This is a genomic window from Erwinia sp. B116, assembly GCF_002865965.1.
Classification (GTDB): Bacteria; Pseudomonadota; Gammaproteobacteria; order Enterobacterales; family Enterobacteriaceae; genus Erwinia.
In genome coordinates, this window is the sequence record NZ_JRZZ01000008.1 from 1 (window position 1) to 102,015 (window position 102,015).

The 102,015-nt window shown below is 59.6% G+C and carries 99 protein-coding genes and 1 pseudogene; 52 read left to right on the forward strand and 48 right to left on the reverse strand.

Going from position 1 to position 102,015, the window contains the following annotated elements; genetic code table 11:
• Positions 1–1,026, reverse strand: a 1,026-nt coding sequence (locus NV64_RS08010) for a MalY/PatB family protein (protein WP_101505699.1), incomplete at its 3' end; no start/stop codon positions are given.
• Positions 1,027–1,127: 101 nt separating this feature from the next.
• Here NV64_RS08010 and cutC point away from each other — a divergent pair.
• Positions 1,128–1,883 (forward strand): copper homeostasis protein CutC, encoded by a 756-nt coding sequence (gene cutC / locus NV64_RS08015; protein WP_101505700.1) that lies wholly within the window; start codon positions 1,128–1,130, stop codon positions 1,881–1,883.
• 177 nt (positions 1,884–2,060) lie between these two features.
• Positions 2,061–2,912 carry a hypothetical protein gene (locus NV64_RS08020; protein ID WP_158239886.1) on the forward strand — a complete coding sequence of 284 codons (852 nt, stop codon included), beginning with the start codon at positions 2,061–2,063 and terminating at the stop codon, positions 2,910–2,912.
• Positions 2,913–2,964: 52 nt separating this feature from the next.
• On the opposite strand, the gene cmoB is transcribed toward NV64_RS08020, so the two are convergent.
• From cmoB to NV64_RS08045, 5 genes are all read right to left on the reverse strand, one after another.
• Positions 2,965–3,933 (reverse strand): tRNA 5-methoxyuridine(34)/uridine 5-oxyacetic acid(34) synthase CmoB, encoded by a 969-nt coding sequence (gene cmoB / locus NV64_RS08025; protein WP_056241857.1) that lies wholly within the window; start codon positions 3,931–3,933, stop codon positions 2,965–2,967.
• Positions 3,930–4,670 carry a carboxy-S-adenosyl-L-methionine synthase CmoA gene (gene cmoA / locus NV64_RS08030; protein WP_056241860.1) on the reverse strand — a complete coding sequence of 247 codons (741 nt, stop codon included), beginning with the start codon at positions 4,668–4,670 and terminating at the stop codon, positions 3,930–3,932. Before cmoA ends, cmoB begins: the two co-directional genes overlap by 4 nt.
• 83 nt (positions 4,671–4,753) lie before the next feature.
• Positions 4,754–5,149: an MAPEG family protein gene (locus NV64_RS08035; protein ID WP_056241863.1), complete on the reverse strand. Its 396-nt coding sequence runs from the start codon at positions 5,147–5,149 to the stop codon at positions 4,754–4,756.
• Positions 5,150–5,234: 85 nt separating this feature from the next.
• Positions 5,235–6,059, reverse strand: coding sequence for a DUF72 domain-containing protein (locus NV64_RS08040; protein WP_101505702.1), 825 nt, complete (start codon positions 6,057–6,059; stop codon positions 5,235–5,237).
• Positions 6,059–6,622: a hydrolase gene (locus tag NV64_RS08045; protein WP_101505703.1), complete on the reverse strand. Its 564-nt coding sequence runs from the start codon at positions 6,620–6,622 to the stop codon at positions 6,059–6,061. The genes NV64_RS08040 and NV64_RS08045 overlap by 1 nt, the downstream gene beginning before the upstream one ends.
• Positions 6,623–7,312: 690 nt before the next feature.
• Between NV64_RS08045 and aspS the strand changes: the two genes are divergently transcribed.
• The 6 genes from aspS to ruvB all read left to right on the forward strand — a co-directional run bounded on the left by aspS (position 7,313) and on the right by ruvB (position 12,769).
• Positions 7,313–9,109, forward strand: a complete 1,797-nt coding sequence (aspS, locus tag NV64_RS08055) for an aspartate--tRNA ligase (protein WP_056241870.1) — start codon at positions 7,313–7,315, stop codon at positions 9,107–9,109.
• Positions 9,109–9,543: a dihydroneopterin triphosphate diphosphatase gene (nudB, locus tag NV64_RS08060; protein ID WP_056241873.1), complete on the forward strand. Its 435-nt coding sequence runs from the start codon at positions 9,109–9,111 to the stop codon at positions 9,541–9,543. Before aspS ends, nudB begins: the two co-directional genes overlap by 1 nt.
• Before the next feature lie 171 nt (positions 9,544–9,714).
• Positions 9,715–10,458 (forward strand): YebC/PmpR family DNA-binding transcriptional regulator, encoded by a 744-nt coding sequence (locus tag NV64_RS08065; RefSeq protein WP_056241875.1) that lies wholly within the window; start codon positions 9,715–9,717, stop codon positions 10,456–10,458.
• Positions 10,459–10,501: 43 nt separating this feature from the next.
• Positions 10,502–11,026 carry a crossover junction endodeoxyribonuclease RuvC gene (gene ruvC, locus NV64_RS08070; protein WP_056241878.1) on the forward strand — a complete coding sequence of 175 codons (525 nt, stop codon included), beginning with the start codon at positions 10,502–10,504 and terminating at the stop codon, positions 11,024–11,026.
• A 109-nt stretch (positions 11,027–11,135) separates the two neighbouring features.
• The gene (ruvA, locus tag NV64_RS08075; protein WP_101505705.1) at positions 11,136–11,750 is read left to right on the forward strand and encodes a Holliday junction branch migration protein RuvA; all 615 of its coding nucleotides are present in this window, start codon (positions 11,136–11,138) and stop codon (positions 11,748–11,750) included.
• 8 nt (positions 11,751–11,758) lie between these two features.
• On the forward strand, positions 11,759–12,769 hold the full coding sequence (gene ruvB, locus NV64_RS08080) for a Holliday junction branch migration DNA helicase RuvB (RefSeq protein ID WP_056241883.1): 1,011 nt from the start codon (positions 11,759–11,761) through the stop codon (positions 12,767–12,769).
• Between the two features lie 138 nt (positions 12,770–12,907).
• On the opposite strand, the gene znuB is transcribed toward ruvB, so the two are convergent.
• Positions 12,908–13,693, reverse strand: a complete 786-nt coding sequence (gene znuB, locus NV64_RS08085) for a zinc ABC transporter permease subunit ZnuB (RefSeq protein ID WP_101505706.1) — start codon at positions 13,691–13,693, stop codon at positions 12,908–12,910.
• On the reverse strand, positions 13,686–14,444 hold the full coding sequence (gene znuC / locus NV64_RS08090; protein WP_056241888.1) for a zinc ABC transporter ATP-binding protein ZnuC: 759 nt from the start codon (positions 14,442–14,444) through the stop codon (positions 13,686–13,688). The genes znuB and znuC overlap by 8 nt, the downstream gene beginning before the upstream one ends.
• 77 nt (positions 14,445–14,521) lie before the next feature.
• On the opposite strand from znuC, the gene znuA reads away from it, so the two are divergent.
• The 3 genes from znuA (at position 14,522) to lpxM (ending at position 17,952) form a co-directional block, all read left to right on the forward strand.
• Complete coding sequence (gene znuA, locus NV64_RS08095; protein WP_056241891.1) at positions 14,522–15,469, forward strand: zinc ABC transporter substrate-binding protein ZnuA; 948 nt, start codon at positions 14,522–14,524, stop codon at positions 15,467–15,469.
• An 11-nt stretch (positions 15,470–15,480) separates the two neighbouring features.
• Complete coding sequence (gene mepM, locus NV64_RS08100) at positions 15,481–16,806, forward strand: murein DD-endopeptidase MepM (protein WP_056241898.1); 1,326 nt, start codon at positions 15,481–15,483, stop codon at positions 16,804–16,806.
• Between the two features lie 174 nt (positions 16,807–16,980).
• Entirely contained in the window at positions 16,981–17,952 is a 972-nt protein-coding gene (gene lpxM / locus NV64_RS08105; protein ID WP_101505707.1) for a lauroyl-Kdo(2)-lipid IV(A) myristoyltransferase, read from the forward strand.
• Positions 17,953–17,996: 44 nt separating this feature from the next.
• Here the strand turns inward: lpxM and NV64_RS08110 are convergent, their stop codons facing one another.
• On the reverse strand, positions 17,997–19,226 hold the full coding sequence (locus tag NV64_RS08110; RefSeq protein WP_101505708.1) for an MFS transporter: 1,230 nt from the start codon (positions 19,224–19,226) through the stop codon (positions 17,997–17,999).
• A gap of 455 nt (positions 19,227–19,681) precedes the next feature.
• On the opposite strand from NV64_RS08110, the gene yjbE reads away from it, so the two are divergent.
• Positions 19,682–19,921 (forward strand): exopolysaccharide production protein YjbE, encoded by a 240-nt coding sequence (gene yjbE / locus NV64_RS08115; RefSeq protein ID WP_072166474.1) that lies wholly within the window; start codon positions 19,682–19,684, stop codon positions 19,919–19,921.
• 247 nt (positions 19,922–20,168) lie between these two features.
• Here the strand turns inward: yjbE and pyk are convergent, their stop codons facing one another.
• Together pyk and NV64_RS08125 are read right to left on the reverse strand one after the other, a co-directional pair.
• Positions 20,169–21,611 (reverse strand): pyruvate kinase, encoded by a 1,443-nt coding sequence (pyk, locus tag NV64_RS08120; protein ID WP_056241908.1) that lies wholly within the window; start codon positions 21,609–21,611, stop codon positions 20,169–20,171.
• A 111-nt stretch (positions 21,612–21,722) separates the two neighbouring features.
• Positions 21,723–22,592 carry a MurR/RpiR family transcriptional regulator gene (locus NV64_RS08125; RefSeq protein WP_101505709.1) on the reverse strand — a complete coding sequence of 290 codons (870 nt, stop codon included), beginning with the start codon at positions 22,590–22,592 and terminating at the stop codon, positions 21,723–21,725.
• 383 nt (positions 22,593–22,975) lie between these two features.
• Between NV64_RS08125 and zwf the strand changes: the two genes are divergently transcribed.
• Both zwf and NV64_RS08135 read left to right on the forward strand, forming a co-directional pair.
• On the forward strand, positions 22,976–24,451 hold the full coding sequence (zwf, locus tag NV64_RS08130; RefSeq protein ID WP_056241915.1) for a glucose-6-phosphate dehydrogenase: 1,476 nt from the start codon (positions 22,976–22,978) through the stop codon (positions 24,449–24,451).
• 58 nt (positions 24,452–24,509) lie between these two features.
• Positions 24,510–25,151 carry a bifunctional 4-hydroxy-2-oxoglutarate aldolase/2-dehydro-3-deoxy-phosphogluconate aldolase gene (locus NV64_RS08135; protein WP_101505710.1) on the forward strand — a complete coding sequence of 214 codons (642 nt, stop codon included), beginning with the start codon at positions 24,510–24,512 and terminating at the stop codon, positions 25,149–25,151.
• A 48-nt stretch (positions 25,152–25,199) separates the two neighbouring features.
• Here NV64_RS08135 and purT read toward each other — a convergent pair whose 3' ends face one another.
• On the reverse strand, positions 25,200–26,378 hold the full coding sequence (gene purT, locus NV64_RS08140) for a formate-dependent phosphoribosylglycinamide formyltransferase (RefSeq protein ID WP_101505711.1): 1,179 nt from the start codon (positions 26,376–26,378) through the stop codon (positions 25,200–25,202).
• Between the two features lie 139 nt (positions 26,379–26,517).
• Here purT and NV64_RS08145 point away from each other — a divergent pair, with 139 nt between their 5' ends.
• Positions 26,518–26,814 (forward strand): YebG family protein, encoded by a 297-nt coding sequence (locus tag NV64_RS08145; RefSeq protein ID WP_101505712.1) that lies wholly within the window; start codon positions 26,518–26,520, stop codon positions 26,812–26,814.
• A gap of 187 nt (positions 26,815–27,001) precedes the next feature.
• On the opposite strand, the gene NV64_RS08150 is transcribed toward NV64_RS08145, so the two are convergent.
• Positions 27,002–27,835: a sugar phosphate isomerase/epimerase gene (locus NV64_RS08150; RefSeq protein ID WP_101505713.1), complete on the reverse strand. Its 834-nt coding sequence runs from the start codon at positions 27,833–27,835 to the stop codon at positions 27,002–27,004.
• Between the two features lie 177 nt (positions 27,836–28,012).
• On the opposite strand from NV64_RS08150, the gene NV64_RS08155 reads away from it, so the two are divergent.
• Both NV64_RS08155 and NV64_RS08165 read left to right on the forward strand, forming a co-directional pair.
• A complete protein-coding gene (locus tag NV64_RS08155) occupies positions 28,013–28,663 on the forward strand; it encodes a tellurite resistance TerB family protein (protein WP_056241926.1) in 651 nt (216 codons plus the stop codon).
• 167 nt (positions 28,664–28,830) lie between these two features.
• Positions 28,831–30,891 carry a S9 family peptidase gene (locus NV64_RS08165; RefSeq protein WP_101505715.1) on the forward strand — a complete coding sequence of 687 codons (2,061 nt, stop codon included), beginning with the start codon at positions 28,831–28,833 and terminating at the stop codon, positions 30,889–30,891.
• Here NV64_RS08165 and exoX read toward each other — a convergent pair.
• The 3 genes from exoX to NV64_RS08180 all read right to left on the reverse strand — a co-directional run bounded on the left by exoX (position 30,888) and on the right by NV64_RS08180 (position 32,686).
• Complete coding sequence (exoX, locus tag NV64_RS08170; RefSeq protein WP_101505716.1) at positions 30,888–31,553, reverse strand: exodeoxyribonuclease X; 666 nt, start codon at positions 31,551–31,553, stop codon at positions 30,888–30,890. The two genes, NV64_RS08165 and exoX, sit on opposite strands and share 4 nt — an antisense overlap.
• Positions 31,554–31,565: 12 nt before the next feature.
• Positions 31,566–32,324 carry a carbon-nitrogen hydrolase family protein gene (locus NV64_RS08175; RefSeq protein ID WP_101505717.1) on the reverse strand — a complete coding sequence of 253 codons (759 nt, stop codon included), beginning with the start codon at positions 32,322–32,324 and terminating at the stop codon, positions 31,566–31,568.
• Positions 32,325–32,455: 131 nt separating this feature from the next.
• Positions 32,456–32,686 (reverse strand): DNA polymerase III subunit theta, encoded by a 231-nt coding sequence (locus NV64_RS08180; protein ID WP_056241938.1) that lies wholly within the window; start codon positions 32,684–32,686, stop codon positions 32,456–32,458.
• A gap of 166 nt (positions 32,687–32,852) precedes the next feature.
• Here NV64_RS08180 and yobA point away from each other — a divergent pair, with 166 nt between their 5' ends.
• The 3 genes from yobA (at position 32,853) to NV64_RS08195 (ending at position 34,497) form a co-directional block, all read left to right on the forward strand.
• Positions 32,853–33,215, forward strand: coding sequence for a CopC domain-containing protein YobA (gene yobA / locus NV64_RS08185; protein ID WP_101505718.1), 363 nt, complete (start codon positions 32,853–32,855; stop codon positions 33,213–33,215).
• Position 33,216: 1 nt separating this feature from the next.
• Positions 33,217–34,095 carry a copper homeostasis membrane protein CopD gene (gene copD / locus NV64_RS08190; protein WP_101505719.1) on the forward strand — a complete coding sequence of 293 codons (879 nt, stop codon included), beginning with the start codon at positions 33,217–33,219 and terminating at the stop codon, positions 34,093–34,095.
• Positions 34,096–34,161: 66 nt separating this feature from the next.
• Entirely contained in the window at positions 34,162–34,497 is a 336-nt protein-coding gene (locus tag NV64_RS08195) for a YebY family protein (RefSeq protein ID WP_101505720.1), read from the forward strand.
• 398 nt (positions 34,498–34,895) lie between these two features.
• Here the strand turns inward: NV64_RS08195 and NV64_RS08200 are convergent, their stop codons facing one another.
• Positions 34,896–35,138: a type II toxin-antitoxin system HicB family antitoxin gene (locus NV64_RS08200; RefSeq protein WP_072166475.1), complete on the reverse strand. Its 243-nt coding sequence runs from the start codon at positions 35,136–35,138 to the stop codon at positions 34,896–34,898.
• A gap of 230 nt (positions 35,139–35,368) precedes the next feature.
• Between NV64_RS08200 and umuD the strand changes: the two genes are divergently transcribed.
• The 3 genes from umuD (at position 35,369) to NV64_RS08215 (ending at position 37,430) form a co-directional block, all read left to right on the forward strand.
• Positions 35,369–35,788 carry a translesion error-prone DNA polymerase V autoproteolytic subunit gene (gene umuD, locus NV64_RS08205; RefSeq protein WP_101505760.1) on the forward strand — a complete coding sequence of 140 codons (420 nt, stop codon included), beginning with the start codon at positions 35,369–35,371 and terminating at the stop codon, positions 35,786–35,788.
• Positions 35,788–37,050: a translesion error-prone DNA polymerase V subunit UmuC gene (gene umuC, locus NV64_RS08210; RefSeq protein ID WP_101505721.1), complete on the forward strand. Its 1,263-nt coding sequence runs from the start codon at positions 35,788–35,790 to the stop codon at positions 37,048–37,050. The genes umuD and umuC overlap by 1 nt, the downstream gene beginning before the upstream one ends.
• Positions 37,051–37,181: 131 nt before the next feature.
• Positions 37,182–37,430, forward strand: coding sequence for a hypothetical protein (locus NV64_RS08215; RefSeq protein WP_072166476.1), 249 nt, complete (start codon positions 37,182–37,184; stop codon positions 37,428–37,430).
• Positions 37,431–37,557: 127 nt separating this feature from the next.
• Here the strand turns inward: NV64_RS08215 and NV64_RS08220 are convergent, their stop codons facing one another.
• Entirely contained in the window at positions 37,558–37,713 is a 156-nt protein-coding gene (locus tag NV64_RS08220; protein ID WP_056241955.1) for a Hok/Gef family protein, read from the reverse strand.
• 431 nt (positions 37,714–38,144) lie between these two features.
• Complete coding sequence (locus NV64_RS08225; protein ID WP_101505761.1) at positions 38,145–39,260, reverse strand: AI-2E family transporter; 1,116 nt, start codon at positions 39,258–39,260, stop codon at positions 38,145–38,147.
• A gap of 222 nt (positions 39,261–39,482) precedes the next feature.
• Between NV64_RS08225 and NV64_RS08230 the strand changes: the two genes are divergently transcribed.
• A complete protein-coding gene (locus NV64_RS08230; RefSeq protein WP_056241958.1) occupies positions 39,483–39,776 on the forward strand; it encodes a hypothetical protein in 294 nt (97 codons plus the stop codon).
• A gap of 214 nt (positions 39,777–39,990) precedes the next feature.
• On the opposite strand, the gene rsmF is transcribed toward NV64_RS08230, so the two are convergent.
• From rsmF to yebS, 3 genes are all read right to left on the reverse strand, one after another.
• Entirely contained in the window at positions 39,991–41,424 is a 1,434-nt protein-coding gene (gene rsmF, locus NV64_RS08235; protein ID WP_072166477.1) for a 16S rRNA (cytosine(1407)-C(5))-methyltransferase RsmF, read from the reverse strand.
• A gap of 133 nt (positions 41,425–41,557) precedes the next feature.
• A complete protein-coding gene (locus tag NV64_RS08240) occupies positions 41,558–44,191 on the reverse strand; it encodes a PqiB family protein (protein ID WP_101505722.1) in 2,634 nt (877 codons plus the stop codon).
• Complete coding sequence (gene yebS, locus NV64_RS08245; protein WP_101505723.1) at positions 44,160–45,410, reverse strand: membrane integrity lipid transport subunit YebS; 1,251 nt, start codon at positions 45,408–45,410, stop codon at positions 44,160–44,162. Before yebS ends, NV64_RS08240 begins: the two co-directional genes overlap by 32 nt.
• Positions 45,411–45,618: 208 nt before the next feature.
• On the opposite strand from yebS, the gene NV64_RS08250 reads away from it, so the two are divergent.
• The 4 genes from NV64_RS08250 to htpX all read left to right on the forward strand — a co-directional run bounded on the left by NV64_RS08250 (position 45,619) and on the right by htpX (position 50,090).
• Positions 45,619–46,119: a GAF domain-containing protein gene (locus NV64_RS08250; protein ID WP_056241968.1), complete on the forward strand. Its 501-nt coding sequence runs from the start codon at positions 45,619–45,621 to the stop codon at positions 46,117–46,119.
• A gap of 96 nt (positions 46,120–46,215) precedes the next feature.
• Positions 46,216–46,911: an RNA chaperone ProQ gene (gene proQ / locus NV64_RS08255; protein WP_056241972.1), complete on the forward strand. Its 696-nt coding sequence runs from the start codon at positions 46,216–46,218 to the stop codon at positions 46,909–46,911.
• A 19-nt stretch (positions 46,912–46,930) separates the two neighbouring features.
• Positions 46,931–48,976 (forward strand): carboxy terminal-processing peptidase, encoded by a 2,046-nt coding sequence (gene prc, locus NV64_RS08260; RefSeq protein ID WP_056241975.1) that lies wholly within the window; start codon positions 46,931–46,933, stop codon positions 48,974–48,976.
• A gap of 232 nt (positions 48,977–49,208) precedes the next feature.
• Positions 49,209–50,090: a protease HtpX gene (htpX, locus tag NV64_RS08265; protein ID WP_056241978.1), complete on the forward strand. Its 882-nt coding sequence runs from the start codon at positions 49,209–49,211 to the stop codon at positions 50,088–50,090.
• A gap of 51 nt (positions 50,091–50,141) precedes the next feature.
• Here the strand turns inward: htpX and NV64_RS08270 are convergent, their stop codons facing one another.
• Together NV64_RS08270 and NV64_RS08275 are read right to left on the reverse strand one after the other, a co-directional pair.
• The gene (locus tag NV64_RS08270; protein WP_056241981.1) at positions 50,142–51,509 is read right to left on the reverse strand and encodes an MFS transporter; all 1,368 of its coding nucleotides are present in this window, start codon (positions 51,507–51,509) and stop codon (positions 50,142–50,144) included.
• A 159-nt stretch (positions 51,510–51,668) separates the two neighbouring features.
• On the reverse strand, positions 51,669–51,905 hold the full coding sequence (locus tag NV64_RS08275) for a YobH family protein (protein ID WP_056241985.1): 237 nt from the start codon (positions 51,903–51,905) through the stop codon (positions 51,669–51,671).
• Between the two features lie 235 nt (positions 51,906–52,140).
• Between NV64_RS08275 and NV64_RS08280 the strand changes: the two genes are divergently transcribed.
• The 5 genes and pseudogenes from NV64_RS08280 (at position 52,141) to rlmA (ending at position 55,431) form a co-directional block, all read left to right on the forward strand.
• Entirely contained in the window at positions 52,141–52,413 is a 273-nt protein-coding gene (locus tag NV64_RS08280) for a YebO family protein (RefSeq protein ID WP_056241989.1), read from the forward strand.
• A 23-nt stretch (positions 52,414–52,436) separates the two neighbouring features.
• Positions 52,437–53,441 (forward strand): MBL fold metallo-hydrolase, encoded by a 1,005-nt coding sequence (locus tag NV64_RS08285; RefSeq protein ID WP_056241992.1) that lies wholly within the window; start codon positions 52,437–52,439, stop codon positions 53,439–53,441.
• Positions 53,442–53,980: 539 nt separating this feature from the next.
• Positions 53,981–54,117 (forward strand): annotated as a pseudogene (locus NV64_RS23980) (DUF2627 domain-containing protein); the annotation flags it as partial.
• Positions 54,118–54,137: 20 nt separating this feature from the next.
• The gene (cspE, locus tag NV64_RS08295) at positions 54,138–54,347 is read left to right on the forward strand and encodes a transcription antiterminator/RNA stability regulator CspE (protein ID WP_001062678.1); all 210 of its coding nucleotides are present in this window, start codon (positions 54,138–54,140) and stop codon (positions 54,345–54,347) included.
• A 166-nt stretch (positions 54,348–54,513) separates the two neighbouring features.
• Positions 54,514–55,431 carry a 23S rRNA (guanine(745)-N(1))-methyltransferase gene (gene rlmA / locus NV64_RS08300; protein ID WP_056241997.1) on the forward strand — a complete coding sequence of 306 codons (918 nt, stop codon included), beginning with the start codon at positions 54,514–54,516 and terminating at the stop codon, positions 55,429–55,431.
• 32 nt (positions 55,432–55,463) lie between these two features.
• Here rlmA and NV64_RS08305 read toward each other — a convergent pair whose 3' ends face one another.
• From NV64_RS08305 to manX, 4 genes are all read right to left on the reverse strand, one after another.
• Entirely contained in the window at positions 55,464–55,940 is a 477-nt protein-coding gene (locus NV64_RS08305) for a DUF986 family protein (protein WP_056242001.1), read from the reverse strand.
• A 63-nt stretch (positions 55,941–56,003) separates the two neighbouring features.
• Positions 56,004–56,846, reverse strand: coding sequence for a PTS mannose transporter subunit IID (locus NV64_RS08310; RefSeq protein ID WP_056242004.1), 843 nt, complete (start codon positions 56,844–56,846; stop codon positions 56,004–56,006).
• A gap of 13 nt (positions 56,847–56,859) precedes the next feature.
• A complete protein-coding gene (locus NV64_RS08315; protein WP_056242007.1) occupies positions 56,860–57,660 on the reverse strand; it encodes a PTS mannose/fructose/sorbose transporter subunit IIC in 801 nt (266 codons plus the stop codon).
• Between the two features lie 57 nt (positions 57,661–57,717).
• Positions 57,718–58,680, reverse strand: a complete 963-nt coding sequence (manX, locus tag NV64_RS08320) for a PTS mannose transporter subunit IIAB (RefSeq protein ID WP_056242010.1) — start codon at positions 58,678–58,680, stop codon at positions 57,718–57,720.
• Between the two features lie 500 nt (positions 58,681–59,180).
• Here manX and NV64_RS08325 point away from each other — a divergent pair, with 500 nt between their 5' ends.
• The gene (locus NV64_RS08325) at positions 59,181–60,746 is read left to right on the forward strand and encodes a TerC family protein (protein ID WP_056242014.1); all 1,566 of its coding nucleotides are present in this window, start codon (positions 59,181–59,183) and stop codon (positions 60,744–60,746) included.
• Positions 60,747–60,897: 151 nt separating this feature from the next.
• Here the strand turns inward: NV64_RS08325 and NV64_RS08330 are convergent, their stop codons facing one another.
• The 4 genes from NV64_RS08330 to pabB form a co-directional block, all read right to left on the reverse strand.
• On the reverse strand, positions 60,898–62,475 hold the full coding sequence (locus NV64_RS08330; RefSeq protein ID WP_101505724.1) for an EAL domain-containing protein: 1,578 nt from the start codon (positions 62,473–62,475) through the stop codon (positions 60,898–60,900).
• Between the two features lie 237 nt (positions 62,476–62,712).
• The gene (locus NV64_RS08335; RefSeq protein ID WP_101505725.1) at positions 62,713–64,077 is read right to left on the reverse strand and encodes an L-serine ammonia-lyase; all 1,365 of its coding nucleotides are present in this window, start codon (positions 64,075–64,077) and stop codon (positions 62,713–62,715) included.
• Positions 64,078–64,245: 168 nt separating this feature from the next.
• A complete protein-coding gene (locus tag NV64_RS08340; RefSeq protein WP_101505726.1) occupies positions 64,246–64,830 on the reverse strand; it encodes a CoA pyrophosphatase in 585 nt (194 codons plus the stop codon).
• Positions 64,820–66,199, reverse strand: coding sequence for an aminodeoxychorismate synthase component 1 (gene pabB, locus NV64_RS08345; RefSeq protein WP_101505727.1), 1,380 nt, complete (start codon positions 66,197–66,199; stop codon positions 64,820–64,822). The genes NV64_RS08340 and pabB overlap by 11 nt, the downstream gene beginning before the upstream one ends.
• A gap of 114 nt (positions 66,200–66,313) precedes the next feature.
• On the opposite strand from pabB, the gene NV64_RS08350 reads away from it, so the two are divergent.
• Positions 66,314–66,553 (forward strand): YoaH family protein, encoded by a 240-nt coding sequence (locus NV64_RS08350; protein WP_056242029.1) that lies wholly within the window; start codon positions 66,314–66,316, stop codon positions 66,551–66,553.
• A 110-nt stretch (positions 66,554–66,663) separates the two neighbouring features.
• Here the strand turns inward: NV64_RS08350 and NV64_RS08355 are convergent, their stop codons facing one another.
• Complete coding sequence (locus NV64_RS08355) at positions 66,664–67,008, reverse strand: RidA family protein (RefSeq protein WP_056242032.1); 345 nt, start codon at positions 67,006–67,008, stop codon at positions 66,664–66,666.
• A 234-nt stretch (positions 67,009–67,242) separates the two neighbouring features.
• On the opposite strand from NV64_RS08355, the gene NV64_RS08360 reads away from it, so the two are divergent.
• The 5 genes from NV64_RS08360 (at position 67,243) to rnd (ending at position 73,689) form a co-directional block, all read left to right on the forward strand.
• Entirely contained in the window at positions 67,243–69,153 is a 1,911-nt protein-coding gene (locus tag NV64_RS08360) for an ATP-dependent DNA helicase (protein WP_056242035.1), read from the forward strand.
• 56 nt (positions 69,154–69,209) lie between these two features.
• Entirely contained in the window at positions 69,210–69,911 is a 702-nt protein-coding gene (tsaB, locus tag NV64_RS08365; protein WP_056242038.1) for a tRNA (adenosine(37)-N6)-threonylcarbamoyltransferase complex dimerization subunit type 1 TsaB, read from the forward strand.
• A 65-nt stretch (positions 69,912–69,976) separates the two neighbouring features.
• Positions 69,977–70,570, forward strand: coding sequence for a Slp/YeaY family lipoprotein (locus tag NV64_RS08370; protein ID WP_056242041.1), 594 nt, complete (start codon positions 69,977–69,979; stop codon positions 70,568–70,570).
• Between the two features lie 217 nt (positions 70,571–70,787).
• Positions 70,788–72,476, forward strand: a complete 1,689-nt coding sequence (fadD, locus tag NV64_RS08375; RefSeq protein ID WP_146005465.1) for a long-chain-fatty-acid--CoA ligase FadD — start codon at positions 70,788–70,790, stop codon at positions 72,474–72,476.
• Between the two features lie 103 nt (positions 72,477–72,579).
• Positions 72,580–73,689 carry a ribonuclease D gene (rnd, locus tag NV64_RS08380; protein ID WP_056242046.1) on the forward strand — a complete coding sequence of 370 codons (1,110 nt, stop codon included), beginning with the start codon at positions 72,580–72,582 and terminating at the stop codon, positions 73,687–73,689.
• Between the two features lie 51 nt (positions 73,690–73,740).
• Here the strand turns inward: rnd and minE are convergent, their stop codons facing one another.
• The 3 genes from minE to minC are packed head-to-tail and all read right to left on the reverse strand — an operon-like array spanning position 73,741 to position 75,574.
• Positions 73,741–74,010 (reverse strand): cell division topological specificity factor MinE, encoded by a 270-nt coding sequence (gene minE, locus NV64_RS08385; RefSeq protein WP_056242049.1) that lies wholly within the window; start codon positions 74,008–74,010, stop codon positions 73,741–73,743.
• Positions 74,011–74,013: 3 nt separating this feature from the next.
• On the reverse strand, positions 74,014–74,826 hold the full coding sequence (minD, locus tag NV64_RS08390; RefSeq protein WP_056242053.1) for a septum site-determining protein MinD: 813 nt from the start codon (positions 74,824–74,826) through the stop codon (positions 74,014–74,016).
• 40 nt (positions 74,827–74,866) lie between these two features.
• On the reverse strand, positions 74,867–75,574 hold the full coding sequence (minC, locus tag NV64_RS08395) for a septum site-determining protein MinC (protein ID WP_056242057.1): 708 nt from the start codon (positions 75,572–75,574) through the stop codon (positions 74,867–74,869).
• A gap of 157 nt (positions 75,575–75,731) precedes the next feature.
• On the opposite strand from minC, the gene NV64_RS08400 reads away from it, so the two are divergent.
• From NV64_RS08400 to NV64_RS08410, 3 genes are all read left to right on the forward strand, one after another.
• Positions 75,732–76,010: a YcgL domain-containing protein gene (locus NV64_RS08400; RefSeq protein ID WP_056242060.1), complete on the forward strand. Its 279-nt coding sequence runs from the start codon at positions 75,732–75,734 to the stop codon at positions 76,008–76,010.
• Positions 76,011–76,194: 184 nt separating this feature from the next.
• Positions 76,195–76,854, forward strand: coding sequence for a fumarylacetoacetate hydrolase family protein (locus tag NV64_RS08405; protein ID WP_101505728.1), 660 nt, complete (start codon positions 76,195–76,197; stop codon positions 76,852–76,854).
• A gap of 106 nt (positions 76,855–76,960) precedes the next feature.
• The gene (locus tag NV64_RS08410; protein ID WP_101505729.1) at positions 76,961–77,410 is read left to right on the forward strand and encodes a YcgN family cysteine cluster protein; all 450 of its coding nucleotides are present in this window, start codon (positions 76,961–76,963) and stop codon (positions 77,408–77,410) included.
• Positions 77,411–77,449: 39 nt separating this feature from the next.
• Here the strand turns inward: NV64_RS08410 and dsbB are convergent, their stop codons facing one another.
• Positions 77,450–77,980, reverse strand: coding sequence for a disulfide bond formation protein DsbB (dsbB, locus tag NV64_RS08415; RefSeq protein ID WP_101505730.1), 531 nt, complete (start codon positions 77,978–77,980; stop codon positions 77,450–77,452).
• A 311-nt stretch (positions 77,981–78,291) separates the two neighbouring features.
• On the opposite strand from dsbB, the gene fadR reads away from it, so the two are divergent.
• Entirely contained in the window at positions 78,292–79,011 is a 720-nt protein-coding gene (gene fadR / locus NV64_RS08420; protein ID WP_056242074.1) for a fatty acid metabolism transcriptional regulator FadR, read from the forward strand.
• A 62-nt stretch (positions 79,012–79,073) separates the two neighbouring features.
• On the opposite strand, the gene NV64_RS08425 is transcribed toward fadR, so the two are convergent.
• Positions 79,074–80,612 (reverse strand): SpoVR family protein, encoded by a 1,539-nt coding sequence (locus NV64_RS08425; RefSeq protein WP_056242077.1) that lies wholly within the window; start codon positions 80,610–80,612, stop codon positions 79,074–79,076.
• A gap of 522 nt (positions 80,613–81,134) precedes the next feature.
• Here NV64_RS08425 and NV64_RS08430 point away from each other — a divergent pair.
• Positions 81,135–82,433, forward strand: coding sequence for a D-amino acid dehydrogenase (locus tag NV64_RS08430; protein WP_101505731.1), 1,299 nt, complete (start codon positions 81,135–81,137; stop codon positions 82,431–82,433).
• Positions 82,434–82,463: 30 nt separating this feature from the next.
• Positions 82,464–83,534: a catabolic alanine racemase DadX gene (gene dadX, locus NV64_RS08435; RefSeq protein WP_056242084.1), complete on the forward strand. Its 1,071-nt coding sequence runs from the start codon at positions 82,464–82,466 to the stop codon at positions 83,532–83,534.
• A 3-nt stretch (positions 83,535–83,537) separates the two neighbouring features.
• Here the strand turns inward: dadX and NV64_RS08440 are convergent, their stop codons facing one another.
• The 5 genes from NV64_RS08440 to yeaG all read right to left on the reverse strand — a co-directional run bounded on the left by NV64_RS08440 (position 83,538) and on the right by yeaG (position 90,447).
• Positions 83,538–84,728, reverse strand: coding sequence for a multidrug effflux MFS transporter (locus NV64_RS08440; RefSeq protein WP_056242088.1), 1,191 nt, complete (start codon positions 84,726–84,728; stop codon positions 83,538–83,540).
• 152 nt (positions 84,729–84,880) lie between these two features.
• Positions 84,881–85,114 (reverse strand): DUF1480 family protein, encoded by a 234-nt coding sequence (locus tag NV64_RS08445; protein WP_056242090.1) that lies wholly within the window; start codon positions 85,112–85,114, stop codon positions 84,881–84,883.
• A 77-nt stretch (positions 85,115–85,191) separates the two neighbouring features.
• Positions 85,192–86,919 (reverse strand): potassium/proton antiporter, encoded by a 1,728-nt coding sequence (locus NV64_RS08450; RefSeq protein ID WP_056242093.1) that lies wholly within the window; start codon positions 86,917–86,919, stop codon positions 85,192–85,194.
• A gap of 228 nt (positions 86,920–87,147) precedes the next feature.
• Positions 87,148–88,428 carry a YeaH/YhbH family protein gene (locus tag NV64_RS08455; RefSeq protein WP_056242095.1) on the reverse strand — a complete coding sequence of 427 codons (1,281 nt, stop codon included), beginning with the start codon at positions 88,426–88,428 and terminating at the stop codon, positions 87,148–87,150.
• Between the two features lie 84 nt (positions 88,429–88,512).
• Entirely contained in the window at positions 88,513–90,447 is a 1,935-nt protein-coding gene (yeaG, locus tag NV64_RS08460; RefSeq protein ID WP_056242098.1) for a protein kinase YeaG, read from the reverse strand.
• 560 nt (positions 90,448–91,007) lie between these two features.
• On the opposite strand from yeaG, the gene NV64_RS08465 reads away from it, so the two are divergent.
• On the forward strand, positions 91,008–91,733 hold the full coding sequence (locus tag NV64_RS08465) for a MipA/OmpV family protein (protein WP_369814412.1): 726 nt from the start codon (positions 91,008–91,010) through the stop codon (positions 91,731–91,733).
• Positions 91,734–91,889: 156 nt separating this feature from the next.
• Here the strand turns inward: NV64_RS08465 and NV64_RS08470 are convergent, their stop codons facing one another.
• Together NV64_RS08470 and gapA are read right to left on the reverse strand one after the other, a co-directional pair.
• The gene (locus NV64_RS08470) at positions 91,890–92,780 is read right to left on the reverse strand and encodes a D-hexose-6-phosphate mutarotase (protein ID WP_056242105.1); all 891 of its coding nucleotides are present in this window, start codon (positions 92,778–92,780) and stop codon (positions 91,890–91,892) included.
• 68 nt (positions 92,781–92,848) lie between these two features.
• Positions 92,849–93,847: a glyceraldehyde-3-phosphate dehydrogenase gene (gene gapA / locus NV64_RS08475; protein WP_056242109.1), complete on the reverse strand. Its 999-nt coding sequence runs from the start codon at positions 93,845–93,847 to the stop codon at positions 92,849–92,851.
• 340 nt (positions 93,848–94,187) lie between these two features.
• On the opposite strand from gapA, the gene msrB reads away from it, so the two are divergent.
• Positions 94,188–94,598 (forward strand): peptide-methionine (R)-S-oxide reductase MsrB, encoded by a 411-nt coding sequence (msrB, locus tag NV64_RS08480; protein WP_056242111.1) that lies wholly within the window; start codon positions 94,188–94,190, stop codon positions 94,596–94,598.
• Between the two features lie 10 nt (positions 94,599–94,608).
• A complete protein-coding gene (locus NV64_RS08485; protein ID WP_056242114.1) occupies positions 94,609–94,887 on the forward strand; it encodes a YeaC family protein in 279 nt (92 codons plus the stop codon).
• 99 nt (positions 94,888–94,986) lie between these two features.
• On the opposite strand, the gene ansA is transcribed toward NV64_RS08485, so the two are convergent.
• Positions 94,987–96,000, reverse strand: a complete 1,014-nt coding sequence (gene ansA / locus NV64_RS08490; RefSeq protein ID WP_056242117.1) for an asparaginase — start codon at positions 95,998–96,000, stop codon at positions 94,987–94,989.
• A gap of 92 nt (positions 96,001–96,092) precedes the next feature.
• Complete coding sequence (sppA, locus tag NV64_RS08495; RefSeq protein ID WP_101505733.1) at positions 96,093–97,955, reverse strand: signal peptide peptidase SppA; 1,863 nt, start codon at positions 97,953–97,955, stop codon at positions 96,093–96,095.
• Between the two features lie 188 nt (positions 97,956–98,143).
• On the opposite strand from sppA, the gene NV64_RS08500 reads away from it, so the two are divergent.
• The 3 genes from NV64_RS08500 to NV64_RS08510 are packed head-to-tail and all read left to right on the forward strand — an operon-like array spanning position 98,144 to position 100,929.
• Positions 98,144–98,695: an NAD(P)H nitroreductase gene (locus NV64_RS08500; RefSeq protein WP_056242122.1), complete on the forward strand. Its 552-nt coding sequence runs from the start codon at positions 98,144–98,146 to the stop codon at positions 98,693–98,695.
• 12 nt (positions 98,696–98,707) lie between these two features.
• Positions 98,708–100,630 carry a DNA topoisomerase III gene (locus tag NV64_RS08505; RefSeq protein WP_056242125.1) on the forward strand — a complete coding sequence of 641 codons (1,923 nt, stop codon included), beginning with the start codon at positions 98,708–98,710 and terminating at the stop codon, positions 100,628–100,630.
• Complete coding sequence (locus NV64_RS08510; protein WP_056242129.1) at positions 100,627–100,929, forward strand: DUF1496 domain-containing protein; 303 nt, start codon at positions 100,627–100,629, stop codon at positions 100,927–100,929. Before NV64_RS08505 ends, NV64_RS08510 begins: the two co-directional genes overlap by 4 nt.
• An 8-nt stretch (positions 100,930–100,937) precedes the next feature.
• Here NV64_RS08510 and xthA read toward each other — a convergent pair whose 3' ends face one another.
• Positions 100,938–101,744: an exodeoxyribonuclease III gene (gene xthA / locus NV64_RS08515; protein ID WP_101505734.1), complete on the reverse strand. Its 807-nt coding sequence runs from the start codon at positions 101,742–101,744 to the stop codon at positions 100,938–100,940.
• Positions 101,745–102,015: the final 271 nt, after the last annotated feature.

The following is a 102,015-nucleotide window of genomic DNA, read 5'->3' on the forward strand; positions in this document are numbered from 1 at the left end:
GCCCAGCCCGTGCCGCTCAAAGAACAGCGCCGGGCTGGCGACGCCCAGCGCGCTGGCATCGATCCAGCCGAGATAGCTCGCCTCGGGGGAGACCATGCTTAATCCCGGCAGCGTATTCACGTGCTGCGTCAGCCGGTCGCGGTTGGCGCGCAGATAGTCCAGCTGCGCGTCCAGCCACGGCTGGCCGTCGCGCCAGGCGGCGGTTGCCGCAACATAGGCCAGAACATCCACGTCCGGGACCATACCTTTGCGCTGGCGAATAAAGCGCTTGCGCAGCTCCGGGTTGGGGATCACCGCCAGCGACGCGCCCAGCCCGGCGATGTTGAACGCCTTCGACGGGGCCAGCAGGGTGACGGAACGCTGTGCGGCGTCCTCACTCAGGCTGGCAAAGGGAATATGCTGCGTGCCCGGCTCCAGCAGCAGGTCGCCGTGGATCTCATCCGAGCAGACCACCATATCGTGGCGCCGGGCAAAGCGCAGCTGGGCCTCAAGCTCGCTGCGCCGGTAGACGGTGCCGCCGGGATTCTGCGGGTTACACAGCAGCAGCAGCTTCTGCGAGCCGTCCATCTGCGGCTCCAGCGCGTCGAAGTCGACCACCCAGCGCTGCTGACGCAGGGTCAGCGGCGCACTGAGATGCGAACGCCCGGCCTGGCTGGCGGCGGTGCGAAACGGGGGATAGATCGGCGTGGGGGCCACGGTGCCCTGATGCGCTTCGGTAAAGGCCCGCACGCTGATATGCAGACCGCAGACCACGCCGGGCAAAAAGACCAGCCACTCCGGCTGAATGCGCCAGCCGAAACGGTCTGCCATGCGGGCGACGGTGACCCTGGCCAGCTCGTCAGACGGCACGCCGTAACCGAACACGCCCTCGGCGACGCGCGCCTGCAGCGCCTCGGTAATACAGTCGGCGGAGCGGAAATCCGTGTCGGCGATCCACAACGGAAGGATATCGCGATCACCATATTTGCGCCATTTGAGGCTATCGCTGTGACGGCGGTCTATCCGTTGGTCAAAATCGAAGTCCATAAGAGTGATTCCCGTTAAGATAAATGCCAGTTCTTTAAGGTCAGACTAATCATCAGGCGGCAAATACACAACTGGCCAACGGGAATTAACGGGGGGATGGGATGCTGAAACTTGAAGTATGTTGCTATGGCGTCGACTGCGCGCTGACGGCGGAAAGTGCCGGTGCCGACCGCATTGAGCTCTGCGCGTCACCGGCGGAAGGCGGGCTGACGCCCTCGGCCGGTGCGCTGCACCTTGCCCGCCAGCGGGTGCGCGTTCCGGTACATCCGATCGTGCGGCCACGCGGCGGGGATTTCTGCTATAGCGCCATCGAATTTGAGCAGATCAAATCCGATATCGCGCTGCTGCGCGAGCTGCAGTTTCCCGGGCTGGTGGTCGGTATTCTCGACGCCGACGGCCATATCGATCTGCCGCGGATGCAGCAGCTGATGGCGCTGTGCGACGGTATGGCGGTGACCTTTCACCGCGCCTTCGATCTCTGCCACAGCCCGCTGACCGCCCTCGAGCAGCTGACCGATCTCGGCGTGGCGCGGATACTGACCTCCGGTCAGCAGCAGAGCGCGGAGAGTGGTTTACCGTTATTGCGGGAACTTAATCACCTCACCCGTGGTCCAAAGATTATGGCGGGTGCGGGAGTGCGTCTTAGCAACCTGCAGAAGTTTATTGATGCCGGATTAACCGAACTCCACAGCTCGGCCAGCCAGCGGGTACCGTCGCAGATGCGCTACCGCAAGGCCGGGGTGTCAATGTGTTCTGAGACCGAAAATGATGAGTTCAGCCGCACCGCCGTCGATGGCGATGTCGTCGCCGCCATGAAGAGCGCCATGCTGTTCAGCTCGCCGGTGAGAGTGGCCTGAATCCTGACCGATTTTGCCGCGCACCACGCCGAATCCTGACGTGATGTTTGCAAGTACCAGACCCCAGCATGCTTTGTTGGGGTTTTTTTTGTCTGAAAAAGCAAACGTGTATCACTATGAAGCACAAAAACTTTTACACTAAGAATACGGGTTGAGCGACAAGCGATGAGAGCGGCAATGACAAAGTGGATTAGCGGCAGTCTGTGTTTGGCGGGGGTGCTGCTGGCCGGGCAGGCGATGGCGGCACCCTGCACTGGCGTTAACGCGCAGGTTAATGAAAATAACAACATCATCCTGCTTGGTGGCACGTCAAAGGGGCCGATTAAGCAGGTGGTGATCGGTGAGTTTGGCAAGGATGTCAACGTGCAGAAGCGGCTGCTGGCGCAGTTTGACCGCTGCGGCGTGCTCAGCGTGGCCGATATGACTTACGACAAGCAGGACGGCCGCACGCTGTTGAAGCTGGTGCAAAAAATTGTGCGGATCAGCGACGGCTGGCAGATGACCTATGAAATTTCGTTATCGGTGCTGAAGGCCGGCCGGCCGGTGGAGGTGAGCCGCAAGCAGGGTGAGGCCAGCTATCTGACCGGGCGCAGCGGCGGCATCACCAGCGCCAGCGACGCCTTTATTCTGCAGGGGGAGAAAGGCTTCACCACCAGCGTGTACGCCTTTGACCGCCAGCGGCGGCTGGTGAGCGGCTGGTCGCGCGGGTCGGATGCGCTGAGCAACGATGAGACCCACTACAGCTGGTCTGATACGCATCAGCTGACCGGCATTCAGTCGGGGCAAACCACCACCACGCTGCGTTACGACGCGCAGGGGCGTGAGCTGCAGATGAGCCAGCGGCGTACCGATCCGTTCAGTCAGGAAACCACGGTCGATACCTGCCAGCTGTGGGACGATCGCGGCAACTGTACGCTGAGCTACTCCCATCAGATGGAGCTACGTAACAGCGGCATCTGGAGCCGCAATCTGGCAGCCGCGTACCGGTTTGAATACTGGGATCGGCCGGAAGAGCCGAAGGAGGAGTAACGCCGGGGCACTGCTGCCCCGGTCAGGATCGGCCTGCGCAGGCCGATCCGGTTTACGGTTTGGTCGCCACCAGCACCGCGCGCAGCGGCGCCGGGTAGCCTTCCACGGTTTTGCTGCTGTCCGCAGGATCGAGGAACTCGGCCAGCGATTCGCTGGTCATCCAGTCGGTGCGGCGCTGCTCTTCGGTGCTGGTGACCGAATAATCCACGATGCGCACGTCGACAAAGCCGCACTTCTCCAGCCAGTTTTTCAGCGCGCCGGTTGAGGGGATGAAGTAGACGTTACGCATCTGCGCATAGCGTTCACCCGGCACCAGCACCTGCTGGTCATCGCCCTCAATCACCAGCGTCTCCAGCACCAGCTCGCCGCCGCTGACCAGCTGGTTTTTCAGCTGCATCAGGTGATCCAGCGGCGAACGGCGGTGGTAGAGCACGCCCATGGAAAACACCGTATCAAAGGCCTTCAGCTCCGGTAGCTGCTCAATGCCCAGCGGCAGCAGGTGGGCGCGCTGGTCGTTGCCCAGCAGCTTACGCACCGCTTCAAACTGGCAGAGGAACAGCTGCATCGGGTCGATGCCGACCACCAGCTGCGCGCCTGCGCCGATCATCCGCCACATGTGGTAGCCGCTGCCGCAGCCGACGTCCAGCACCGTGCGCCCGGCCAGCGAGGAGATATGCGGAGCCACGCGATCCCACTTCCAGTCGGAACGCCACTCGGTATCAATGTTGACGCCATACAGCGAGTAGGGGCCTTTCCGCCACGGCATCAGGTTACGCAGCAGCTTCTCGATGCCGCCGCGCTGACGCTCGCTGAGCTGGCTGTTATCAACGCTGACGCTGTGCAGCAGATCCAGCGTTTCCGGGGTCAGCAGCGGCAGATGCTCCACCGAGCGCTCCCAGTTTTTAAAATGGCCGTGCAACGCCTCGCGCTGCCAGCCGGCGATCTGCGCCGGCAGGGTCTCCAGCCAGGGAGCCAGCGGGCCTTTGGCGATCAGCTGATAAAAGTTACCGAAGTCCATCAGACGCTACCTGCCTTGAGTGCCACCAGTGAGCCAAAGTTAAAGCACTGGAACCACAGTTCAGCGTGCTGAAAGCCGGCCGTTTTCAGGCGTTGTTTATGGGTTTCCACGCTGTCGGTCAGCATCACGTTCTCTAACATGCTGCGCTTCTGGCTGATCTCCAGCTCGCTGTAGCCGTTGGCCCGCTTGAAGTCGTGGTGCATATTGAACAGCAGCTCGCCGACGTCGGCGTCTTCAAAGCTGAATTTTTCTGACAGCACCAGCGCGCCGCCCGGGCGCAGGCCCTGGTAAATGGTGTTCAGCAGCTGCTGGCGCTCTTCCGGCTCAAGAAACTGCAGGGTGAAGTTCAGCACCACCAGCGAGGCGTTTTCCACCGGGATCTGGCGGATGTCGGCTTCGATCACCTCGACCGGCGTGTCGGCGCGAAAGGCGTCAATGTGGCGGCGGCAGCGCTCGACCATCGCCGGGCTGTTATCGACGGCAATGATTTTACAGCCGCTGGCGGTGATGTTGCGGCGCACCGACAGCGTGGCGGCACCCAGCGAGCAGCCGAGATCGTAGACCTGAGAGTCGTTTTGTACAAAGCGTTCGGCCAGCATGCCAATCATCGAAATAATGTTGGAGTAGCCGGGCACGGAACGCTGAATCATATCGGGGAAGACTTCAGCAACGCGCTCGTCAAACGTCCAGTCGCCGAGTTTGGCAATCGGCGCAGAGAACAGCGTATCGCGGTTAGACATAGTGGTAAGTCCGGGGAAGCTAACGGAAAGGGCATATTCTGGCAGAAAGCGGCGCGGGCTGCACCTTTTCTGCCTCAGCGGACTTAATGCAGGGTCAGCACCAGATCCCAGGGCAGGTAGATCAGATTGACTACGATCATGCCCGCCAGCGACAGCAGCGTCAGCAGCATGCCGTTGCGCCGCCACAGTAGCGTGCGGCTGCGCAGGCCAAGCGCGTGCAGCATGCGGCCGAAGAAGAAGAACATACCGGCCAGATGAATCATCCAGATATCGGCGCCGTTCATCTCCATCACGATCAGCAGCAGCACCGCCAGCGGGATATACTCGACGGCGTTGCCGTGGACGCGGATCGCCAGCTGCAGGTCGGACACGCCACCGTCGCCGATCGAGACGCGGTACTGACGGCGCAGGCGGACCACATCCAGTGACAATTTAATAATGAACAGTGCGCCGAACACCGCATAGAGAGCGCTGACCATCCCTGACTCCGAATTATAAGTATTATCTTAGGCACCATCATAGCGGGCAAACGCGATACTGTCGCCAGGCAGACTGCTCGTCGGATCAGAACAGCGAGTCCTGGCGCGGCCAGTCGGGGGCGTCGCCCACCCCAGGCATCACCCGCTGCAGATCGGGCCACAGGGCGCTGACCAGCTCGGGGGCAAAGGCGATATCCGGGGTATGAATAAACAGCCACGGCTGGCGGGTCTCAGCCCACTGCGGCAGGCGATGGAGCCACGCCTGAAACCACTGCAGGTTGGCCTGCATATCATCGCCGCCGATAAATCGCACCATCGGCGCGCCGGCGGTCACCACCGCGTGCACCGGCAGGCGCGGTTTTTTACGCTGCGCCTCGATGATTTCCGGCGTGGTGGGGCGGGCGGCATGCACGCCGCGGGTGTCGAGGATCACCCGGTTGACTCCGCGCTGGTGCAGCCCGCGGTTGAGCGCCAGCTCGGCCTCGCCTTTGGCAAAGAATTCCGCGTGACGCACTTCAACGCCGTACTGAAAACGGTCGGGCAGCGCGTCGAGAAACTGCCACAGGACCGGCAGGTCGGCGGGCGCAAAGCGGGCAGGCAGCTGCAGCCAGTACTGGCCGATCCGGTCGGCCAGCGGCTCCAGCAGCGCAAAAAATTCGGCGGTCAGGTCACCGCACTGGCGTAGCGCGGCGTGGTGGGTGATGGTGGCCGGGAACTTAAAGCAGAAGCGGAAGTGGTCGCCGGTCATTGCCCGCCAGCGCTGCACCACCTCCGGCCGCGGCAGGGCGTACAGCGTGGTGTTGCCCTCCACGCAGTTGAAGTAGCGGGCATAGTCTTCCAGCGTCGCCATACCCAGTTTTTTCCACTGCGGGTGCTGCCACTGCGGCAGGCCAAGATATAACGACGTCATCACAGCGCCGCGATAATCTCTGCGCTGCTGCGCACGCGGCCGATGCGCGGGAAGATCCAGTTAACGCTGCTGTTGTGCTGCTCGGTGGTGAAGGCGCTGCAGATATCCTCCGCGATTACCAGGTTAAAGCCCTGCTCCCAGGCGTTACGCGCGGTCGACTCTACGCCAATATTGGTCGAAATGCCGCCCAGTACGATGGTGTCAATACCGCGACGGCGCAGCTGCAGCTCCAGGTCGGTGCCGTAGAACGCGCCCCACTGGCGTTTGGTCACTTCGATATCGCCCTCCTGCGCGCCCAGCGCCGCCGGATAGCGCCACCAGTTCTCCGGCAGAGCACCGGCGTGCGCGCTATCAACGGGCTGTTTCAGCGCTTCGGCATAGTCGGCCGACCAGCCAACGCGCACCAGTACCACCGGCGCACCCACTTCGCGGAATTTAGCGGCCAGCACGGCGGCACGGTCAACCACGTCGCTGGCGCTGTGCGGGCCGCCGGCAAACGGCAGAATACCTTCCTGCAGGTCGATTAATATCAGCGCGGTCGATTGAGCGGAAAGTTGAAGCATGGGTTTCTCCAGAAAACAGGGGCAAAGAGGGTGATATTACAGGAAATCAGGTGACGGGAATGACGCTGATTATGTGGAGGAATTCAGGTGATTTGTTAGCGGGTGTTTCGCTTAAACCGAAAGAAGAGGGGCCGATGGCCCCTGTTAATACCTGCTCTGAGTCAGGGTTTACGCCTGTTATAACCGGATAATACCTCGCCAGGCTCACCCAGATTGCCATTGCGGCGTAGTTCTTCGGCCAGCTCAATCCTGGACTGCTGGTACTGGCGTAACAGGGCGTTCTCTTGCCAGGAACGGGGTTTCACCCGGCGTCCCGGCGCGCCATCGCGATTCGATAACATATAATCCAACCTCCTTTTGAATGTCGCTACGGTAGAGGGAGCCTACGGCCGTTGCATGTTTTTTCAACAGACAATTATAGTATCGAGCCAGTGCCGGTCGTGTGGCAGCCCAAAACACGATTTTAGCGCCTGTCCCCAACCCGGCAACGGAGCCAGCTGAAATCTTCACCACTTAACTGTTCCTGAAGCCGTTTCGCGGTTTTTCTGCTGCCTGCTGCAACGGACTCACTTATCCTGTGCGCCGTTTTCCATTATAATGGCAGCCATTTTTCGCGGCAGCAGCCCCCAGCGGGCCGGGTAGTTTGCCACTCTGTCGCGCCCGCAGCGGCGAAGTTAAAAGGATATCGTTATGCGTACTGAGTATTGTGGACAGCTTAATCTGTCTCATGTAGGGCAGCAGGTTACACTCTGTGGCTGGGTCAACCGCCGCCGCGACCTCGGCAGCCTGATCTTCATCGATCTGCGTGACCGTGAGGGCATCGTGCAGGTGTTCTTCGATCCCGATCGCCAGCAGGCGTTTACGCTGGCGTCAGAGCTGCGTAATGAGTTCTGCATCCAGTTAACCGGCACCGTGCGTGCGCGTGATGAAAAAAATAAGAACAGCGACATGGCGACCGGCGAAGTGGAAGTGTTCGCGACCGATCTGACCATCATCAACCGTTCTGAACCGCTGCCGCTGGACTCGAACCACACCAATACCGAAGAAGCGCGCCTGAAGTACCGTTATCTGGATCTGCGTCGTCCGGAGATGGCTAACCGCCTGAAAGCACGTGCGAAAATCACCAGTTTCGTCCGCCGCTATATGGACGATCACGGCTTCCTTGATATCGAAACGCCGATGCTGACCAAAGCCACGCCGGAAGGCGCGCGTGACTATCTGGTCCCAAGCCGCGTGCACAAGGGCAAATTCTATGCGCTGCCGCAGTCGCCACAGCTGTTTAAACAGCTGCTGATGATGTCCGGATTCGATCGCTACTATCAGATTGTGAAGTGCTTCCGCGATGAAGATCTGCGCGCCGACCGTCAGCCTGAGTTCACCCAGATCGACGTGGAAACCTCGTTCCTGACCGCGCCTCAGGTGCGTGAACTGATGGAACGGCTGGCACGTGAGCTGTGGCTGGAGATGAAATCTGTCGATCTCGGTGAGTTCCCGCAGATGACCTTCGCTGACGCGATGCGCCGTTTCGGTTCAGATAAGCCGGACCTGCGTAACCCGATGGAGCTGGTGGACGTCGCCGACCTGCTGAAAGAGGTGGAGTTTAAGGTGTTCTCCGGCCCGGCCAACGATCCGAAGGGTCGCGTTGCCGCACTTAAGGTGCCGGGCGGCGCGCAGCTGAGCCGCAAGCAGATTGACGAGTACGGCAAGTTTATTGAAATCTACGGCGCGCGTGGCCTGGCCTGGATCAAGGTTAACGAGCGTGCTAATGGCCTGGAGGGGATCACCAGCCCGGTCGCCAAGTTCCTCAGCGCGGAGATCGTCGAAGCGATCCTGGCGCGTACCGGCGCTGCCGACGGCGATATGATCTTCTTTGGCGCAGACAGCGCGAAAGTGGTCACCGATGCGCTGGGCGCGCTGCGTCTGAAGCTGGGCCGCGATCTGGGCATTACCGACGAAGCCGCCTGGGCCCCGCTGTGGGTGGTCGACTTCCCGATGTTCGAAGAGGATGGCGAGGGTGGCCTGAGCGCGATGCACCACCCGTTCACCGCACCAAAGGACATGTCACCGGAAGAGCTGAAAGCCGCACCGGAAACCGCGGTAGCCAACGCCTACGATATGGTGATCAACGGTTATGAAGTGGGCGGCGGTTCCGTGCGTATCCACCATGGCCAGATGCAGTCGACCGTGTTTGACATCCTCGGCATTACCGAGCAGGAGCAGCGCGAGAAGTTTGGCTTCCTGCTGGACGCGCTGAAGTACGGCACGCCGCCGCACGCCGGCCTGGCCTTTGGCCTGGATCGTCTGGTGATGCTGCTGACCGGCACCGATAACATCCGTGACGTGATCGCCTTCCCGAAAACCACCGCGGCCGCCTGCCTGATGACCGAAGCGCCAAGCTTTGCCAATCCGGCGTCGCTGACCGAGCTGGGTATTGAGGTGGTGAAGAGAGAGAAGCCTGCTGCGCCAGAGCAGTCAGAGAACGACTAATGGGCTATAAGCATCCGGTTTCGGTGCTGGTGGTGGTCTATGCCCTGGAGAGCCGACGGGTGCTGATGTTGCAGCGGCGCGACGATCCGCAGTTCTGGCAGTCGGTTACCGGCAGCCAGGAGCCAGGCGAGAGCCTGGCAGCGACCGCCCGGCGGGAAGTGCTGGAAGAGCTGGGGATTGACGTTGACGCCTGCGGGCTGACGCTGACCGACTGCCGGCGGCAGATCGAGTTCGAGATCTTCGCACACTTCCGCCACCGCTACGCGCCGGGGACCACCCATAACCGGGAACACTGGTTTACCCTGGCGCTGCCGGCAGAGTGTGACGTCGCCCTGAGCGAGCATCTGGCCCTGCAGTGGCTGGATGCGCCGGCCGCTGCCGCGCTCACCAAGTCCTGGAGTAACCGCCAGGCGATAGAAGAATTTGTGGTCTGATTATTATTTGAACAGAGCTAAACGTTCAGGCGTTATCAGCGCAGCGAGGTTGCCTACCGCCAGCGTGCAGGAAGCGCAGCGTACTGAAGTACGCGACCCTTCCGGGCACCGCGCGGGGCAACACCGCCAGCAGAATAGCCTGTCCGCTGCCAATCTGGAGAAAAAGAGAACATGGCTGGACATAGTAAGTGGGCGAATACCAAGCACCGCAAGGCGGCGCAGGACGCAAAACGCGGTAAAATTTTTACCAAAATCATCCGTGAACTGGTTACCGCGGCCAAAATTGGCGGCGGCGATCCCGGGTCTAACCCGCGTCTGCGCGCGGCGATCGATAAGGCGCTGGCCAACAACATGACCCGCGACACCCTGAACCGTGCCATCGCGCGCGGCGTCGGTGGGGATGATGACAGCAATATGGAAACCATCATCTATGAAGGCTACGGCCCGGGCGGCACCGCCGTGATGGTTGAATGCCTGAGCGACAACCGTAACCGCACCGTGTCTGAAGTGCGTCACGCCTTTACCAAGACCGGCGGCAACCTCGGTACCGACGGTTCGGTGGCTTACCTGTTCACCAAGAAAGGCGTAATCTCCTACGCGCCGGGTCTGGATGAAGACACGGTGATGGACGCGGCGCTGGAAGCCGGTGCCGATGACGTGACCACCTATGACGACGGCGCGATTGACGTGTTCACCGCCTGGGAGTCACTGGGTCAGGTCAAGGATGCGCTGGATGCCGCAGGCCTGCAGGCCGAAGGGGCGGAAGTGACCATGATCCCGTCCACCAAAGCGGATATGGATGCGGAAACGGCACCGAAACTGCTGCGCCTGATCGATATGCTGGAAGACTGTGACGACGTGCAGGAAGTGTACCATAACGGTGAAATTTCCGACGAGGTGGCGGCGACGCTGTAATGGCGTTTCGGCTCTCACTGCGCGTGCTAACCGGGGGCGCATAATGGCGATTATTCTGGGTATTGACCCCGGTTCGCGCGTCACCGGTTACGGCGTCATCCGTCAGGTAGGCCGGCAGCTGATTTATCTCGGTAGCGGCTGTATTCGTACCAAAGTTGACGATCTGCCGTCCAGGCTCAAGCTGATCTATGCCGGGGTGTGTGAAATTATCACCCAGTTTCAGCCGGATCAGTTTGCTATCGAACAGGTGTTTATGGCGAAAAACGCCGACTCGGCGCTGAAGCTGGGCCAGGCGCGTGGCGTGGCGATCGTCGCGGCGGTCAACCACGACCTGCCGGTGTTCGAATACGCCGCGCGTCAGGTTAAGCAGACCGTGGTCGGCACCGGTGCGGCTGAAAAGAGCCAGGTGCAGCATATGGTCCGTTCACTGCTGAAGCTGCCGGCCAACCCGCAGGCGGATGCGGCGGATGCGCTGGCGATTGCCATTACCCACTGCCACCTTAGCCAGAACGTGGCCCGGCTGGGAGAGGGCAACCTGAGCCTGGCGCGCGGGCGTCTGCGTTCCTGAAGGCTGGGTATCCATCCAGCCTTTTTTATGCTATACCCTTCTTCATTCTCTTTGCAGGGGCGCGTTCCGCGACCTTCTGCCCACAGATTTAACTCTTAAGGAAGCGCGCGTGATTGGTCGTCTCAGAGGCATTATCCTGGAAAAACAGCCCCCGGCGGTATTGATCGAAGCCAGCGGCGTCGGTTATGAGGTGCAGATGCCGATGACCTGTTTTTATGAACTGCCTGACCTCAACCATGAAGCGGTGATTTTTACCCACTTTGTGGTGCGCGAAGATGCCCAGCTGCTGTTTGGTTTTAACAGCAAGCAGGAGCGTGCGCTGTTCCGCGAGCTGATTAAGGTGAACGGCGTCGGCCCTAAGCTGGCGCTGGCAATCCTCTCCGGCATGTCGGCGCAGCAGTTTGTCACCGCCGTCGAGCGGGAAGAGATCGCCGTGCTGGTGAAACTGCCGGGCGTCGGTAAAAAGACCGCCGAACGGCTGGTGGTCGAGATGAAGGACCGCTTTAAAGGCATGCACGGCGACCTGTTTGCCGCCGACGCGCCGTTTGCACTGACCAGCGAAATGCCGCCGGAAAACAGCAACGATGCGGAAAGCGAAGCGGTGGCCGCGCTGGTAGCGCTGGGTTATCGCCCGCCGGAGGCCAGCCGCATGGTCAGTAAAGTCGGTAAACCAGACGCCGACTGTGAAACGTTAATCCGTGAAGCGCTGCGCGCGGCGATTTGAGGTAGAGCATGATTGAAGCCGACCGCCTGGTCTCCGCCGCGGTAATCACCGAAGAAGAGACCATTGACCGCGCCATTCGCCCGAAGATGCTGGCAGAGTATGTCGGCCAGCCGGTGGTGCGCGAACAGATGGAGATCTTTATCCAGGCCGCAAAACTGCGCGGTGACGCCCTCGACCATCTGCTGATTTTCGGGCCGCCGGGCCTCGGTAAAACCACGCTGGCCAACATCGTTGCTAACGAGATGGGCGTTAACCTGCGCACCACTTCCGGCCCGGTGCTGGAGAAAGCGGGCGACCTGGCGGCGATGCTCACCAACCTTGAACCGCACGACGTGCTGTTTATCGATGAGATCCACCGCCTGTCGCCGGTGGTGGAAGAGGTGCTTTACCCGGCGATGGAAGACTATCAGCTGGATATCCTGATCGGCGAAGGGCCGGCGGCGCGCTCGATTAAACTCGATCTGCCGCCGTTCACGCTGATCGGTGCCACCACCCGCGCCGGCTCGCTCACCTCGCCTTTGCGTGACCGTTTCGGCATCGTTCAGCGCCTGGAGTTCTACCGGGTGGAGGATCTGCAGCATATCGTCGGGCGCAGCGCCGCCTGCCTCGGGTTGCCGCTGACCGCTGAAGGTGCGCTGGAGATCGCCCGTCGCGCGCGGGGAACCCCGCGTATCGCCAACCGCCTGCTGCGCCGGGTGCGCGACTTCGCCGAGGTGCGTGCCGCCGGGGAGATGAGCGGGGAGGTCACCTCCCGCGCGCTGGATATGCTGAGCGTCGATACCGAAGGCTTCGACTATATGGATCGCAAGCTGCTGCTGGCGATTATCGACAAGTTTATGGGCGGGCCGGTGGGGCTGGATAACCTGGCCGCCGCCATCGGCGAAGAGCGGGAAACCATCGAAGACGTGCTGGAACCCTTCCTGATCCAGCAGGGTTTTATCCAGCGCACGCCGCGCGGGCGTATCGCCACGCAGCACGCCTACAAACACTTCGGCATCACCCGCCCTGAGTCAACCTGACCGCATGACGTGGCTTTAGCAGCCTGTGCACCGCGTAAAAAAAAACGCCTGACCATCGATGTCAGGCGTTTTTTTATTGGCTTAACGGGTCTTACCCGGTTAAGCCCGATCGGTGACGTGTCCACCGGTACAGGTCGTTTACACCGCCGGCTTCTTCACCATGCTCAGCATAAACAGCGCCGCTGCGCTCAGCACCACGGAAGGGCCGGCCGGGGTATCGTAGAAGGCGGAGAAGGTCAGGCCGGCGGTTACCGCCAGGATGCCGACCACTACCGCCAGCCCCGCCATCTGCTCCGGCGAGCGTGAGAAGCGGCGGGCGGTGGCGGCCGGGATAATCAGCAGCGAAGTGATGATCAGCGCACCGACAAACTTCATGGCCACGCCGATGGTCAGCGCGGTAATGAGCATCAGGATCATTTTGGTGCGCTGGATATTGACGCCGTCGACCTGCGCCAACTCCGGGCTGATGGTCAGCGACAGCAGGGCACGCCACTGCCACGCCAGCAGGCCGAGCACCACCACCACGCCGGACGCGATGGTCAGCAGGTCAGCGGGGCTGACGGCCAGCAGGTCGCCAAACAGATAGGCCATCAGGTCCACCCGCACGTTGGACATCAGGCTCACCACCACCATACCAAGGGAGAGCGCGCTGTGCGCCATAATCCCCAGCAGCGTATCAATCGCCAGATGCGGACGGCGTTCCAGCCACACCAGTACCAGCGACAGCAGCAGCGTCACCGCAATCACCGCATAGAACGGGCTGACGTTGAGCAGCAGGCCAAACGCCACGCCGAGCAGCGAGGCGTGCGCCAGCGTATCGCCGAAATAGGACATGCGGCGCCAGACCACAAACGAGCCCAGCGGACCGGCGGCCAGCGCCAGCAACATCCCCGCCAGCCAGCCGGGTAACAACAGTTCAATCATGACGGCCAAATCCTTTGCGCAAAACGATCCGCCCCTGCAGGTCGTGACGGTGGTTGTGGTGATGGCGGTAGATCGCCAGTTGCTCAGCGCCTCGCTGGCCAAACATTGAGATAAATTCCGGATGACGTGAAACCGCTTCCGGCGTGCCGGAGCAGCAGATGTGCTGGTTAAGGCACAGCACCTCATCGGTTTTGGCCATCACCAGGTGCAGATCGTGGGAAACCATCAGCACGCCGCAGTTGAGCTCGTGGCGCAGGCAGTCGATCAGATCGTACAGCGCCACCTGCCCGTTGACGTCCACCCCCTGCGTGGGTTCATCCAGCACCAGCAGCTGAGGCTGGTTGAGCAGGGCACGCGCCAGCAGCACGCGCTGCATTTCGCCGCCGGAGAGTTTCTGCAGCGGATAGTGAAGCAGCTGGGCGGCGTGCACGCGCTTCAGCGCCGGCAGGATATCGCTGCTTTTGACCCCGGGACGCAGGCGCATAAAGCGCTCAACGGTCAGCGGCAGGGTGACGTCGAGGTGCAGCTTTTGCGGCACGTAGCCGATGCGCAGCTGTTCGGCTCGGGTCACGCTGCCGGAGGTAGCGGCGACCAGGCCGAGCACCACCCGCACCAGCGTTGACTTACCGGCACCGTTCGGGCCAAGCAGGGTCAGAATACGGCCGGGCTGCAGATCCAGCGACACGCCGGACAGGACGTTACGCTGGCCAAACGAGACCGAAATGTTTTTAAGGGCAATCAGAGATGACATGTCGATTACAGGTTGCGAAAACTTTAGGATGTTATAATATCACAATCCATCTGCACTTCACGATGGAAAGTATCATTATGTTACATAAAAATAAGCGTCTCACTTCTCTGCTTGCTGGCCTCGGTCTGGCCGCCGCGATCGCCCCTGCAGCCCATGCCGCCGTGGTCGCTTCGGTGAAGCCGGTCGGCTTTATCGCTGCCGCCATTGCCGACGGGGTCACCCCGGTTGAGGTTCTGCTGCCGGACGGCGCCTCGGAGCACGATTACGCGTTGCGTCCATCTGACGTAAAACGCTTGCAGGGCGCGGATTTAGTGGTGTGGGTTGGGCCAGAGATGGAAGCCTTTATGACCAAATCTGCCGCCGCATTACCGGCGCAAAAAAACCTCGAAATGGTGCAGATCGACGGCGTAAAAGCGCTGCTGCTGAAGGGCGGTGAAGACGAGGAAGAGGAGCATGAAGGCCATGCTCACGGCGCCGGTGAGGATGAGCACCACCACCATCATGGCGAGTACAATATGCATCTGTGGTTGTCACCGGAGATAGCTAAGAAAACTGCGGTTGCAATCCATGCAAAATTATTGGAACTTATGCCGCAAAGCAAGGCCAAACTTGACGCGAACCTGCAGCACTTTGAGGCAGCGTTGTCGTCAGCCGATGCGAAAATCGGTAATCAGCTGGCACCGGTCAGAGGTAAAGGGTACTTCGTTTTTCACGACGCTTACACGTACTTTGAAAAACACTACGGTTTGACCCCGCTGGGGCATTTTACCGTCAACCCTGAGATCCAACCGGGCGCGCAGCGTTTACATCAAATACGAACAGAGCTGGTTGAGCAGAAGGCCGCATGCGTCTTTGCTGAACCACAATTCAGGCCGGCCGTGATCGAGGCGGTAGCCAGAGGGACCAGCGTGCGTTCAGGTACGCTTGATCCCCTCGGCACCAATATCATGCCAGGTAAAGACAGCTATGTGACATTCCTCTCGCAGTTGTCCAGCCAGTATTCGAGCTGCCTGAAAGGAGAATAGAGGAAACTTTAGTGCAGCAGATATCCCGCGCTGTCGCCTTAGCGTTCAATAACTTACCACGACCTCACCGCATTCTGCTGGGGTCGCTGACCGTCGTTACTCTGGCCGTCACCGTGTGGCGGCCTTACGTCTATCATCCGGGCCACGAAAGCCAGATCGTCAAAACTATCGAGCTGGATAAAAACGAGCTGCGCACGCTGCTGCCCGAGGCCAGCGAACCCCTTGATCAGGACACCCCTGAGCCCGAAGATGATGCCCCGAAAGATGAAATCGACGAAGACGTGCCGAACGAAGCCGGAACGCATGACTACGTCATTTCTACCGGTGATACGTTAAGCAGCGTACTGAACCAGTATGGCATTGATATGTCAGAAATCGGCCAGCTGGCGAAAGCCGACAAAGAGTTGCGTAACCTGAAGATCGGCCAACAGCTGTCATGGACGCTGACCGATGACGGCCAGCTGCAGCGCCTGACGTGGGAAGTCTCCCGCCGTGAAACCCGTACCTACGACCGCAGCGGTGACGGTTTCCGTCGCTCGTCGGAAATGCAAAAAGGTGAGTGGCAGAACAACGTACTGAGCGGCGTGGTTAACGGCAGCTTTGTCACCAGTGCTAAACAGGCCGGGTTAACCAGCGGTGAAATCAGCGCGGTGATCAAGTCGCTGCAGTGGCAGATGGACTTCCGCAAGCTGCGCAAAGGCGACCGGTTCTCGGTGCTGATGTCGCGTGAAGTGCTGGACGGCAAAAACGAGCAGAGCCAGCTGTTAGGCGTGCGCATGCAGAGCGGTGGCCAGGACTATTATGCCATCCGTGCGGAAGACGGTAAGTTCTACGACCGCAGCGGCTCCGGCCTGGCGCGTGGCTTTATGCGTTTCCCGACGGTGAAACAGTACCGCGTCTCCTCCAACTTTAATCCGCGTCGTCTCAACCCGGTCACCGGGCGTATTGCTCCGCATAAAGGGGTGGATTTTGCCCTGCCGGTTGGTACGCCGGTGCTGGCGGTCGGCGACGGTGAGGTGATCGTGGCGAAGCGCAGCGGTGCCGCAGGTAACTACGTGGCGGTTCGCCACGGCCGCCAGTATACGACGCGTTACATGCATCTGAAAAAGCTGCTGGTGAAACCGGGCGAGAAGGTTAAGCGCGGCGATCGTATTGCGCTGTCGGGTAACACCGGGCGTTCTACCGGGCCGCATCTGCACTTTGAAATCTGGATCAACAATCAGGCGGTTAACCCGCTGACGGCCAAGCTGCCGCGGATGGAAGGTCTGACCGGTAAAGACCGCAGTGATTATCTCGCGCAGGTGCGTGAAGTGGTTCCGCAGCTGCGTCTTAAGTAGGCCGAAACGCGTCAGAAAAACCGGTGGAGTTTTCACCGGTTTTTTTATTGGCGGGCAGCCCTGCTTCTCTGCTATTTTCCCTTCAGCAATCCGACATGCTGAAAGATAAGGGGAATTGATTGCATTATTGCCCGTCAGCACTATCATTAGCCCCTTATTGTTTGAGGCCGGTGCATGGAAAAGAGTAAAAAAAGTCCTACGGAGTTTATTCCCGTCTTTCAGAAATCCTTTTTAGCTCCCCGCCACTGGGGTAGCTGGCTGGCGATTGGCGCCTGCGCCGGCATTGCGCTGGTGCCACCGCGGCTGCGCGATCCGCTGCTGGGTGGCCTGGGGCGTTTTGCCGGCAAAATTGCCCGCAGCGCCCGCCGCCGTGCGCAGATCAACCTGCTGTACTGCCTGCCTGAGCGCTCCGAAGCCGAGCGGGAAGCGATTATCGACCAGATGTTTGCCACCGCGCCGCAGTCGATGGTGATGATGGCCGAACTGGCGCTGCGCCCGAAAAAAGCGCTGACGCGCATTCGCTGGCACGGCCGCCAGCAGATTGATCAGATGCGTGATGAAGGTCAGAACGTGATCTTCCTCGTGCCGCACGGCTGGGCGGTGGATATCCCGGCGATGGCGCTGGCCTGTGAAGGGCAGAAGATGGCGGCGATGTTCCACAATCAGCGCAATCCGGTGATGGATTACATCTGGAACGCGGTGCGCCGCCGCTTTGGTGGCCGCCTGCACGCGCGCAACGACGGTATCAAACCCTTCATCAGCTCGGTGCGTCAGGGATACTGGGGCTACTACCTGCCCGATCAGGATCACGGTGCCGAGCACAGCGAATTTGTCGATTTCTTTGCCACCTATAAGGCGACCCTGCCGGCGGTAGGGCGGCTGATGAAGGTGTGCCGCGCGCGGGTGGTGCCGCTGTTCCCGGTCTATGACGTGAAGACGCATAGCCTCGACATCTTTCTGCGTGAGCCGATGGACGACCTGCTGGAAGCCGACGACGTTACGCTGGCGCGGCGGATGAATGAAGAGGTGGAACACCTGGTTCGCCCGAACCCGGAACAGTACACCTGGATCCTCAAGCTGCTGAAAACCCGCCGGCCGGGCGAAGTTGAACCCTACGATCGCGACGAGCTCTACCCGAAAAAATAGAGCCGCCGTACAGCGGCTCTTTACATCCGTAAGCCGCCGGCGGCTTACGGATTCAGCACCGAACGGCGCTGCCATTCGCGCAGGAAAGCCCTGACCAGCACCAGCCATATCAGGATCAGCGCCAGCGTCACCACGCTGAAGCCGCCGGTACCCAGGCTGAAATAGGCCCATTTCACCAGCTCAATCCCCAGCGTAAACAGGCTTAACGACACCATTCCCAGCATCGCCGCCACGCTACCTTTCCCTTCGCTGCTGGAGAACAGGGTCAGCCGGTACAGCCCGGCGTTCACCAGCCCGGTGCCAAAGCCGTACAGGCTCAGACCGGCGGTCAGCCACAGATAGCTGTGCGGGTTTATCAGCGTGGCAACGGTAGCAATCAGCAGCCCGCCGATCAGCGGCCAGGCTCCCAGCCGCAGCGGCTTATCAATCGCCAGCCGGCCGGAGAGCAGGCTGAGGGTAAAGTTACCGCCGATCATGGCAATAAACACCGGCAGCTGCAGCAGCGCATACTCAATCCGCGTCAGCCCTTCATCGTGGATCAGCACCACCGGCGCCAGCGCCACCCAGGCGAGGCCGGGAATGTTGACCAGGCCGATAGCCACCGAGCCGCTCATCACCTGGCGGTCGCGCAGCAGGGTGCGGTAGCCGCGGGCCAGCGAGCCGGCGGAGATCTTCATCAGCGGATCGCCTGCGGTTTCCGGCATCGCCCGCCACAGGCCCACCAGCGCCACGGCGCTGACGATGCCGAACAGCCAGAACATGTTGCGCCATTCGCCAAATTCCAGGAACGCCGCGCCGGCAATCGGGCCAATCAGCGGGGCCAGCAGCGCCACGTTGGCCATCAGCGCCATGATTTTGACGCTCAGTTTCTCATCAAAGGCTTCCTGAATTGCCGCATAGCCGACGGCGCCGATAAAGCACAGGCTGGTCCCCTGCAGAAAGCGCAGTAATACAAACTGTTCAATGCTCTGCACCCAGTGGGTGGCGATGCAGGTCAGTACAAAGAAGGCGACGCCGGAAAGGATCACCGGGCGCCGGCCCAGCTTGTCCGACAGCGGGCCGAGCAGCCACTGCAGCACAATCCCGCCGATCAGATAGGCGGTCAGCGACGAGGAGACCCACTCCGGGCCGACGTTGAACTCACGGGTGACCAGCAGCATGCCGGGCTGGATCATGTCGTGGGCGATATAGGTAGCGAACTCAAATAACACCAGCGACAGGGGGAAAATAATATGCCTGCGCGTGAGGCTTGAAACAGGGGTGGTTGATGCCATTCTGGCTCCTTCCGTAGATGTATCGGTCGTTCCCGCTCTGCTTTGGCGGAGCGCTAAGATAGCGCATTTTATACGAAAGATGCTGCATTATTATGAGGATGTAACGCGAGAGTGGCTCTGCGTTGCCGTCCGTAATAGTTAGCATGCGTATTGTTTGGCGCGGCTAATGAGAGTGACGAATTGTTCCTTACATGCCTTCGCTAGCATATTCGAAAAAAAACAGCATAAGAAAATTCTTAAAATCATTTAATCAAAATAAATGAAATCAATGATTTGCGTTAAGTTCACTTTTTCATTACCTTGTATCTTCAAAAAACCCAATATATTACAACATCTTGCGTTGAGATAAAAAAATCAGGCAACCGTTTGTACTGTGCTATTGTAAAACGGCACTTTCCTTGAATTAAAAAGAATGAACTCCTAATCCTATCCACCCCATTTTGCAAGGGTTCTCAATGAAGGCAAAAATAGCATTGTTTTTATTAATGTCATCTCTGGCTGCGGGCGCTTCTGCCGCTACAGAAACGGGAGTGGCAGCGGGATCTGACGCGGCTGCTATGTCAACGGGTACCTCCACTGCCGTGGGTGTGGGTGTCGTCGCTGCGCTGGCGGGGGTATTTATCGCATCTTCTGGCGGCGGTGATGGTTCCAATACCGGCACCACGACCACCACTACGACCTCGACAACCCGTTAAGAGTCCGCGGCAGGGCAGGTTGTACCGCGTTGAGTGCTGCAACTGACTCTTTCCGGCCTGCACGATCGGTAAATCAGGGAGACCTGCTTTACCGATTTTTTTTGTGTGAAAGCCGCTGGGCCAGCAGTAAACGGCTACGCCGTTGCGCCGTAGAGTGAAGGCGTCGCGGGAAGGTTACTGACATCAAAGAACGCAATGAGGGTCATCCGGGGGCGCCTGACGCTGCAGGAGCCCCCGTGAGTTGCTTTTACTCGACGCGCAGCACGCGGCTGGTATTGGTGGTGCCGGTGGTGCTCATGACGTCGCCCTGGGTGACAATCACCAGGTCGCCGGAGACCAGGAACCCTTTGTCACGCAGCAGGTTGACGGCGTCGTGGGCTGCCGCCACGCCATCGTTATTGCTGTCAAAGTAAACCGGGGTGACGCCGCGGTACAGGGCGGTCAGGTTGAGCGTGCGCTCGTGGCGTGACATGGCAAAGATCGGCAGGCCGGAGGTGATACGCGAAGTCATCAGCGCGGTACGGCCGGATTCGGTCATGGTGATGATCGCCGTGACGCCCTGCAGGTGGTTGGCGGCGTACATCGCCGACATGGCAATCGCTTCTTCGATATTGTCGAACTGCACGTCGAGGCGGTGTTTGGAGACGTTAATGCTGGGGATCTTTTCAGCACCCAGGCATACTTTGGCCATCGCTGACACCGTTTCCGCCGGATACTGGCCCGCCGCGGTTTCTGCCGACAGCATCACCGCATCGGTGCCGTCGAGCACGGCGTTCGCCACGTCCATCACTTCGGCACGGGTCGGCATTGGATTGGTGATCATCGATTCCATCATCTGAGTGGCGGTGATCACCGAGCGGTTCAGCTGACGGGCGCGTCGGATCAGCGCTTTCTGAATACCCACCAGCTCCGGATCGCCGATCTCAACGCCCAGGTCGCCCCTGGCGACCATCACCACGTCAGAGGCAAGGATGATGTCATCCATCGCTTCCTGAGACGCGACGGCTTCTGCACGCTCAACTTTAGAGACCAGCTTCGCATCGCAGCCTGCTTCACGCGCCAGGCGGCGCGCGTAGTGCATATCTTCGCCGCAGCGCGGGAAAGAGACGGCCAGGTAGTCAACGCCAATTTTCGCCGCCGTCAGAATGTCGGCCTTGTCTTTTTCGGTCAGCGCTTCTGCTGACAGGCCGCCGCCCAGTTTGTTGATCCCTTTGTTGTTCGACAGCGGGCCGCCGACGGTGACTTCGGTGAACACCTTCATGCCCTGAACTTCCAGCACCTTCAGCTGCACGCGGCCGTCATCCAGCAGCAGGATATCACCCGGGACCACGTCCGCCGGCAGACCTTTATAGTCAATGCCGACCTTCTCTTTGTCGCCTTCGCCTTTACCCATGCTGGCATCCAGCAGGAATTTCTCACCGATGTTGAGGAAGACTTTGCCCTCCTTAAAGGTGGATACGCGAATTTTAGGACCCTGCAGATCGCCGAGGATCGCCACGTGGCGGCCTAATTTGCTGGCGATGGCGCGCACTTTGTCGGCGCGCAACTGGTGATCTTCCGCGGTACCATGGGAGAAGTTCAGACGAACAACGTTGGCGCCCGCAGCGATGATCTTTTCCAGGTTATTATCGCGGTCGGTGGCAGGCCCAAGCGTGGTTACAATCTTGGTTCTTCTGAGACGTCTTGACATGTATAACTCCGTTGGCTTTAAACGTTGTACTGCAGGTGCAGGCACAACCAGGCTGACTCTGTCGTTTCAGGTTAAGGGCCAGGCTGGCCCTTACGGGACTGCTGCTTAAATTCATTCACGGGAGCGGGCAAGCGGGCCGTCTTTATCCAGACGGGACTCTTTTAATGCGTCCTTAACCCGTTTCAGGTTGTCACGAAATTTGGCACCGCGCCGCAGGGTGAAGCCGGTGGCCAGCACGTCGACCAGCGTCAGTTGCGCCAGGCGGGAGACCATCGGCATGTAGATGTCGGTATCCTCCGGGACGTCCAGCTCCAGGGCCAGGGAGGCTTCGCGGGCCAGCGGCGAGTCGGGGGAGGTGATCGCCAGCACCGTTGCGTCGTTTTCCCGCGCCAGGCGGGCCAGTTCAACCATCGATTTGGTGCGGCCGGTATGCGAAATCAACACCACCACGTCTCCCTCTCCGCTGTTGATACAACTCATGCGCTGCATCACAATATCATCAGAATAGAAAACCGGTACATTGAAGCGGAAAAATTTATTCATTGCATCGTGCGCTACCGCGGCGGAGGCACCCAAACCAAAAAAAGCGATCTTTTTTGACTGGGTGAGCAGGTCAACGGCGCGGTTTACCGCCTGGGTGTCCAGCCCCTGTCTGACCTGATCCAGCCCGGCCATCGCCGACTCGAAAATCTTGCTGGAGTAGGCGTCCACGCCGTCATCCTGATCGACAATGCGGCTGACATAAGGCGTGCCGTTGGCCAGGCTTTGCGCCAGCTGCAGTTTGAAATCCGGGAAGCCGCGGGTGCCAAGCCGGTGACAGAAGCGGTTCACCGTCGGTTCACTGACCGCAGCGGCCCGCGCCAGCGTGGCGATGCTGGAGTGCATGGCGGTGGAAGGGGAAGCGAGAATGACTTCGGCGACTTTGCGTTCAGATTTACTCAGTTTTTCCCACTGAGATTGAATTTTTTCCAATACATTCATAGAGATATTTACTCATACATTTTGCCGATTTCAATCACAGGTGAAATCAATCTCATTTTGTAGAGAATATACAACGCATTATGCGAATGAAGGCAACCAGGAACGTGATAAAAGGCCCATTTTTTACCAGAGTTTGAGCTGGGTCAGATTTCACAACGGTAATAACGGTAACAAAAACGATGGAAAATTACGCATAATTTATCGCCCGCCCGGAAGGTGGGGCGGTATATTGCCCGATAACTGAATACATTGTGCCAGAGTGGCCTGCCCTGGTTTACGCGCACCGGGCAAAGCAGTACATTGTATTGAAACAAAATTACAATAAGAGTCTGTCCACTTACGGAATCACCAGGACGGGCTAATCCTGCAACGAGGAGAATGAAATGGCGGTTACACAAACAGCTCAGGCATGCGATCTGGTGATTTTCGGTGCCAAAGGCGACCTGGCGCGCCGGAAACTGTTGCCCTCTCTGTATCAACTGGAGAAAGCCGGACAGATCCATGAAGAGTCCCGCATCATCGGCGTTGGCCGTGCTGAGTGGGATAAAGCAGCCTACACCAAGGTAGTGCGTGAGGCGCTGGAAACCTTCATGAAGGAAAAAATCGATGAAGCGCTGTGGGATAAACTCAGCAGCCGTCTCGATTTCTGCAACCTGGACGTTAACGACAGCAGCCACTTCCCGCGCCTGGGCAAAATGCTTGACCAGAAAAAACGCGTAACTATCAACTACTTTGCCATGCCGCCAAGCACCTTTGGCGCAATTTGCAAAGGCCTTGGCCAGGCAAAGCTGAATGCCAAGCCGGCGCGCGTGGTAATGGAAAAGCCGCTGGGTACTTCACTGGCGACCTCGCAGGAAATTAACGACCAGGTCGGTGAGTTCTTCGAAGAGAGCCAGGTGTTCCGTATTGACCACTATCTCGGCAAAGAGACGGTGCTGAACCTGCTGGCGCTGCGCTTCTCCAACTCGTTGTTTGCCTCTAACTGGGATAACCGTACCATCGACCACGTGCAGATCACCGTGGCGGAAGAGGTGGGAATCGAAGGCCGCTGGGGTTACTTCGACCAGGCCGGCCAGATGCGCGATATGATCCAGAACCACCTGCTGCAGGTGCTGACCATGATCGCCATGTCACCGCCGGCCGATCTGTCGGCTGACCGCATCCGTGACGAGAAAGTGAAGGTGCTGCGTTCACTGCGCCGCATTGACCACACCAACGTGCGTGAAAAAACCGTGCGCGGCCAGTACACCGCCGGTTTCGTGCAGGGCAAAAAAGTACCGGGCTACCTGGAAGAAGAGGGTGCCAATAAGAACAGCAACACCGAATCTTTCGTCTCGATCCGCGTGGATATCGACGACTGGCGCTGGGCGGGCGTGCCGTTCTACCTGCGCACCGGTAAGCGACTGCCGACCAAATGTTCAGAAGTGGTGGTCTACTTCAAGAACCCGGCGCTGAACCTGTTCAAAGACTCTTGGCAGGAACTGCCGCAGAACAAACTGACCATTCGTCTGCAGCCGGATGAGGGCGTGGAAATCCAGATCCTCAACAAAGTGCCGGGCCTGGATCACAAGCACAACCTGCAGACCACCAAGCTGGATCTGAGCTTCTCTGAGACCTTCAATCAGTCGCACCTGGCGGACGCCTACGAGCGCCTGCTGCTGGAAACCATGCGCGGCATTCAGGCGCTGTTCGTGCGCCGCGACGAAGTGGAAGAGGCCTGGAAGTGGGTTGACTCCATCATGGACGCCTGGTCTGCGGATAAAGAAGCGCCGAAGCCTTATCAGGCCGGGACCTGGGGCCCGGTCGCATCGGTGGCGATGATCACCCGCGACGGCCGTTCGTGGAACGAGTTCGAGTAATCTGCTGATGTTCTGAAACCCGCTACGGCGGGTTTTTTTATTACAAGGAGACTGAGCAATGAGTAACTGGAAAATCAGCGCCCGCCAGATCCTGGAGACGGGCCCGGTGGTACCGGTGATCGTGGTCAACGACGTTGCGCACGCGGTGCCAATGGCGAAAGCGCTGGTGGCAGGGGGGATCCGCGTGCTGGAGGTTACCCTGCGTACCCCCTACGCGCTGGAGGCGCTGCAGGCGATGGTGCGCGAGGTGCCGGAAGCGATAGTCGGGGCCGGCACGGTGCTGAACGCGCAGCAGCTGCAACAGGTGACCGACGCCGGCGCGCAGTTCGCTATCAGCCCGGGCTTAACCGAACCGCTGCTGCGTGCCGCCGTCGACGGGCCGCTGCCGCTTATTCCGGGCATCAGTAGCGTATCGGAGCTGATGACCGGGCTGGATTACGGGCTGCGGGAATTCAAGTTCTTCCCGGCGGAAGCCAACGGCGGCGTGAAGGCGCTGCAGGCGATTGCTGGCCCGTTCCCGCAGGTGCGTTTCTGCCCGACCGGCGGTATCTCCCCGGCCAACTATCGTGACTATCTGGCGCTGAACAGCGTGCTGTGCATCGGTGGATCCTGGCTGGTGCCGTTGGACGCGCTGGAAGCAGGAGATTATCAGCGGATTACGCAGCTGGCGCGGGAAGCGGTGGCCGGCGCGCGGCAGTGACGAGCGCAGGTGATTTTCGGGGCGGCGCACACCGCCCCGGATTCGGCGTTAGCCGCTGACCTTCACGCTGGCCGCTGCCGCCACCGCGCGGGCGACCGCTTCATCAACGTTGTCGCCGGTGGCCAGCGCTACGCCCATACGACGCTGACCGCGCACTTCCGGCTTGCCGAACAGGCGCAGCTGCAGGCCGGCACCCAGCGCGGCGGAGAGATTGCCAAACTGTACGTTGTCGCTGTCCAGCTCCGGCAGGATCACCGCCGAGGCCGACGGGCCGTACTGGCGAATGCCGCCAACCGGCAGGCCGAGGAAGGCGCGCACGTGCAGGGCGAATTCGGAAACGTCCTGCGAGATCAGCGTAACCATGCCGGTATCGTGCGGGCGCGGTGACACTTCGCTGAACACCACTTCATCACCACAGACAAACAGCTCGACGCCGAACAGGCCGCGGCCGCCGAGGGCGGTGACCACTTTTTCTGCGATTGCCTGGGCACGTTCCAGCGCCAGCGCGCTCATCTGCTGCGGCTGCCAGGATTCGCGATAGTCGCCCTCTTCCTGACGGTGGCCGATCGGCGCGCAGAAGTGGATACCGTCTACCGCACTGATGGTCAACAGGGTGATTTCGAAATCGAACTTCACCACGCCTTCGACAATCACCCGCCCGGCACCGGCGCGGCCGCCCTGCTGGGCGTACTCCCAGGCCGCATCCAGCTGAGCCGCATCACGGATAAAGCTCTGGCCTTTGCCGGACGAGCTCATCACCGGCTTGACGATGCACGGGAAGCCGATTTCATCGGCGGCGGCGAGAAACGCCGCGTGGCTGTCGGCGAAACGGTAGGTTGAGGTCGGCAGCGCCAGTTCTTCAGCCGCCAGGCGACGGATGCCTTCGCGGTTCATGGTCAGTTTAGCGGCGCGGGCGGTCGGCACCACGTGCTGGCCCTGCTTTTCCAGCTCAATCAGCATATCGGTAGCGATGGCTTCAATTTCAGGCACTACAAAGTCGGGCTTCTCAAGGGCAACCAGCGCGGCGAGCGCGGCACCGTCCAGCATATTGACAACGTGGCTGCGGTGAGCCACGTGCATCGCTGGCGCATCGGCATAGCGATCGACGGCGATCACTTCCACCCCAAGACGCTGGCACTCCAGGGCCACTTCTTTACCCAGTTCGCCCGATCCTAACAGCATTACGCGTGTCGCAGCAGGGCGCAGCGCGGTTCCTAAAGTCGTCATAATGTCTACCTGATTGGATGAAAAATAACGCGCGCAGTATAAACGAAAACGTTTGCGCGATCATCCGTTACGGGAAGCTTGAGTCAAAAAACCGTTGCTGTTATACTGTATATAAACACAGTTAACCGGAGTGAACATCATGGCTGTTGAGATTAAATACGTTGTCGTCAGAAAAGGTGAGGAAAAGATGACTTTTGCCAGCAAGAAGGAAGCCGATGCGTACGACAAAATGCTCGATATGGCGGAAGTGTTCTCTGACTGGTTAACCACCAGCCAGCTTGAACTGGACGAACAGCAGGGCGAGGCGCTGGGCCTGTTCCTGGCGGAGAATAAAGATGCCCTGCAGCATATCCTGCGCAGCGGCAAGCTGCCGGAAGAGAGCAGCGACAGCACCGAAGACGACGCCACTACGCTGCGCGCGGTAAAATCGGCCTGATGGCTGACCGGGCGTCCGGTCGGCATAATGACGGGTATCGCCACTTCATGGCTGGCCGGATCCCCGGCCACCTGTGCCTCTCTGCCCGCACGTCTCCGTCTGCCTGATGATGTCAGCGCTATTCCGGCTCCCGGACAAATACTTTGCCGCCTGTGCAGATCGGCTGTTGCTGGCGGGGGAGCTTTTTTCACGATCGATAGCCTGCGGTGTCCAGCACCCTGCGCAGTGACTGCATTGCCGCGTCAGCCGTCAGATGCGCATCGGCTGCGTGACGCTCGTCATTAAATACCTCCAGCCCGACTGGCCCGCGGTAATCCAGCGTTTTCAGGTGTTGCAGCAGCGATGTTAAAGGGAAGTTTCCCTCACCGGGCAACAGGCGGTGGTGACGCGCGGTTTCAACCAGCTGGTTTTTCTGCGGCCGGGCGCTAAGATCCGACAGCTGCACCAGGTAAATTTTTTCCGCCGGGATCCCCGTCAGATCCTGAAGTGTGCGCCCACCGGCGAAAATATGAAAGGCATCCACCACCAGCCCGATATTAGCGGCGCCGGTCTTTTGTATCAGCTGCCAGGCTGCATCGGTGGTGTTGATATGCTGGCTCCAGGCCATCGCTTCATAGGCGACCCGCAACCCGCGCTCTGCCGCCTGTGCCGTCAGCCAGCGCAGATCCTGCAGTACGCAGCCGGCATCGCAGCAGGGATCGGTGGAGGCTGGGGTCAGTATCGTGTTTGCTCTCAGCTTAACGGCGTTGTCCATCATCGTCAGCGCCTCACGTCGCTTATCCTCACGTTTGTCGCCGCGCGCGCCGTCAAAATCCAGCAACACCTGATAGTCGGCCAGTCCCAGCTGCAGTTCGTGCAGCAGCGGCGCCAGCGTGAAGACCCCCCCGCCGGCGGCCTGCACATCCTGTTGCCACAGTTCAACCTGATCAAAGCCCGCTGACTTCGCCGCACGCAGCTTCTGCTGCGGCGTGCCGCCGGTGAGAATGGTGTTAAGAAACAGCGGGGAAGCGTGCTGCGTCATCAATGCTCCTGAAAACTTACGAACCAGGTAGTACAGAGTAGAAGCCCTGTAGCGGTCCGGCAAGTTCAGCGCCCGAAAGCGCTATGGCGGCATCTTCTTTAACCGGCCTTTGCATCCTTTGACGTTTCCTGACGCGCCTTCGCCTATTGTGGTGTTTTTCGGCCAGAAGGAACCACTATGAGCAACTGGTTACAGCAGATTCAATCGGTACTGGGTAAGGCGGGTAAATCCTCCGGCGGGGAAGGGCTGAGCAAAATGCTGGCTCCCGGCGCGCTGGGCGGGCTGGCGGGCATGCTGATTGCCAGCAAGTCGTCACGTAATCTGCTGGCTAAGTACGGCAAAAATGCGCTGATCATTGGCGGTAGCGCGGCGGCGGGTGCGGTGCTGTGGAACAGGTACAAGCAGCGGGTCAGCGAAACCCACCGCGACCAGCCGCAGTTCGGTCAGCAGAGCACGCCGGTGGACCGCCGCGCCGAACGGCTGATTGAAGCGCTGGTGTTTGCCGCCAAAAGCGATGGCCATATCGACAGCTCAGAGCGTCAGGCCATCGATGAACATATCCGCCAGTCGGGCCTCGGCGAACAGGCCGAACGGCTGGTGCAGCAGGCGATTGAGCGTCCGCTGGATCCACAGCGGCTGGCCGCGGATGTCAAAAATGAAGAAGAGGCGCTGGAGGTCTATTTCCTCAGCAACCTGGTGATTGACGCCGACCACTTTATGGAGCGCAGCTACCTGCAGGCGCTGGGTGACGCGCTGAACATTCCGCAGGACGTGCGGGATTCGATTCTGGGTGACATCCGCGAAGAGAAACTGAAACTGACTGCCTGACGCTGACGCTGACGCTGACGCTGACGCTGACGCTGACGCTGACGCTGACGCTGACCCGGGCGATTTCCCGTCGCCCGACCTTTTTGTGTTCCCACCCGCATAATTCCTTGGCATTTCGTCCGCTTACTGCCAGTCTTTCAGACAGGCACAGCAACCGCGAAGAGACTATGACCCCTCCATTAGCGAAAAAAATCCCCCATCAGATGACCCTGCATGGTGAAACCCGTACCGACAACTACTACTGGATGCGTGACGACCAGCGCGCTGACCCGGAAGTGCTGGCCTGGCTGCAGGCTGAGAACGATTACGGTCAGCAGCTGCTGGCCCCGCAGCAGGCGCTGCAGGCCGAGCTGCTGAAAGAGATTGTCGATCGTATTCCGCCGCGTGACCAGTCGGTGCCCTATGTGAAGCGCGGCTGGCGTTACCAGAGCCGCTTTGAAGAGGGCAACGAGTACGCGATCCACAGCCGCCAGCCGGCGGATACCGCCACGCCGGAGCAGTGGCAGACGCTGGTCGACGGCAATCAGCGCGCGGCGGACAGCGAATTCTATACGCTGGGCGGCATGGCCATCAGCCGCGACAATCAGATCCTGGCGCTGGCGGAGGATTTCCTCTCACGCCGTATCTACAGCATTCGCCTGCGTAATCTCAGCACCGATCGTCAGTATGACGAGGTGCTGGAGCAGGTCTCCAGCAGCATGACCTGGGCCAACGACTCGCAGACGCTCTACTACGTGCGTAAGCACCCGCAGACGCTGCTGCCGTACCAGGTGTGGCGACATACCCTCGGCACCCCGCAGCAGCAGGACCAGCTGGTGTATGAAGAGGCGGACGATACCTTTTACGTCGGCGTATATAAAACCACCTCTGAGCAGTACATCGCCATCTCGCTTAACAGCAGTACCACCAGCGAGATCCTGCTGCTGGACGCCGGCGATCCGCAGGCGCAGCCGCAGCTGTTCAGCCCGCGGCGTAAAGATCATGAGTACAGCGTCGATCACTACCAGCAGCAGTTCTTTATCCGCTCCAACCGCGACGGGAAAAACTTTGGCCTTTACCGCAGCGCAACCGCGGATGACGCGGCCTGGCAGCCGGTGATCGCCCCGCGGGGGGATATCGTGCTGGAGGGCTACAGCCTGTTCCGCGACTGGCTGGTGGTGGAAGAGCGCCAGCGCGGGCTGACCAGCCTGCGGCAGATCCACTGGCAGAACGGCAAAGAGGTGCGTATCGCCTTCGACGATCCGACCTACGTTACCTGGGTGGGCCACAACCCGGAGCCGGAGACCAGCAAGCTGCGCTACGGCTACTCGTCGATGACCACGCCGGATACCCTCTACGAGCTGGATATGGACAGCGGCGAACGCAGCGTGCTGAAGCAGACCGAGGTGAAAGGTTTTGACGCCACGCGTTACCGCAGCGAGCGCCACTGGGTGACCATGCGCGACGGCGTTGAGGTGCCGGTGTCGCTGGTTTACCGCCAGGACAGCTATACACCGGGCCACAACCCGCTGCTGGTCTACGGCTACGGCTCGTACGGCAGCAGCATGGATGCGGATTTCAGCGCCAGCCGCCTCAGCCTGCTCGACCGCGGCTTTGTCTTCGCCCTGACCCATATCCGCGGCGGCGGCGAGATGGGGCAGCAGTGGTATGACGACGGCCGTCTGCTGAACAAGATGAACACCTTTAACGACTTTATCGACCTGACCGAGGCGCTGGTGGCACAGGGTTACGGCGATCCGGCAAAACTGTACGCGATGGGCGGCAGCGCCGGTGGCCTGCTGATGGGCGCGGTGATCAACCAGCAGCCCGCGCGCTTCCACGGCGTGGTGGCTCAGGTGCCGTTTGTTGACGTGGTGACCACCATGCTGGATGAGAGCATTCCGCTGACCACCGGCGAATACGATGAGTGGGGCAACCCGGCCGACGAGCAGTACTACCGCTATATTCGTCAGTACAGCCCGTACGACAACGTCACCGCGCAGGCCTATCCGCATCTGCTGGTGACCACCGGGCTGCACGACTCGCAGGTACAGTACTGGGAGCCGGCCAAATGGGTGGCAAAACTGCGTGAGCTGAAAACTGATGACCATCTGCTGGTGCTGCACACCGATATGGATGCCGGCCACGGCGGCAAATCAGGGCGTTATAAGGTGTGGGAAGAGGTGGCGCTGGAGTACGCCTTCCTGATTGGGCTGGCGAACGGAACGCTCGCCGGCCCGGCCGCTTAATCGGCGGCGCTTAAGGCGCGCAGCAGGGCACCGCGCAGGTCGGGCTTCAGGTCCGGGATATTTTTCAGCATCCACTGACAGTATCCCGGATCTTTTTTCGCCACGTCGTCAACCTTCTGCCCGCGATACTTACCAAACGGCAGGCTGTTGACCGAGCCTTTGACCTGCATGCGGCGCAGCATTTCCGCAGCATCCCAGCCGCTGTAGTCCATGATGCGTATCAGCAGCGCGGCGGTGACGTAGCAGTCGTACAGCGCCCGGTGAGCGTGCAGCTCCGGCGGCGGTGACACCTCCAGCTGCAGCGACTCGCGCAGCGCCTGGTTGCCGTACTTGCGCCCCGGCCACAGCGCGCGGGCGAGGGTCATGGTACAGATCCACTCTCCGTGCATCTCCGGCAGCATCCGCCGGTCAAAGCTGGCGTTGTGCGCAACGTAAAACGCGCTGCCGTGATAACGGCCGATCGCCTGCTCGATGGTCGGCTTGCCGCGCACCATCGCTTCGGTAATGCGGTGAATGGCCATCGCCTGGCGGCCAATTGGCCGGTCCGGCAGGATCAGGTCGCTCATCGGGTTAACGATCTGCCCGTCGACCACGTCCACCGAGGCCACTTCGACAATGCCGCCCTGCAGGCCGCAGGTTTCGGTGTCGATCACTCGTAACATACTCACTCCTTTCTAGCGCTCCGCCGTGGCGTGCAGCGCATGCACTTCGCCGTGCCACTGGCTGCCCCGGCGGCGGGCGATAATCAGCTGCTCACCGTCGCCACCGCGCACCACCTGCTGCCCGTCGGGGCTCCAGAACGCGCTCTTGCCGGCAGAGACGTAGGCGCCGGTCGGCCAGGCATGGTTGGCCATCAGTACCGCCATCTGATACGTCTCTGACCAGCGGGCCAGCAGCGCGCAGTCGGCTTCATATCCCTTTTCTGATACCAGCACGCTGGTGGCATAGAGATCGGCCCCCTGCTGCGCGGCGTCGCGGGCGAACTGTTCGACGCTGATGTCGGCGCAGATCGCCAGCACCACGTTCTGCTGCGGCTGGCCGAACATCGGCACCGGGCTGCCCTGGCTGAAAATCTGCCGCTCGTCGCCAAACAGGTTGCGCTTGCTGTAGGCAAAACGCGTGCCGTCCGCGAGGAAGGTGGCGGCAGAGAGCATCACATCCTGCTGGTTTTTCAACGGCAGGCCAACACAGATACTCATCCCGTACTGCTGTGCTGCGTCCGCAAACACCTGCAGGCGGGGATCGTCCGCGGCCATCGCCAGCTCCACCATCAGCGGCAGCTCATAGCCGGTCAGCGAGAGCTCCGGGAACACCAGCAGATCGACGTTAAGTTCGGCAGCCTGGCGGATAAACGCCAGGTGGTGCTCAATATTCCATGTGATATTGCCCGCGCGCGAGCCTGACTGTGCAGCAGCGATATTCCAGCCGGACATTGACCTTACCTTTCAACCTGAAGCAGAGGCTGACAGCGTAACGCAAGTCGGACGTGAACGAAACGCACGACTCTGTTTTTGTTTAGATTGAAACGTCGGTGTGGGAGGCGGGAGGCGGGGGCCGCCGCGCGCTATTTCTGTTTCGGTTCATACGGCAGTCGGGAGAGGGACAACGACGCCTGCCGGTAGTGCATCAGCCGCTGGCGGAACCAGTCACGCAGCGCTTCCGGCTGCTCGCGCTCCACCATCTCGGCGATCGCCGGCATATTGTAGCGTTCCTTAAACGCCACGCCGGCGGCGGCCAGCTCGACGTTGATTTTGTCCTTTTCCTGCTGCGGTAATGTTGCCAGATTGTTACTCATGATCTTCTCCTGCTAGTCTGCGGCAGAAAATAATGCAGAAGGCACGGATTAGCAAGTTTAGCGGCCAATTGATCGCCGCTGTCGCCTCGACACCCGTTTTTAAGCGGGGTATTCTTTCGGCCTCAGGCAGCGACGTGCTGCGTCCCGTTATGGATGATTAAGCAATATGCGTAATTTCTGCAGGGTCTCCGGGCTGCTGGTTGCCGCGCTGTTCGCGCAACAGGCCGCCGCTCATGCTCATCTGAAAACCCACTATCCGGCCGCCGACGCCGTGGTTACCGCCTCGCCGCAGGCGCTGACGCTGACCTTCTCGGAAGATATCGAGCCCGCCTTTAGCGGCCTGGACGTCGCTGCCGCAAATCAACAGCCGGTGGCGCTGGGCAAGGCGCAGCGTGACGCGAAAATGCACAATCAGCTGATCGTGCCGCTGGAAAAACCGCTGACCAGCGGCAGCTACCAGGTGAAGTGGCACGTGCTTTCCGTGGACGGCCACAAGACCAAAGGAAGCTACCGCTTCTCCGTGAAGTAACATGTCGCTGACCGCGCTCTATATCCTCTGCCGCTGGCTGCACTTTGGCGCGCTGATGTCGCTGGCGGGGGCCGGGTTTTACACCGTCCTGCTGGCGCCTTCGCGCTATCGGCCGCATCTGAGCGGGCGTTTACGCCCCTTGATGGCCGCCGCCAGCGGCGTGACGCTGATGAGCACGCTGCTGCTGTTGACGGCCCAGACCGGGCTGATGGGCGACGGCTGGGGCGATATGCTCAGCGCGGAGGTCTGGCAGGCGGTGCTGAACACCGGCTTTGGCCGGGTCTGGCAGTGGCAGTGCCTGTTTGCGCTGTGCGGCTGCCTGGCCTGGCTGTTGCGCGGTGCCGCAGGCCAGCGCCTGTTGTTGCTGATGGCGCTGCTGCAGCTGGCCGGTCTGGCGTTTGTCGGCCACGCGGCGATGCTGGACGGCTGGGCAGGGGGCGTTCAGCGGGTTAACCAGATGACGCACCTGATCGGCGCGGCGTTCTGGGCCGGCGGCCTGCTGCCGCTGGTGGTGGTAATGCGCGAAGCGCGTGGTGTGGCCCACCGCTATGATGCCATCCGCACCCTGATGCGCTTCTCCCGTTACGGCCATCTGGCGGTCGCGCTGGTGGTGCTGAGCGGTGTGCTGAACTCGCTGCTGCTGCTCGGCTGGCCACCGGCCAGCTTCCGCCTCTACAGTCAGCTGCTGCTGGTAAAAGTCGCGTTGGTGGCCGCTATGACGCTGATCGCGCTGGTTAACCGCTACTGGCTGGTGCCGCGTTTTCAGCGCAGCGGTCAGCGGGCACAGCAGTTGTTTATCCGTACTACGCTGGCAGAAATCGTGCTGGCGGCGCTGGCGCTGCTGGCGGTGAGCCTGTTTGCCACGCTGCAACCGGGTTGAGCCATGGCGGCGCACAGACGCACTGAAAAAATACAGTTAAGACATCGTGTTAAGGTAAAAATCGTAATGAAAAATTGGGCATTGCTGTTTATTGCACTGGGCGTGAGCACCAGCGCGCTGGCTGGCGTTGAAACGGTCAGTCGTTTTGATATGGGCAAGGATAACTGGCCGTTTACCCGCGAAGAGATGATGCTGAGCTGCGAAAAGGGTAACGTGCTGTTTGCGATCAACGACGGTACGCTGATGCAATATCCATTGAACGAAGAGGCGATCGCCAAAGTGCAGGCCGGGCAGACGCACGGCGTGCCGATTGAGAAAGTGCTGGCGGATGACCCGAACAATCCGGGCCATAAAAAGAGCCTGGCACCGATTATCGCCCGCGCCGAGAAGCTCTGTAACTGACTGCCGGGGCAGGGGGAGGCCCCTCTGCCGCCGTTGGTAAACCCGCGCTGCGACGGTTAACGCCGTGTTAACTTCAGCCCGGCGGATGATCGGCCTGTCTCGCCAGCGTTGTGAACGTGCTGCCGATCTCACCTGCTGCTACTCCTGCCGGTCGCCGTATAGTTAGCGCGCACGGCGTTTTGCCGCCAGTCTCCGGCGGCGGACGCCCGTTTCTGCCGCTTCGATCACAATGCTAACATTAAGTTAACATCTTCATTTCCACCGGCTGGAATTCCCCTGCCGGTGGTCTATCTTTTAAGAGTCAGGCACACCGCCTGCATTAATGCCAACTTTTAGCGCACGGCTCTGTAAAGAGCCATTTCCCTGGACCAAAGGCAGGATTGGCCTTTGGTCTTTTTTTATGTCGGTACCTTAATAAACCGCTCGGTAGCCGCACGCGCCAGAAACTCGGAACGGCTGCGATACCCAGGATGGTTTGCCACAAACCGATTGATACGCCGGATCGGCAGCATCGGAAGCGTCACGTTAATTTTTCCGGCTTTGCCCATCAGGGGAGTGACATCCACGTCAACCAGCGCCCGGATAGTTCCTGCATATTCCCCGTCATCAATGAACGCCTCAATACAGGTGGTGGAAGGCAACAGTTTCACCTTCTTCTACCAAAAGTTCTGTATGGCCCTCAATGGCTTCGCGAACGCTATCAATCGCATCCTGATAGCTATCGCCAGAATCCTTTAAGCATGTTCACCCCTGCGTAGTTAAATCCCACCGTTCATCAACCGCATAGTTCGTCGCCCGTGAAAAAGGGTTGATCGTTGGTAATGATCGATAATACTGTATATATATACAGATATTTCTTATGTGGTGTTCTATGCAAATTTTTAAGGCCTGCGAGTGGCCCTCTCTGCTGGCTTTACCCCTGTTCCTTGAACGGGTGCCGTGCGGCTTTCCGTCACCGGCGCAGGACTATATTGAGACGCGCATCAATCTCAACGACGTATGCATTGCTCACCCCAGTGCCACCTACTTTATCCGCGTCAGCGGCGATTCGATGATCGGGGCGGGCATCGGCGATGGCGATATGCTGGTGGTCGACAGCTCGCTGACCGCGGTGCACGGTGATATCGTGGTGGCCTCCATCGACGGCGAGTTTACGGTAAAAAAACTGCAGCTGAGTCCGGTACCGCGGCTGGTGCCCATGAATCGTGCTTACTCGCCGATCGTCATCAACCCGGAAGAGGGGCTGAATCTGTTCGGCGTAGTGACCTTTGTGATTAAGCCGACCCGCTGATGTTCGCGCTGGCCGATGTGAACAGCTTTTACGCCAGTTGCGAAACGGTGTTTCGCCCGGACCTGCGCGGTAAGCCGGTGGTGGTGCTGAGCAATAATGACGGCTGCGTGATTGCGCTGTCGGCGGAGGCGAAGCGGCTCGGGATCGTAATGGGTGCGCCGTACTTCCAGCAAAAAGCGCTGTTTCAGCAGCACCGGGTCAATGTCTTCAGCTCGAATTATGCGCTCTACGCAGATATGAGCCAGCGGGTGATGATGCTGCTGGAAGAGATGGCGCCGGGCACCGAGATCTACTCGATCGATGAGGCATTCCTGAACCTGACCGGCGTCAGCCACTGCATGCCGCTGGCGCAGTTCGGCCATCAGGTGCGGGACCGTATTAAGAAGGAGGCGCATCTGACCATCGGCGTCGGCATTGCGCCGACCAAAACGCTGGCCAAGCTGGCGAATCACGCGGCCAAAAAGTGGCCGCAAACCGGCGGCGTGGTCGATCTCTCCAGCCCGGAACGGCAGCGTAAACTGCTGGCCCTGGTCGAAGTGGCCGACGTGTGGGGCGTAGGCCGGCGAATCAGTAAAAAACTCAGTCTGCTGGGGATCGACACGGCGTTGCAGCTGGCGGAGAGTTCGCCGTGGATGATTCGTAAGAATTTTAACGTGGTGCTGGAGCGCACGGTGCGTGAACTGCGTGGCGAACCCTGCCTTGCGCTGGAGGAGTTTGCCCCGGCGAAACAGCAGATCGTCTGCTCGCGTTCGTTTGGCAGCCGCATCACCGATTACCAGGACATGCGCCAGGCGGTGTGCGCCTACGCCGAGCGGGCGGCGGAAAAGCTGCGTCAGGAGCGCCAGTACTGCCGCCAGGTCTCGGTCTTTGTGCGCACCAGCCCGCACACGCCCGGCGAGGTGTTTTACGGCAATCAGGCGGGGGGATGCCTGCCGCTGCCGAGTAATGATACCCGTGACATTATCCGACTGGCGATGGCGGCGCTGGATCGTATCTGGATCGACGGGCACCGCTATATGAAGGCCGGCGTGATGCTCGGCGACTTCTTCAGCCAGGGAGTGGCACAGCTGAACCTGTTTGATGAGTGCCAGCCGCAGGCCAACAGCGCCGCGCTGATGCAGATCCTCGACGGTATTAACCAGCAGGGGAAGGGCAAGCTGTGGTTTGCCGGACAGGGGATGCAGAAAAGCTGGGCGATGAAGCGCGAGATGCTGTCGCCCGCCTATACCACCCGTTGCGCCGACCTGCCCGTCGCAAAGTGAAACAGGGCAACGTTGCGGGTGTTGTTCTCCCCGGGGCCTCTCCCGCGCAGTAGCGCCGGACCGGTGCGCCGTGTTACAAAGATTCCCCGGCGGACAAATCCGGCGGATAACCGGTTGAGAAGGCGTGGATAATGGAAACAGTATTGGGCTTTATGGGGTTAATTCTCGGGGCATGGGCGGTCAGGGTCATCTGCCGCCGACCGCCGACCACCGGCTGGACGATTGCGAAAGCCGTCTTTGCCGCCGGTTACTTCCTGGCGGCAGGCGGGATTGGCGGTACGCAGCCCGAGAACCGCGTTTACGCCATCGTCGCGCTGCTGCTCGGTGCCGCCGTCGTGCTGTTGCTCAGCCGCCGTGGTCAGGCAGCGCCAGCCGCTTAGCCTGCTGGCGGCAACGGTCGCTCCGGACGACAGGCTGATTCGTCCGATCGCGAATAAAAAGGCGGGTGCTTAAGACCGGTTGCGGACAACAGCGGTTGGCGGGGAGGTGACTCCCCGCCGTTTGCCTTTACCTTATGGATTCGTAAGCCATAAAGACGGCAACAACCTCCGTTTGCCCGCTTCGGATGCGCAGCTCACAGAGGTCTTTTCTGCTGAGCACCACCACCACCGTAATGGTGATGATGATCAGAATGGCGATCGTGATCGCCGCGTGCTGTCTCATGGTTACTCCTCCTTGTCTTTCGACCGATAAAGGACTAACCTTCATGTTGTTGCGCATTAGGGTCAGGCCTCATTTGATGAATATCGAATGGGGCTTTTCTCTTTCTGCCGTCAACATACACACTGCTTAAGGCAGAAAGCCTCAAGCACCCGCCTGCACACTACGCCTTTTTTCTGCGCCCGCCTAACGCCAGTTTGGCATCGAATGCTGTCGCTCTGAAAGTTTCCTGATAATGTCGAAAATTGCGCATTTTTTGTATGCTGAAGTGGCGGCGTGCAGGGCGTTGTCAGCGATAAAAAGGTGGGTGAGGGGGGATACGGAAATGGCTAATCCCTGGCTTGCTACGGATAAAAGATGCGCCTTTCTGTTGTCTTGCATCAGGCGGCAGGTTTGGCTAACGGGCCCAGCTTAATGGCCCGTTAGCCCAGCCGTTACTCGGTTTTGTCGTGCTGGCTCAGCCCTTCTTCAAAGAAGTCCGGGTCGATCTCGTCGGTGTTGCCCTTATGGTCGCGGCCGGAGAGCAGGTTCCAGCAGGAGATGAACAGCGCGGCGATCAGCGGGCCGATCACAAAGCCGTTGATGCCGTAAATCTCCATGCCGCCGAGGGTGGTGATCAGGATCAGGTAGTCCGGCATTTTGGTGTCTTTACCCACCAGCAGCGGGCGCAGGATATTATCGATCAGGCCAATGACCACCACAAAGAAGAACGCCAGCACCAGCCCCTTCACCAGCGCACCGCTGAACAGGAAGTAAAGCACCACCGGCAGCCAGATAATCGCCGAACCCACCGCCGGGATCAGCGACAGGAATGCCATCAGCGAGCCCCATAAAATGCTGCCCTGAATATCCGCGAAGAAGAAGGCAATGCCCCCCAGCGTTCCCTGAACCACCGCCACCACCACGGTACCTTTAACGGTGGCGCGGGAAACGGCGGCAAATTTGACGAACAGATGGTGTTTAACGTGATCGGTCAGCGGAATGGCCTTAAAGGCCAGGCTGACCAGGTAGGCGCCGTCTTTCAGCAGGAAGAACAGCAGGTAGAGCATCACACCAAAGCCGATGGTGAAACTGAAGGTACTCTTGCCAATCAGCATAATGCTGCCGGCGAAGAACTGACCGCCTTTCATCGCCGCGCCGGAAAGTTGCTGCTGGATATGTTCGGGGTTGTTGAGGTTATTTTCGGCAAGGAAGTGGCGCGCCCAGCTCGGCAGGTGATTGACCACGCTGCTGACCACCGTGGCCAGTTCGGTCTGGTTATTCTGCAGCCGGTTATAGAGGGCGTTGCATTCAATCGCCAGCGATGACGCTACCAGCGCGAGGGGGATAAAAACGATCAGGCAGATTGCCAGCAGCGTCAGCAGCGAGGCAATGCCATTTTTGTCCCCCAGCGCGTTGCGCAGGCGGGTTTTTAACGGGTGGAAAATAATCGCCAGGATCGCGGCCCAGAGGATCGCGGAAAAATAGGGCCCCAGCACGTGTAAAAAGGCCAGCGTGGTTATGGCCAGAATAAAGATAAAGAATCCCTTACTAATACCTTTGATCAGCATCTGATAGTCTCGTTTTAACTTATTGATTACAGTGCTGAACATAGTACAGGTTTGGCTAACCGGCAACGTGGCGCGGGGAATAATTGAGTGAACGCAAGGTTCACCGTGCTTGCTTGTTGCCGCAGATTAACCGATAAAAGAGCGCGTACCCGATCGTCGCGCGAAAACGCGGGCGGCCGCTGCATCGGGTACCCCCGTTATCCGCCGTCTGGAGTTTGTGATATGAGCAACGATAAAGAGATTTCGATCGACCAGTTTACCGCCGAAGAGAAGCTGCTGGTGGAACTGCGCGTTAAAACGCTAACGACGAAGCTGGGCCACGTTGCCAGTAAGAAAGAGGAGAAGGAGATCCTGAAAGAGGCCAAAAAGCTGGTGATGAAGGAGCGGCTGGCGAAGGAGGCTAACAAAAAGACGCCGGTAAAACGGGTGAAAAAACCTTCTGCGGCAAAAGAGAGCGAAGTGAAGGACTTTAGCTGGAGTGGTTCGCTGCGAAAAAATCCGCGCGCGGTGAAATAGCCGGGCAGGGTCTGCTGCCGGATGCCGGCATAAACGCGTACCGGCATCGGTTTAAAACGGCGCGTGCAGGGCACCGTTCAGGCAGGGTACCTTACCGGTTAGCATTCCGGCTGCGTTCTCCCGGACAGGGTGCTTTACCGGTTAACGTTCAGACTGCAACCGTCCGGACAGGGCGCGTTACCGCTGCTCCTGCCCCGGCAGGGCGTCCGATCCCTCAGACGCCGAACAGCTTGCCGTCGCGCACCAGCTCGCGCGGGTAGTTGTTTTTGATGCGGCTGCCCACCGTTTTTGCCAGCCCGATCGGCTGCTGCTGATGGCAAATGATCAGCTCACCGGCCGGCAGCGGGCGCTCCGGATAGATATCCCGCCCGCGATACCACTCTTCCGCTTCACCGCTGCTCAGTTCCACCGCGTTGGCCGCCTGCGCGCTGGCCAGCGCCACCACGGCTTCATGCTGCCAGCGGTAGCCTTTGGCAAAGGTCTCGGCCAGCTTCAGGCCGATGCGGGAAAAACGCACGCGGTTCAGCAGCGGCTCGATGGCCGCCGGAAACAGCCACAGCTCTTTGTCGCGCTGCCACAGCGTCAGCTCAGCGCTCCACTGCAAACCGACTTTTGCCGCCGCGTCGGCCACCTCCTGCTGTAGCTTACGGCTCAACGGGCTGAACGGCAGCTTGCCGAGCTTATAGCCGGGCACCGGCAGCTGTGCAACGCCGGCGGTCTTGCGCAGGCGGGCCACAAAGAACCCCTCGCTGTCGAACACCTGCGGGAAGACGTGCAGGAAACCTTCCGGGGTCGCCACCTGCTCCGCGCCGCTAAACAGCTGGTTCAGCGGCTCCACCTCTACAGCGTCCGGATAACGTGCCAGCAGCCAGGCGATCACCTGCTGGTTTTCGCTGCGGTTCAGCGTGCAGGTGGAGTAGACCAGCGTGCCGCCCGGACGCAGGGCATGGAACGCGCTGTCGATCAGCTCGCACTGGGTGGCGGCGATTGTCGCGGTGCTTTCCTCGCTCCAGTTGCGCAGCGCGTCCGCATCCTTGCGCACCACGCCTTCGCCGGAGCAGGGGGCATCCAGCAGGATCGCATCAAAGGACTCCGGCAGCGCCGCGCCAAACACCCGGCCGTCGAAGTGGGTCATGGCGGTGTTGCTGATTCCGCAGCGGCTGAGGTTGGCGTGCAGTACCTTGACCCGGCTGGCCGAGTACTCATTGGCCAGGATGGCACCGGTGTTGTTCATACGCGCGGCGATCTGGGTGGTTTTTGAACCTGGCGCGGCGGCCACGTCCATCACCCGCCCGGGCGACGGGCTGCCGTCAAACAGCGCGGTCACCGGCAGCATCGAGCTGGCTTCCTGAATGTAGAACAGCCCGGCCAGGTGCTCGGCGGTGCTGCCCAATGGCAGGGTGTCCGCATCGTCGCGGCTGATCCAGAACCCCTCTGCGCACCACGGCACCGGAGTCAGCGCCCACTGATAGGGCGCGACCTGCGCCAGGAAGTCCGCCACGCTGATTTTCAGCGTGTTGACGCGCAGGCTGCGGCGCAGCGGCTGCTGGCTGATGGCGATAAAGCGCGCAAATTCTGCGTTGTCAGGCAGCAGTTGCTGCATTTCATCAAGAAACGGCTGGGGAAAAAAGACGCGGGAAGAGGACACAGACGGGTTCCGGGAAAGTCAAAAGAGAGTGCAGTCTACCACAGTTGGCGGCGGGCGTGGAAAACGACGGGAGCGGCGAGAAGTCAGGACGGGAAATCCCGTCCTGAGGTTGCGGTGGAGCACAGGCCTGCGCTTATTTCGGCAGGGCGGTGCCCCATTTACGCCACTCTTTCGGCTCTTCGTCCTCCAGCAGGAAGTGCTTGCCGGAGGTGGCCTGCGGCGCAAGCGGCACCGTTGGCGGGGTGGCAAACGCGATGCCGCCCTGAATAAACTGCTGGAAGGTGCCGGTTTTCACCACGCCGCCGATCAGGCCAAACTTCAGGTTGTAGCCGGAAGCCAGCCAGAATACCGAGTTGTTACGTACCAGGTGCTGGTACTTCTGGCTGATGCGCAGGGTAATCTGTACGCGGTCGGCCATGGATCCCAGTGAGGTGCCGGTGACGGTACCGACCTCGACGCCGCGGAACAGCACCGGCGTGCCCACCGACAGCGAGCCGCCTTCAGCAGCGTCAACCACCACGTTCAGCCCGTCGAGGTAGCGCGCATCGGTGATGGTGGACTCCTGCAGCTCGAAGGTGCGCAGCGCGCGGCCTTTACCCGGATCGACGTTGATATAGGGCTGCAGCAGCGTCTCCAGGTGGTTAACCCCGGCGGCGGAAATCTGCGGTGAAACCACCGAGAAGCGGCTGCCGAGGCGGGCAAAGTTGTCCACGTACTCCGGGTAGAGCACCGCTTTGGCGATCACCTGATTGTTGTCGACCCCCAGCGCCAGCGACTCCAGCTGGCCGATGGTGATGCCGAGATAGCGGATCGGCATGCCTTCAGAGAGCTTGCTGGCGTCAAAGGTACGCAGGGTGATCTGGCTGCCGACGGCGCGGGCGGCGGTTTCTGAGGCGTAGAGCACGCGCTTATCCTGACGGGTCAGCCCGGCACCGGCGCCGCTCAGGTTGTCGAAGCTGATCGCCCCTTTCAGCGCGCGATTAAGCGGCGAAGCCTGCACGGTCAGCCCGCTGCCGTTCAGCTGCACCCGCGCCCCGCCTTCGGCCCAGAAGACGCTGTTGGCGGTCAGCAGACGGCGGTACTCCGGCTTGATATGCACGCTGACGTCAAAGGCGTCCGCACGTGGGGTCACGCCGACGATCTCGCCGACCTGGAATTTACGGTACAGCACCACGGAACCGGCCTGAATATCCGGCAGGCTGCCCGCGGTCAGCGTCAGGGTGGTCGGCAGCGTATCGCCGGTGACGCCTTCCTCGGCTTTTTCCGCGTTAGCATAGAGCGGGTAGCGGCTTTTTGGCTCGCCTTTGCCGCCCGGATCGAGGCGGATACCGCCATCCACCCATTCACGCGCGCTGGCACCCAGCACTTCCATGCCGTCGATGCCCAGCTTCACGTCCAGACGGCTGTTGATGATAAATTTACTGTCGCCATGCACCAGGCCACGGTGTTCCGGGGCGACGGCAACGTCGAAGCTGACGCCTTTCTCGGTCAGGGTGCGTTTCACCACCTGGCCGATGCGCATGCCGTACAGCACCAGCGGCTGGCCGGCGTCAATGCCGTAGCTCTCCGGCGCGCTCAGGGTCAGCTGCAGAGTGTTCGCCTGCTGCAGCAGCGACTCGTTATCCGCCAGCACCACAAAGTGGTGCTGGGGTTCGCCGTCGCCGGGCACCAGCTCCAGCGTATTGCCGGTCAGCAGGTTACTCAGGCTGCTGTCGCTGAGGCTGATTTTCGGGCTGCGCATCTCAATGCGCGTGCCGCTGCGCATCAGGCCGCTGACCGAAGGGTCGAGCGTCAGTTCACCGCTGACCTTGCCGCCGTCCAGCAGGTTCAGTCTGGTCAGCGTACCGACCTCCAGCCCCTGATACATCAGCGGCGTGCGTCCGGCCTTCAGGTTCTTACCGTCGGGCAGGTCAAGGGTGATTTGCACCCCGCGCTGGCTCTGCGCCAGGTCCGGGTAGAGCGGGTAGCTGTCGTCGGTTTTGGCTTCTGCCGACTGCGCCGGAGAGTCGAAAGCGATTGCTCCGTTAACCAGCGCCGCCAGGCTCTCCAGTTCGACCTTCGCGCCGCTCAGGCTGACGTCCGCCTTCACGCCGGAAACGTTCCAGAAACGGCTCTCTTTTTTCACCAGGTTGGTAAAGCGGCGTTCGATCAGCACGTCGATGGTGACGCCGCCGCTGCCGCTGTTAATGCTGTAGTCGTAAACGCGGCCTACCGGGATTTTGCGGAAATAGACCAGCGAGCCGCTGTTCAGCGCGCCGAGATCCGGCGCGTGCAGGTGGATCAGCATCTCGCCGGTGTTGACACGGTACTTCGGCTGGGTATCCAGCGCGACGAAGTTCTCCCGCAGTTCGCCCTTGCCCGGCATCATGCCGATGTAGTTACCGCCCACCAGCGCATCGAGGCCGGAGACGCCCGCCAGCGAGGCCTTCGGCGTCACCAGCCAGAACTGGGTCTGTTCGCGCAGCGCGTCTTTCATATCACTTTTGATACTGGCCTTGATCTTAATGGTGCGCAGATCGTCGGTCATGCTGATACCCTGCACCTGGCCGACCTCAACCCCCTGATAACGCACCGGCGTGCGGCCCGGCACGATGCCGTCCGCGGTGGCGAAATCGATGGTCACGGTGGTGCCGCGCTCCTGCCAGGTGGTCCACACCAGCCAGCCGGCGATCAGCAGGGCAATAAACGGCAGCAGCCAGAACGGCGAAATTTTTCGCCGGCGGATCAGGCGTGCGCTAGTCGGTATAGTCGGCGTTTCCTGTTGCATGTGCATCCCAAAGTAAACGGCTATCCAGCCACTCAACGGCAAGGATAGTTAAGATAACCGCAGAACCGAAGTAGAAAGCCGCCGGTCCCATAGTGAAGGCCAGAAGCTGGTCGCGATTGACCAGCGACATGGTTAACGAAATAACAAACAGATCGAGCATCGACCAGCGGCCCACCCACTGCACCACGCGCAGCAGGCGAATGCGGGTTTTCAGGCCCTGTTCGCAGTTGAAATGGATGCTCAGCAGCAGGGTCAGCATCACGAGAACCTTGGTAAACGGCACCAGAATACTGGCAATGAACACCACCGCCGCCACCGGAATATTGCCTGCCGCCAGCGACATGATGCCGGAGAGAATGGTGTCCTCCTGGCGCGCGCCGTTCAGATAGATTACCGAAATCGGCAGCAGGTTGGCCGGCAGCAGCAGCACGATGGAGGCGATCAGTGCCGCCCAGCACTTCTGCAGGCTGTACGGGCGGCGCAGGGTCAGCGGCGTATGGCAGCGCGGGCAGCGGCCACGTTCGTCGGCCACGCCGGTAAAGTGGCAGCTCAGACACACGCGCAGATCCTCGACGCGGGCGACGTCCTGCCTGTGCTGCTGCGGGTAAAAACGGCACCACAGCTGCTCGACGTTAAGGTGGATCAGCGTCAGCAGGCTGAGCACGGTCAGAACCAGAAACGCCACCAGCCCCGGACCGGGATCGAGATCGGCATAATCCTGCACTTTAATCGAGGCGACGGCCAGCCCGACCAGGTAGATGTCCAGCATCACCCACTCTTTCAGCCGGTCGAGCATCAGCAGCACCGGGCGCAGGTTCATGCCCACCTTTTCGCCAAACGACAGGTAGCAGATGGAGGCCACCAGGGTCAGCGGCGCGCCCAGCGTACAGAACGCCACCATTGAGGCGGCAATCAACTCGCCCTGCTGGGTCATCTGCATTATGCCGCCCAGCAGGCTGGCGCTGATATTGGTACCGAGCAGGCGGATCGACATCAGCGGCAGGCCGAAGGCGAACGGCATCAGCAGCAGCATCGTTACCGCCATTGCGGTCAGCCGGGTCATCGACCAGTCGCGGCCGTTGAGGATGCGCGCGTTGCAGCGCGGGCAGTGCGCCGACTCGCTGGATTTCACATCTGGTAAGGAAAAAAGGGTATCGCACTGCGGGCATCGCTGATAACGTGCCTGGGGCAGAGCATGAGTGATAGCGTGTATTTTCATCGTTCCGATCGCGCTCAGGCCCTTGGTATACGGGAGCAGGGCAGTGTTATGACAAGATAGTATGACACGTCAGCGCCATCAGGGTTCAGCATCCTGCTAAGGGTATCCTAAGCCACCGCATGTTGCATCTTGTCCTGACGGACAACAGCTGATTATTTTATTACACGGGGCCGCCAGGTGGCTCCGCAACATTATATAGTGATGAACCGTGAATAAAGCAGAATTTTACAACGACCTCAACCGTGATATGACCGCGTTACTTACCGGCGAAACCAGCTTCCTGGCGGTACTGGGTAACTGCAGCGCACTTCTGTATGAACGCCTGAACGGCGTTAACTGGGCGGGCTTTTATCTGCTGACCGAACAGGACACCCTGGTACTCGGACCGTTTCAGGGCAAAATCGCCTGCGTGCGTATTCCGGTAGGCCGGGGCGTCTGCGGTACCGCGGTGGCCACCCGCAGCGTGCAGCGCGTTGATGACGTGCACGCTTTCCCGGGCCATATTGCCTGTGACGCCGCGAGTAACGCTGAAATTGTGCTGCCGCTGGTGGTGAACGGCGAAATAATCGGCGTTCTTGATATCGACAGCGTAGAGTACAACCGCTTTGATGGTGAGGATGAAGCAGGGCTGAAAGCCTTGACTGACGGGCTGTGCAGGGTGCTGGCCGCGACGGATGTGGAAAAATTTATTCACATGAAACGCGCCTAAAGCGCTGGATCACGTAGCATTTACTGATGGGCGCATTATAATGGCGCCTGTTCATGCCTGCGCTGATTGGCAAACCCGTTGTAATCAGGAAATTTCATGGAAAATCAACCTAAGTTGAATAGCACCAAAGAAGTCATTGCCTTTCTGGCAGAGCGTTTCCCACAATGCTTTAGCGCCGAAGGCGAAGCACGACCACTGAAGATCGGAATCTTCCAGGACCTGGTCGACCGCGTGCAGGGTGAAATGAATCTGAGCAAAACTCAGCTTCGTTCTGCACTGCGTCTTTATACCTCCAGCTGGCGTTATCTGTACGGCATCAAAGCCGGTGCGGACCGCGTTGACCTTGACGGCAACGCCTGTGGTCAACTGGATGAGCAGCATGTTGAGCACGCCCGCAAACAGCTTGAAGAAGCCAAAGCGCGCGTGCAGGCACAGCGTGAGCAGCAGCAGGCGAAAAAACGTGAAGCCGGTGAAGAGACCGCCCCACGCCGCCCGCGTAAACCTGCCCGCAAGCCTGCCGAAGGCGAGCAGCCGCGTAAACCACGCAGCAGCAAACCGGCTCGCCCTCAAGCGGAACAGGCACCTGCCGCCGCCGCCGTACGTGAAGAACGTCAGCCGCCGCGCAAGCCGGTTACCGACACCTCTGCATTGCAAGTGGGTCAGAACATCAAAGTCACCGCAGGCAAAAGTGCCATGGACGCCACCATTCTTGAAATCAGTAAAGAAGGTGTCCGGGTACAGCTGGCTTCCGGCCTGGCAATGATCGTACGCGCAGAACACTTGCAGTTCTGATACGGAGGCTAATCAGGGCATGAACACTCTTTTTAAAAGCACCATCATTGCGGGCCTGCTGATTGCAGGCAACGTATTCGCCGCTGACAATATCACGCGCGCCGATCAGATCCCCCAGCTGCATCAGGAAGCGCAACATGCCACCGTCAGTGAGCGCGTTACGTCGCGTTTTACCCGTTCGCACTACCGTCAGTTCGATCTTGACCAGAATTTCTCTGCCAAAATCTTTGACCGTTACCTGAACCTGCTCGACTACAGCCACAACGTGCTGATGGCTTCCGACGTTGACCAGTTTGCGGCGAAAAAAACCACGCTGGGCGACGAGTTCAAAACCGGGCAGCTGAATGTCTTTTACGACCTGTACAACCTGACGCAGAAGCGCCGCTTCGAGCGTTACCAGTACGCGTTGTCTGTCCTGAATAAGCCGATGAACTTTACCGGCAACGACACCATCGATATTGACCGTAAAAATGCCCCGTGGCCGAAGAACAGCGATGAGCTGAACGCGTTGTGGGATGCCAAGGTCAAATATGATGAGCTGAGTCTTAAACTGACCGGCAAAGATGAAAAAGAGATCCGCGAGGTTCTCACCAAACGTTACCAGTTTGCCATCCGCCGCCTGGCGCAGAGCAACAGCGAAGACGTATTCCAGCTGGCGATGACCGCCTTTGCGCACGAAATTGATCCGCACACCAACTACCTGTCACCGCGAAACACCGAGCAGTTCAACACCGAAATGAGCCTCTCCCTGGAGGGTATCGGTGCCGTATTGCAGATGGATGACGATTACACGGTAATCAACTCGATGGTCGCCGGTGGTCCGGCTGCCAAGAGTAAGGCGATCACCGTTGGCGATCGTATCGTTGGCGTTGGCCAGCCCGGCAAGCCGGTAGTGGATGTGATCGGCTGGCGTCTGGATGACGTCGTCGCGCAGATCAAAGGGCCGAAGGGCAGTAAAGTGCGGCTGGAGATCCTGCCTGCCGGTAAAGGCACCAAGACCCGCACCATTACCCTGACCCGCGAGAAGATCCGCCTGGAAGACCGTGCGGTGAAGATGACCGTGCACAACGTCGGTAAAGAGAAGGTCGGCGTGCTGGATATTCCGGGCTTTTACGTCGGGCTGACCGATGACGTGAAGGTGCAACTGCAGAAGCTGCAGAAGCAGAACGTCGACAGCATCGTTATCGACCTGCGCACCAACGGCGGCGGGGCGCTGACCGAAGCGGTCTCCCTCTCCGGCCTGTTTATCCCGGGTGGCCCGGTGGTGCAGGTGCGTGACAATATTGGCAAGATCCGCGAGGACAGCGACACCGACGGTGTGACCTACTATAAAGGTCCGCTGGTGGTGCTGGTTGACCGCTTCAGCGCCTCGGCGTCTGAGATCTTTGCCGCCGCGATGCAGGACTATGGCCGAGCGCTGATCGTCGGTGAGCCGACCTTCGGTAAAGGCACCGTTCAGCAGTATCGTTCGCTGAACCGTATCTACGATCAGATGCTGCGTCCGGAGTGGCCGGCGCTGGGTTCCGTGCAGTACACCATTCAGAAGTTCTACCGTATTAACGGCGGCAGCACCCAGCGTGAAGGGGTTACCCCGGACCTGCTGATGCCAACCGGCGTTGAAGCGGTGGAAACCGGTGAGAAGTTTGAGGATAACGCCCTGCCGTGGGACAGCATTAGCGCGGCGACCTACACCAAAACCGGTGAGCTGAAATCGCTGGAGCCGCAGCTGATCAAAGAACATCAGGATCGTATCGCGAAAGATGCTGAGTTCCAGTACATCATCAAGGATATCGCCCGCTTTAACGCCACCAAAGACAAGCGTAATATCATTTCGCTTAACCTGGCCGAGCGTGAAAAAGAGAACCGGGAAGATGACGCGCTGCGCCTGGAGCGCATCAACGCCCGGCTGAAGGCGGACGGCAAGAAGCCGCTGGCTAAGCTGGACGACCTGCCGAAAGACTATAAAGAGCCGGACCCGTATCTGGATGAAACGGTCAAAATTGCCAATGACCTGGCCCAGCTGGATAAACAGCAACCTGCAGCCACCCCCGCTGCGGTGAAGTAAGCGAAAGGGCACAGCGCAGGCTGTGCCTTTTTTATTCTGCCCCCCGCATTGATGCGCCGTATCGCCTTCACTGAAAAAAGTAATAAAAAATGTAAAGTTATGTCTTTTTAAACACTTAAAGGTTAAGAGTGCTTGAAAAGCACCGGGATGACCTTACGATGTGAAGGAGGACTATACCGGCGGCTTAACGATGCGGGTATACCGAGTGACTAACTGAGGATAGAGAAATTTTATGATGCGTATTGCGCTTTTCCTGTTAACTAACCTGGGTGTGATGGTGGTGTTCGGCCTGATCCTCAGCCTGACAGGGATCCAGTCAAGCAGTGTGATGGGCCTGATGATTATGGCGGGTCTGTTTGGCTTCGGCGGTGCGTTCGTCTCACTGCTGATGTCAAAATGGATGGCGCTGCGTTCCGTTGGCGGTGAAGTGATTGAGCAGCCACGTAATGAGACCGAGCGCTGGCTGATGGACACCGTCGCCCGCCAGGCGCAGCAGGCCGGCATTGCCATGCCGCAGGTGGCGATTTACCACGCGCCGGACATTAACGCCTTTGCCACCGGCGCGCGCCGTGACAAATCGCTGGTGGCGGTCTCCACCGGCCTGCTGCAGAACATGAGCCGTGACGAAGCGGAAGCGGTGATGGCGCACGAAATCAGCCATATCGCTAACGGCGATATGGTGACCATGACCCTGATTCAGGGCATCGTGAACACCTTCGTGATCTTTATTTCGCGCATTCTGGCACAGCTGGCGGCGGGCTTTATGTCCGGCAACCGCGATGGTGAAGAGAACAGCAACGGTAACCCGCTGGTCTACTTTGCCGTGTCGATGGTGCTGGAGCTGGTGTTCGGTATCGTGGCAAGTATTATCACCATGTGGTTCTCGCGCCATCGCGAATTCCATGCGGATGCCGGTGCAGCGCGTCTGGCCGGTCGTGAGAAGATGATTGCCGCGCTGCAGCGCCTGAAAACCAGCTACGAGCCGCAGGAAGCCAGCAGCATGATGGCGCTGTGCATCAACGGCAAGTCGAAGTCGATGAGCGAGCTGTTTATGTCGCACCCGCCGCTGGATAAGCGTATCGAAGCGCTGCGCAGCGGTGAGTACCTGAAATAGTCCGCCGGAAGTACGGGTGAAGATAAAAAACCGGGCATCCGCCCGGTTTTTTTATGCGTGAAGCGGCCTGATGCGCAGCGCGCTGAACACCATGGCGAGGCTGGCAAAGCCGCCGGCCAGCAGCAGGGCGTAGTGGCTGCCGCCGGTGGAGAACAGGTTAAACAGCAGGGCCACCAGCGCGGCACCGCTGCTCTGCCCCAGCAGGCGGGCGGTGCCGAGCATGCCGCTGGCGCCGCCGCTGCGGTGGCGGGGCGCGGACGAGATAATGGTGTGGTTGTTCGGCGACTGGAACAGGCCGAAACCGGCACCGCACAGCATCATCCGCCAGATGATATCGAGGTCCGTCGGCATCGCCGGCAGCAGCGCCAGCGCAAACAGCCCGCCGGCAAACATCGCCAGCCCGACCGCGCCGAGCAGCCCGGCGTGCACCTTCTCAATCAGTCGTCCGGCGATCGGTGCCATCACCATGGTCGCCAGCGGCCAGGGGGTCAGCAGCAACCCGGTCGCCACTTCACTCTTCTGCAGCACGCCCTGCAACATAAACGGCAGCGAGACCATCGCCAGCATCTGTGCGCAGAACGAGCATACCGAGGTGCAGAGCGACATGGCAAAAATCGGGATGCGCAGCAGGTCAACCGGCAGCAGCGGCACGCTCATCGTCAGCTGGCGGCGGATAAACAGCGTGCCGACCGCCAGCAGCCCCACCAGCTCAGCCAGCAGCAGCCGGCCGTCCACCCCCTGTGCAAAGCCGCTGAGCAGCGACAGCAGCAGGCCGAAGGTTAGCGCGTTCATGATGCCGCTCAGCAGGTCGAAACGTTGCCCTTGGCTTTTTTGCGCGTTAGCGGGCAGGAAACGCAGCGCGAGCCACAGTGCCGGCATACCGATAGGGATATTGATCAGGAACAGCCACTGCCAGGAGGCCACCGACAGCACCGCCGCCGCCACCGTTGGCCCGGCCGCGACGGAGACGGCAACGATCAGCGAATTGATGCCCATGCCGCGGCCCAGGTGGCGCTGCGGATAGATGATGCGGATCAGCGCGGTGTTGACGCTCATCAGCGCGGCCGCGCCAAACCCCTGCAAAACGCGGGCGAAAGTCAGCATGCCCAGCGAGTCTGAGAGTGCACAGAACAGCGAGGTGGCGGTAAACAGTACCAGGCCGCACTGATAGACGCGCCGGTAACCGACCATATCGCCGAGGTAGGAGAGCGACAGCAGCGAAATGATAATCGCCAGCTGGTAGGCATTAACGATCCAGATCGACTCCGCCGGGCTGGCGTTCAGCTCGCGGGAAATGGTCGGCAGCGCCACGTTGGCGATTGCGCCGTCGAGCACGGCGACGGTAATACCCAGCGCGATCGCCAGGATCGCGCCGTAGCGCTGCGGTAACGGCAGGCCGTCAGTAACAGAAGAGGACATAGTGAAGTGCAGGCTAAGAGAAGAATGTAAGCATGCTAAGGGTTTTTACGATTTCTACCAATCTGTAAATGAGATAAGAATTGCAAGAATGTTTGTTATACGCCACGCCCTGTGAAGACATAGCGGGCTGGCGGGCCGCCGGCAAGGCGGCCCGTCCGGTTAGTTATCCACCACTTCGCTGCTTTTGCGCAACAGCGGGCAGTCGGTGACGCCGACGATGCCGCTGTCAGTGTGCAGATACTGCGCCACCACCATCCCACGGGCGGTCAGATACTGGCACTGCAGGCCCAGGCCCGCGACGTTTTTGGTACTGCCGGTCAGAACGCCGTAACCGGTAAACAGCATCGCCAGCCAGATAATCACCAGCAGCGCGACCAGACGCGTTAAGATTTTCATCCTGTCCCCTTATTATTGTCTGTTGAACTGTGTGCGGGCCGTGACTGCCGGCCCGGTGATCAGCATGACCTGAATCTGGCCTGGTGGCACTCAGAGGATGCTGAATCTGTGGCGGTTTTCCGCCGCACGCCGGTAAATTTTTGTGAGGAAACTATCAATTATCGCGGTTGTGAGTAGAATCACTGCCGCAGCGCTGCCGGGCATGATGGCAGCCATTACTCCCTCAGAGGTTTGTATGAACGAAACAATGAACGGCGCGTTCAGCATCGCGTCGGCCTGTATTGGAGCCGCCCTGACGATCGTCGGGCTGGTGGTCTGGTTTTATGTTAACCGCGCCAGCGTGCGGGCCAATCAGCAGATCCAGCTGCTGGAGCAACTGCTGGAAGAACAAAAGCAACAAAACGCGCTGTTGCGCCGGCTGAGTGACAAAGTGGTGGGTAACGAGCCGGCGGCGCAGGAAGAGCAGAGCGCTGAAAAAGATTTTATCCGTATGATCCCTGAACGCTGAGCCGCTGGAGTTAACTAACCGCAATGGCCTGGAATAATCCCTGGTACGATCCCTCACTGGCCCACCACACTCCGGAAGGCTTCTGTAACCCTGAACCCGATCTGCGCCAGCCCGGTGACCTGCGGCGCTGGCAGCGCGAGCGCAAAGCCCAGGGGCTGCCGCTGCCGCCGGCGCAGGGCTACCCGCAGTTTACGGCGCAGTGGTGGCAGCCGGCCGACCTCAGCGGCAACGATGACCGGGTGTGGTGGTTAGGCCACGCCTGTCTGATGCTGCGCACCGGCGGCAAGATCACGCTGATTGACCCGGCGCTCTCCCTGCGAGCGTCACCGCTGCGTTTTTACGGGCCGCAACGGAAAACCCCGGCTGCGCTTGCGATCGCCGATTTGCCGCGCGTCGACTGCGTATTGATCTCGCACAATCACTACGATCACCTGGACCTGCCAACCATTAAGGCGATTATCAAACGCTTCCCGCAGACCGAGTTCGTGGTGCCGCTGGGGCTGGCCCGCTGGTTCCGCAAGCGCGGCGCGCGGCGCGTGACCGAGCTGGACTGGTGGCAGTTTACCTGCATCGGCGGGCTGCGGGTGCATGCGGTGCCCGCCCGGCACTGGAGCATGCGCACGCTGTGGGATCGTAACCGCTCGCTGTGGTGTGGCTGGGTGGTGCAGTACCAGGCGCTGAACTTCTGGTTCAGCGGCGACAGCGGCTATTCGGAGAATCTGCTGGAGATCCCGCGGAGGCTCGGGCCATTTAACCTGGCCGCGCTGCCGGTCGGGGCCTATGCACCAGAATGGTTCATGCAAGGGCAGCATATGGATCCGCAGCAGGCCGTCTCGCTGTATGGCGATCTCGGTCAACCGCTCACCGTTCCTATCCACTGGGGCGTATTTGAGCTGGCCGACGAGTCGCTGGATGCCCCGCCACAGGTGTTGTCAGATGCGCTGCAGGCGTCCGGCATGGACGGTGAGCGCTTCGCCGCCTGGCGGATTGGCGAAAGCCGCGGGCTGGCTAATATCTGTCAAGAGTAATGCTACAGTATTTTCTTATATCTAATGCCGAAAATGAGAGCAGCATCTAATTATGCGCTAATAATTGAACCAGAAGGGAACATCTATTCTACGCGGCCTTTGCGATTAAATGGGGCAGAGTGGAAGGATTTTCCTTTTTTTGGTGCAGCGTATTTATTCAGCAAATATTCATTGTGCATACATTCAGGAAAAAATCTTATAAGGCAATGGTTTATCCTGAGGGGGGCGCTCCGGTGGAATTAGGGTATCGCGTTGTCATCAGCAGGCAACAATCACAGCATAAAGTAGAGCCCTGGCGGTGAGGGCAGGTTTTTTGTGCTGCCCTGTCATCGACGCGCTCACCAGACGGGGCGCACGTCGGCGTAACATTTGAGCACTAAGTGTACGGTTTGTTTGCATGATAATTACCCTGAATGTGCACTTTATCGCAGCTATTGTTTCAAATCTGTGCGAAGCCGCAAGTTGAGTTAAAAATAACTTGCCATTAATTGGCGAATATGTGATAAACCAAATGGGTAAAACGAGGTACAATCCTGTTTATGTGTGGCATCTTCAGTAAAGAAGTTCTGAGTAAAGACGTTGACGTTGAATACCGCTTCCTTGCCGAGCCTTAATTAATGCCTCATGCAGTAATGTCTCTGGTTTTTCTGTACGGTTATGCCCACGGGCGAAAAAACACTCTAAGGAATTTGCAAAATGGCAAAGATTAAAGGTCAGGTTAAGTGGTTCAACGAGTCTAAAGGTTTTGGTTTCATTACTCCTGCTGACGGCAGCAAAGACGTGTTCGTACACTTCTCTGCAATCCAGGGTAACGGCTTCAAAACTCTGGCCGAAGGCCAGAACGTTGAGTTCGAAATTCAGGACGGCCAGAAAGGCCCTGCTGCTGTGAACGTCACCGCAATCTAATTTTCGATCTGAGCCTGATGCGCGCCCGGTGCGTGATGAAGGCTGAAATCTGAATGCTAAAGCCCGGTCAGCGATGACCGGGCTTTTTTGTTGCCTGCAAGATTTGGCTGCCCCTGCCAGCAGATTTGCAGTAGACTGCCGCCGTCATTTTCCCCGGAGAGTCTTTATGTCGTATCAGTGCCCCCTCTGCCAGCAGCCGCTGACCTTTGAGCAGCGCAGCTGGCGCTGTGCCAACCAGCATCAGTTCGATCGTGCGAAGGAGGGGTATGTCAATCTGCTACCGGTACAACATAAACGCTCACGCCAGCCTGGCGACAATGCGGAGATGATGCAGGCGCGGCGTGATTTCCTCGACGCCGGTCACTATCAACCGCTGCAGCAGCAGGTGTGCGATCTGCTGGCCGGCATCCTGCCGTCGGGCGCGGCGAAGGTGCTTGATATCGGCTGTGGGGAAGGGTACTACACCCAGGCGGTGGCCAGCCGGCTGCAGGCGCAGGGTGAGGCGGTAGTCTGGGGGCTGGACGTGGCGAAGATCGCCGTACGCTCCGGGGCTAAACGCTATCACAACGTTGAGTTTTGCGTTGCGTCAAGCCACCGGCTGCCGTTTGCCGAGGCGCAGTTTGACGCGGTGCTGCGCATCTATGCCCCCTGCAAGGCCGAAGAGCTGGCGCGGGTGGTGAAACCGGGCGGCTACGTGCTGACCGTCACCCCCGGCCCGCGACATCTGATTCAGTTTAAAGCGCTGATTTACCAGGACGTACAGCTGCACGACACCACACCGGAGCAGATGCCCGGTTTCAGCCTGCAGCAGGAGCAGTCGCTCAGCTACCCGATGACGCTGAACAGTGAGGAGTCGGCCGCGTTGCTGCAGATGACGCCATTCGCATGGCGGGCGCGCCCGGAAGTGTGGGGCATTCTGGCCACCACCGACGCTTTTGCCTGCGAGGCCGACTTCACCCTGCGCCTGTGGCAGCGGGCGGCCGGGGCACTGCCGGTGGCCGAGCTGGCCCGGGAGCAGGACGCTGAGGGGCAGCAGGATGCTCAGGAACAGCAGAAGCAGCAGGAAGATCGGGAACAGCAATAAAAGCGACGGCCTGAACTACCTGATGCACCGTGTCAGAGGGGCTGACCTTCCTGGCTGCTGGTCAGCATAAACCGGTAGATGGTCTCCAGATCGTCGAGCTGACGCACGTGGATCAGCAGGCGTCTTTTTTCCAGCGTAATCACCAGCACGCCGTCTTCCGACAGGTTGATGGCGCTGATGCGCTCATTGCGGATAAAGACGTTGGCGTAAAAAAAGCCCTGGTCTTTAAACAGCAGTTTTGGAGCGCGGATCCAGAACAGCCAGATGGCAAGTACCGCCAGCGCCATCAGTAGCAGCAGGGTCAACTGCGGTCCGGCGTTACTCAGGTTCTGCCAGATCAGGATCGCCAGCAGGCCGAGAAAGATCAGGCTGTCCAGCTTGCTGCGGCGCTGCAGTAAAATTTTGAGCCGGGTGGGGCCGTGCCGTAGCGGCATCACCAGTTCGTCGTAAAGACCATAAAGCAGAATCAGCAGGATAAAGACCAGTAATACAACGTCAGTCAGTGACATAACCACCTCCATAATAAGGGCCGGCAAAAGCCGGCCCGATGACAGCATACTCTGACGGCGCGCTTATACGCCCAGCAGGCCCACCCAGTAACCAAAGATACCAATCACAAAGAAGCCGATGATGATCCACAGCGGGTTGACCTTACGGCGCAGCAGCCACATACAGCCGAAGGTCAGCAGCAGCGGGATCAGCCCCGGCATCAGCTGATCGAGAATTGACTGGACGGTGGTGACGGTGGTTTTGCCGGTCTGGTCGGTTATGCGCGAGACCACCAGCGGCACGTCAACGTGGGTCCATTTGTTAACCAGCGCCCCCATCACAAACAGGCCGAGAATCGACGCTCCTTCCGTCAGTTTCTGCAGGAAGCCGCCGCCCATATCGTTAACGATATCCACCCCTTTACGATAGCCGTAAGCCACGCCGTAATAACGCACCAGCAGACGTACCAGGTTAAACAGCACGAAGAACAGCAGCGGCCCCAGCAGACTGCCGCTCATGGCAATCCCGGCCCCCAGCGCGGCAAACACCGGCCGCACGGTGCCCCAGAAGATCGGGTCACCGACCCCGGCCAGCGGCCCCATCAGGCCAACCTTGATGCCGTTGATCGCCGCGTCGTCGATCGCCGCGCCGTTGGCACGCTGCTCTTCCATCGCCATGGTGACACCGAGCACCGGGGCGGCCACGTAAGGATGGGTGTTAAAGAACTCCAGATGGCGTTTGATCGCCTGTTTACGCTCGTCGTTGTTCTCCGGGTAGAGGCGTCTGATCACCGGTACCATCGAGTAGCAGAAGCCCAGCGCCTGCATACGTTCAAAGTTCCACGATCCCTGGAACAGGTTAGAGCGCAGAAACACGCTGCGGACGTCGCCCGGCGTCAGTTTTTTTGGCGTTGTGATGTCACTCATTGTTCACCGCTCCTTAATCGAGTTCGTTGTCGAGGTCGTTATGAACCGGAGAGGCGGACTGCGCACCGGCAACACGGTTATATTTCGGTGCCAGCTGGATGTACAGAATCGCCATCACCACGCCAATCACCCCCAGCGCCACCAGGTTAAAGCTGGTAAAGGCGGCGGTGACGAACCCCAGGTAGAAGAACGGCATCAGATAGCCGGCACGCATCATGTTGATCACCATCGCGTAACCGACCACCACGATCATCCCACCGGCGATATTCAGGCCGTTGGTCACCACATCAGGAATGGCGTTAAGCATCTCCTGCACGGCGTGGGTGCCGACGGAAACCGCCACGATCAGCGCCGGAATGGCGATACGCATCGCCTGCAGCACCAGCGCCGAGACGTGGATCCACGAAATAGCGCTGAGGTTGCCTTTCTCCGCCGCTTTATCCGCCGCGTGCTGGAAGGCCACGGTAACGGTACGCACGATGATGGTCAGCACCTGGCCCGCCGCGGCCAGCGGGATCGCCAGCGCAATACCCGCGCCAACGCTCTGCCCACCGGCGATAACCAGAATGGTGGAGATAATTGACGCCAGCGCGGCATCCGGTGCCACCGCGGCACCGATATTCATCCAGCCCAGCGCAATCATCTCCAGCGTACCGCCGATAATAATCCCGGTTTTCATATCGCCGAGCACGATACCGATCAACGTACAGGCCACCAGCGGCCGGTGAAACTGAAATTCATCGAGGATTGACCCCATGCCCGCAATACAGGCGACGATAAATATCAGCACAATTTGTAGCGTGGTAATCTCCATCACACTTCTCCTCTGGATTGCCAGAACGGCGCGGCTACGCGCGCCCGGCAGCACCGGTTACGGATTGAGTTTGGCCAGTAAATCCATCATTTTCAGCCGCGGGTCGCCGGACACCTTACGCACTTCCAGCTCAATACCCCGCGCGTGCAGTTTTTTAAACGCGGCGATGTCTTTCTCGTCTACCGAAACGGCATTGTTCACCTGGGTTTTGCCCTGGCGAAAAGCCATGCCGCCAATATTGACCGTGGTGATCGCCACGCCCTGTTCCACCAGGCGCTCGACGTCGGTCGGATTGGTGAACAGCAGCATCACTTTTTCACCGGCGTATTTCGGGTTATCCCACACGCGGATCATTTTTGCTACGTCGACCACGTGGGCGGTGACGCCGGGCGGTGCCACCTGGGTGAGCAGCGTTTTGCGCACGTGGTCGGCGGCCACCTCGTCACTGACCACGATAATGCGGCTGACGTTGGTCTCTTTGGTCCAGCGGGTGGCAACCTGGCCGTGGATCAGGCGATCGTCAATGCGCGCCAGGCCAATCTTCATCCGCTCACCGGGTTGCAGGGGGGCCGCCGGGGCAGTGGTGGCATTTGGGGCGGGGCGCTTAACGACGGCTTCCGCCGCCGGGGCCTTCAGCGCTTTTACGCCTTCGCGGCCGGTTTCCACCGCCAGCGCCACCAGTTCGTCGAAGGTCGGGTTGTCATCCCGCGCCATCAGCACTTCCACCAGCATCGGGATATTCACCCCGGCCACCACGTCGTGCAGGGCCTGATCCACCACCAGCCGGCTGGCGGCGTTAAACGGGCTGCCGCCCCAGGTGTCCACCAGGAACAACACCCCCTGAGCGGTATCCAGCTGGCTCAGTCGTTGTTGATACTTCTCAATCAGCGTTTCCGCGTTCTCACCGGGAACAAAGTCGATCCAGCCAACGTTGTCCTGTTCTCCCAGCAACATTTCGGCGGTTTTCAGCAGTTGTTCCGCTGCCCAGCCGTGTGTGCCAATTACAATCGCAATAGTCACTTGCACCCTCCTTTCCGGTTGGCGACGACCCCTGGAGTCAGGGCCGCATCAGATTTTCTGTCTTTTTCAGCTTGCTAGCCTGTCCTTCTGTAGAACGGTGATCGGTTGATTATTCAGCATAGCTAACCAAAGCCAGCAATACCGGGATTTATTTTAGTAGGTGAAAAAATAAATTATGTGACCTTGCTCAGTAATTTAGAGGCTTTATGCGCACAATACCGCCGTGGTCGACCTGCATTGACAATGGTTTACCCGGTGCGGGTGATAAAAGATTTGACCGGCCGTTTTCTGCTGCTAAAGTAAGGATCCTTTTTCAAACAGGAGTAACGGGCCTCAGCCCTCCCCATGGACTGTCACCGAAGTCGTTTAATCATGCCGCCGGGCTCTACGGATCTGCTTATCTCTGCCGACACCACCCTGTCGTTTACCCCAGTTAATGCCTGCTGCACGCTCATGCGAACGTCTGCTGCGTCTTCCTGTACCTTTTTCCGGAGTCTGTCATGGAATTTCTCTTAGACCCCTCAATCTGGGTAGGTCTTCTCACGCTGATCGTACTGGAGATCGTGCTCGGTATTGATAACCTGGTGTTTATCGCCATCCTTGCCGACAAGCTGCCGCCTAAGCAGCGTGACAAAGCGCGACTGATCGGACTCTCGCTGGCGCTGATAATGCGCCTGGGCCTGCTGTCGCTGATCTCATGGATCGTGACGCTCACCACGCCGCTGTTCAGCGTGGGCAGCCTGACCTTCTCCGGCCGCGATCTGATCCTGTTGCTGGGGGGGCTGTTCCTGCTGTTCAAGGCGACGATGGAGCTTCATGAACGGCTGGAAAACCGCGATAGCCACGGCGGGGGTAACAAAGGTTATGCCAGTTTCTGGGCGGTGGTGGTGCAGATCGTGATCCTCGATGCCGTCTTCTCGCTGGACGCGGTGATTACCGCCGTAGGCATGGTGAATAACCTGGCCGTGATGATGACCGCCGTGGTGATCGCCATGGGCGTGATGCTGCTGGCCTCAAAGCCGCTGACCCGCTTCGTCAACGCGCATCCTACCGTGGTGGTACTGTGCCTCAGCTTCCTGCTGATGATCGGCCTCAGCCTGATGGCGGAAGGCTTCGGTTTCCACATTCCGAAAGGCTACCTGTACGCGGCGATTGGCTTCTCGGTGCTGATTGAGCTGTTTAACCAGATTGCGCGGCGTAACTTTGTACGCCACCAGGCGCACCGGCCGATGCGTGAACGTACCGCAGAGGCGATTCAGCGTCTGATGGGCGGCCGTCGCCAGAGCGAAAACCACAGCAGCGAGAGCAGCGAAGTCTCTGCCGCGCTGCCGCAGGAAGCGTTTAAAGACGAAGAGCGTTACATGATTAACGGCGTGCTGACCCTGGCCTCGCGCTCGGTGCGCAGCATTATGACCCCGCGCGGCAATATCTCGTGGGTGGATGCCAGCCGTCCGGCGGATGAGATCCGTATTCAGCTGCTCGACACCCCGCACAGCCTGTTCCCGGTGTGCCGCGGCGAGTTGGATGAGGTGATCGGCGTGGTGCGGGCGAAAGAGCTGCTGGTGGCGCTGGATCACGGCGTGGACGTGGCCACCTTCGCGGCGGCGACCCCGCCGATTATCGTGCCTGATACTCTTGACCCGCTGAACCTGCTGGGCGTGCTGCGCCGTGCCAAGGGCAGCTTTGTGGTGGTCACCAGCGAATTTGGCGTGGTACAGGGGCTGATTACGCCGCTGGACGTGCTGGAAGCGATCGCCGGTGAGTTCCCGGACGAGGATGAAACCCCGGATATTATCGCCGACGGCGACGGCTGGCTGGTGAAGGGCGGTACCGACCTGCACTCCCTGCAGCAGTTGCTGGATACCGACGTGCTGGTGAAACCGGAAGATGACCACGCTTCGCTGGCGGGCCTGCTGATTGCACAGAAAGGTCAGCTGCCGCAGCCGGGCGAGGTGATTGAGATGGCGCCGCTAAGCTTCCAGATTATTGAAGCCACCGACTATCGTGTCGATCTGGTCAGGGTGACCCGCCAGCGCGATGAGCACGAAGGCGAGCACGACGAGTAATCTGCCCGCGTTGCGGGAAATAAAAAGGCCGGGTTATTGACCCGGCCTTTTCTTTATCCTTCACGCTGTCATTCTGTCATTCTGTCATTCTGTCATTCTGTCATTCTGTCATTCTGTCATTCTGTCATTCTGTCATTCTGTCACTAAGCAGCTAAGCAGCTAAGCAGCTAAGCAGCACACCAGCCCCGCAACTCACCAGCCAGTCCGGAATATCTGCCAGCGGCATCGGGCGGGCGTAGAAATAACCCTGCAGCACGTCGACGCCGCGTTCGCGCAGATACTCAGCCTGCTCCGCGGTTTCCACCCCTTCGGCCACCAGGCTGATGTTCAGCCGCTGGGCGAGAGAAATCACCATATCGGTTACGGTGGCGTTAATGGCGTCGGTGCCGATGGCGGCGGTGAACACCTTATCAATTTTGAGAATATCCGGGCTGAGGGTCTTCAGGTAGGAGAGCGAGCTGTGACCGGTGCCAAAATCATCGATCGCCAGCTGCACGCCGATTTCGTGCAGGTGTGACACCACCCGCTGATCGACCACCGGCAGCGAGTCGCGCTCGGTCAGCTCGACGATCAGCTGCGGTTTTGGATTGGCCGGCCACCACAGGCTCTGCAGGTCGTCGATAATTGCTTTGTCATGGAAGTGGCTGGCGGCAACGTTGATGGCGATATGGAAGCTGTTGCGGGCAGGTAAGGAGGGCAGGTGGCGCACCGCTTCACCGATCACAAAGCGGGTCAGCGGCGCAATCAGATTCTGCCGCTCGGCCAGCGGGATAAACACGTCAGGCGGGATCCACCCCTGGCGCGGGTTGTGCCAGCGCAGCAGCAGTTCGATACCGTCGCAGGCCCCGGTGCGGGCGTTGATCAGCGGCTGGGCATAGACCATAAATTCGCGGGCGGTGATGCCGTAGCTGATCTGCCAGGAGAGGCTCATACGGTTAGCGGTGGCCAGCCAGACGATGTAGCCCATCAGCATGCTGAGCAGCAGCGCCAGCGGCAGCTGCGAAGGCACGGTGACCAGCGCCAGCCGGGCCGGTGACGGGCCAAACAGGGTAATGGTGAACGGATAACGCAACGAGGCCTGCTCTACGCTGACCTCGTCTTCTGAGGGAACCGCCTCTTCGATCATCGGGTTGCCGTACTCAAGGCTCTTGCCGGCGACCTTAAAAATCGCCCTTTCAACCCACGGCAGCGTCGGTTCCAGCAGGTAGTTGGTCATCAGCTCAATGTTCACCACCTGCATAATGCCTGAGCGGTTATCCAGCGAGCGCGGCGTCCACAGCAGCAGCACCGGCGATCCTTTCAGCAGGTCCTGATCCACCGCCAGCTTCATGCGCTGATTATTGACCGCCAGTTCCGGATAGGTATCGCTGAAGGGGATGCTGACGCTGCCGTAGATACTTGAGCAGTAGATGCGGTCGTCATCGACCAGCAGCACCGAACGAACGGTCTGCAGCATCGCCAGTTTTTCAACCAGCGGGAAACGCACCTGTTCGCAGCTTAATCCGACCAGGCCGAGGGTGTTATTAGCTGCAACGTCAAGCGGCGAGAACATACGGTCAAAGCGTTGAATGGCGTTGTAAGCAAAGGTGCGTGACTGCTGCTCGATTCGACCTTTCTCTTCCATATAGCGCAGAGAGAGGGTGAGAATAAGCACCAATGCGGCAACAACCGCAGCGATAAGAAATCGCTTACGGCGAAACTGTCCTAAAACTTCCTGGGACATTTGCATCAGTAACCACCCTCAGAGCAAGACGCGTATACAGAGACCGAATAACTGTTATCGGCCAGTGAGACATTAAGTTTAGTAGTGCTGAAGAGAAAAGCTGAGTGGCAGTAAAACAGGCACTTACTCTCACAAAACACGCGCAGACACTCTAGCCGTTTCCCGGATTGGGAGATAGCGGGTAGCGGAAGTTTTTTTACAAAACAACAAAAAAAACGCCACCGTTGCGGTGGCGTTTTCGGGTCAGTCACACTGGACTTTAATGGCCAGCCCGCCACGCGAGGTTTCGCGATATTTGGCGTTCATGTCTTTACCGGTTTCGTACATGGTCTCAATGACTTTATCCAGCGAAACACGGGCTTCGCTGGTACGGCGCATCGCCATTCGCGCGGAGTTGATCGCCTTCACCGAGGCAATCGCGTTGCGCTCAATGCACGGCACCTGCACCTGGCCCGCTACCGGGTCGCAGGTCAGGCCGAGGTTATGCTCCATGCCGATCTCTGCCGCCACGCACACCTGCTCCGGGCTGGCTCCCAGCAGCTCGGCAAGGCCCGCGGCCGCCATCGAACAGGCCACGCCCACTTCGCCCTGGCAGCCGACTTCGGCACCGGAGATTGACGCATTCATCTTATAAAGGATGCCGATCGCGCCGCAGGCCATAAAGTAACGTACGAAAACATCGGTCGTCACCGGCTGAATAAAGTGGTCATAGTAGGCCAGCACCGCCGGCACGATGCCACAGGCGCCGTTAGTCGGTGCGGTGACTACCCGGCCACCGGCGGCGTTCTCTTCGTTGACCGCCAGCGCGAACATGTTCACCCAGTCAATCACGTTCATCGGGTCGCTGGAGAGTTTGTCCGACGAAACCAGCAGGCGGCGCAGCGCCGAGGCACGACGCGGAACGCGCAGCGGGCCGGGCAGTACGCCTTCGGTGTTCAGGCCGCGATCGATACAGTCGCGCATGGTCTGCCAGACGGCGGCGAAGTAGCCTTCGATCTCTTCGCGGGTGTGCAGCGCCAGCTCGTTTTTCATCACCATGCCGGAGAGCGACATGCCGTTCTGCTGGCAGTGGCCCAGCATCTCTTTAGCCGAGTGGAACGGGTAGGGCACCGACACCGTGCTCAGCGTAGATTTACCGTAGTTCTCTTCATCAACGATAAAACCACCGCCGACCGAATAGTAGGTCTTGCTGTAGATTTTCAGTTCGCCGGCGTAAGCGTGGATGCTCATGCCGTTTTCATGCAGTGAGAGGTTATCGCTACGGAACACCATGCCGCCTTCGCGCGGGAAGTCGACCTCGTGGGCACCGTTGGCCAGCAGCAGGCGCTGGCGTGCTTCCACGTCACGGATAAAGCCGGGAATGCTGTCGATATCCACGGTATCCGGCATCGCGCCGGAGAGGCCCATAATGATGGCGATATCGGTGTGGTGGCCCTTCCCGGTCAGTGACAGGGAGCCATAGACGTCGACGGCGATCCGCGTAACCGAGGACAGCTGGCGGTTGTTGACCAAATCGTCGACAAACTGTTTGCCGGCTTTCATTGGGCCAACCGTGTGCGAACTGGACGGGCCAATGCCGATCTTAAACATGTCGAAAACGCTAATCACGTTAAACGCTCCTTAGGGGTATTGATACGCTGTGACCTGGTGTACTCACAAAATTGGGTGAAATATAAATGAAAACCCACAGACTTGCAGTGATTTGGATCGCCATACGGCAACAAAGCAGTTAAATATAATGGAAAGACGCGATTCTGACCGACATATGTTACTATTTTAACCGCTTTGCGCCGTTTTTGCCACCTGCAGGCTCAGCTGGCGGATGATACCGGCGGTCATACCCCAGATAAAGTAGTCGTCGAACCATGACAGCCAGACGCGCTGGTCGCTGCCGTTGCGGATGAAGTCGAACGGCGAGTAGCGCCCGGTGCGCAGCGCCTCCTCCAGCGGCATCTCAAAAACAGACTCCACTTCGCCGGCGTTCGGCTGCCAGGCGATACCCGGCGACACGATGCCGAGCACCGGGGTGACGGCAAAGCCGGTGCTGCTGGTCACCGGCGGCAGCACGCCGACCACCCGGACCGCCGAAGCGGGCAGCGCCACCTCCTCTTCGGCTTCCCGCAGCGCGGTCATCACCAGCGAGCTGTCGCTGCTGTCGCGCATGCCGCCGGGAAAAGCCACCTGGCCGGCGTGTTTACGCAGGCTGGCGGCGCGGCGGGTCAGCAGCAGGGTCGGTGACGGATGCGCCACCACCGGCACCAGTACCGCGGCCTGGCGCAGCGGCCGCAGCGGCGCGGCTTTGTGCGGCGGCTGCAGCACAAAGCGCGCCAGAAAGCGCTCCAGCGGCAGGTTAGCGTTCATCGTGCGCCTCCTCGTCATCGCCGGTCAGGCGGGGCAAAATGCGTCTCACCTTGTCGAAGGTCTCCTGGTACTCGGCGGCTTCCTCGCTGTCGGCAACGATGCCGCCGCCGGCGGCACAGTAAAGGCTACCCGCTTCGGCAATCAGCGTGCGAATAGTGATGCTGCTGTCCATCCGCCCGCACAGGCTGAGGTAGCCGATGCTGCCGCACCAGGCGTTACGCCGCTGCGGCTCAAGTTCCTCAATGATCTGCATCGCCCGCACCTTGGGCGCGCCGGTGATCGAGCCTCCAGGGAAGCAGGCGCGCAGCAGATCGCAGGCGCTCAGCTGCGGCTGCAGGGTGGCAGTAATGGTGCTGACCAGATGGTGCACGGCCGGGAACGGCTCCACCACAAACAGCTCAGGCACCTTAACGCTGCCGGGCGTCGCCACCCGGCCGATGTCGTTACGCAGCAGATCGACGATCATCAGGTTTTCGCTGCGGTCTTTTGGCGAGCGGGCGAGCCGTTCGGCCTGCAGGCGATCGGCGGCGGCATCGTCCAGCCGGGGCAGGGTGCCCTTGATCGGCCGGGTTTCGATTTCGCCCTGCTCCAGGCGGATAAAACGCTCCGGCGAAAGGCTGAGCACCGCGCTGTCGGCAAGACGGATAAAGGCGCTGAACGGCGCGCGGTTTGCGGCGCACAGCCGGCGGAAGGCCTGCCATTCGTTACCGCGGTACGGGGCGGTGAAGCGCTGTGCCAGGTTAACCTGATAACAGTCGCCGGCCAGCAGCCACTGCTGGATCTGGCGGAATTTATCGCCGTACTCTTCGCGCGACATATTCGACTGCCAGTCGCCGGTCAGGCGAAAATCCTCAACGGCCGGGGCCTGCTGCACCTGCAGCCAGTCGAGGCGCGCTTGCAGATCGCCGTGCACCACCAGCGTCAGCGCCTGCCGATGGTGATCGGCAATCAGCGCCCAGTCGTAGATGCCCACCGCCATATCCGGCGTGGTCAGCTGCGCCGTCGCCTGTTGCGGCAGCGTTTCAAAGCGGCGGCCGAGATCGTAGCCGAACAGGCCGAGCGCGCCGCCCTGGAACGGCAGATCCTCGCGCCAGTCGGCGGTCAGCCCGCAGGCGCCCAGCTGCTGCTGCAGCAACAGCAGCGGATCCTCACCGGAGACCTGCTGCCGGTCGCCGTCGGCGATGGTCGTGCTGTCGCCGCGGGTGGTCAGGGTGATGCGCGGCTCGGCGACCAGGATATCGAAACGGTTGTCGGCGTGCTCGGCAAATCCGGAGTGCAGCAGCATCGCCCACGGCAGATGGGCAAGACGGGCAAACAGCAGCCCGGCGGCGTCGGGCGTATAGGGAAGCGCATGATAAACAGGTAACATGAGATTTCAGCAGGGTGATCGGTTACAGGGCTGCCAGCCTGGCATATTTTTCTGCCGCTGGCATCTCTTTGTCAGCCGTGGAATAATCCGCCGGGCAAATTAACAGGAGTCATTATGTTTTCAGGTTTACCCGCGCTCAGCTATGAGCAGCAACAGCAGGCCGTCGAGCGCATTCAGGAACTGATGGCGCAGGGGATGAGCAGTGGCCAGGCGATCGGTCTGGTGGCGGCGGAGATCCGCAGCACCCACACCGGCGGCCACGTTGCGGTGATGTTCGACGACGATGAAGAGGACTATGTCGCCGATCCAGACCGTGACGATAAAGACGACGAAGACGAAGACGACCAGTACTGAATCATTATCATTGCTCCGGATCGGGGTGCCGGCCTGCCGCACCTGGCCGATCCGCACCAAGACGAGGGCGCGCGTAGCGCCGCTGCCCCCGCCCCGACTGTGCGCCGGTGTTACTTCGCGGCGATCACTTTGATCTCAACCAGATACTGCGGGTGCATCAGATTAGCCTGCACCGTACAGCGCACCGGCGCGTTGCCCGGTGATACCCACGCATCCCACGCCCGGTTCATGGCGGCGAAGTCCTCTTTGTTCACCAGGAAAATGGTCGCATCCAGAATGCGGCTCTTATCGGATCCGGCGCGCGCCAGGATGCGGTCGATCACCGCCAGCGCGTTGGCGGTCTGGGCTTCCGCGTCGGCGTCGAGGTTTTCCGGCACGCTGGTGTAGTAAATGGTGTCGTTATGAATGACGGCTTCCGACATGCGGTGCTCGGGGTCGAGACGTTCAATGGTCATGTGCTGCTCCTTTTGCAGAATGCGAAACCGCGCTAGCCTGGCATAAAGGGCCGGTTGCTGTCACGCCGCATTGCAACGCGGTGGCAGGGTGTGCAGACGCACTACGGGCATTTTTCCCCCTTTGCTGCCCGCAGGCGGTAGCCCATCCCCCGCAGGGCCGGTGCCGCCTGCTTTTGCATCAGTCGGGCAATACTGACATAATCCACAGTAGTTTTTAGTAGCCGGTGAGGTAATGTGGCAGACGATTTTGCAGTAGACGGCGCGCTGGCGAAGGCGATTCCCGGCTTTAAACCGCGTGAGCCGCAGCGGCTGATGGCCGCTGCCGTTGAGCGGGCGATTGACGGTCGCCACGAGCTGGTGGTGGAAGCGGGGACCGGGACCGGCAAAACTTACGCCTACCTGGCTCCGGCGCTGCGCGCCGGCAAAAAAGTGATCGTTTCCACCGGTTCCAAGGCGCTGCAGGATCAGCTCTACAGCCGTGACCTGCCCACCGTGGCAAAGGCGCTGAAGTTTAAAGGGCAGCTGGCGTTGCTGAAAGGGCGCTCCAACTACCTCTGCCTGGAACGGCTGGAGCAGCAGTCGCTGGCCGGCGGCGATCTGGCGGTGCAGGCGATGAGCGACCTCGTACACCTGCGCGGCTGGTCAAATGAAACCGTCGAAGGCGACATCAGCACCTGCGGTGGCGTGGCGGAAGACAGCCCGATCTGGCCGCTGGTGACCAGCACCAACGATAACTGCCTTGGCAGCGACTGCCCGCAGTATAAAGAGTGCTTTGTGGTTAAGGCGCGCCGTAAGGCGATGGAGGCCGACGTGATCGTGGTCAACCATCACCTGTTCCTCGCCGATATGGTGGTTAAGGAGAGCGGCTTTGCCGAACTGATCCCCGAGGCTGACGTGATGATCTTCGATGAAGCCCATCAGGTACCGGACATTGCCAGCCAGTATTTTGGTCAGCAGCTCTCCAGCCGCCAGCTGCTGGACCTCGCCAAAGACATCACCATTGCTTACCGCACCGAAGTGCGTGACGTGCAGCAGCTGCAGAAATCCGCTGACCGGCTGGCGCAGGCGGCTGCTGATTTCCGCCTGGCGCTGGGCGATCCCGGCTTTCGCGGTAACCTGCGCGATCTGCTGGCGGATAAAAACATTCAGCGCGCGCTGCTGCTGCTGGACGATGCGCTGGAGCTCTGTTACGACGTGGCTAAACTGTCGCTGGGCCGCTCGGCGCTGCTCGACGCGGCCTTTGAGCGCGCGGCGCTCTACCGTGGCCGGCTTAAGCGGCTGAAACAGGTTGACCAGCCGGGCTTCAGCTACTGGTACGAATGTAACGCCCGCCACTTTATTCTGGCGCTGACCCCGCTCTCCGTCTCCGAACGCTTCCGTGAGGTGATGGACGAGCGCCCGGCCAGCTGGATCTTCACCTCGGCCACCCTGGCGGTCAACGGCCAGATGGGGCACTTCGTCGAGCGGCTGGGCGTTGGCGAGGCCGAGACGCTGATCCTCGACAGCCCGTTTGACTACGCGCAGCAGGCGCTGCTGTGCGTGCCGCGTAACCTGCCGGTGCCCAACCAGCCGGGTGGCGCACGGCTGCTGGCGCGCACGCTACGCCCGCTGATCGAGGCCAACGGCGGGCGCTGCTTCTTTCTCTGTACCTCGCATCAGGTGATGCGCGAGGTGGCTGCGGAGTTTCGCGCCACCCTGACGCTGCCGGTGCTGCTGCAGGGGGAGACCAGCAAAGGCCAGCTGCTGCATCAGTTCGTCAGCCTGGGTAACGCGCTGCTGGTGGCCACCAGCAGCTTCTGGGAAGGGGTGGACGTGCGCGGCGACGTGCTGTCGCTGGTGATCATTGACAAGCTGCCGTTCACCTCACCGGACGATCCGCTGCTGAAGGCGCGCATGGAAGACTGTAAGCTGCGCGGCGGCGAGCCTTTTGACGACGTGCAGCTGCCGGATGCGGTGATCACCCTGAAGCAGGGGGTGGGGCGGCTGATCCGCGACGTCTCCGATCGCGGCGTGCTGGTGATCTGCGACGGGCGGCTGGTGATGCGCCCGTACGGTGCGGTGTTTTTAAACAGCCTGCCGCCGGCGCCGCGCACCCGCGATCTGGCCCGCGCCATCGACTTTCTTAAACCGCTGACGCAGCAGTAATTCACCGCGCGCTATGCTATCATGCGCGCCGAAAAATTTTATCCCCAGAGGTTGCGATGTCCACGCGAATTTTAGCCATTGATACCGCCACGGAAGCCTGCTCGGTTGCGTTGCTCAACGGCCAGCAGCAGCTGGCGCATTTTGAACTCTGCGCCCGCGAACATACCCAGCGCATTCTGCCGCTGGTGCAGCAGATCCTGCAGCAGGGTGAACTGCAGCTGCAGCAGCTTGACGCGCTGGCGTTTGGCCGCGGGCCGGGCAGCTTTACCGGCGTACGCATTGGAATAGGTATCGCGCAGGGGCTGGCGCTGGGTGCCGGGCTGCCGCTGGTGGGTGTCTCCACGCTGAAAACCATGGCCGAGAGCGCCTGGCGGCTGCACGGGGCAACCCGGGTGCTGGTGGCGATCGACGCCCGCATGGGGGAAGTCTACTGGGCGGAATATCAGCGCGATGCGCACGGCGTCTGGCAGGGTGAGCAGAGTGAAGCGGTGTTGAAACCGGAGGCCGCCGCGGCGCGGATGGCGGCGCTGGAGGGTGACTGGGCCTGCGCCGGTACCGGCTGGAAGGCCTGGCCGCAGCTGGCAGAGGCCAGCCCGCTGACGCTGACGATGAGTTCGGTAGAGCTGCCGTGCGCGCAGGATATGCTGCCGCTGGCCGTACAGGCGCTGGCCGCGGGCCTGAGCGTAGCACCGGAACACGCCGAGCCGACCTATCTGCGCAATGAAGTGGCGTGGAAAAAATTACCGGGCCGCGACTAACGTTACGGCAACTATTTGCAGCGCGTGCAGTCAAAAGAGTGATGTTATCAGGGGAGAACAACATAATGCGTAGAACCGCTCTTTTACCCGGCAGCCTGCTGCTGGCGGCCGCGCTGCTGCTGGCCGGCTGCGTCAGCGTGCCGGATTCGATCAAAGGTTCGTCGCCGGTGCCGCAGCAGGACCTGGCCCGCGTGCTGGGCGCGCCGCAGCTGTTTACCGGCCAGGAGTCGCGCTTCGGCGGCAAGGTGGTCAACGTGCTCAACCAGACCGGTAAAACCCGGCTGGAGATCGCCGCCATGCCGCTGGATGAGGGGGCCCGTCCGCGTCTGGGGTCCGCCTCGATCGGCCGCATTTATGCCGACATTAACGGCTTTGTCGATCCGGTCGATTTCCGCGACCAGATGGTGACGGTGGTCGGCCCGATCAAAGGCACCGAAAAGGGCAGCATCAACGGCGCGTCCTATAACTTTGTGGTGGTTAACGTTAGCGGCTACCAGCGCTGGCACCGGGTGCAGCAGATTGTTTCACCACCGGCACCGATCGACCCGTGGATCTGGTACGGACCGGGCTATCGCCACCGTGGCGGCTACTGGGGGCCACCACCGGCCTTCTATTACAATACCGGCCCTTCCCAGGTACAGACCATTCTGACCGAATAGGCGGCCTGTGCGGACTGATTCACGGCATATCCGCTGTGTGATGGCGGATATGCCTTTTTTTTATCTGTTTTCTCCCTGACGGAGAAATTTAGTGATGGGCTTCGCAACCTCTTAACAGTTTGCTCAGCAAACTGGTACGCTGAGTTAAAATAATGTTAACAAATGCCGACGTGCCGAGGCTGCGATGACAACCAATAATAGTTTCCGAGGTGATAGCTTGCATAAGGTTTGGTTAAAACGTTATCCCGCCGATGTTCCGGCTGAAATTAATGCCGATCGTTATGCTTCTCTAATCGACCTGTTCGAGTACGCTTCTGCCCGTTACGCGCAGCAGACCGCCTTTATCAATATGGGCCAGAGCATGACCTACGCGCAGCTGGACGCGCGCAGCCGGGCGTTCGCCGCCTACCTGCAGCAGGAGCTGGGGTTGAAGAAGGGCGACCGCGTGGCGCTGATGATGCCAAACCTGCTGCAGTATCCGGTGGCGTTGTTCGGCGTGTTGCGCGCCGGTATGATCGTGGTCAACGTTAATCCGCTGTACACCCCGCGCGAGCTGGAGCATCAGCTCAACGACAGCGGTGCCAGCGCGATTGTTATCGTCTCGAATTTTGCCCATACGCTGGAAAAAGTGGTGGCCCGCACCGCGGTCAAACACGTGATCCTCACCCGGCTGGGTGACCAGCTTTCGCCGGTCAAAGGCACGCTGGTGAATTTTGTGGTCAGATACATTAAAAAAATGGTGCCGAAGTACCATCTGCCGGGGGCGATTTCGTTCCGCCACGTGCTGCAGCGCGGCGCAGAACTGCCTTATCAGAAACCGGCGATTACCAACGACGACCTGGCGTTTCTGCAGTATACCGGCGGCACCACTGGCGTGGCCAAAGGGGCGATGCTTACCCATCGCAATATGCAGGCCAACCTCGAACAGAGCCGGGCCACCTATGGCTCACTGCTGAAAGAGGGGCAGGAGACGGTGGTCACCGCGCTGCCGCTGTACCATATCTTTGCGCTGACGGTGAACTGCCTGCTGTTTATCGATCTGGGCGGGGCCAACCTGCTGATCACCAATCCTCGCGATATCCCGGGGCTGGTGAAGGAGCTGGCGCGCTATCCTTTCACCGCCATTACCGGGGTGAACACCCTGTTTAACGCGCTGCTCAACGACGCCAACTTTAATCAGCTCGATTTCTCGTCCCTCAGCCTGTCGGCAGGCGGCGGCATGGCGGTACAAAAGGCGGTCGCCGAGCGCTGGGAAAAGCTCACCGGCCACTATCTGCTGGAGGGCTACGGCCTGACGGAGTGCTCGCCGCTGGTCTCGGTGAACCCCTATGATATTAAGTGCCACAACGGCAGCATCGGCCTGCCGGTGCCCTCGACCGACATCCGCCTGGTCGATGACGCCGGCAACGACGTGCCGGAAGGGGAGCCGGGCGAGCTGTGCATTAAAGGGCCGCAGGTGATGCTCGGCTACTGGCAGCGGCCGGACGCCACCGACGAGGTGATGAGAAACGGTTGGCTTCGCAGCGGCGATATTGTTACCGTTGACCCTGAAGGCTTTATGCGTATTATCGATCGCAAAAAAGATATGATCCTCGTCTCCGGCTTTAACGTCTATCCGAATGAGATTGAAGACGTGCTGATGCTGCATCCTAAGGTGCGCGAAGCCGCTGCCATTGGCGTACCGAGCGAGGTCAGTGGTGAAGCGGTCAAAATTTGCGTGGTTAAGAAGGATCCGTCGCTGAGCGAACAGGAGCTGATCGCCCACTGCAAAAAACACCTGACCGGCTATAAGGTGCCGAGGATCGTGGAATTCCGCGACGAGCTGCCCAAAACCAACGTCGGCAAGATCCTGCGCCGTGAACTGCGGGATGAAGTCATTAAACAGGCCGGCTCAACGGCGGCCTGAACAGAAAACCTAACGGCCGGGGTCCCGGCCGTTAACCGTTAACGCCAGCTGACCGCGGCCTGAACCAGCGCTGCGGCGAGAGAATGCAATTTTGAATTACACCATGATCACCACCGATGACGCGCTGGCCGAAGTCTGCCTGCGTGCCCGTCAGGTACCCGCGCTGGCGCTGGATACCGAATTTGTCCGTACCCGTACCTACTATCCCCGCCTTGGCTTGATCCAGCTATTTGACGGCGAAACCATCTCGCTGATTGACCCGCTCACCATCGGTGACTGGACGCCGTTCCGCGACCTGCTGCTGGACGCCGGGGTAACCAAGTTTCTGCACGCCGGTAGCGAAGATCTTGAGGTGTTTCTGCACCAGTTTGGCGTGCTGCCGCAGCCGATGATCGACACCCAGATCCTCGCGGCGTTCAGCGGACGTCCGCTCAGCTGCGGCTTTGCCACCATCGTCGAGTCTTTTACCGGCATCGCGCTGGACAAGAGCGAGTCGCGTACCGACTGGCTGGCGCGCCCGCTGACCGAAAAACAGTGCGTCTACGCGGCGGCGGACGTCTTCTATCTGCTGCCGGTTGCCCACAAGCTGATGGCGGAAACCGAGGCCGCCGGCCAGATGGCCGCCGCGCTGGATGAGTGCCGCCTGCTGTGTCAGCGCCGCACCGCCCAGCTCGATCCGCAGGAAGCCTGGCGTGAAATGACCAATGCATGGCAGCTGCGTCCGCGTCAGCTGGCGGCACTGCGTCTGCTGGGAGCCTGGCGGCTGAACCTGGCACGTGAAAAAGATATGGCGGTTAATTTTGTGGTGCGCGAAGAGAACCTGTGGAAGGTAGCGCGCTATCTGCCGGGTTCGCTCGGTGAACTGGAGCACCTGGGCGTACCGGGGCAGGAGATCCGCTTCCACGGTCGCGCGCTGCTGGCGCTGGTGGCTCAGGCGGAGGCCCTGCCGGAAGAGGCGCTGCCGGCTCCGCTGGTAAATCTGATCGATCAGCCGCAGTACAAACAGATATTTAAGGCGCTGAAGGCGCTGGTGGCCGAGACGGCAGAAAAGCACGGCGTCAGCCCTGAGCTGCTGGCGTCACGCCGTCAGATCAATCAGCTGCTGAGCTGGTACTGGAAGTTAAAACCGCAGGAGCATAAGCCGGAGCTGGTGGATGGCTGGCGCGGGGCGCTGCTGGAGCCGGAGATCAACCGCCTGCTGGCGGCGGGTTAAACGCGATATTCCCCTGCCTGACAGCAGGGGAATATCATGAGCAGCCGTCGGTCATTTCGGGGCGTCTTCCGCTTCCGGTAAGGTGACGTTCAGCTCGAGAATCGAAATATCATCCTCTTTTTGATCCAGCTTCACGCTCAGCATCTCCGGGTCAATCTTCACGTAACGGCAGATCACCTCCAACAGATCTTTCTTCAGCTGCGGCAGATAGTGGGGCTCACTGTCGCCCCTCCTGCGTTCTGCAACGATGATCTGCAGCCGTTCCTTGGCTATGTTGGCTGTGTTCTTTTTTCGGGATAAAAAGAAATCGAGTAAGGCCATGGTTTATCCCCCAAACAGGCGTTTCAGGAAACCCTTCTTCTCTTCTTCAATGAAGCGGAAGGGACGTTCTTCTCCGAGCAGGCGGGCAACGGTATCGGCATAGGCTTTGCCGGCATCAGACTCGGCATCAAGGATCACCGGTTCACCCTGGTTGGAGGCGCGCAGCACGGACTGGTCTTCCGGAATAACGCCGGCCAGCGGGATGCGCAGAATTTCCAGCACGTCTTCCATGCTCAGCATATCACCACGGCTGACGCGGCCCGGATTGTAGCGGGTCAGCAGCAGGTGCTCTTTAATCGGGTCCTGGCTGTTTTCGGCCCGGCGGGATTTTGACGAAAGGATCCCCAGAATACGGTCCGAATCGCGTACCGAAGAGACTTCCGGGTTGGTGGTGATAATGGCTTCGTCGGCGAAATAGAGCGCCATCAGCGCACCGGTTTCGATGCCGGCCGGCGAGTCACAGACGATAAAATCAAAGTCCATCTTGCCGAGATCGTCCAGCACCTTCTCCACGCCGTCGCGGGTCAACGCGTCTTTATCACGGGTTTGCGACGCCGGCAGGATAAACAGGTTTTCGGTACGTTTGTCTTTAATTAACGCCTGGTTCAGCGTGGCATCACCCTGAATTACGTTAACAAAGTCATACACCACGCGCCGCTCGCAGCCCATGATCAGATCCAGGTTGCGCAGACCAATGTCGAAATCGATCACCACGGTCTTTTTACCTTTCTGCGCTAAACCGGTAGCGATGGCCGCGCTGGAGGTGGTTTTACCGACGCCTCCTTTACCAGATGTAACAACAATAATGCGTGCCATAAAATGATTTTCCTTAAGAAAAGAAAAGAGTGAGCCTTGCTCAGTTCAGTGTCTGTATAGTCAATGCGCCGTCTGCAAGACGCAGACGGGACGCTTTCCCAAAAAACTCAGCCGGAATTTGATCCATAATCCAGTATTCACCGGCGATAGAGACCAGCTCGGCTGACAGGTGGGTACAAAAAATCTGGCAATTTTTATCACCGCCGGCACCGGCCAGGGCCCTGCCGCGCATCATGCCGTAAATATGAATATTGCCATCCGCAATCAGCTCTGCGCCGGCACTCACGTTATTGGTGACGATCAGGTCACAGTTTTTGGCATAGATTTGTTGCCCGGAACGGACAGGGGTAGCGATCACCCGGGTACGGGCGCTCTCTTCAACCGGTTCAGGCACCGCGACCGGTGCAGGCGCAGGTTCAGGGGCCGGCTCCGGCTTCTGCTCCTTGCCTTCGCTCAACACCGGCAGCCCGGAACGGGCAATGATGCGCTTCAGCTGTTCATCTTTACAGCCGCTGATGCCGACAATGTGCAACCCGGTAGACAGGATCGCCTGCTGCATCAGCCGCCAGTTAATGTTGTTTGGCAGCGCAGAGACGTTGACCACAACCGGCGCATTTTTCAGAAACGCCGGTGCCTGACTCACCTTCGCCGCCAGCGCTCTGCGCACGGTTTCAGGATCGGTGTGGTGCAAATGAACGACTGACAGCGTGAAACTGCTGCCTTTAAACTCGATTGGCGATTGTGACATCTGTCCCGCTCAGTCCTGTTATTTCTCATCCTTACTTAATCGGCGGCACGTTGTGCCAGCTAATCATGGCAGGACAATATTCCGAAGGTCTGCAAGCATGTTATAGTTACTGTAATATTCAGGCAAGTCACCTTCCAGGTTAATTCGAGTAAAAAATATGTTTTGTGTGATCTACAGAAGTCCAAAGCGCGACCAGACTTATCTTTATGTCGAAAAAAAGGACGATTTCTCGCGGGTGCCTGAGGCGCTGATGCAGGGGTTCGGTAAGCCGCAGCTGGCGATGCTGTTGCCGCTGGACGGCAGCCGCAAGCTGGTTAGCGCAGATATTGATAAGGTTAAAACCGCATTACGCGATGAGGGTTTTTATTTACAAATCCCACCGCCGATTGAAAGCCTGCTTAAGAGCCATCTGAAAAATGAGGATGGCGTTAAATAACGTTCATTTGCAGCCTGCTGTCCGCTGCTCATTTACGCTTTAAAACAATTTCTGTCGCCCGGCACCGGGCAATCGGGCTTATTATTTTGTTCAGGGTATCGGCACATCGCCGGTGCGGCCGCACACTTAACGCGCGATGGTCGTCGCCAAGGCTGACCGCTCGCGCATCATGCAGGGGAACAGTATGTATCAGCATCACAACTGGCAGGGCGCGTTGTTGGATTATCCGGTGAGCAAGGTGGTCTGCGTCGGAAGCAACTATGCCAGACACATTAAAGAGATGGGCAGCGTCACCCCGACCGAGCCGGTGCTGTTTATCAAGCCGGAAACGGCGCTGTGCGACATCAAACAGCCGCTGTCGATTCCGGCTAACCTCGGTGCGGTGCACCATGAAGTCGAGCTGGCGGTGCTGATCGGCGCAACGCTGAAGCAGGCGACGGAAGCACACGTGGCGCAGGCGATTGCCGGTTACGGCGTGGCGCTGGATCTGACGCTGCGTGACGTGCAGGCGGGGTGTAAAAAAGCCGGCCAGCCGTGGGAAAAAGCCAAGGCCTTTGACAACTCCTGCCCGATCTCCGGTTTTATCCCCGTCGCTGAATTTGACCATGACCCGCAGAACGTCGAACTGCAGCTGGTCGTCAACGGCGAGCTCCGTCAGCAGGGCAGCACCGCGGATATGATCCACCGCATCCTGCCGCTGATTGCCTATATGAGTCAGTTCTTTACCCTGCACGCCGGGGACGTAATCCTGACCGGCACGCCGGAGGGCGTTGGGCCGATGGTGTCCGGTGACCGTCTGGAGGTTTCGCTGGGCGGGCGCAGCCTCTCCACCCGCGTACTGTAACCCTGCCACGGGCTGCCCCCTCGTGGCAGCCTGAAACCCCGCCCTTGCATCCGGCTGCCAAACCCTCTATAAGAGTCGGGTTTTTTACACTTAAGCGGATCCCAACATGACTGATACCCCTTTCTGGCAGCGTAAAACGCTGGAACAAATGAGCGACGACGAGTGGGAGTCCTTATGTGACGGCTGTGGCCAGTGCTGCCTGAACAAGCTGCAGGATGCGGACACCGATGAAATCTATTTCACTAACGTCGCCTGTAACCAGCTCAATATCAAAACCTGCCAGTGCCGTAACTACGAGCGGCGTTTTGAGCTGGAAGAGGACTGTATCAAGCTGACGCGGGATAATCTGCCGACCTTCGCCTGGCTGCCGCCCAGCTGCGCCTATCGTGTGCTGGCAGAGGGCAAGACGCTGCCGGCGTGGCACCCGCTGCGCCACGGTTCGCGCGCGGCGATGCATGCGGCGCGCATTTCGGTGCGCCATATTGCGGTGCATGAGAGTGAAGTGGTGGACTGGGAAGAGCACATCATTAACCGCCCGCGCTGGTACGGCAAATAAGTCAGGAAGATCTGAGCCAGCGCACTGGCTCAGACGGTATTAGCGGTTGAACAGATCGCGGCGTTTCGGGCGGAAGGCCTGGGCAATCAGCACCAGCACGCCGGCCAGCAGGTAGGCGGCAAAAATGCCCACCATCCACTGCGGCATGCTCAGCGTCAGGAAGGTCCAGCCTTTTTCTGCACAGTCGCCGCTGGCAACAAACACCGACGGCAGCCACTTGTCCAGCGGCAGCCAGGACGGGAAGCGCGCGGCAAAATCACAGGTGACAAACGGAGAAGGGTGAAGCTGAATCATGGTATGTTCCCAGGAGAGACGCACCCCTTCCCAGGCACTGTACAGCCAGACCGCAATCGCTACCCAGCGCAGCGGCGTTTTTGGCGCAACGGCCCCGACGATGCCGGCACCCATCACGCCAAATAGCGCGCAGCGCTCATAAATACACATAACGCACGGCTTTAGCCCCATCACGTGTTGAAAGTACAGCGCAACTATTTCAAGTAAAAAAGCCGTAAACGCCATCAACAGCCAGGCGCCCCGGCCGTACGAGCAGCGATTCAAATATCTCAACATAAGTCTGTCCATGTAGTAAGCGTTGAACCGGCAGTGTAAACCAAAACGCCGGCGCTGAGAGCCTCGCACCCTAAATTTTAAGCATCAGGATGACCTGAATTAAACTTCGGTTTGAAAAAGCGTTGCCGGCAGCGCACGTGGGCGGTTCAGCCGCTGGCGACCCCGCTGACCGGACCCGTTTGGGCGGTAAACAGGTGAAACCGCGTTGCTTTTTTTTGCAGGGGATCGCCTTTTTACGTAGTGGCTAACTAGGTGTTGCAGGGGGGGTCTGCTATGATGAGCTGAAATTTTGTAGCCGGAAACAAAACGCTATGGTTATTAAGGCGCAGAGCCCTGCGGGTTTCGCTGAAGAGTACATTATTGAAAGTATCTGGAACAGCCGTTTCCCGCCAGGTTCTATTCTTCCCGCCGAACGCGAACTCTCTGAGCTGATTGGGGTAACACGTACCACGCTGCGTGAAGTGCTGCAGCGCCTGGCGCGTGACGGCTGGCTGACAATTCAGCACGGCAAACCAACCAAAGTGAACAACTTCTGGGAAACCTCCGGCCTGAATATTCTGGAAACTCTGGCGCGGCTTGACCACGACAGCGTGCCGCAGTTAATTGACAACCTGCTCTCCGTTCGCACCAATATTTCGTCGATCTTTATCCGTCGTGCGATTCACAACCACCCGGATAAAGCGCGTGAGGTGCTGGAGACGGCAGCACTGGCGGACGATCACGCCGAAGCCTACACCGAACTTGATTACAACATCTTCCGTGGGCTGGCCTTCGCGTCAGGCAACCCTATTTACGGGCTAATCCTCAACGGACTGAAGGGGTTGTATACCCGCGTCGGGCGCCACTACTTCTCCAATCCGGAAGCCCGGCAGCTGGCGCGAGATTTCTATCAGCAGCTGCTCGGCTACTGCCAGAGCGGTGACTATGAACAGGTGGTGGACAGCGTGCGTGACTACGGCCGCCGCAGCGGTGAGATCTGGCACGCCATGCAGGTCAACATGCCGACCGATCTGCCGCCGCCGCGCCGCTAAGCGGAACGCCCAGTAAAAAGCCGGTCAGCGTAAGCTGACCGGCTTTTTTCATGCGGGCTGCGTTACAGCGGGACACCCGGCCGCGGCGGGCAGCGGTCGAGCAGTTCGGTACCGCCATCTTCATTCTGCTGCTCCAGGTGCACGTCAAACCCCCACAGGCGGTGGACGTGTTTCAACACTTCACGGCGGCTTTTGTCCAGCGGCGCGCGGTTGTGCGGCACGTAGCGCAGCGTCAGCGAACGATCGCCGCGCAGATCGACGTCCCATACCTGAATATTCGGCTCCAGATTGCTCAGATTGTACTGCGCCGACAGCTGCTGGCGGATGGCGCGGTAGCCGGCCTCGTCGTGGATCGCCGCGATCTCCAGGTAGTTATTGCGGTCATCGTCCATCACCGTAAACAGGCGCAGGTCACGCATCACCTTTGGCGACAGGAACTGGCTGATAAAGCTCTCATCCTTAAACTCGCGCATCGCAAAGTGCAGCGTCTCCAGCCAGTCCTTACCGGCAATGTCCGGGAACCAGTAACGGTCCTCCTCGGTAGGCTCCTGACAGATGCGCTTAATATCCTGGAACATGGCAAAGCCGAGCGCGTAGGGGTTAATGCCGTTATACCACTGGCTGTTATACGGCGGCTGAAACACCACGTTGGTGTGGCTGTGCAGAAACTCCAGCATAAAGCGTTCGGACACTTTGCCCTCGTCATAGAGATGGTTGAGGATAGTGTAGTGCCAGAAGGTGGCCCAGCCTTCGTTCATCACCTGGGTCTGCTTCTGCGGGTAAAAATACTGGCTGACCTTTCTGACGATGCGTAGGCACTCACGCTGCCAGGGTTCGAGCAGCGGGGCGTTTTTCTCCATAAAGTACAGCAGGTTCTCCTGCGGCTCGGCCGGATAGCGCGCGGCAGCAAACTGTGCCTCTTCGCGCTCGCGCCGCGGCAGGGTGCGCCACAGCATATTCACCTGGCTCTGCAGATATTCCTCACGGCTTTTCTGCCGCGCTTTCTCCTCCTGCAGGGAGATTTTTTGCGGGCGTTTATAACGGTCGACGCCGTAGTTCATCAGCGCGTGGCAGGAGTCCAGCAGGCGTTCCACCTGTTCCTGGCCGTAGCGCTCCTCACATTCGCTGATGTAGTTACGGGCAAAAATCAGATAATCGACGATCGAGCTGGCGTCCGTCCAGCTGCGGAACAGATAGTTATTTTTGAAGAAGGAGTTATGGCCATAACAGGCGTGCGCCATCACCAGCGCCTGCATGGTGATGGTGTTCTCTTCCATCAGGTAGGCGATGCAGGGGTTAGAGTTGATGACGATCTCATAGGCCAGCCCCTGTTGCCCGTGCTTATAACGCTGTTCGGTTTCGATAAACTTTTTACCAAACGACCAGTGGGCGTAGTTGATCGGCATGCCGACGCTCGAGTAGGCATCCATCATCTGCTCGGAGGTGATCACCTCAATCTGATGGGGGTAGGTGTCCAGGCGGTAAGATTTCGCTACCCGGTCGATCTCTTTCAAATAGACGTCCAGCAGGTCGAAGGTCCAGTCGGGACCGTCACTGAGGCGTTGGCGGGTCGTGGTTGGCTGGTCAAAGATCATGGTCATAGCGCACCCCTTTTTATAAAACCGGTATCTGCGGTACTTCACGTAGCGGCAAAACGTCCGTTTTCATGGCAACGCGCTGGCGTGAAAACACGCGTGGCGGGTCTGGAATTAAAGCCAGTCTTCTCAATGATAGTTCACTGTCTCTTATCCCTGTGCTGAAAACAAATGAAATATTTGGCAGAAAATACAGAGTCGTTATAAAAAAGACCGCAACATAATGTGAAAGCTGATTTTGATGGTCATTTTCAGAATAAAGTTCTGTATATAAGCGCAAACTATGGTGCAATAACTTTCTGCTGAAATTGGGTTTTTTTGTCCTGAAAATGGCTTTCTGATGCTGATAAGGCCGGTAAAGCAGGATTTTTGACTTAATTGTGTGGGGTATCTTGTTTTTTTTCACTGAAACCGTGAAAAATATGTGAAATTTACTGCGGTGGTCTGTGGGTGGTCATTGGTGTTTTACACCGCCAATCAGGCCAGGTTGCAGTGAAATACCCTTTCAACCTGTTATGCGGAGTCGCTATGCGTATTGTCATCCTTGGGAGTGGAGTGGTTGGCGTGGCCAGCGCCTGGTATCTGGCCCAGGCCGGCCATCAGGTCACGGTTATCGATCGCCAGTCGGGTGCGGCGCTGGAAACCAGCGCGGGCAACGCCGGACAGATCTCTCCCGGCTATGCCGCCCCCTGGGCCGCGCCCGGCGTGCCGCTGAAAGCGGTGAAGTGGATGTTCCAGCGCCACGCGCCGCTGGCGATCCGCCTCGACGGCAGCCGCTTCCAGCTGCAGTGGATGTGGCAGATGCTGCGCAACTGCGATATGCGCCACTATCAGCAGAACAAAGCCCGTATGGTTCGTATCGCTGAGTACAGTCGTGACTGCCTGAAAACGTTGCGCGAGCAGACCGGAATCGCCTATGAAGGCCGCCAGGGCGGCACCCTGCAGCTGTTCCGCACCGAGCAGCAGTTCCTTAGCGCCAGCAAGGATATTGCGGTGCTGAAAGAGGCGGGGGTGCCTTATCAGCTTCTGGAGGCCGCCGGGCTGGCCAGCGTCGAGCCGGCGCTGGCGGCGACCGCGCACAAGCTGACCGGCGGTCTGCGCCTGCCCAACGATGAAACAGGGGACTGCCAGCTGTTCACCCAACGGCTGGCGGCGATGGCGGCGGAGGCCGGCGTCACCTTCCGCTACAACCTGAGCATCGACGCGCTGCTGCAGGAGGGCAATCAGATCCGCGGGGTGAAGTGCGGCGATGAGATTATCACCGCCGACAGCTACGTGGTGGCGCTGGGGTCGTTTTCCACCGGGCTGCTGGACAATCTGGTGAAGGTGCCGGTCTATCCGCTGAAGGGCTACTCGCTGACCATTCCAATCCGCGATGAGCAGGCCGCGCCGGTCTCTACGGTGCTGGATGAAACCTATAAAGTGGCGATTACCCGTTTTGATAACCGCATCCGCGTCGGCGGCATGGCCGAAATCGTCGGGTTTAACAGCCAGCTGCTGCCGGCACGCCGCGCCACGCTGGAGATGGTGGTGCGCGATCTCTATCCGCAGGGCGGGCATATTGAACAGGCTACGTTCTGGAGCGGGCTGCGCCCGATGACGCCGGATGGTACGCCGATTGTCGGTCGTACCCCATTGAAAAACCTGTTCCTTAATACCGGTCATGGTACTCTGGGCTGGACGATGGCCTGCGGATCCGGCCAGCTGCTGGCGGACCTGATCTCCGGTAAAACACCGGATATTGCCGCCGACGACCTGTCGGTGATGCGCTATCTGCCCGGCTATACCCCGGCCGTTCGCCCCCTGCACAGCGCGCCTGTGCGTTAACTTATCGTATTGCTGGTACAAGGAGTTACTATGTCACGCCCGATTGTCGCAACGATTGACAGCGCCGCGTTGCGGCATAACCTGGCGGTCGCCCGCCGCGCGGCCGCGGGTTCGCGCCTGTGGTCGGTGGTGAAGGCCAACGCTTACGGTCACGGTATCGAACGCGTCTGGCAGAGCCTGCAGGAGACCGACGGCTTCGCCCTGCTGAACCTGGAAGAGGCGGTGCTGCTGCGCGAGCTGGGGTGGCAAAAACCGATCCTGCTGCTGGAGGGGTTCTTCCATTCACAGGATCTGGCGCTACTGGACCGCTACCGGCTGACCACCAGCGTGCACAGCGCGTGGCAGATTGCGGCGCTGGCCGAGGCCCGACTCAGCGCGCCGATTGATATCTACCTGAAGGTGAACAGCGGCATGAACCGCCTTGGCTTCCCGCCTGAGCAGGTGCATCAGGCGTGGCAGCAGCTGCGCGCGCTGGACAACGTCGGTGAGATGACGCTGATGGCACATTTCGCCGCCGCCGAAACCGCAGAGGGCATCGTTGAGCCGTTAAAGCGCATTGAGCAGGCGGCAGAAGGATTACAGTGCCCGCGCTCGCTGGCCAACTCGGCAGCCACGCTGTGGCACCCACACACCCATCATGACTGGGTGCGCCCCGGCATTATCCTTTATGGCGCGTCACCCAGCGGTCAGTGGCAGGACATCGCCGACAGCGGGCTGCAGCCGGTGATGACCTTAAGCAGCGAGATTATCGGCGTGCAGCAGCTGAACGCAGGCGACGCAGTCGGCTACGGCGGCCACTACCGCGCGGCCTCTGCCCAGCGCATCGGCGTGGTGGCATGCGGTTATGCCGATGGCTATCCGCGCCTGTCGCCGACCGGCACGCCGGTGTGCGTGGAGGGTGTGATGACGCAGGTCGTCGGCCGGGTGTCGATGGATATGATCACTGTCGACCTGACGCCGTGCCCGCAGGCGGGTATCGGCAGCAAGGTTGAGCTGTGGGGCAATAACGTGAAGATAGACGATGTGGCTGCGGCGTCCGGTACCGTGGGCTACGAGCTGATGTGCGCGCTGGCCCCACGGGTACCGGTTATCGTAAAGTAACGATCAGAGCGCGGTAATCGTACCGCGCGCTGATTTGCTGGTGCGCCAGGCGAAAAACGCCAGCAGCGCGCCCAGCAGCATCATCAGCGCCAGCGCGTTCTTCTCCGCCAGCGGCAGCGCCATCACCAGCAGACCCGCCGACGATCCCCCTGCCATCTGAATAAACCCGGCCAGCGCCGAGGCCACACCGGCCTGCTGCTGGTAAGGCTCCAGCGCGTAGCTGGTAGCCGGGCCGACGGTAAAGGCCAGACCGGCTACCGACACCGCCACCGGCAGCATATACAGCGCCCAGTGGTTCTGCAGACTTGCCGGGAACAGCAGCATGCCGCCGATCAGCATCGCGCACCCCAGCAGCATCGCCAGCGCGCCGATGGCCAGGCACACCGGCCGCCCCAGCTTGCGGATCACCTTATTGACCACCACGCTGACGGCCATAATCCAGAAGCCGTTGGCGCCGAAGGCGATGGAGAACGCCAGCGGGCTGAGCCGGCCTTCGGTCATCAGCACGTGCGGCGCCAGCGAGACGTAGGTCAGCACCATACCCAGCGCGCCGGCGTTAGCAAAGGCGAAGGCAAGGAAGCGCCGCTGGCGCAGGATCGCCAGGTACTGCCCCAGCGGCAGGCCGCTGACCTTCTGCGTGTTGGCCGGGCGGGTTTCGGGCAGGAAAAACACTACCAGCACGCCGATCGCCACCGCGTAGGCGGTGAGGAACCAGAAGTTCGCACGCCAGCCAAAGGCTTCCGCGAGGATACCTCCAAGCAGCGGGGCCAGCGCCGGCACGATATTCAGCGCGCCGTTGAGAAAACCGTAGGCGCGCGCCGCGTCGTCACCGTCCAGGCGGTCGCGGACGCCGCTGAAGGCCACCACGGCGGTACAGCATACGGCGCAGCCCTGGATAATGCGCGCGCCGAGGAACTGCGGCCAGGCGGTGGCGGTGGCGGCGAGGATGCTGCCGCCGACGTAGAGCAGCAGGCCGATCAGGGCGATCGGTTTACGTCCGAGATTATCCACCAGCGGGCCGGCAACGATCTGCCCCAGCCCCATCACCAGCAGAAACAGCGGGATGGTGGTCTGGATCAGGCTGACCGGGGTGTTCAGCCCGGCGGCGATCTCCGGCAAGGTGGGCAGATAGAGATCGATGCCCAGCGGTGCAAGCAGCACCAGGCTGAGCAGCAGCAGCGTGAATTTTTGCATAACAGGCAGGTGTCCATTTTGAAGCGAGCCGCACAGGGTAGTTTTAAGCGCAGGAAAAGAAAAGCAAAAAGTGAAAATAAGTCAGGGTAAACCTGACTGCGTTACGGGCGGGCTGATTACCGTTCATGGCGTTAAACGGTAATCAGCCGGCTTCAGGCGGGTTTATTGAGGATCCAGCGGTCGGACGATGTATCGTAATGGCCCAGCGCCAGATCGACGGATTTGCCATCGACGATCGCCGGTACGCTGGTCTGCGCGTCCCATCCGTCCAGCTGCACGCACAGCCCCGGATTGGTGTGGCAGGGGATGCTGACGGTGTTGAAATGCTGCCCGTCCAGCTCGGCGTCGACCACGTCATAGCGACCAATTTTGACGATATTTCCCATGCTTTACTCCTCAGTTAAACAACATCAGCAGTAAGCATAGTGGCTAATTGCCGCACAGGGGCGGCAATTAGCCAGGATTAATCCCGATCTTCCTGCACCCGAACGCCAATCTTAACGATTTCATTGTCCGCTTTCTCTGCCACGGTCCAGACCATGTTTTTCCACTCTACCTGGTCCCCGACCACCGGTGCGCCGCCGATCATCTCCAGCACCAGCTGCCCCAGCGTCTGCTGGGTATCGGTCTCTTCATCCAGATCGATGCCGTAAATTTCGGAGATATCATGCAAACGCGCGGTGGCCTGCAGAATAAAGTCGCCGAAGAAGCGCTGGTCCATCGCCAGCGGCGGCGACTCGCTGAACAGCTTACCGAGGTCCGGCAGGTCGCGTTCGCGGCCGATCACGCAGAGCACGTCGCCCTCGCGCAGGCGGGTGTTACCGGTCGGGTGCAGCAGCTGGTTGTCGCGGAACAGCGCGGCAATGCGCGTTTCGCGCGGCATTTTCAGATCGCGCAGCGCGGCACCGACGCACCACTTATCGGCACCCAGCTGGTAGACGAACTGCTCCCACGGGTTCTCCGGGTGGATATCCAGCCCGACGCGCGAGATCGGCGAGGCGGTCGGCGGCACGATCACCCGCGCCTTACGCGCGGCGTAGCCGAGCGAGGTGCCCTGAACCATCAGCGACACCAGCACCACGAAGAAGGCGATATTAAAGAACAGCGATGCGTGCGGCAGGCCCGCCATCATCGGGAATACCGCCAGGATAATCGGTACCGCGCCGCGCAGCCCCACCCAGCTGATAAAGAAGCGTTCGCGGATATTGAAGCCGCGGAACGGCAGCAGGCCGACCAGAATTGACAGCGGGCGGGCGACCAGAATCAGCCACAGCGACAGCAGCATCGCCGGCAGGGCGATACTCCACAGATCGGCCGGATTGACCAGCAGCCCGAGCACCAGGAACATGCCGATCTGGCTCAGCCAGGCCATGCCGTCAAAGGTCTGCAGAATGCCGTGGCGGTTGCGGATCGGCCGGTTGCCCAGCACAAAGCCGCACAGGTAAACCGCCAGAATGCCGCTGCCCTCCATCACCGTGGTCAGGGCGAACACCAGGATGCCACCGCTGACCGCCAGCAGCGGATAGAGGCCGCTGGCGAGAGGAATACGGTTAATCAGCTGCTGAATGCCCCAGCCGCCGCCCATGCCCAGCACGATGCCGAGGCCAAACTGCTGCACCAGGTGCACGACAAACATCCAGCTCAGTCCGGTCTGCCCCTGCTGGATCATCTCAATCAGCGTGATGGTCAGAAACACCGCCATCGGGTCATTGCTGCCGGACTCAATCTCCAGCGTGGCGCTGACGCGCTCGTTAAGGCCTTTACCGCCGAGCAGGGAGAACACCGCCGCGGCGTCGGTAGAGCCGATAATCGCCCCGACCAGGAAGCCGTTGATCAGGTTCAGGTCAAACAGCCAGGCCGCCGCCAGCCCGGTCAGCCCGGCGGTGATCAGCACGCCGACGGTGGCCAGCGACAGCGCCGGCCCCAGCGCGACGCGAAACGAACTGGCCTGGGTGCGCATGCCGCCGTCCAGCAGGATCACCGCCAGCGCCAGGTTACTGATCAGATAGGCGGCCGGATAGTTATCAAAAACGATGCCGCCGATGCCATCGACGCCGGCCAGCATGCCCAGCGCAAGGAAGATCACCAGAATCGGAATGCCGAGGCGGGATGAGAAAGAACTGAGCAGAATGCTTGCGGCAACCAGCACTGAACCAATGATAAATAAACTGTAAATCGCGCTGGCTTCCAATCGGGGCTACTCCTGGCAGTGATATGATTTTTTAACAGTGTGTTTTAAGTGCGGGTAAAAAGTCAAAAACTGAACGCCAGTCTACCCCAATCAGCGCAGAGAACGGCACTCTGCAACAGGGTAACCTAAAAAAAGCACGCTAAACGGCCGCTGAGGGGATAAGTTTGCTTTTTTTTCAGCGGATTGCTGACAGGACCGGCGGCGGGGAGCCGCCGGTAGGGCAGGAGGTTAATAGCTCTCTTCCACCTGTTTGCGGAACAGTTCACGGAACACCGGATAGATATCCTCCGGCTCACGTATATGCTGAATGGCAAAATTATCGAAGGTTGACTGCAGATGTTCATATTCGCGCCACAGGGTCTGGTGCGCACGTCGGGTAATTTCGATATAGCTGTAGTAACGCACCACCGGCAGGATCTCTTTCGCCAGAATCTGATGACAGAGCGGCGAATCATCCGCCCAGTTATCGCCGTCAGAGGCCTGTGCGGCGTAGATATTCCACTGCGCCGGGTCGTAGCGCTCTTTTACCACCTCCGCCATCAGCTTCAGCGCGCTGGAAACGATGGTGCCTCCGGTTTCCTGTGAATAGAAAAACTCCTGTTCATCGACCTCTTTCGCCTGCGTATGGTGGCGAATATAGACCACGTCGACGTTCTTGTAGGTGCGGCTCAGGAACAGATAGAGCAGGATATAAAAACGTTTGGCCATATCCTTGGTGGCCTGATCCATCGAGCCGGACACGTCCATCAGGCAGAACATCACCGCGCGGCTGGACGGCTCCGGGCGCTTCTCATAGTTGCGGTAGCGCAGGTCAAAGGTATCGATAAACGGCACCCGCTGAATGCGGGCGCGCAGTTCCGCAATCTCCTGGCGCAGCCGCTCCTCTTCCAGCAGCTGCGCCGGCTCGCTGGTTTCCGCCAGCTGCAGTTCGGCTTCCAGCTCCTGCAGCAGACGTCGCTTGCCGGCGGTCATTGCCGTACGCCGTGCCAGCGAGTTCTGCAGCGAGCGCACCACGCTGATATTCGCCGGTACGCCGTTGGCGGTATACCCCGCGCGGTGGGTTTTGTACTCGTTAAGCTGACGATGCTGGTTGCGCTTCAGGTTCGGCAGCGCCAGGTCCTCGAACAGCAGGTCGAGGTACTCATCTTTGGAAATCTGGAAAACAAATTCATCCTGACCTTCGCCGTCCTTGCCGGCCTGGCCCTGACCGCCACCGCCGCCACCGCCGCCGCCCTGTGGCCGCTCTACGCGATCGTTCTGCACGAAATGGTCGTTGCCGGGGTGCACGCGGTAACGCTCCCCGCCGCGCCCCTGGTGAAAAATCGGTTCGTTGATGTCTTCAATCGGGATCGAGACGGACTCGCCGCTCTCAACGTCGGTAACCGAACGCTTGTTAATGGCCCCGGCGATTGACTGTTTAATTTGCGACTTGTAGCGGCGCAAAAAACGCTGGCGGTTAACCGCGCTTTTGTTTTTGCCGTTCAGTCGCCTGTCGATAAAGTAGGCCATAGCTCCCCCAAACACCGTTGCAGCTCGGGCCGGAGGTGAACCCCCGGCCCGTTGTCAGGCATATCCTGTGCAGGATAGCGCCGGTTACGATGATTTTCTTACCCGCAGATACCATTCGCACAGCAGGCGCACCTGTTTACGCGTATAGCCTTTCTCCATCATGCGGTCGACAAAGTCATCGTGCTTTTTCTGCTCGTCGGTCGAGGTTTTCGCATTAAACGAGATCACCGGCAGCAGCTCCTCGGTATTGGAAAACATCTTCTTCTCGATCACGGTGCGCAGTTTTTCGTAGCTGGTCCAGTTTGGATTGCGGCCGCTGTTGTGCGCCCGGGCGCGCAGCACAAAGTTAACGATCTCATTACGGAAGTCTTTCGGGTTACTGATCCCGGCCGGCTTCTCAATTTTCTCCAGCTCGGCGTTCAGCGCTTCGCGGTCAAACAGCTGGCCGGTATCCGGGTCGCGGTACTCCTGATCCTGGATCCAGAAGTCGGCATAGCTGACGTAACGGTCGAAGATGTTCTGGCCGTACTCGGAATACGACTCCAGGTAGGCGGTCTGGATCTCCTTGCCGATAAACTCGGCGTACTTCGGAATCAGGTAGCCCTTCAGGTGTTCCAGATACTTCTCCGCCTGATCCTGCGGGAACTGCTCGCGGTCGATCTGCTGCTCCAGCACGTAGAACAGATGCACCGGGTTGGCCGCCACTTCCGCGTGATCGAAGTTAAACACCCGCGAGAGGATTTTAAAGGCAAAACGGGTGGATAAGCCGTTCATCCCTTCATCCACGCCGGCGTAATCGCGATACTCCTGATATGACTTGGCCTTCGGATCGGTATCCTTCAGGCTTTCGCCGTCGTACACGCGCATTTTCGAGTAGGTGCTGGAGTTCTCAGGCTCTTTCAGGCGTGAAAGGATTGAGAAGCGGGCCAGCGTTTCCAGCGTGCCGGGCGCGCAGGGTGCATGGGTCAGCTCGCTGTTGACCAGCAGCTTCTCGTAAATTTTCATCTCTTCAGACACGCGCAGGCAGTAAGGCACCTTGACGATATAGACGCGGTCGAGGAAGGCTTCGTTATTTTTGTTGTTGCGAAAGGTCACCCACTCGGATTCGTTGGAGTGCGCCAGGATAATGCCGTTAAACGGCAGGGCGGAGATGCCCTCAGTGCCGTTGTAGTTGCCTTCCTGGGTGGCGGTCAGCAGCGGATGCAGCACCTTAATTGGCGCTTTAAACATCTCGACGAACTCCATAATCCCCTGGTTGGCCCGGCACAGCGCGCCGGAATAGCCGTAGGCGTCCGGATCGTTCTGCGCGTGGTTCTCCAGCTTGCGGATGTCAACTTTACCCACCAGCGCGGAGATATCCTGGTTGTTTTCATCGCCCGGTTCAGTTTTGGCAATCGCCAGCTGTTCCAGGATTGATGGCCAGACCTTCACCACTTTGAAGCGGGTAATATCGCCGCCGAAGTCGTGCAGGCGTTTAGCGGCCCACGGCGACATGATGGTGCCGAGGTAACGGCGCGGAACGCTGTACTCTTTTTCCAGAATCTGCGCATCCTCCTGCGGATTAAACAGGCACAGAGGATGGTCGTTAACCGGGCTGCGTTCACCGTCGGCGCTCAGCACGTAGATCGGCACACGCTGCATCAGCGACTTCAGGCGTTCTGCCAGCGAGGATTTACCCCCGCCGACCGGGCCAAGCAGATAGAGGATCTGTTTTTTCTCTTCCAGGCCCTGGGCGGCATGTTTGAGGTAGGAGACGATCTGTTCAATTGCCTCTTCCATGCCGTAGAACTCTTCAAACGCCGGATAACGCGCAATCACGCGGTTGGAAAACAGACGGGAAAGACGCGGCTCCTGGGCAGTATCGACCATCACTGGCTCACCAATCGCCATTAACAGTCGTTCCGCCGCATTGGCGTAAGCACTGCGATCTTGCCGGCAAATGGTAAGATATTCCTGCAGTGTGAACTCTTCGTCCTTGGCAGCTTCGTAGCGCTGACGATAGTGATCGAATATATTCATAGAGATGCCCGTCCTGTTAGAATCATTGGGAACACAAGGGTCAAACTGTATTTCTCAGTTATGCCAACCAATCGAATCAAGGTCAAAAATGCGTCTGGGTCCTTATTGTTATGAGCGTGTATCCTCGAAAGATCAAGTATTAACGGGCAACGCATAATCTGAATGGAGCTCACATTTTGTGCGAGAATTAGCATAAAATACTGCTAAAATGTCACTATTCAGAAGATGAGTGGTGAATGTGACGGTGTCAGGCTTTAAAGATGCGAATATAACCACCGCGGCAATGGTTGGTAAATTCTTGTATGCCAGAGTCGATCACAAAATGGCACAGAAGCTAACGCATTCCATAGCTTACCGCTGTGGCGATCGGGCAATGCGCAGGGGAGGGTGCAACTATCACCTGGTAAATTATCCCGGCAGGACATTAGCGTGGTTAATTGATTCTAAGTGCTGTATTTGATGTAAATTTATTACCAACTGCGTATTCCTGGTTAGAATGTTAAGTCTGTCGTTTTTATTTATGGATCGAATTACTTGTGAGCTACGTAAAACTCTCTGTCCTGAGCAGCGCCGTTTCGCTCTGCCTGGCGTCCTCTTTCGCCCACGCTGCCCCGTTAACCCTTGGCGCTTCGCTGCTGTACAGCGAAAGCCCGTACAAAAGCGGCCAGGACCGTTACTATCCGGTCCCGGTAATCAACTACGACGGTGACAGCTTCTATCTTAAGAGCCTGCAGGCGGGCTACTACCTGTGGAAAGATCCGACTAATCAGCTGTCGCTGACGGTGCTGGGTTCGCCGCAGAACTTCGACCCGAACGACGTTGATGATGGCGACATGCGCGAGCTGAACAAGCGCCGCTGGACGCTGATGGGCGGCCTGGCTTATCGGCACAGCGCGGACTGGGGTATCGTGCGCACCACGCTGGTCGGCGATATGCTGGACAACAGCAACGGGATCATCTGGGACTTGACCTACCTGTACCGCTTTGAGTTCGGTCAGTTCAGCCTGACGCCGGGCATCGGTGCGCTGTGGAACAGTTCAAATCAGAACGATTACTACTACGGCGTCTCGTCTGGCGAATCTCAGCGTAGTGGCCTGAACCGCTATGAAGCCGATGACAGCTGGAGCCCCTATCTGGAGCTGACCGGCGCATGGAGCATCAGCGAGCACTGGAATGCCACCGTCTCCGGCCGCTACATGCGCCTGGGCGATGAGATTAAAGACAGCCCGATGGTTGATAAGAGTTCCCAGATGCTGCTGTGGACCGGGATAAGCTACACCTTCTGATACGGCGAGAGATCGTGTCAACATGAAACAGGGCGCTTAATGCGCCCTGTTTTTTTTTGCTGCAGCAGGACAGGCTTTTCAACAGGCCAGCGTTTTAACGCTGACCCGTAACCCCAGGCTCAGTGCCCGGCCATCTGAGGCTGTGCAGCCATCCGATTAGCCCTGTACCGCCGTACGTTTACGCAGGCGGAAGGTCGTCGCCAGCCTGGCGGGTTGTTCACCGGCGCTCTGCAGCGGCTCAGAGATGCGCGCGGTCTCCACGCAGACCATGGTTTTATACCCTTCGTTCGCCATATCCCCCATGCTGCAGGAGAGTTCCGGGCCGGGGTTCCAGGTGACAACGTCACTTTGATAGTGATGATAAACCTCGACAACGCGTTCACCGCGCGCATCGTCAATGATGCTGCAGTCTGCCGGGGCGGTAAAGACACGGTCAATGCGGCCCGGATAGGTCTGACGGCCGTCCGTCGCGGTGCCCGCCGCGCCGTTATTAACCTTGTCCAGATAGTCTGGCCCAAGCCCGCTAACGGTGACGCCGGCGATGTCGGCCACCGCAAAGTAGCTGTGCAGGGCGGCCGTCGCCTGGTAGTCACCGTGGGCTTCCAGTTCAATTTCGCAGTGCTCGCCGAGGCGGAAGCGGGCCAGCAGCGTAAAGTCATGCGGCCACAGCTTTTTGGTCTGCTCGCTGCTTTCCAGGCTGAATGTCAGCATCACACATTCGTCGTTTTCATCATGGGCGGAGAGCGTCCAGGGCAGATTACGCGCAAAGCCGTGCGCCGGCTCGCCTGCCGGGCCAAACCATGGCCAGCAGATCGGCACGCCACCGCGAATTGCCTTGCCCGCGGTCAGCGGGGTCTTCTCACTCAGCCAGATAACCGGCCGTTCGCCGGAGGGTTGCCAGGCGACCAGGTGCGCGCCCTGTAGGGTGACGGCGGCGCGCACCTTCGGATGGGTGACCACCACCACCGGCAGTTCGCCGAGCTGGCGCTGGGAAAGGTAAGGGCTAATCTGATTGATGACCGGCAGTGAAAAAAGGGATTCGTTCATGATGATCCTCAGACGTTAAGCAAAAAAAAAGGGCGACCGTAGTCGCCCTCAGATTTAGTTCACGTCGCTTATTTTTTAGCGATGTGAGCAACCAGGTCCAGGACCTTGTTGGAGTAACCGGTTTCGTTATCGTACCAGGAAACCAGCTTAACGAAAGTGTCGCTCAGTGCAATACCGGCTTTCGCATCGAAGATAGAGGTCAGCGTTTCACCGTTGAAATCGGTAGAAACCACTTCGTCTTCGGTGTAGCCCAGCACGCCTTTCATTTCGCCTTCAGCAGCGTCTTTGATCGCGGCACAAATTTCTTTGTAGGTCGCAGGCTTAGCCAGACGCGCGGTCAGGTCAACCACAGAAACGTTAGGGGTTGGAACGCGGAACGCCATACCGGTCAGTTTGCCGTTCAGCTCAGGGATCACTTTACCTACCGCTTTAGCTGCACCGGTAGAAGAAGGGATGATGTTCTGAGATGCGCCGCGGCCGCCGCGCCAGTCTTTGTGAGACGGGCCATCAACGGTTTTCTGAGTCGCGGTGGTGGCGTGTACGGTGGTCATCAGCGCTTCAACGATGCCGAACTTGTCGTTGATGACTTTAGCCAGCGGTGCCAGGCAGTTGGTGGTACAGGACGCGTTTGACACGATATCCTGGCCGGCGTATGACGCGTGGTTAACGCCCATAACGAACATTGGGGTGTCATCTTTAGACGGGCCAGTCAGAACGACTTTCTTGGCGCCAGCTTCGATGTGTTTACGCGCGGTGTCGTCGGTCAGGAAGATACCGGTGGCTTCAGCAACCACGTCAACGCCCGCTTCGTTCCACTTCAGGTTAGCTGGATCGCGCTCAGCGGTAACACGGATGGTTTTGCCGTTAACAACCAGATGGCCGTCTTTGACTTCCACGGTGCCCTTGAAGCGGCCGTGAGTGGAGTCATATTTCAGCATGTAAGCCATGTACTCGGCGTCGAGCAGATCGTTGATGGCAACGATTTCTACATCAGAACGTTCCTGAGCAGCACGGAAAACGATGCGGCCGATACGGCCAAAACCATTGATACCTACTTTGATAGTCATATATTCCACCAGCTTGTTGATAGTGAATAAAAGGTTGGCAGTAAAATTACAAAAACCGCGCCAGGCGTCAAGCGGAATCGTGTCAATTGTTGCGACAGGTCAAACCTTGAGACAGGAATAATTCAAAAAATGTGCGTTCCTCTGGCGCGTGCCAGTGCTACATATTGGGGCTTTTTCCCGGAAAGAAAGCAACTCTTTCGTCAAAGGGTGATCTGGCTCACACTTCTTCCGAAGAAGCGTTTTCCGCTCACGGGCTGCAAGAAAAATTCACCTGATGTTGTTATGTCTTTGTTAGAATCAGGGTTCAGATTGACAGAATAACCTAGCCAGAGAGCAGACCATGGCCGATAACACTTCCCCTCATTCACCCGAAAACGAACTGACCGAGATGCAGCGCTACGTGACCCAGCAGCACGGCACCGAACCGCCATACTCCGGTAAACTGCTGCACAATAAAAGCGAAGGCCTTTACCACTGCCTGATCTGCAAGGCACCGCTGTTCTATTCGACCACCAAATATGATTCAGGCTGCGGCTGGCCGAGCTTCTATCAGCCCTGTAGCGACGACGCCATTCGTTATCTGGAAGACGATACGCACGGCATGCAGCGCGTTGAGATCCGCTGCGGCAGCTGCGATTCGCACCTGGGGCACGTGTTCCCGGACGGACCGCAGCCGACCGGCGAACGTTACTGCGTCAACTCCGCTTCGCTGAGTTTTACCGATGATGAAGGCAACACCACCCAGGGGTAACGGAGCAGCAATGGAACTTAACGAGATGATTGCCGGCATGACCGAAGAGGTCTATCAGCGGCTGGCCACGGCGGTGGAAACCGGCAAGTGGGCCGACGGCGTGGCGCTGACGCCGGAGCAGAAGGAGAACAGCCTGCAGCTGGTGCTGTTGTGGCAGGCGCAACACAATGATAACCCACAGCATATGAGCGTGGCGAAGGGCGGTGAGATGGTGATGAAGAGCAAAAAACAGCTGAAAGAAGAGTTCGGTATCAGCGATCCCGACGTTACCCGCATTCGCCTGCAGTAATTATTCCTGAATCTATTCCTTCAGGAATAATTTTACCTGAAAAGCGCTAAACCTGTTCAGCAGATTGCTGAACAGGTTGGCTGGCCGCCGACGGTGAATTTAGTCCGCCGTCAGCTCACCGCGCAGGTTGGTTTGCATCAGCCTGCGGATCTCATCACTGCTCAGGTCCTGGCTCAGCAGCCAGTGCAGTTTGGTCAGCGTGGCTTCGACGGTCAGATCGGCCCCGCTGATCACCCCGGCGTGCGCCAGCGCGTTGCCGGTGGCATAACCGCCCATATTCACCTTACCGGACATGCACTGCGTCAGGTTGACCACCACAATCCCGCGCGCCGACGCGTCCCGCAGTTCCTGCAGGAACTCTTTGTTCTGCGGCGCGTTACCGACGCCGTAGGAGCGCAGGATCAGCGCCTTCACCGGCTGCTGCAGGAAGTTACGTACCACCTCGGCAGAAATCCCCGGATAAATGGTTACCACGCCGATCGGCTGTGGGGTGATAGGGTGCACGATCAGCTCGCCCTGGCCGGCCGGTGCCGCCGGGGTGTTCAGGCGGCGAATGTGGATGCCGGCTTCCAGCAGCGGCTCCAGGTTCGGGGAGTCAAAGGCGTTGAAGCCATCTGCGTGCGCTTTGGTGGTGCGGTTTCCACGGTACAGGGTGTTATTAAAGAACAGGGTCACTTCGTTAATCGGGTAGTTGGCGGCCACGAACAGCGAGTTCAGCAGGTTCTGCTGACCGTCGGAGCGCAGCTGCTCCAGCGGAATTTGTGACCCGGTCACAATAACCGGTTTAGCCAGGTTCTCCAGCATAAAGGAGAGGGCAGACGCGGTGAAGGCCATGGTGTCGGTGCCGTGCAGGATCACAAAGCCATCATAGCGGTCGTAGTTGTCGCGGATATCATCCGCAATCGATTGCCAGTCCTGCGGCGTCATATCTGATGAGTCGATCAGCGGTTGATACTCATGGATGGTAAAGTCCGGCATCTCCGGGCGGTGGAACTCCGGCATGTTCGCCACCTGCTGCTGCAGGTGGCCGGAAACCGGGATAAAACCCTGTTCGGAACGCTGCATGCCGATGGTTCCGCCGGTATAGGCGACATAAATCGATTTTTTTTGCATGGATAAAAACTCAGGCTTGGCGAAAACGCGCAGTATAAGGGGATTGGCGGGGAAAAACAGCCCGGCAACGCGTTGCCGGGCGGAATAGTGAGTTACTTCACATCACCACAGGTCAGACAGTACGCATAGCGGTTCTGCGGGTCGTTGAGGCTGCCCAGCAGGCCGGGTTGCTTCTTCATCGACGCCATCACGTCATACAGCGGGGCCGGCAGCCATGCCTGCAGCGCGGCGGGCAGAACGGCCTTTGCTGAGGCGTCCATCTGGCTGAACAGCAGGTCGATCATCCCCGGCTGATCCTGATACCACTTCAGCTCCGGTTGGCTGATTTTCGCCAGCTCGGCGGCCTTAGCCACCGCGTCGTCGAAGTCGCCCAGCGCGTCCACCAGACCGTTGGCTTTGGCATCGCTACCGGTCCACACGTGCCCCTGCGCAATCGCATCAATCTGCTCCGGGGTTTTATGACGCGAGTCCGCCACCAGGCCGAGGAAGTTCTTATAGCCGTACTCAATGCTCAGCTGCATCATCTGCTGCACTTCCGGCGGCAGGGCCTTGGTGGTGGCGATGTCCGCCAGCGGAGAGGTGGCCACGCCGTCGGTATGCACGCCGATGCTGTCCAGCGAGTTCTCCACGGTGTTGATCACCCCGAAGATGCCGATCGAACCGGTCAGGGTGTTCGGGCTGGCGATAATGTAGTTAGCCGGCGTTGAGATCCAGTAGCCGCCGGAGGCCGCCAGGCCGCCCATCGACACCACCACCGGCTTACCGGCCGCTTTCGCCGCCGCCAGCTCTTCACGGATGGTTTCCGACGCGGTCACGCTGCCGCCGGGGCTGTTGACCCGGAGGACGATCGCCTTAATCTCTTTATCCAGACGCGCTTCGCGGATTTCCGCCGCGGTGGTGTCGCCCCCGACGCTGCCCGGTGTCTCTTCACCGTCCATGATCGCGCCGCTGGCCACGATCACCGCAATATTGCCTTTTTTGTCGGCCGTCGCGGTGGGCTTCAGCGGATAGTTGTAAATGCTGGTGCCGGCGTAAGACTTTGCGTCTTTATCCCAGCCGAAGGCCTTCACCAGCTGCTGTTCGGTGGCGGCCGGCCCGGCCAGTTCGTCGACCAGCTTGTTCTCTTTGGCATACTGAGCGGTATCGCCGCCCAGCTTCTGCAGGTTGTCGAGAACCCCCTGCGCGCCCGGGAACACCTGCTGTGCGGTCAGCTGACGGTTAGCGGCCAGCTGGTTCAGGTAGTTCTGCCACAGTTCGCCGACCCAGCGGCTGTCCGCATCGCGTGCCGCCGGTGACATATCGTCACGCAGGAACGGCTCCACCGCCGATTTGTAGGTGCCGACGCGGAACACGTGTGAGCTGACCTTCAGCTTATCCAGCAGCGTTTTGTAGTAGAGACTGTTGGTGGCGAAGCCGTGCAGGTCGACGCCGCCCTGCGGCGACAGATAGATCTTATTCGCGAAGCTGGCGAGATAATACTGCGCCTGGCTGTAGCTCTCCCCGGTGGCGTAGATCGGCTTGCCCGCGTCGCGGAACTCGCGCAGCGCCTTACCGATGTACTGCAGCGAAGGCTGGTCAGCGCCGGCAAAGTTGCGCAGATCCAGCACCATGCCGGTTATCTTATCGTCACTTTTCGCCTGACGAATCGCATCCACCACGTCAAACAGCGAGTTCTCCTGCAGGCGGTCGCTGCCTGCACCCAGCAGCTGGCGGCCAATTTTGCTTAACTTATTGCTGACCGACGGGTCGTCAACCACCACCCCGGTCAGATCGACGGTCAGCGCGCCTTTCTGCACATCTGACGGCGCGTCGCTGCCGTGCAGCTGGACCCAGATCCCGGCACCGACCAGGATCAGCAGGATCAGAAACAGATTGAGGATAAACTCGCGGATAAAATTCAGTACCCGCCAGCTCCATTTAAAAATGCCAGTGACAACTCGCCACAACACGCGCATACGCTCTCCATCGTCGCCATGAATACCCGGCCGCGCCTGCATCAGGGGACGCAGGTCGCAGAGCGGGCAGTAATGCAGACATCCTAATTAGCAGGGGCGGAATTGTCAGCATTAAAAAGCGCAAAGCTGTAACAAATCATCATCCTGTGCTAGTTTCAGCGCAACGTTTCCCAAGTCAGGAGAAAGTGATGGACGCTCTGGAATTACTGGTTAATCGCCGTTCGGCATCACGGTTAGCGGCGCCGGCACCGGCAGGTGAGGCGCTGGACAACATTCTGCGCGCGGGCATGCGCGCCCCGGACCACGGCGCGCTGCAGCCGTGGCGCTTTATCATCGTTGAAAACGACGGACGCGAGCGCTTCAGCGCCCTGCTGGAGCAGGTGGCCCGCGACGGCGGCCAGGACGATAAGGCGATTGAGAAAGCGCAGCAGGCCCCGTTCCGCGCGCCGATGATCATTACCGTGGTGGCGCACTGCGACGACCATCCGAAGGTGCCGCGCTGGGAGCAGCTGGTCTCTGCCGGCTGTGCGGTGATGGCGATGCAGATGGCCGCCGTGGCCCAGGGCTTTAACGGCATCTGGCGCAGCGGGGCCTGGACGGAAAATCAGGCGGTACGTGAGGCGTTCGGCTGCCGCGATGGGGATGCCATCGTCGGTTTCCTCTATCTCGGCACCCCGCAACTGAAGTCGTCCACCACCGTGCTGCCGGCCGACAGCGCGCCGTTTGTCCGCTATTTCTGAGTGGCAAGCTGAATGCGTCTGTTTATTGCCGAAAAACCGAGCCTGGCCCGTGCCATCGCGGACGTGCTGCCCAAACCCCACCGGCGCGGTGACGGTTATATTGCCTGTGGCAACGACCAGGTGGTCACCTGGTGCGTCGGCCACCTGTTAGAGCAGGCGCAGCCTGACAACTACGACAGCCGCTTTGCCCGCTGGTCGCTCGCCGACCTGCCGATCGTGCCCGAGAAGTGGCAGCTGAAGCCGCGTCCGTCGGTGGCGAAACAGCTGGGGGTAATTAAAAAGCTGCTGGCGGAGGCCAGCGAGGTGGTGCACGCCGGTGACCCGGACCGTGAAGGCCAGCTGCTGGTGGATGAGGTGCTCGACTACCTGACGCTGCCGGCGGAGAAGCGTAGCCGCGTGCAGCGCTGCCTGATCAACGACCTTAACCCGCAGGCGGTAGAGCGTGCTATCGGCCGCCTGCGCGAAAACCGCGAATTTATCCCGTTGTGCGTCTCGGCGCTGGCCCGCGCGCGCGCCGACTGGCTGTACGGCATCAATATGACCCGCGCCTACACGCTGCTCGGGCGCAACGCCGGCTACGACGGCGTGCTGTCGGTCGGTCGGGTGCAGACGCCGGTGCTCGGGCTGGTGGTGCGTCGTGATGAAGAGATTGAAAACTTTATCCCGCGCGACTACTTCGAGGTCAAAGCGCATATCGTCACGCCGCAGGATGAGCGTTTTGTGGCGCTGTGGCAGCCGAGCGACGCCTGTGAGCCTTATCAGGATGAAGAGGGGCGCTTGCTGCGCCGCGATCTCGCCGATCACGTGGTGGCACGCATCGGTGGCCAGCCCGCCAACGTCACCAGCTATAACGACAAACGCGAAAACGACACCGCGCCGCTGCCGTTCTCCCTCTCCGCGCTGCAGATCGAAGCGGGCAAACGCTTTGGCCTGAGCGCGCAGACGGTACTGGACACCTGCCAGCGGCTTTATGAAACCCACAAGCTGATTACCTACCCGCGTTCGGACAGCCGCTACCTGCCGGACGAACATTTTGCCGGCCGCCACGCGGTGCTGAACGCCATCAGCGTGCATCAGCCGCAGCTGACGCCGCCGGCCGATTTCGACAGCGATCGCCGCAACCGCTGCTGGGATGACGGCAAGGTCGATGCCCACCACGCGATTATTCCCACCGCGCGCAGCAGCCGCTGCAACCTGAACGAGAACGAGCAGCAGATCTACCGGCTGATCGCCGTGCAGTACCTGATGCAGTTCTGCCCGGACGCGGTGTTCCGTAAGTGCGTGATCGAGCTGGAGATCGCCGGCGGCAAGTTCGTGGCAAAAGCGCGCTTCCTGGCCGAAGCGGGCTGGCGCGCGCTGCTGGGCAGCAAAGAGCGCGACGAGGAGAACGACGGCACGCCGCTGCCGGTGGTGGCGAAGGGCGACCAGCTGCTGTGCGAGCGCGGCGAGGTGCTGGAGAAACAGACCCAGCCGCCGCGGCCGTTTACCGACGCCACGCTGCTGTCGGCGATGACCGGCATCGCCCGCTTTGTGCAGGATAAAGAGCTGAAAAAGGTGCTACGCGCCACCGACGGGCTCGGCACCGAGGCCACCCGCGCCGGTATCATTGAGCTGCTGTTCCGCCGCACCTTCCTGTTTAAGCAGGGGCGCTACATCCACTCCAGCCCGGCGGGACGGGCGCTGATCCACTCGCTGCCGGAGATGGCGGCCCGGCCGGATATGACCGCGCAGTGGGAGTCAACGCTGACCAAAATCAGCGAGAAGCAGTGCCGCTATCAGGACTTTATGCATCCGCTGGTTGAGACGCTGCATAACCTGATTGGCCAGGCCAAACGGCAGCCCGCCGCGCACGCCTTCCGTGGACTGCCGGCACCTGCCGCCGCCGCGAAAAAACCCCGCCGTAAAGCGACCACAGCGAAGAGGAGCCCGACATGAAAGGTGTAGTGAACGCGGTATTATTGCTGGCGACGCTGACGGCAGCGGCCCAGGCGCAGCAGAGCTATATCAGCAGCGGCCATAACGGCCAGCAGGGCGGTGCGGTGGTGGTTGACGTGCCGCCGGAGGTGTTTAACCGCGGCGGCGACAGCGCGGCCCCCTGCCAGCGCTGCTGCATTTATGAGAACCGCAGCTACAGCGAAGGTGCGGTGCTGAAGACGGAAGGGGTACTGCTGCAGTGCGTGCGCGATGAGCAGAGCCTGGGCACCAGTAATCTGATCTGGCGGATAGTGAAATAACCCTGCAATCAGAAGCTGAACTCTGCCCACACCGGCGCATGGTCTGAAGGTTTTTCCATGCTGCGGATCTCATAGTCGATGCCGGTCGCCGTGCAGCGATCGGCCAGCGACTGGCTGGCCAGCAGCAGATCGATGCGCAGGCCGCGGTTGTCGTCAAAGCCCTTCGAACGATAGTCAAACCAGGAGAAACGGTCGTTGACCCCGGCGTTCTGTACCCGCCAGGTATCGACCAGCCCCCAGCCGAGCAGACGGTCCATCCACTCACGCTCTTCCGGCAGGAACGAGCACTTGCCGGTGCGCAGCCAGCGCTTGCGGTTCTCTTCACCAATACCGATGTCGAGGTCGGTGCTGCTGATATTCATATCGCCCATGATCAGCACCGGGTTGCTGGCCTGCTGCTGCTGCAGCAGATAGTCCTGCAGGTCGCGATAAAACTTCTCCTTGGCCGGGAACTTGGTCGGGTGGTCACGGCTTTCGCCCTGCGGGAAGTAGCCGTTAATTACCGTCAGCGGCCCCAGCGGACTGTCGATATCCGCCATGATGATGCGGCGCTGCGCGTCTTCTTCATCGCCGGGAAAACCGCGGCGTACGGCGATCGGCGCGGCTTTGGTCAGCAGCGCCACGCCGTAGTGGCCTTTCTGCCCGTGATAAAACACGTGGTAGCCGAGTTTTGCCACCTCTTCCAGCGGAAACATATCATCGTGGACCTTGGTTTCCTGCAGGCCGATCACGTCCGGCTGGTGCTGTTCTACCAGCGCCTGCAGCTGGTGCGGACGGGCGCGCAGCCCATTGATATTAAAAGAGACAAATTTCATAGTGGCGGCCAGATAGCATTCAATTGAGGCGGGAATGGTAGCAAAATCTGGTCGGAAAATGAATGAGGGCAGAGCGAAAGAGCGGATGACAAAAGCAAGTGAGAAATCAAAGTCGGGTAGGGTGATAACAACAGAACAAGGAGATTAAGGAGAAACAGAGAGATTCAGGTGAAAGAAGGTAACGCAGAGGGCGGTCAGAAATGGTGGTGGGGGAAGGATTCGAACCTTCGAAGTCGATGACGGCAGATTTACAGTCTGCTCCCTTTGGCCG

Bases quoted from the DNA above. Each gene is read 5' to 3' on its own strand.
- cutC (WP_101505700.1), top strand. From the start codon at position 1,128: ATGCTGAAACTTGAAGTATGTTGCTATGGCGTCGACTGCGCGCTGACG.
- NV64_RS08020 (WP_158239886.1), top strand. From the start codon at position 2,061: ATGACAAAGTGGATTAGCGGCAGTCTGTGTTTGGCGGGGGTGCTGCTG.
- cmoA (WP_056241860.1), bottom strand. From the start codon at position 4,670: ATGTCTAACCGCGATACGCTGTTCTCTGCGCCGATTGCCAAACTCGGC.
- NV64_RS08035 (WP_056241863.1), bottom strand. From the start codon at position 5,149: ATGGTCAGCGCTCTCTATGCGGTGTTCGGCGCACTGTTCATTATTAAA.
- NV64_RS08040 (WP_101505702.1), bottom strand. From the start codon at position 6,059: ATGACGTCGTTATATCTTGGCCTGCCGCAGTGGCAGCACCCGCAGTGG.
- NV64_RS08045 (WP_101505703.1), bottom strand. From the start codon at position 6,622: ATGCTTCAACTTTCCGCTCAATCGACCGCGCTGATATTAATCGACCTG.
- aspS (WP_056241870.1), top strand. From the start codon at position 7,313: ATGCGTACTGAGTATTGTGGACAGCTTAATCTGTCTCATGTAGGGCAG.
- nudB (WP_056241873.1), top strand. From the start codon at position 9,109: ATGGGCTATAAGCATCCGGTTTCGGTGCTGGTGGTGGTCTATGCCCTG.
- NV64_RS08065 (WP_056241875.1), top strand. From the start codon at position 9,715: ATGGCTGGACATAGTAAGTGGGCGAATACCAAGCACCGCAAGGCGGCG.
- ruvC (WP_056241878.1), top strand. From the start codon at position 10,502: ATGGCGATTATTCTGGGTATTGACCCCGGTTCGCGCGTCACCGGTTAC.
- ruvB (WP_056241883.1), top strand. From the start codon at position 11,759: ATGATTGAAGCCGACCGCCTGGTCTCCGCCGCGGTAATCACCGAAGAA.
- znuB (WP_101505706.1), bottom strand. From the start codon at position 13,693: ATGATTGAACTGTTGTTACCCGGCTGGCTGGCGGGGATGTTGCTGGCG.
- znuC (WP_056241888.1), bottom strand. From the start codon at position 14,444: ATGTCATCTCTGATTGCCCTTAAAAACATTTCGGTCTCGTTTGGCCAG.
- znuA (WP_056241891.1), top strand. From the start codon at position 14,522: ATGTTACATAAAAATAAGCGTCTCACTTCTCTGCTTGCTGGCCTCGGT.
- lpxM (WP_101505707.1), top strand. From the start codon at position 16,981: ATGGAAAAGAGTAAAAAAAGTCCTACGGAGTTTATTCCCGTCTTTCAG.
- NV64_RS08110 (WP_101505708.1), bottom strand. From the start codon at position 19,226: ATGGCATCAACCACCCCTGTTTCAAGCCTCACGCGCAGGCATATTATT.
- yjbE (WP_072166474.1), top strand. From the start codon at position 19,682: ATGAAGGCAAAAATAGCATTGTTTTTATTAATGTCATCTCTGGCTGCG.
- pyk (WP_056241908.1), bottom strand. From the start codon at position 21,611: ATGTCAAGACGTCTCAGAAGAACCAAGATTGTAACCACGCTTGGGCCT.
- NV64_RS08125 (WP_101505709.1), bottom strand. From the start codon at position 22,592: ATGAATGTATTGGAAAAAATTCAATCTCAGTGGGAAAAACTGAGTAAA.
- zwf (WP_056241915.1), top strand. From the start codon at position 22,976: ATGGCGGTTACACAAACAGCTCAGGCATGCGATCTGGTGATTTTCGGT.
- NV64_RS08135 (WP_101505710.1), top strand. From the start codon at position 24,510: ATGAGTAACTGGAAAATCAGCGCCCGCCAGATCCTGGAGACGGGCCCG.
- purT (WP_101505711.1), bottom strand. From the start codon at position 26,378: ATGACGACTTTAGGAACCGCGCTGCGCCCTGCTGCGACACGCGTAATG.
- NV64_RS08145 (WP_101505712.1), top strand. From the start codon at position 26,518: ATGGCTGTTGAGATTAAATACGTTGTCGTCAGAAAAGGTGAGGAAAAG.
- NV64_RS08150 (WP_101505713.1), bottom strand. From the start codon at position 27,835: ATGACGCAGCACGCTTCCCCGCTGTTTCTTAACACCATTCTCACCGGC.
- NV64_RS08155 (WP_056241926.1), top strand. From the start codon at position 28,013: ATGAGCAACTGGTTACAGCAGATTCAATCGGTACTGGGTAAGGCGGGT.
- NV64_RS08165 (WP_101505715.1), top strand. From the start codon at position 28,831: ATGACCCCTCCATTAGCGAAAAAAATCCCCCATCAGATGACCCTGCAT.
- exoX (WP_101505716.1), bottom strand. From the start codon at position 31,553: ATGTTACGAGTGATCGACACCGAAACCTGCGGCCTGCAGGGCGGCATT.
- NV64_RS08175 (WP_101505717.1), bottom strand. From the start codon at position 32,324: ATGTCCGGCTGGAATATCGCTGCTGCACAGTCAGGCTCGCGCGCGGGC.
- NV64_RS08180 (WP_056241938.1), bottom strand. From the start codon at position 32,686: ATGAGTAACAATCTGGCAACATTACCGCAGCAGGAAAAGGACAAAATC.
- yobA (WP_101505718.1), top strand. From the start codon at position 32,853: ATGCGTAATTTCTGCAGGGTCTCCGGGCTGCTGGTTGCCGCGCTGTTC.
- copD (WP_101505719.1), top strand. From the start codon at position 33,217: ATGTCGCTGACCGCGCTCTATATCCTCTGCCGCTGGCTGCACTTTGGC.
- NV64_RS08195 (WP_101505720.1), top strand. From the start codon at position 34,162: ATGAAAAATTGGGCATTGCTGTTTATTGCACTGGGCGTGAGCACCAGC.
- umuD (WP_101505760.1), top strand. From the start codon at position 35,369: ATGCAAATTTTTAAGGCCTGCGAGTGGCCCTCTCTGCTGGCTTTACCC.
- umuC (WP_101505721.1), top strand. From the start codon at position 35,788: ATGTTCGCGCTGGCCGATGTGAACAGCTTTTACGCCAGTTGCGAAACG.
- NV64_RS08215 (WP_072166476.1), top strand. From the start codon at position 37,182: ATGGAAACAGTATTGGGCTTTATGGGGTTAATTCTCGGGGCATGGGCG.
- NV64_RS08220 (WP_056241955.1), bottom strand. From the start codon at position 37,713: ATGAGACAGCACGCGGCGATCACGATCGCCATTCTGATCATCATCACC.
- NV64_RS08225 (WP_101505761.1), bottom strand. From the start codon at position 39,260: ATGCTGATCAAAGGTATTAGTAAGGGATTCTTTATCTTTATTCTGGCC.
- NV64_RS08230 (WP_056241958.1), top strand. From the start codon at position 39,483: ATGAGCAACGATAAAGAGATTTCGATCGACCAGTTTACCGCCGAAGAG.
- NV64_RS08240 (WP_101505722.1), bottom strand. From the start codon at position 44,191: ATGCAACAGGAAACGCCGACTATACCGACTAGCGCACGCCTGATCCGC.
- yebS (WP_101505723.1), bottom strand. From the start codon at position 45,410: ATGAAAATACACGCTATCACTCATGCTCTGCCCCAGGCACGTTATCAG.
- proQ (WP_056241972.1), top strand. From the start codon at position 46,216: ATGGAAAATCAACCTAAGTTGAATAGCACCAAAGAAGTCATTGCCTTT.
- prc (WP_056241975.1), top strand. From the start codon at position 46,931: ATGAACACTCTTTTTAAAAGCACCATCATTGCGGGCCTGCTGATTGCA.
- htpX (WP_056241978.1), top strand. From the start codon at position 49,209: ATGATGCGTATTGCGCTTTTCCTGTTAACTAACCTGGGTGTGATGGTG.
- NV64_RS08270 (WP_056241981.1), bottom strand. From the start codon at position 51,509: ATGTCCTCTTCTGTTACTGACGGCCTGCCGTTACCGCAGCGCTACGGC.
- NV64_RS08275 (WP_056241985.1), bottom strand. From the start codon at position 51,905: ATGAAAATCTTAACGCGTCTGGTCGCGCTGCTGGTGATTATCTGGCTG.
- NV64_RS08280 (WP_056241989.1), top strand. From the start codon at position 52,141: ATGAACGAAACAATGAACGGCGCGTTCAGCATCGCGTCGGCCTGTATT.
- NV64_RS08285 (WP_056241992.1), top strand. From the start codon at position 52,437: ATGGCCTGGAATAATCCCTGGTACGATCCCTCACTGGCCCACCACACT.
- cspE (WP_001062678.1), top strand. From the start codon at position 54,138: ATGGCAAAGATTAAAGGTCAGGTTAAGTGGTTCAACGAGTCTAAAGGT.
- rlmA (WP_056241997.1), top strand. From the start codon at position 54,514: ATGTCGTATCAGTGCCCCCTCTGCCAGCAGCCGCTGACCTTTGAGCAG.
- NV64_RS08305 (WP_056242001.1), bottom strand. From the start codon at position 55,940: ATGTCACTGACTGACGTTGTATTACTGGTCTTTATCCTGCTGATTCTG.
- NV64_RS08310 (WP_056242004.1), bottom strand. From the start codon at position 56,846: ATGAGTGACATCACAACGCCAAAAAAACTGACGCCGGGCGACGTCCGC.
- NV64_RS08315 (WP_056242007.1), bottom strand. From the start codon at position 57,660: ATGGAGATTACCACGCTACAAATTGTGCTGATATTTATCGTCGCCTGT.
- NV64_RS08325 (WP_056242014.1), top strand. From the start codon at position 59,181: ATGGAATTTCTCTTAGACCCCTCAATCTGGGTAGGTCTTCTCACGCTG.
- NV64_RS08330 (WP_101505724.1), bottom strand. From the start codon at position 62,475: ATGCAAATGTCCCAGGAAGTTTTAGGACAGTTTCGCCGTAAGCGATTT.
- NV64_RS08340 (WP_101505726.1), bottom strand. From the start codon at position 64,830: ATGAACGCTAACCTGCCGCTGGAGCGCTTTCTGGCGCGCTTTGTGCTG.
- pabB (WP_101505727.1), bottom strand. From the start codon at position 66,199: ATGTTACCTGTTTATCATGCGCTTCCCTATACGCCCGACGCCGCCGGG.
- NV64_RS08350 (WP_056242029.1), top strand. From the start codon at position 66,314: ATGTTTTCAGGTTTACCCGCGCTCAGCTATGAGCAGCAACAGCAGGCC.
- NV64_RS08355 (WP_056242032.1), bottom strand. From the start codon at position 67,008: ATGACCATTGAACGTCTCGACCCCGAGCACCGCATGTCGGAAGCCGTC.
- tsaB (WP_056242038.1), top strand. From the start codon at position 69,210: ATGTCCACGCGAATTTTAGCCATTGATACCGCCACGGAAGCCTGCTCG.
- NV64_RS08370 (WP_056242041.1), top strand. From the start codon at position 69,977: ATGCGTAGAACCGCTCTTTTACCCGGCAGCCTGCTGCTGGCGGCCGCG.
- rnd (WP_056242046.1), top strand. From the start codon at position 72,580: ATGATCACCACCGATGACGCGCTGGCCGAAGTCTGCCTGCGTGCCCGT.
- minE (WP_056242049.1), bottom strand. From the start codon at position 74,010: ATGGCCTTACTCGATTTCTTTTTATCCCGAAAAAAGAACACAGCCAAC.
- minD (WP_056242053.1), bottom strand. From the start codon at position 74,826: ATGGCACGCATTATTGTTGTTACATCTGGTAAAGGAGGCGTCGGTAAA.
- minC (WP_056242057.1), bottom strand. From the start codon at position 75,574: ATGTCACAATCGCCAATCGAGTTTAAAGGCAGCAGTTTCACGCTGTCA.
- NV64_RS08400 (WP_056242060.1), top strand. From the start codon at position 75,732: ATGTTTTGTGTGATCTACAGAAGTCCAAAGCGCGACCAGACTTATCTT.
- NV64_RS08405 (WP_101505728.1), top strand. From the start codon at position 76,195: ATGTATCAGCATCACAACTGGCAGGGCGCGTTGTTGGATTATCCGGTG.
- NV64_RS08410 (WP_101505729.1), top strand. From the start codon at position 76,961: ATGACTGATACCCCTTTCTGGCAGCGTAAAACGCTGGAACAAATGAGC.
- dsbB (WP_101505730.1), bottom strand. From the start codon at position 77,980: ATGTTGAGATATTTGAATCGCTGCTCGTACGGCCGGGGCGCCTGGCTG.
- fadR (WP_056242074.1), top strand. From the start codon at position 78,292: ATGGTTATTAAGGCGCAGAGCCCTGCGGGTTTCGCTGAAGAGTACATT.
- NV64_RS08425 (WP_056242077.1), bottom strand. From the start codon at position 80,612: ATGACCATGATCTTTGACCAGCCAACCACGACCCGCCAACGCCTCAGT.
- NV64_RS08430 (WP_101505731.1), top strand. From the start codon at position 81,135: ATGCGTATTGTCATCCTTGGGAGTGGAGTGGTTGGCGTGGCCAGCGCC.
- dadX (WP_056242084.1), top strand. From the start codon at position 82,464: ATGTCACGCCCGATTGTCGCAACGATTGACAGCGCCGCGTTGCGGCAT.
- NV64_RS08440 (WP_056242088.1), bottom strand. From the start codon at position 84,728: ATGCAAAAATTCACGCTGCTGCTGCTCAGCCTGGTGCTGCTTGCACCG.
- NV64_RS08445 (WP_056242090.1), bottom strand. From the start codon at position 85,114: ATGGGAAATATCGTCAAAATTGGTCGCTATGACGTGGTCGACGCCGAG.
- NV64_RS08455 (WP_056242095.1), bottom strand. From the start codon at position 88,428: ATGGCCTACTTTATCGACAGGCGACTGAACGGCAAAAACAAAAGCGCG.
- yeaG (WP_056242098.1), bottom strand. From the start codon at position 90,447: ATGAATATATTCGATCACTATCGTCAGCGCTACGAAGCTGCCAAGGAC.
- NV64_RS08470 (WP_056242105.1), bottom strand. From the start codon at position 92,780: ATGAACGAATCCCTTTTTTCACTGCCGGTCATCAATCAGATTAGCCCT.
- gapA (WP_056242109.1), bottom strand. From the start codon at position 93,847: ATGACTATCAAAGTAGGTATCAATGGTTTTGGCCGTATCGGCCGCATC.
- msrB (WP_056242111.1), top strand. From the start codon at position 94,188: ATGGCCGATAACACTTCCCCTCATTCACCCGAAAACGAACTGACCGAG.
- NV64_RS08485 (WP_056242114.1), top strand. From the start codon at position 94,609: ATGGAACTTAACGAGATGATTGCCGGCATGACCGAAGAGGTCTATCAG.
- ansA (WP_056242117.1), bottom strand. From the start codon at position 96,000: ATGCAAAAAAAATCGATTTATGTCGCCTATACCGGCGGAACCATCGGC.
- sppA (WP_101505733.1), bottom strand. From the start codon at position 97,955: ATGCGCGTGTTGTGGCGAGTTGTCACTGGCATTTTTAAATGGAGCTGG.
- NV64_RS08500 (WP_056242122.1), top strand. From the start codon at position 98,144: ATGGACGCTCTGGAATTACTGGTTAATCGCCGTTCGGCATCACGGTTA.
- NV64_RS08505 (WP_056242125.1), top strand. From the start codon at position 98,708: ATGCGTCTGTTTATTGCCGAAAAACCGAGCCTGGCCCGTGCCATCGCG.
- NV64_RS08510 (WP_056242129.1), top strand. From the start codon at position 100,627: ATGAAAGGTGTAGTGAACGCGGTATTATTGCTGGCGACGCTGACGGCA.
- xthA (WP_101505734.1), bottom strand. From the start codon at position 101,744: ATGAAATTTGTCTCTTTTAATATCAATGGGCTGCGCGCCCGTCCGCAC.